The following is a 115,343-nucleotide window of genomic DNA, read 5'->3' on the forward strand; positions in this document are numbered from 1 at the left end:
GCTCAACAGTGAGCCCTTTTTATTAGCTGACACATTATTCGCACGCCAGGCTTTCAGTCCCTTGCTTAAAAATATCCAAATAAGAATAAAAAAACAGATATCTGAGGCTGTTGCTGCCTGCCACCAGCCATTTTCGTATAATGCGTGTTTGGAATATCCGGGAGTAAAACCATGAAAATTGCATTGATGAATGAGTTTAGTCAGGCAGGCAAAAATGGCGCGGTATTAAACGAACTGCAAGCAGTGGCCGATGAACAGGGTCATAGTGTGTTTAATGTCGGTATGAATGACGACAATGATCATCGCCTGACTTACATCCATTTAGGCATAATTGCCAGCTTACTACTGAATACCAAAGCAGTAGATTTTGTTGTGGCGGGCTGCGGTACCGGTCAGGGTGCGTTAATGTCGTTAAACGCACATCCTGGCGTTGTATGTGGTTACTGCATTGATCCGGCCGATGCTTATTTATTTGCACAAATTAATAATGGCAACGCGCTATCCCTGCCCTTCGCAAAAGGTTATGGCTGGGGAGCCGAACTGAACATTCGTTATATTTTTGAAAAAGCATTTACCGGTGTTACCGGGCAGGGATATCCCCCCGAGCGCAAAGCATCTCAGGTACAAAACGCCGGCATTTTAAATCAGGTAAAAACTGCACTGACTAAAGATGTATTAACCGGTCTAAAGGCGCTGGACCAGGAGTTGGTTAAAACCGCGGTTGGCGGAAAACGCTTTCAGGCCTGCATTCTGGAAAAGGGTGAAGAAGGTGATTTAAAAGACTATGTTCGCAGCATGATAAACGCCTGACCGATAGCATCGAAAACCGGCAGAAGCACCATCTTCTGCCATTTTTTTCTACCTTGTTTGTGTCAACGTTTCCCGTGTTAAATCCACTCTGAAGCTGCTTTCTCCGTACAACACCCGCGCTCAAATTTTCCTCTTGTCATAGACTTGTCATAAATAGTTCATATAATTGCGCGAGCGCAAAAGTTGAAGCAATGCAAAGGTTTACCGATGTCATCCGAGTTGACGTTAAGCAGTAACAAGTCCAGAAAAATAAAAGACAAAATCGCCCGTTATGGCGTGACCTTGGGTGGATTACTGGTTTTAGCTGCATTGCTGTTAATCTTTTTCTATCTTCTTTATGTGGTAGCCCCCATTTTCCGCTCAGCAGAAATACACAATCAAACCAGTTTCAATATCCCTCATCAGGCACAAACACTGGCTATTGGAGTGGAAGAACAAGTCGAAATTGCTTATTTGTTTGACGATAGCAGTACTGCTCGCTTTTTCTATGTACAAACCGATAACACTAAAAACCAAACCGCCGGACAGGAAATAGCGTCGATTAAACTGCTTGATGATCACAGGGTCAGCACATTTGCACAATCTATGGCAGCCAGAAAGCTGTACGCCTATGGATTTGAAAATGGCAGTGCCCTGGTAGTCAGCCCTAAATTCACTACTTCATTTCCCAATAACATTCGCCACATATCGGCCGACATTAACTATGTTACCGGTCAAACACCGGTTGAAATGGATACGCAAGGCCATGCTTTAACGCAACTGGCAGTTGAAAAAAACATGGACAGCTTATATCTGGTTGCGGCCACAGATGATAACCGCTTACTGATAAACAGCCTCAGCAGCGAAGAAAACTTTATGACAGGTGAAATCGAATGGAGCAGCGATATCACCGAGATAGAAGCGATTCCGCACCCCATAAGCCAAATCCGTTTATCCAGTAATCTGGCATATATGTTTGTGCTGTCTGGCAACCACCTGTTTATCTACAACATCCGTGATTTAACCGATATCAGCTTAATTCAGGACATGGATGTGAACGCAGACGATGCCAGCGTCACCACCATGAGCCTGCTGTCGGGCGCCAGCTCTATCATGATAGGTAACGACAATGGCATCATTAGCCAGTGGTTTGAAATTCGCACAGAAGCAGGCCGGCAGTTTGTCAAGGCTCGCGAGTTTGATAATCAGCATAGCGTTAGTCAGATTGTGCCTGAGTTTTACCGCAAAAGCTTTTTTACCCTGAGCAATGATGCCACTGTCGGCATTTATTTCACCACAAGTGATGCTGAGCTGTTTAATGACCGTATTCAGCAAGGCAGTATTGAACATATGAGTGTTGCACCGCGCTCCAATGCACTGCTGACACAAACTGACGATAGTTTCCATTTATTTAAAGTTGACAACGAACATCCAGAAGTCACCTGGAAAGCTCTATGGCAAAAAGTCTGGTATGAAGGTTATCCCGAGCCAGACTATGTATGGCAATCCACCTCAGCTGATGATGAATTTGAATCCAAATTCAGTCTGGTACCTATTTCTTTTGGTACCATAAAAGCCGCTTTTTATGCGATGTTATTTGCCGTACCAATCGCTCTGGCGGCTGCCATCTACACTGCTTATTTTATGTCTCCGGGCATGCGTCAGACAGTTAAACCCACCATTGAAATAATGGAAGCCCTGCCGACGGTGATTCTGGGCTTTTTAGCGGGCTTATGGCTGGCTCCGGTGATCGAAAACAACCTGCCAGGCGTACTGATGTTTCTGCTGTTAACCCCTGTAGGCATAGTGACTGCGGCTTACGTCTGGACCTTTACCCCGGAAAAAATACGTTTGTCATTTCGCGATGGCTGGGATGCGGTATTACTGATTCCTGTGGTTTTAGTCTGTGCCTATATTTCGTTTGCACTTAGTCCTGAGCTGGAAATATGGTTCTTTGATGGGGATACACGTGCTTTTTTAACCAATGAACTCGGCATTGGTTTTGACCAGCGCAACTCACTGGTTGTGGGCATAGCAATGGGCTTTGCCGTTATTCCAACCATTTTCTCCATTGCTGAAGATGCGATTTTCAGCGTGCCAAAACAGCTTTCCAATGGTTCACTGGCGTTGGGTGCCACCCCGTGGCAAACCCTGACCCGTGTGGTATTGCTAACGGCCAGTCCCGGTATTTTTTCTGCCGTGATGATGGGCCTGGGCCGTGCCGTTGGTGAAACCATGATTGTCTTGATGGCCACCGGTAATACACCGATTATGGACTGGAACATATTTGAAGGCATGCGCACACTGTCGGCCAATATTGCAGTGGAAATGCCCGAATCTGAGGTAGGCAGCTCGCATTACCGCATTTTGTTTTTGGCAGCTTTTGTACTGTTTATCTTCACCTTTTTATTTAACACTGTGGCTGAATTTGTACGTCAGCGACTGCGTGAAAAATACAGCGATTTGTAGGATAACGGCAATATGAATAACTGGTTTAAATCAGGTTCTCCCTGGATATGGATGACAGCAGGTGCGGTCAGCATCAGCTTAATTGCCGTGCTGGGGTTATTGCTGATGATTGCCTGGCGTGGTCTTGTGTATTTCTGGCCATCCAGCATTTACCAATTTGACGTTTTGCAGGCCAATGGTGAAAGTCAGACCCTGATTGGCGAAATTTATGATACTGAATCGATACCGGCCAGACGTCTGAGTGATCAGGGCATCGATTTACGCGGCCACAAAGGCGAATTTATCAGCCGTGAACTGATCAAAACAGGCAACCGCGAATACGTTGATCTGGATTTTCGCTGGGTACTGGAATCAGATATCGTGTCGCGCAGTCAGCCCGCTGGCCTCGCCATGTTTGAGCGTAGTAAAAATGGTAATTTTTACGGTTATATCACCGAAGTATTGCAGCAAGGCGAGCCTGTTAGCGGCGACAAGACCGAACAACTGCATCAGTTAATTGAGCGTGCCAATGACCTTAATGAACAGGCCATAGATTTACAAAATGATGAAATTGGCAGTATCAACTATCAACTGGAACAACTGCGCTTAAAACGCCGTTCACTGGAAATAAACGACAAGTTAACTGACGCTGCCATTGCTAGTCTTGATGCACAAAAAGAACAGCTACAAGCGCAGTATCAGATACTGGAAAAAGCGTTATTTGCGATCCGGGATAAAACCGAACGTGACGCTGTGGTTGTAACTGATATGCGTGGCGAGAAAATCACCCTGCCGCTTAATCAGGTGCTGGATGTTACGCAACCTAACGATATGAATATTGCCGAAAAAATCTGGCACTTCCTGCGTCAAATCGGCAAATTTGTATCGCAGGACCCACGTGAAGCCAATACTGAAGGTGGGGTGTTCCCGGCCATTTTTGGCACGGTATTTATGGTTATGCTGATGGCAGTGATCGTTACACCGTTTGGGGTCATCGCAGCAATTTATCTGCATGAGTACGCTCAGAAAGGGCCTGTGACTAAAATGCTGCGTATTGCAGTCATTAATTTAGCCGGTGTGCCATCAATTGTTTATGGCGTGTTTGGCCTTGGCTTTTTTGTCTATATTCTCGGTGGTTCAATTGATGAACTGTTTTATCCGGAAGCACTACCTGGCCCCACTTTTGGGACACCGGGGGTATTGTGGTCAGCCATTACTCTGGCGATTTTAACCTTACCCGTGGTGATTGTATCCACAGAGGAAGGATTATCGCGGATCCCCATGTCATTGCGTCAGGGCAGTTTAGCTCTGGGTGCAACCAAAGCTGAGACCCTGTGGCGCATTGTGATCCCTATGGCCAGCCCGGCAATTATGACAGGGCTAATTTTAGCCGTCGCACGTGCGGCCGGTGAAGTCGCCCCGCTGATGTTAGTGGGTGTGGTAAAATCTGCCCCCATGTTACCACTGGATGGTAATTTTCCATTTTTCCATCTGGACAGGAAATTTATGCATTTAGGCTTTCACATTTATGATGTGGGCTTCCAGAGCCCTAATGTCGAAGCCGCACGCCCGCTGGTTTTCGCCACTGCTTTTCTGCTGGTGGCGGTCATTGTCGGGTTAAATATTACCGCGATCGGTATCCGCAATCATTTGCGCGAAAAATTCCGTTCGTTAGAAAATTAATAATTTGAGTACGACTATGATTTCTATTGAAACACAGCTTCGGGATGTTCAGCGCGTCGATCTGGCCAATTTGCCAGAGGAAGACACCGAGCTGAGTATTAATCAACTCAATCTGTATTACGCTGATAAACAGGCTCTGTTTGATATCACCATGCGCATCCCGAAAAATCAGGTCACCGCATTTATCGGCCCCAGTGGTTGTGGTAAGTCCACTCTGCTGCGCTGTATTAACCGCATGAATGATCTGGTTGATGATTGCCGTATCGATGGCGAAGTCCTGCTCAAACAAAAAAATATTTACGCCAAATCGGTCGATGTCGCCGCACTGCGTCGTAATATAGGCATGGTTTTCCAGCGTCCGAACCCTTTCCCTAAGTCTATTTATGAAAACGTGATTTATGGTTTGCGCCTGCAAGGCATCAAAGATAAACGCGTTTTGGATGAGGCGGCTGAAAAAGCATTACGTGCTGCTGCGTTGTGGAAAGAAGTAAAAGATCGACTCAATGATAGTGCCTTTGGTCTGTCTGGTGGTCAGCAGCAACGTTTGGTGATTGCCCGTGCCATCGCTATCGAACCTCAGGTTCTGTTACTGGATGAACCCACATCAGCACTGGATCCTATTTCAACACTAACCGTTGAAGAGCTGATCACCTCACTAAAAGAACAGTACACTGTGGTTATCGTTACCCATAACATGCAACAAGCCGCGCGGGTCTCAGACCAGACAGCCTTTATGTACATGGGTGAACTCATTGAATATTCAGATACCAACTCACTGTTTACCACACCGTCGAAAAAACAAACTGAAGACTATATTACCGGCCGCTATGGATAATAAGCAGCTTCAAGGTAAAATATAAAGTAAACCAACAGGTTAATTATCAGGATCCCGTCAATGGAAAGCATGAATTTAAACAAGCACATATCTGGTCAGTTTAATGAAGAACTGGAGAACTTGCGCAATCATGTGATGAAGATGGGTGGCATGGTTGAACAACAGCTCACCAATGCACTGAATGCGGTGGAAAATACCGATGAGGAATTGGCCCAGGAAGTTCTGACCAGCGACTTTAAAATTAATCTGCTGGAAGTATCGATTGACGAAGAGTGCACTAAAATTATTGCCAAACGTCAGCCTGCGGCCAGTGATTTGCGTCTTATTCTGGCAATAGCCAAAGCCATCAGTGATCTGGAACGAATCGGAGATGAAGCCGGACGCATTGCCAAGGTGGCATTAAAAAGCTTCAGTGGTGCGCAGCAGGAATTTTTACTGAGTCTGGATAATATGGGGCGTCAGGTCTTAAAAATGCTGCACGATACCTTAGATGCCTTCGCGCGTATGGATGTGGATGCCGCATTTGAAATTCACAAAGATGATCAGAAAGTGGATCGTGAGTACGAAGCACTTACCCGCCAGCTCATGACCTATATGATGGAAGATCCCCGCTCTATTCCCAAAATTATGGATGTATTGTGGTCGGCGCGTTCTTTAGAACGTATTGGCGATCGCTGTCAGAATATCTGCGAATATGTGATTTATTTTGTGAAAGGTAAGGATGTTCGCCATATTACCCGCGAGCAAATTGAAAAAGATATTCTGGGCAACCGCTGAGTTTTCAATTTAAAAAATAACAAAAAGCCGCGTAAATGCGGCTTTTTAATGTGATTAATGCAGATTGTTATGAAATAACTCCACTGCCATTTGATAGCATCGTAAGGCCAGCGCTGCATCGTATCTGTCACCTTCGTCACGCATAAAGGCGTGTACTGCATTCACTTCATGCCAGCTAAAGTTAACTTGCTGTTTTTCCAGCCCGGCTCTCACTAACGTTCGGCCTTCAGCTGGCACATGTGGATCCTGTTTTCCAAACACCATTACTAACTCGCCCTTTATATCACCACAACGCGATAAGGAATCATTGCCACCTTCACAGGGCAGTGTATTGGAGTGAATATCGGTCGCGTATAAACAAAATGCCGCTTTGATTGCCGGATTCAGTGCCGCCCTAAAGGCAAGATGACCGCCAATACATACGCCCATTGCCCCCACTTCACCATTACAATAACCTTGCTGTTGCACAAAGTTGATCATGGCCTGGGTATCTGAATCGTGTTGCTCCAGTGGTTTGGCGAATTTATCCGCATTACCTTTATCCTTGCCCTCATCATCGTAAGCCAGCACTGTACCGTACGGATTTAACTCGTGAAACACTTCAGGCAACAACACCACAAAACCATGTCCTGCAAGAATTTGCGCACTACGTACAATGGGGGCAGTTAATTGAAATATTTCTGAATAAAAAATAATGGTGGGAAATTTGCCTTCTTGTTGAGGGCGTACAATTTGAGTACGCATTAAACCGCTTGGGGTGTCAATATCGCTAATCTGTGACTGAATTAACATGCCTGTCTCCTGTGTGAAATCTGTGACCAACAGCGCATTATCCTTAGCCGGCTAAAATAAGCAATTGGCTAATGTCAACGCATTCAGTAGAATGCCTCTGATTAACAAACGGTTAACCTGCATAAAAATAACAACAGTTAAGCGGGAAATAGCTAAAAAAACCTCTCTATCTGTTCAAAAAGACAACCGCCGAGGAATCGATAACGTGCCTGATAAGACACATGCGGACGCCATACAGTCACAGTTATTGCAACTACACGCCACATTAGATCATGTTGGGGCCTACGTTTTTACCAAAGACATACAGGGGCGCTATACCTACGCCAACCAAAAGGTATGTGAACTATTTGGTGTTCCCCTTGAGCAGATTCTGGGTAAAAAAGACGATGAGTTTTTTGATCTGGAAAAATATAACCAGCTGGCCATTCATGATCAAAAAGTTCTGCAACAGGGGAAGAAAATTGAAGGGGAAGAAGTTAACCGGGTGGGTAAATCCGACGAGTTAATGACCTTCTGGACAGTGAAATCCCCTCTTTATGATCAACAGGGCAATATTATTGGCCTAAGTGGTATTTCTACGGATATCACTGAGCGACGTAAGATGGAACAGGCATTGCGTGACCAACAAGTGTTACTTAATACTGTACTGGATAATTCCGATTCATACATTTACATGAAAGATAAGGATTGTCGTTTTCTATACGCCAATTCCAATGTATGTCAGTTATTTGCACTTCCTGTGGACGAAATCATCGGTAAACAAGGCAGCGACATTTTACCTAAAGAAGTCGCGGAAAACTTTGACGTACTCGACAGACAAGTGGTGCAAAGCGGCGAAAAAATGTATGGCGAGGAAAACTTCTTTGATGAAGATGGCCATGTACGCCACTACTGGTCAGTAAAAATCCCCTTGTTTAAACATAACGAAGTTTATGCCTTTGTTGGAATATCAACCGATATAACCGACATTGTAAAAATGAAAGAGGACTTTAAAGTCATGGCCAATACCGACTCTTTAACCGGTATTTGTAGCCGTCGCTATTTGATTGATTGTGCCAAACGTGAAATTAAACGGGTACAACGCAATAAAAAGCCACTTGCGGTAATCATTTTTGATATTGACCACTTTAAAACCATAAATGATACCTGTGGTCACGGTTCAGGTGATAAGACCATTAAAGACATCGTTAATGTATGTAAGGCTGAATTGCGTGAAATCGATATTTTTGGCCGTCTGGGTGGGGATGAGTTTGTGGTTATCACACCTGAAACCGCCATTGAAGATGCTATCGGTATTGCAGAGCGCTTACGTAATGCAGTGCATTCGGTCAAAGCCGCATCAGATAAGATCAACATTAGTTGCAGTTTTGGTGTGGCAGACTGGAAAGGTGAAGAATTCTTCGACGAATGGTTGTTCCGCGCAGATGCTGCATTATATAACGCCAAGCAAAGTGGCCGGAACTGTGTAAAATTTCAGGAATAATAGCCAAGTAAGGAAGCAACTTTGCAATGGAAAAACATCAAATTATCGTTAGTAAAGTTGCTGTATTCTGGGGGGTGTTAACCCTATATTTGCATTTCAGTGGGCTAATATTACTGCCTGTTGCCGCAGAATACCGCGATTTAGTGACCAGTCTCATCACCATTGTATTATTGCTTTTACTGACCTGCTGGCTTACACATAAGCGTGAAAGAGGCATGCGTTCCATAGGGCTCAGCTGGCCTGCCAATGCCCCAAAGGCACTTATTTCAGGCTCACTTTTAGGTGCATTGATATCTGCCTGCATACTCGCAATAATGACATTACTCACGCCAATATCAGTAAATTGGGCTGACAATATTGATTACGCTAATGCCATTGGTTATTCAGCACTTATCTTAATGGCACTATCGGTAATGGAGGAAATCGCCTTTCGTGCCCTGCCTCTGTTTTATCTGCAAAACGTCTTTGGCACACGAATAGCCATTTATAGCACGTCAGTCGCCTTTGCTTTTTATCATGGTTTAGATCCGATGAATTTACTTGGACCAGGCGTTTGGGGCATCTTTTTTGCCATTATGGTTTTGCATTATAACAATCTTGTCATGGCAACAGGTTTACATTTTGGTCTTAACTGGGTTCAGAGTTTTTTTAGCTTAAAGACAGGCTACGCAACGGGTATCTGGGATTTTAATCTTTCCGGCCAGTCTGCTTTAGTAGCCACCAACACTTTAGGTTTATTCATCCATGTTATGTTGCTGATATTAGCCATAGTCGCTGTTGAAAGATTGATTACAAACAAAGCTAACGCCACCTAACCAGTCACCACAATCCCTTTTCAAAATAAACGCCAATGCCTCTTCACCCGGCCCAAAAAATACTGTACATTTAAACAGTATCTTTTAGTCAAATAAGGAACCACCATGGCGATTGTCATTAAATATGTAGTTGAGCATAAGGGAGTGGAAAAGTTGGTCACCACAGATAAAAAAGAAGCAGACAAGTACGATAAGATGCTGGAAGTGGCCGATAATCTTGCCGAATATATTGATGCGAAGGGCATTAGCCTCGATGCATCTGTCATGGAAGAGTTATCCGTGTTGCTGGCACGCAATAAAGATGTTGTGGGTAAAATTCTTAAGGGCACCGATGCCCAAACCGCACTAAAACAAGATGCTGCAGAAGTGGTACAACTGGAAAAGCGTAAAGCCTGATGAAGCAGACAAACAAAAAGAGCCACATAATGTGGCTCTTTGTCGTTTTAGGTGATGACCTTAATTAATTAAAAATCACGCTTATAAGATAAGCTAAAGCCAATACCTTTGGTTTCAGAGCGAGCCAGCGTATTTTCAAACTCCAGTTCTTTTTTCTGATCCAACAGGTTTTGTACCTTTAACTTAACTGTGGTGTTGAAGTCCGGATAATAGGTGTAAACAAAGTCCAGTGAATGGAACGGTGTTTCGTAACTATCATCAAAGCCATCAATACCTGGGATCAGGATACGATCTCCAAATACGTTATATACCAGCGAGGCTGAGTGGTTACCATTTGGCGCATCAAAACCAACCTGCATATTCGCCACGTATTTAGAGTGACCTGTCATACGGCGGGTTAAGTTAGTGATTGCCGCAGATACACCGGTTTGCTCAACGATGTGCTGAGAATCCAGTACGATTTCTGAATCAGACAAGGTCAGGTTTCCTGACACATAAAAGCTGTTCCAGAACTCACCACCTAAGAAACCTAAACCTTTTAGGAATTCAGCTTCCACACCGTAGACTTCACCGCTTTCTGCGTTAGCAATACGTACCAGAGGCGGACCATCCTGAGCTGGTGATTGCACCGACTCAATGGGATCAACCATGTCTTTGTAGAACAAACCTACCGACAAGTTATCGCCCTGATCCATGTACCATTCCCAACGTAAATCGTAGTTTTTCACGTCTGTAGTACGTAAACCTGGCGTACCACCAATCGGGAAGTCAGTTAACGGATCGATATAGGTAGAGCTGGAGACTTCACGCAAATCCGGGCGAACTACTGTGTTACCGTAGCTGGCACGTAACTGCATTTCTTCATTGATGGTATAAGTTACCGCCAATGAACCGTATACATCGTCTTCCTGGAACGCTAACTGACTGCGGTCGGCTTCGTCCGGTAAATCAATTTGATTCGATTTGGGATCAAAAGGTACCACTGCCTGACGGAAGTCTTCATAACGCAAACCTCCGCTGAAACGCCATTTATTGTTATAGAACAAATCCGCTTCAAAATAATAAGCATCCACCTTTTGTGCCGCTGCGTAATCATCACCGGCAATGGTGGTATCAGACAACAATGGTGTTGAGGTCAACGAAGCGTTATCTAACGCTGAATCACTCAGAATATCACCTAACTGATAACCGTCCAGTACAGAGCTGTCAGCAAAACCACGGGTATTAATATCAAAACGACGGTTTTCTGCAGTACGAACTTTAGAAATAAAGTCTGCACCGGTTTTAACTTCAATTTCCCACTTATCGAAGGAAATTGGGTAGTTCAGATTCCAGCCATAGTTTTCCACGCGGTCATGCAAGGTTTGGAACTGATAACGCGCTGCAGTGGTGGCGTTAGTCAGATTACTTTCGGTTTCACGATCGAACTTCCCATCACCATTGACATCATTCAGGATAAAACGGGTTTTGATGTTACCAGGCGCATTACGTGATGAACGACCTAATGAATAACGCCAGTCAAAACCAAGAAAATTCAGGCTTGGGAAAGTATGTCGACCTTTGATTTGATTGGTGAACATCTGACGTTCTTCATACAATACTTCGTATTCACGAATACGCTGACCATCTTCCAGCTGAATGTTGTTGGAGTTACCAATTTTTTCGCTGAACTGATCGCGGGTATCGTTTAATGCGATAGTGCTGAAGTCGATGCGATGGTTACTTTTATAATCAATACCAAAATTAAGCATGCCTGACCATTTAACGGAATGCTCAGTGGTACTGACATCATCAAAGTAACGTACCATACGGATTTCGTCACCGTTACGCTGTGGTTGTTCACCGATATATTCATCAGCAACAGACCAACTGTTATCGTAACCGCCGGTCACCAGATATCCGTAGCTGATATCGTCGTTAAACTGATAACGGTTACCTAATGAAAAGTTACCGCCATAGTTTGGATCAACGCTATCCAGATAAGGATCATAATCACGATTTAGGTCTTTTAATAAATCGCGAGCCTCGGTTGGCGTTACATCATCTAAGAACTTTTTACTGTCCCATAATGCCTGAATGCTGGCAGGCGCTGCACGGGTACCATCGTCCTCACCCCACCAGTCGTCATCTCCGCCATGATACATATAGGCATCATCGAAGTTTTCGCTGTTGCCACCCAGTTTTGCTGTCATATTAAACACAAACTCAGAAGGCATGGTTTTTAGGCGAATATCAACGTTACCACCACCAAATGCCGCAGGCATTGAGGGTGAATAGGATTTTTGAACCGATAAAGATTCAATAATATCCGACGGGAATAAATCCAGTGGAATGACCGTACGGGTTGGATCCGGGCTGGGTACCGCAGAACTGTTTAACTGGGTACTTGAATAACGTTCACCTAAACCACGTACATAAATAAATTTACCGTCTACCAGTGTTAAACCGGTTACACGACGCAATGCAGAAGCCGCATCGCTGTCACCGGTACGGGAAATTTGTTCAGCGCCTAAAATATCAGCCACAAAAGCCTGATTTTTACGTTCTTGTAAGACGGCAGCTGCAGTTCCCTTAAGGCGCGTACCTGTTGCGACGACCTCTTCGATTACCTTATCTTCGTCTGTTGCTTCCTGTGCCTGTGCCAACATTGGAACTTGTTGTACAGCCAATCCGAATAACACAGCATGAGAAAGGCGTTTTAATGGAAACCTTTGGGATTTCATTATTAACCTCATTAAGAATACGTTTTTGCAGAGAAAGTAACGAAAATTTTACTGTTACCTATTTGCACAAAAGTGCGCTACCCACTTTTAGGCAGCGCACTTTGCAAGTTCAATCACGACTCTTATTCAAGGCCTACAGTCCAGCCTTCAGTCCAGTTGTCGTCTTCTTTAACCGCACCGATGAAATCAGTGTTATCAAAGAAAGTGTCGCCAGAGAAGTCTTTTGGTGTACCCACTGCTTTAGAGAAGATACCGTTAAGAACTGCGTCACGACCTGCTTCAACAGCGTTATCCGCCTGAACAGAAGTGAACCAGTTTTCGAGGTCAACACCGTCAGCAGCAAATTTGAAGTTTTCACCGTTTTCACAGGCAATAACCGAGTTAGTGAAAGTCGTCGTACCATCGCTTAGGTTAGCCTGAGACTCAGCAGTATTTTCAACTTCGAAACACTCCCCCATGCCAGCAGAACCGGTCACGATGAAGTTAGCCAGTTGAGCGCCCGTACCTTCACGTAAATAAACACCCTCTGAGTCATCTTCACCGTCAAAATCGTTACCGATAATGGTTACGTTAGCCAGTTGAGGATTAGATTGAGGTTGTTTGTCTGGCGTAGAACCATCGTTATCTGCTTCAATACCACGGTTAGCATCTGAGTTATCAGTTGCCTGACGTGCCAGTACATATTGCAGACGACCCTGGAAACCGTTATCCCAGTCAATGCTGTCATCCTGAATATCGGTTAATACTAAGTGTTTAACGTCAACGTTACCGCCGAAGAACTCTACACCGTCATCCGCATTTTTGTGGATTTGAACGTAGTCAACAGTCGTACCAGAACCGATACCAGCGAAAGTAATACCGTTTAATTCGTTATCCGGTGCGATTTCATAACCACCGTGCATGACACGAACATAACGTAAGGTACCTGAGTTGTCTTCAGTGTTAGTACCACCGAATACAGCACCTTCCTGTACGCCTTCTACTTGTAACGAACAGGCAGAACCGTCAGCAGGACACTTGTTAGAGGGTGCATTACCCAGTAATACCATGCCACCCCACTGACCTGCAGAGCCTTCCATTCCCAGAACATCCTGCTGAGAAGTGAACGTGATTGGCTTGGCTTTGGTACCGTCAGCAACAATCTTGGAACCACGGCTGATTACCAGATAATCGTTACCAGAAGCACCGAATACGGTTACACCTGGATCAACAGTTAAGGTAGCGCTGTCAGCATTATCGCCACCAACAAATACCGCACCAGATAATGCGTACATGTTGCCTTCAGTTAAGTGAAGGTCAGAAGTGATGCGACCCGAGATTTGACAGGTAGTGTGTTCACCGTCAACTGATGCGATAGTTGTCGTGGTTGCAGGGCAGCCAGACTGTGTATTTACAACAGCGATTTCGCCACCGCCAAAACCAAATGCCCAACCTTCACGCCAGTCAGCACCCGCTTTAACTGCACCGATAAAATCAGTTGCTTCAAAGAAACCGTCAACCGCAGATACGTCTGTTGCGCCTTCCAGTAAAGGAGAACCTGACTGTGGAGTACCATCCGGGTTCAACATAGGAGCAATAACACGGTTACCGGTTTGTACATTCAGGAACCAGTTTTCTAAATCAACCGCATCAGCCGCAAATTTGAAGTTTTCATCGTTGGTACAACCCATCACAGAAGAAGTCATGGTGATAGTACCATCGGCCAGATTAGCCTGAGATTCAGTTGAATTTTCAACTTCGAAACACTCACCCATGCCCGCAGGACCGGTTACCACCATGTTATATAACTGGGCGCCAGTGCCTTCACGCAGGTAGATACCCTCAGAGGAATCTTCACCAGAGAAGTTGTTACCAATGATAGTCATGTTAGCAACAATTGGGTTTGACTGTGGCTCTTTATCAGGAGTTGAACCGTCGTTATCCGCTTCAATACCACGGTTAGCATCACCAGAGGCTTTATCCTGCTCTACATATACATACTGTAATTTACCGCGGAAGCCATTATCCCAGTCTACGCTGTCGTCCTGGTTGGCCGTTAACACCAAGTGTTTGATTTGAGCCGTACCACCGAAGAACTCAACACCGTCATCTGCGTTAGCATGAACCTGAATGTAATCAAGATCGGTAGCTGAACCGACACCACCAAACGTAATACCGTTTAATTCGTTATCCGGTGCGATTTCATAACCTGCATACTTAACCACAACATAATTCAGTGCACCTGAGCTATCTTCTTCGTTAGTACCACCGAATACAGCACCTTCCTGAGCACCTTCAACTTGTAGAGAACAATCTGAACCATCGGCAGGGCATTTGTTAGAGGGTGCATTACCCAGTAATACGATACCACCCCACTGGCCCGCACCAACTTCTTCGCCGATAACATCAGAGTATGAAGTAAAAATAATAGGTTGTTGTTTAGTACCAACCGCTTCAATTTGTGAATCACGGCTTACAACTAAATAATCTGCACCACTGCGACCAAATACAATTGTACCGGGTTCAATTTCCAGCGTAACGCTGTCAGCTTTATCATTACCAACAAATACCGGACCTTCTAAAGCCCAAACCGTATCGTTAGTTAATGTAATAGTGGTATCAGCTGCGCTACCTTTGGCAGCGGGTGCCGTTAAACGGCCTGATAAAGTGCGAACTTCAACGTTTTGACCCAAGGCAGCGGAAACCTGAGAAGAAAGAAAAGAGCTGCTTTCACCTGGACGAGTATCAGTAGGAGTCGTTGGTGTAGTCGGTGTTGTAGGCGTTGTGGGTGTACCACCACTATTATTGTTAGTTACACTATTATCAATGTTGCCTTCAGTGATGTTGATGTCACCGCCGCAACCTGCAAGCGTCAGAGCAACCGCCACTGCGGATACTTTGAAAAGATTTGCTAATACCATTTGGTTCTCCCAGTTGAGTTTTTATTAAATAAAACTGCGTGGAGATTAACCAAATCCAATGACACTTTTGTTACAGCGATCACTTGTCACAAAAGTTTAATATTAAGCTTCTGCCAGATAACTCATTTTATGCTACCGGTCACGAAACCACTTGGTAATGATCACTTTTTCACCAGAGATAACGGGGTGTGAACGATGGGCCGTCAACGGATTAGGATGACCACTAGGCAACAAATTATTCCAGATTAATGCACTACCCGTTACCGGTTTAAATTTAAGTCCCAAATCTGTAAATTCTGTTTCTCCCCCCTCTTCACAATGATTTAAATACAGCATAAAGGTCCAGCTACGCTGCCCTCGTTCTGAGGCATGCTGACGGTACTCTTCGGCACCGGGTTCAAAATAATCTGTATGAGTTTTAAATTGCTGCCCAGGCGCATAATGCTGAGCCTGCATCATTTCGCGGGTTCCTACTTTGAGTCCAAGACAATCAATGATGCGTTTTTCCAGAGATTTAACTAATGGATGTTCCATCTCAGATAAATCACAGGTGGTCGACGTACGAAAACCTTCGTAACCACTTTTAGCTGATATTGTTGAGGCTCGTAACTGACTTTTGGCGATTTCAATTATGTCGTCACATTCCTGTAAACTTAAAAATTGAGCAATACCATAAATTTGCGCTCTGTCCTGCTCAATAACCACACCATTATATTGGTGCAAATGATCAATCAGTTGCGGATGGGCCAGATTAATATAATAATCTTTATTTCTGACGACCGCCGATACATCACCCAGGCTGCTTCCGAGTAATTGCTGACAATCTTCCAGCATAAAACCATTATTAAGTAATGTACTGGCAATTTGTCCCGCCTGCTGTCCCTGCAACAAGCTTTTTACTACCCAGTTCTTCCACACGGATGGTAATGTGCTCATGATCAAATTCCACATGACTGATTATTATTGTTAATAGCCAAACAAAGCATAAATATATGACAGTTTAATGTCTGATATTTCTCGGTTTTACCATGTAAACACGACATAAAAAACATCATTCAAATAATTGGCAAGCTGACTATTTCAATAATTACGACCGGTGACATTTGTAAAACCTGTTAGAGGTGGTTGGGTCAGCTGGTACATATTTTTATATTTAGGTAAAAAACAGTCTCTACAAGCACTTGTGTCTTAAACCAATAAAAATTATTCTAAGGTTCACTGCAGCAGAATTGAAAATGGAAGTAAGGATGGCGAAGGTCAAAACTGCATTGTCAAAAAAGCTTTTGACCCGCGTATTGTCGGTCTACTTTCTGTTGACCTTCCTTGTCACCCTTGGTCAGGTATTCACCGAATATCTCAATGCTAAAAGCCACATCAAAGATGAACTTCAAACCCTGAAAAACACCTTTGGCACTTCACTTACCCGTGCAATTTGGGAACTCAACTTTCCACAGGCCGTCGCATCAGCTCAGGGATTAATGGAACTACCGATTGTTGAAGGGGTGCAAATTCGCGATGAAAGCGGCAGTGTTGTTGCCGATATAGGTTTAACCTCTCCACAACCAGACAAACTGGCCACAACGGGTCAGTTTTTTGACCATGATAATGGTACCTTCAGTTACAGCTTCCCACTGATATTTGAATTTTCAGGCCGTACCTCACGTGTGGGAGATGTTGCACTGTATTCCAGCTTTGACATTATTGTTGGGCGAATTGAAGTCGGTTTGTTTTTTCTGGTGGGTAATTCCATTGTTAAAACTGCCTTTTTAATCTTTTTATTTTTACATGCATTTCGCAAAATGCTGACCGATCCTCTGGCTGAATTAACTCAACAAATAAGTCAGTTCGATTTAAATCACCTCGAAAGCTCCAAAATCAATATATATTCCAAGGATGATAACGAGTTGATGATGTTGCAACGTTCATTTAACAACCTGATTGATGATTTGATTCACTCACAGGAAAAATTAAACGATGCACAAGCCGAATTACGTGATGCCAATAAAAGACTGGATGAGCAAAACTTAACCCTCGAACAGGAAGTCGCGAAAAAAACCGCGTCACTTAGCCAGATTATGCTTGACCTCGAGCGGCAAAAAGATGAACTGCTAAATAAACAGCAGGAATTGGAAAGTGAGGTTAACGCTAAAAGTAAAATGGCAGCGGAACTGCGTAAATCTCATGATGAACTGGAAAGCTCGCTCAAAGACCTCAGTGCCGCGAAAGATCAGCTGGTCGAATCTGAGCGTATGGCGTCTTTAGGGGGACTGGTTGCAGGTATTGCTCATGACGTTAATACGCCGCTTGGCATTGGCGTTACCGCGGCCAGTTTCTTGCAGGAGCGTCTAAAAAACCTGCAAATTGCCTATGAAAATAAAACCTTAAGTACCAAAGCAATGAATGCCTTTATCATGGAATCCCAGCAAACCACCACTTTGTTGATGAATAATTTAAACCGGGCATCATCTTTAATTGCCAGTTTTAAACAAGTGGCCGTGGATCAAACCAGTGAAGTAGAGCGACATATCAATATTAAAGTGTACTTAGGCGAAATTATTCAGTCACTGGCACCACAACTGAAAAAGACCAAACACCAGATTGATATTGATTGCCCGGATGATTTAGAGCTTTATTGTGCGCCGGGCATCATTGCACAAATATTTACCAATATGATCATGAACTCGGTCATTCATGGCTTTGAAGATATTGAATACGGCCATATTCAAATTAATGTCAGCAAGTCAGCCAGCAAAGTTATAATCAACTATAAAGATGATGGCAAAGGCATGTCTGATGAAGTTCTTAACCAACATTTTGATGCCTTTTTCACCACCACTCGCGGACGCGGTGGGAGCGGACTTGGCACCCATATCATGTATAATCTTGTTACTCAGGCGCTCAAAGGCAATATCAAAGCTAACAGCTCGCCAGGTAAAGGTGTCAGTTACCGCATAAGCTTTCCGCTGCGCACCGAATCAAACTAATCCAACTTAACATTGTCATCGGTACAAAAGGACTGATGACAATTGTGATGCATATTCATACATAAAAACACGAGAGTACTATGTGGTTTAAAAACCTAAAATTTTACCGTATCACGTCCCCGCTGGAACTTGATGAAGATAAACTCCAGGATGATTTAAAGGAGTTTGGTTTTCGCCCTTGTGGTTCACAGGAACAAGCCACTCAGGGCTGGACATCTCCGTTTTCCAAAGGTGATGCGTTATTTCACAGCGCGGGCAATAACATCTGGTTAAATTTAAAAAAGCAGGAACGTTTATTACCGAGCTCTGTGGTTAATGCCCAACTGGCAGAAAAGGTCGCCACCATTGAGGCCGATACAGGTGCAGCAGTCGGTAAAAAAGCCAAACAGGATTTAAAACAGGAAATTATTCATCAGTTGCTGCCAAAAGCCTTTACCAAAGATAGTTTTACCCAGGGGTTTATTTCGGTGGCAAATAATTTGGTGGTGGTAGATGCCGGTAGTGATGGAAAGGCCGAATTTTTCCTTGCGCATTTGCGTAAGGCTATCGGTTCCCTGCCCGTTGTGCCATTAGCCAGACGCAGCCTAAGTGCAGAGTTCACCGCCTGGTTAACCGAAGGCAATGTTCCTTCTGCATTTTCAATTTTAGAGGAAGCCGAGTTACGCTTACCTCAGGATGAAGGTGGTATCGTGCGTTGCAAAAATCAGGATTTAACCTCTGACGAAATTCAGTCTCACCTGGATGCAGGAAAAGTCGTGATGAAAATTGCGGTGGAATGGGATGAAACACTTAGCGCAATTCTGCAGGAAGATTTAACGGTTAAACGTCTAAAATTTACCGATATGATCCGCGAAAAAAATGATGATATACCTAAAGAAGAACAACTGGCCAAAATGGATGCAGACTTCAGTCTAATGGCCGGTGAAGTAGTCAGACTGGCTAATTCACTGACGGAATTATTTGAACTGGATGAAGAACAACGTTTTTAACTTCAGCTAAAAAGAAAAAGCCGTTTGTACAACACAAACGGCTTTTTATATTGGTTAATAATATTACTTAAAGATTGTCTTCACTTCATCGCGTGATGTTTTGAAATCATCGCTATCCAGCACTTTTAAGTCAGGCAAAATAGCCTTTTGCTGGGTGATATTTAACACATCATCTTTATGGCTGGAAATCGCACCGGATAACACCGCCCCCACGCGCACAAAATCCAGGTAGGAGACTTTTTCAGTCTGGAATTTTAATGAACGCCAGTTTTCAGTAATTTCGGCCATTTCCTTGTTAAACCCCCAACTATCCAAAATGGTCGAGCCTAAACGGCCTGCCAGCTTTTGAATGGCAACATTTAAAAATGTTGGGTTGGCGAATACATCCTGATGGCGCTCAGCTTCACTTAAAATAGGCAGAACCCCGATATTATGTACTAATGCGGACAAGGTTAACGTGTCCATATTCAGGTTTTTATTTTTATCAGCCTGTTTGGTATAGATCTGAAAAACCGCCATCGCATTAGCCGTTACATCAACAGTGCGGTCCCAAAGTTTGGACAAGTATTCCCCCACTATTGGGTTTTTAGATACAAACAATTGCTCCATTGCCAATGCCGTAGCGATATTCTTAATTTGTCTCAAACCAATTCGGGTGACAGCCTGATGTAAATTCTCCACTTTAACAGTGCGCCCCAGGTAAGCACTGTTAGCTATTTTCATAATACGTGCGCTTAACGCTGGATCCTGACCAATAACCTCGCCCATTTTATTCAAGTTCACAGTAGGATCATCTGCGGCTTTACGCACTTTTAATGCGATGGCTGGCAGTGTAGGTAGTACGAGGGTGTCATTATTGATTTTTTCAACCAGGATGGTTAATAACGCGTTTTCGGTAGACATCTGTTTTTAATCCTCTTCCTATCTTTAACAGAAACCAACAGCCAGAACGGAAAATCTGTTGATAATATAATACGTCTTTGCTCCGGACGTTTTATTATAGTGGCTTTATTTGCCTGTCGACTTACCTTTCCAATAACTCAGGCATTCTCATTCATTGAGTGCAGTAGCTATTTTGAAAATCAATAAGTTGGCATTAGTATAACGCTAACACGCATCGTATTATGCTAGTTTTTTACCAAATACAATAAATAATTCAAATAAGGGTTTCCATGAAATTACAAAAGCTTGCCATTGCTACCGCAATTATTACCCTAATGGGATGCAGCCAACCCCAAAAAGATTCGGTTCAATCAACCGACTCATCTGAATCAACAGCACAAACTTACCAGTTAGTGTCTGGCGAAGCGTCACGACTGGATATTTATCGTAACGTCAAATTAACCGCCGATTTAAGCCATTATTCAACCAATCAAAAGGCGATGCTGGCTCACCTGATTGACGCGGCTGCCATTATGGACGATTTGTTTTGGCAACAAGCATTTTCAATGGATAAAAACACCTTTTTAGAAAAGGTTGCCGATGAAAAAGTGAAACATTTTGCGGATATCAATTATGGTCCATGGGACAGACTTGCAGGTGATAAACCCTTTTTACAAGGCTTTGATGAAAAACCTCTGGGTGCTGCGTTTTATCCTGAAGATATGACTAAAGCAGAGTTTGAAGCGGCAGACATTGCGGATAAAACAGGGCTGTATTCCGTCATTAAACGCAATAGCAGTGGCCAGCTGATATCTGTTCCTTATTCACATCTGTACCAAGAGCAATTACAACAAGCAGCAGAACTGCTGCGTCAGGCATCAAAACTGGCCGACAATAAAGATTTTGCCAATTATCTGGACATGCGTGCCGATGCATTGGTTAGTGACGACTATCAGGCCTCTGATTTTGCCTGGATGGATATGAAAACCAATCCCATTGAGTTGGTCATTGGTCCAATCGAAACATACGAAGACCAGCTCTACGGTTACCGGGCAGCCTATGAAGCTTATGTATTGTTAAAAGACATGAGCTGGAGTGAAAAACTGGCCAAATATGCAGCCTACTTACCTGAATTACAAAAGGGTCTGCCCGTTGATGATGCCTATAAAGCAGAAACACCGGGAACCGATGCGGACTTAAATGCCTATGATGTGATTTATTATGGAGGTCACTCGAATACTGGTAGTAAAACCATCGCGATTAATCTGCCAAATGATGAAGCTGTGCAACTGGAAAAAGGCACCCGTCGCTTACAATTAAAAAATGCCATGCGTGCCAAGTTTGACCATATTCTGGTACCTATTGCTGAACAGTTAATTGTGCCAGAGCAGCGCAAACACATTACCTTTGATGCGTTTTTTGCCAATACCATGTTCCATGAAGTCGCTCATGGTTTAGGCATTAAAAACACTCTGGATGGCAGCTCAACCGTGCGTCAGGCTCTGAAAGAACATGCATCAGCGCTGGAAGAAGGTAAAGCCGATATTTTGGGTTTATATATGGTCTCCAGCCTGCTGAAAAAAGGCGTGATTACGGAAGGTACGCTGGAAGACTATTATGTGACATTTATGACAGGGATTTTCCGTTCAGTGCGTTTTGGAGCAAGCTCAGCACATGGTAAAGCCAATATGATTCGCTTTAATTTTTTTGCTGAACATGGTGCATTTAGTCGCAACGAACAAGGTTTGTACAGTGTCAATATGGACAAAATGGCAGAGGCTGTTGACGCATTATCCAACCTAATCCTGACACTTCAGGGTGATGGTGATTATGATGGTGTAGCAGCACTGGTTGCGGATAAGGGCGTGATTAAACCTCAATTACAACAAGATCTGAGTAAACTGGCTAATGCCAACATTCCTGTAGACGTAGTTTTTGAACAGGGAAAAGAGGTACTTGGACTGTAAGTCCATGAAATAACACTATACTTTTATGTAGTTGTACTTGTGAGGATGGGTTATCAGTACCAACACGAAATTAGAGAAGCAAAGTAAGCGCGATACGGCAGCATTGCTGTACGAAAATAGCTACTCAGGTCTGGCTATTAGTTTGCTGGCTTCAACTGTTATGGTGTTTGCGTTTGATGACTCTCCCTACAACATCATCAAAACAGGCTGGTGGCTGGTAATGCTGCTTGTATTACTGGCCCGTCTGATCGACTGTTTACACTGGCAAAAACAAATACGCCACACTGATTTTGATGGCGATGCCTACATTAAACGCTTTTCAATTGGTTCTACATTTACTGCATTATTGTGGTGTGGTTATTGTTTATATTCTTTGCAATATGCGGACACTATAGAACTGGCGTTCATTATTATTATTGTCTCAGGAATGGCTGGTGGAGCTGCAACCATACTGGCAGCTCACCGTATTACATCTGTTATTTATTGCTCACTGTTGTTATTGCCCTTTTCTATTGGTTTGATGCTATCACCGGTATACCACCAGTTCATCATTGGCGTATTGGGTGCAGCATTTGCTATCGCCATGTTTGTTGCAACTAAAAAGGCAGCTGAGTTTAATCAGATGGCAATTCGTTTAAAAAATGAAAATGCGATTCTGGTTAGCCATATGGAAGATGAGGTAGAGGCAAGGACCAAACAAATTAATGAGTTATCGAATATAGACCCACTGTCGGGTTTATTTAATCGAAAGTCATTTTTAGCTCAACTGGATAATCATGTGTTTAGTGATTCTGCTATACACTCTTTTGCTTTGTTATTTATTGATTTAGATGGTTTTAAACAGATCAATGATACGTTAGGTCATGAGGTGGGTGATAAAGTACTCAAAGAAACCGCCAGTCGTTTGAAAGCAGCTTGCAAAGACAGTTATTTTTTGTGCCGCTGGGGAGGGGATGAATTTCTGGTTGGCATGGACAATGCGGATGCAAGAGAAGCCCTGACCCAGGCCAGACGTCTTATTGATGAAGTATCAAGCGAATATTATATTGGCGACAACAAACTGAACCTCGGTGCTACCATAGGCATAGCGTTATCACCTTACCACGCCACCAATCCATTAAAGCTGATCCAATTGGCGGATACCGCCATGTATTTTCAGAAAAAAACCGCCAACGGCAATGCTGCACTTTTTACCGACGAACTGGGACGGCAGCAGGCGCGGGAAACTTATTTAAAAGAAGCACTGGTGCATGCCATAGAGAACAATCAAATCAGGTTGGTTTATCAACCCATTATCGACAGTAAAACCAATCAACCCGAATCGATGGAAGCCTTAATGCGCTGGCAACTGGGCAACGAGAATATCTCACCTGCCGAGTTTATCCCGATTGCCGAACAATACGGTTTAATTAAACAACTCGGAGCCTGGGCCTTGCATCAGGGTTGTGAAGAAGCGCGCCAATGGCAGATCCATGCTTCACTGGCTTTAAGTGTTAATGCCAGTGTAAAACAGCTGCAGGACGATGATTTTATGCAGATCATTGACTCTGCGCTGGCATCTAGTGGATTAGCTCCGGAAAAGTTGCATATAGAGGTGACTGAATCGGTGTTTGCAGCAGATAAGGAAAAGTTAGTCGAAAAAATTCTGGCAATAAAAGCACGTAATGTACAGGTGTCTATTGATGACTTCGGCACCGAGTATTCGTCATTGTCAGTTATTCAACAACTGGCAGCCGACACTGTAAAAATCGATAAAACCTTTGTTAGTAGTCTGGCAACCAGTGGTTACCCAATCGTAAAAGCCGTGGTTAATATAGCACAAGCCCTCGACTATAAGGTGGTTGCAGAAGGCGTTGAGACAAAAGAACAAGCACTTAAGCTAGCTGAGATGGGCGTACAGTATTTACAGGGTTTCTATTTTGCACGCCCAATGGAAACGGTACAACTGGACAAATATTTACGCGAGCTTTAGTCCTTAGTTTTCAGTTTATCCTGATACGGTGGCCAGCCCATTGCCTTGCCCGCCAATAAATGCAAGTGCAGATGATAAACTGTTTGCCCACCATGCTGATTGCAGTTCATCACTACACGATAACCATCTTCAGCAAAACCTTTTTGCCGGGCAATTTTGGCTGCCACTACAAATAAATGACCTATGACTTCGCGATCTTCCATTGCAATATCGTTAACTGTCGCAATTGGCTTTTTCGGGATGATAAGAAGGTGTGTAGGAGCTTGCGGATTTACATCGCTAAAGGCCAGTACCAACTCATCTTCATACTGAATGTCAGCCGGAATTTCTCGTTTAATAATTTTGCTAAAAATAGTGTCCTGACTCATGGTCATCTCCGTTTATAAATAAACAAAACCTAACAGGATTACGCCTAAAATTAAGCGATAAATCACAAATGGCATCATGCCGATCCGTGCAATCCAGTCTAAAAATAACTTGATACAAACATAGGCACTGACAAAGGAAAGGACGGCGCCATATAACATTGCAGACCAGTCAATAGGACTCGTGCTTTCAACTAAATCCATCGATAAAAGTAAACCAGCGCCAAGTATGGTTGGAATCGATAATAAAAAGGAAAAACGTGCTGCACTTTCACGATCCAGCCCAGCCATGAGTGCGGCAGTCATGGTAATGCCCGAACGCGATGTGCCTGGAATTAACGCCACTGCCTGCATAAAACCAATAAACAACACACTCTTTAGGTTTAACTGATAAATATTGTTGTGTTGTTTGGCCGTTCTGTCGGCATAACCAAGCAATAAACCAAAGGCAATAGTTGTCACCGCAATAACAAGCGCGGAACGCGCGTAAAATTCAATATAAGGTTTAACTAAAACCCCAAAGACCACCGCAGGGATCGTTGCCACAATAACCCACCAGGCTAATTTACTATCATCACTGTGATTGCCGCGTAAAGAGGAAAACCACGCAACCGTCATTTTGATAATATCCTGGCGAAAATAAATCAGCACTGCTGCCAGACTGCCCAGATGCACCGCTACATCAAACGCCAACCCCTGATTTTGCCAGCCCCACAAAGCAGAGGGTAAAATCAGGTGGCCTGAGCTGGAAATAGGTAAAAATTCGGTAAATCCCTGAATTAATGCCAACAGGATAATTTCACTCATGTTCATCATTACAGCAGTTTCCATTCAAAATTAACCGGCCACAATTTTTGTTGGCTATTAAGTTCGTCCCACATTTTTACATAAGTTTGTTTGGTTTCGGGATGATACAAATCCGCAGCTAATTCACTCAGGGGTAAAAGTACAAACGCGTTATGTTTGATTTCTTCCCGCGGCAACTCAACAGGTGACTGACACACTGCATCGTCATATAACAACAGATCCAAATCCAGTGTACGGGGTGCAAATTTTTTATCCCCGCGAATACGACCATTATCATCTTCAATGGCTTTTAACAGAGCAACGACTTCTGCAATGTCTTTTTGTGTGTTGGCCGCCACAACCAAATTATAAAAGTGGCTTCCTTCAAACCCAACAGCTTCACTTTCATAGACTGTCGATAATCGGATATCACTAAAGTGTTGATGTAAAGCCGCCACTCCGGCATTGATATGTTTTTCCCGTTCAACATTACTGCCAACAGAAATAAAAATCTGACTCATTGTTGAGGTTTCCTGACAATAATGACTGCCACATTACTGGCATTGGGCAGAATACCCGGTTTTGATAACTTTAATTCCACTTGATGACAATTAAATTGCGCAAAAATATGGCTGATAATCGATTCAGCTAACGCTTCAAGTAATTCAAATTTACTTTTGGCTGCCACTTCACAAACCAATTCTGCAACTTTGGCATAATCAAGGGTGTCGTTAACGTCATCACTTTGACCGGCTTTATACAAATCAACCTCAAGGGTTAAATCAACAAATAAAGCCGTTTTGGCAGTGCGTTCCCAATCATATACACCTATTAGGGATTCAATCTGTAATCCTTCAATGACTATTTTATCCAACGGAACCTCTTACTCTTCACTGCGATACCTGACTTTTAATCACTGCTAAACGCGCCAATAAACATGACATTTTCGCCACTAAAAATAATAACTCCAATCACAAAAAGAGATGCGACAATTGCAGATATTGTGTGGAATTTGCGGTATGGTATGCACAAAGATTTAAGTGTACCTTCTTTGTTAACAGGTTGAAATGACAGCGCAATTTATATTTATGATGGCCATCGCCTATCTTGCCGGCTCAGTATCCAGCGCTGTTATTATTTGTCATCTTTTTCGATTGCCCGACCCCCGTCGTGCTGGCTCAGGTAACCCTGGTACCACCAACGTATTGCGTATTGGTGGCAAAATCCCAGCGGTACTCACTTTGTTAATCGATGTATTTAAAGGCACAATTCCTGTTTGGTCAGCCTATTTTCTTAAACTGGATCCCTGGATGTTGGGCATGGTCGCCATCGCGGCCTGTCTGGGTCATATTTACCCGTTGTACTTTGGGTTTAAAGGCGGAAAAGCGGTAGCCACTGCATTGGGTGCAATGTTACCGATTGGACTTGATTTATCGGGACTACTAATTGGTACCTGGTTTTTTACCTTGTTGGTTAGTGGTTATTCTTCTCTTTCTGCCCTTGTCACCGTTACACTTGCGCCACTGTATACCTGGTTTATCAAACCTCAGTACACCATACCGGTAGCCATGTTATCGGTGCTTATTATCATCCGCCACAAAGATAATATACGGCGTTTAATAAACGGGCAGGAAGGTAAAATAGGTGATAAAGGCAAGACCAATGAATAGCCTTACCCGTTGTTATAATATAATGCTAGATGGCTGTGAGCGTATCCAGCGGCCAGCGCGGTTGCGCTTTAGCACTTAATTCACTTCGTTCACCAGACTTAAGGCGTTGCAGCCCGGCATAAGCAATCATTGCGCCGTTATCGGTACAAAACTCTAATCTGGGGTAATGGACTGTGCCATTCATCTTGGCGAGCGCAGATTCCAGCTTGGATCGCAAAGTTTTATTGGCACTAACCCCGCCGGCGATCACAAGACGTTTCAGCCCGGTTTGCTCCAACGCTCTGCGGCATTTTATTACCAGGGTATCGACTACCGCTTGTTCAAAGGCACAGGCTACGTCTGCCTGTGTTTGTTCGTCACTGGCTTCACTACGAATCGTATTCGCGGCGAAGGTTTTTAATCCACTAAAGCTGAAATCCAGTCCCGGTCTGTCAGTCATGGGACGCGGAAAATGAAAGCGGGTGGGATCACCTTTTTCAGCTAACCTGGCTAACATAGGGCCACCTGGATAATCCAGCCCAAGTAATTTTGCGGTTTTATCAAAAGCTTCACCGGCAGCATCATCAACTGATTCACCCAGAATTTGATACTGGCCTATGCCCTTTACTTCCACCAACATGGTGTGACCACCAGAAACCAGTAGAGCAACAAACGGAAATGCGGGAGGCTCATCTTCTAACATTGGCGCCAGTAAATGCCCTTCCATGTGGTGCACTCCTACCGCTGGCACATTCCACGCATATGCCAAACTGCGGCCAACAGACGACCCTACCAATAAAGCACCGACCAAACCTGGCCCCTGGGTAAACGCCACACCATCAATTGAACTCACATCGATGTTGGCATCCTGAATGGCTTTTTGAATCAGGGGAATGATTTTTCGAACATGGTCGCGTGATGCCAACTCTGGCACAACCCCACCATAATCGGCATGCAATTTTACCTGACTATAAAGTTCATGAGCCATCAATCCCTGTTGCTCATCATAAATGGCAATCCCCGTTTCATCACAGGACGTTTCAATACCTAAAACCCGCATGTATAACCCACTGACGTAAAAAACCCGCTGATTCTACCTTTTTACAGCATCAACCGCCACGCACTTAATAGCAGGGAGTTAGTCAGAAATATCATTTAACTTCTACATTTACAGTTAATTGAGCACAATTAGCGATAATTATGCATTTTTAATTAATCCTGACTTTACAAGCGTGGCTGATATGATTAGAATTCCGCACCATTTTTAACCATAGGCCAACTTTTATATGGTCATGGAACAAAGCAACAGATAATTTTTTGAGGTGAGATTTTAATGCCAATCGTTAAAGTTAGAGAAAACGAACCATTTGACGTAGCCCTGCGTCGTTTCAAACGTTCTTGTGAAAAAGCGGGTGTTTTATCAGAAGTTCGCCGTCGCGAATTTTTCGAAAAACCTACCTGGGAACGTAAGCGCAAGAAAGCAGCGGCTAAAAAACGTCATCTGAAAAAGTTGGCTCGCGAAAACGCACGTCGCATCAAGCTGTACTAAGATCCATCTCTCAATGGAGCTTCGGCTCCTTTGATTGTCAGGTAATTCAATGAGTTTAGTTGAACAATTAAAAGAAGCGCAAAAAGATGCAATGCGTGCTAAAGACAAACAGCGTCTTGGCACTATCCGCATGGCACTCGCGCAAGTTAAGCAAATTGAAGTTGATGAACGCCGCGAAGTCACCGACGAAGATACGTTGGCACTTTTAACCAAAATGGTTAAGCAGCGTAAAGAGTCTGCTACTCAGTTTGAGCAGGCTAACCGTCAGGATCTACTCGATATTGAGCTGGCTGAAATTGAGGTACTAAATTCGTTTTTGCCTCAGCCTCTGACTGATGAGGAAGTGGACGCGTTAATTGAACAAGCAATTAGCGAATCTGGTGCCAGTGGTATGCAGGACATGGGTAAAGTAATGGGATGGTTGCGTCCTAAGGTTACTGGCCGTGCCGACATGGGTAAAATCAGCGGTTTAATAAAGACACGTTTAACAGCCTGATAATTAAATCGATTTTCGACAAGCCGTGCCTTCTTATTGAATGCACGGCTTGTTTTGTTTTACAGTAATCCCCCACTTTTAGGCAGACAATAATAAAACCATGGCAGGAAGAATCCCACGCGACTTTATAGATGATCTCATTGCTCGCAGTGATATTGTTGAGATTGTCGATAGCCGGGTGCGCCTGAAAAAAGCAGGTAAAAACTATCAGGCCTGTTGTCCATTCCATAACGAAAAAAGTCCCTCTTTTACTGTCAGCCAGGACAAACAGTTTTATCACTGCTTTGGTTGCGGTGCGCACGGCAACGTTATTTCATTTTTAATGGAATTTGACCGGCTTGAATTTCCCGAGGCCGTAGAAGAACTGGCACAATTTCATGCTGTTGACGTCCCCCGGGAGCAGGGTTCGGCCAATTCATTTAGTCCGGAAAAAAAGCAACAGCGTCAAAGCGACTATGAGTTGATGGAACAGGTTGCGCGTTTCTTTGCGCACCAGTTAAAACACCATGCTAATGGTGCTAAGGCCATTGACTACCTAAAACAGCGTGGTTTGAGCGGTGAAGTGGTTAAAAACTTTGGCATTGGTTATGCGCCTCCTGAATGGGACAGCGCGCTGGCAGCGTTTGGTAAAACGCCGGAATTGCAGCAGCAATTATTAGATTTAAAAATCATCACCCAAAATGACAATGGTCGCCGCTTTGATTTTTTCCGCGACCGAATTATGTTTCCAATCCGCGATAAACGAGGTCGTGTGATAGGTTTTGGGGGGCGGGTTCTCGAAGGTGATAACGGTCCCAAATATCTCAACTCCCCCGAAACACGCATATTTCATAAAGGTCACGAACTTTATGGTTTATATCAGTTAAAACAAGCATTACGTAGCCCAAACCAAACCATGGTTGTAGAAGGCTATATGGATGTAGTAGCGCTGGCACAATTTGGCATTCATTACGCTGTTGCCTCACTTGGGACAGCCACCACGGCAGAACAAATACAGAGTTTGTTTCGTACCGCGCCTAAACTCATTTGTTGTTACGATGGAGACCGCGCAGGACGAGAAGCAGCCTGGCGCGCATTACAAAATGCCCTGCCCTACGTAAAAGACGGCGTAGAAATGCAGTTTGTATTTTTACCAGACGGCGAGGATCCCGACACGTTAATTCGCCAAATCGGTCTTGAAGCATTCGAACAAAAACTACAGCAAGACAGTATTCCATTATCACAATTTCTGTTTGATTATTTGCTGAAAAACCACCATGTGCGCACCGATGAAGGTAAGGCCGCATTAAAGGCCGATGCCGAGCAATATATTAATCAAGTTCCTGGTGAAAATCAGAAAGAAGTATTAGGTGAGAAACTGCGTAAAGCATTGCGAGAGGGTGGCTATTCTAATGACTTAAAAAAAGACTTATTAGATGCAAATCGTCCAAAAATAAAATTAAGCTCATATTCAGGTGCCCCGCTCAAAAATACATTGTCACCCGTACGCAGTATGCTGAAGTTATTAATCGAAAACCCTACTTTGGCGGTTGAATGTCCGGAAGTTCAACCCAATCTATTAAACTCAGAGCTATTTGCGGGGTTACCACTGTTGGTAGAGGTACATCGTTTCTGCCTTGATAGACCAAACCATAAATCAGCACAAGTAATTGAGGCATTTAGAGAACATCCTCAGGGTAAGTTTTTGGCTCGATTACTGGTCGATACAAATAGTAGTGATGATGAAAGCATTAACAATTTGTTTAAACAACATCAGGTTCGGGTATTTACAGACTGCTTTTCCAAGCTGATTGATTTACAACTTAAAAGCCGTCTTGAAGAACTTCTAACCAAGTCTACAGTTAGTGGTCTAAATGAGGCAGAAAAACAGGAACTTAGAGCATTAACTTTGCAACAAAATTAGGCATGGCTATGGATGAAAGTTGTACATGTCTGCTATACTGGCGAATTCGCCTCGTCGCCGAAAAACGAAAAATTTTTAACTATTTGGAAGTCATATAATGGTGTCAAACAAGCAGTCTCAGATAAAACTCCTGATCACCAAAGGTAAAGAGCAGGGATTCCTGACCTTTGCAGAGGTGAATGATCACCTTCCACAGGATATCGTCGACTCAGATCAGATCGAAGACATAGTTCGAATGATCAACGACATGGGCATCAAAGTATTCGAAAATGCCCCAGATGCTGATGAGCTGTTAATGCAAGAAAGTGCTGCCGATGAAGACGCAGCCGAAGCCGCCGCTCAGGCGCTGGCCACAGTAGAAAGCGAAATTGGCCGCACCACAGATCCGGTTCGTATGTATATGCGTGAAATGGGTACTGTTGAACTGCTGACCCGTGAAGGCGAAATTGTCATCGCCAAACGTATCGAAGAAGGGATTAATGAGGTTCAGTGCTCTGTTGCCGAATACCCGGAAGCTATCACCTATTTATTAGACCAGTGGGATCAATACGAAGCAGAAGAAATTCGTTTAAGTGATATCGTAATCGGCTTTATTGATCCTAATGCGGTTGATGACGACATTGCACCGACTGCCACTCACGTTGGCTCTGAATTATCCAAAGAAGAACTGGAAGATGAAGACGACGATGATGATGACGATTCAGATGACAGTGATGACGATGATAACAGTCTGGATCCGGAAGTTGCGCGTGAGAAGTTCAAAGAATTACGTGATCAGTACATGATTACACGTGATGCGATTGCTAAATACGGTCGTGCTGATGCAAAAGCGAAAAAAGCCATTGATGAACTGAGCGAAATTTTTAAACAGTTCCGCCTGGTACCAAAGCAGTTTGACCGTATGGTTAAAAACATGCGTGGCATGATGGATCGCGTGCGCGTTCAGGAACGTCTGGTAATGAAGCACTGTGTGATGCAGGCTAAAATGCCGAAAAAAGACTTTATGAAAGCTTTTGTAGGTAATGAAACCAGTACCCAATGGATCGAAGACATTCTGTCATCCGACAAAGCTTATGTGGCTGCATTAACCGAATTCCGTGAAGAACTGGAACGTAGTGTTAGCAAGCTAAACCAAATTGAGGAAGAGACCGGCTTAAGTATTATCGATATCAAAGATATCAATCGCCGCATGTCAATTGGTGAAGCAAAAGCCCGTCGTGCTAAAAAAGAGATGGTGGAAGCTAACTTACGTTTAGTTATCTCTATCGCTAAAAAATACACCAACCGTGGTTTACAATTCCTTGACCTGATTCAGGAAGGTAATATCGGTCTGATGAAAGCGGTAGATAAGTTTGAATACCGCCGTGGTTATAAGTTCTCAACCTATGCTACCTGGTGGATCCGTCAGGCAATCACCCGTTCAATTGCTGATCAGGCGCGTACTATCCGTATTCCTGTGCATATGATTGAAACCATCAATAAGTTGAATCGTATTTCCCGCCAGATGTTGCAGGAAATGGGTCGTGAGCCTACGCCGGAAGAATTATCAGAACGCATGGTTATGCCGGAAGATAAAATTCGTAAGGTACTGAAAATCGCTAAAGAGCCAATTTCGATGGAAACCCCAATTGGTGATGATGAAGATTCACACTTAGGTGACTTTATTGAGGATAGCACCATTGTGCAGCCTCTGGATTCAGCGACTTCAGGTAACCTAAAAGGTGCCACTCAGGACGTATTGGCAGGCCTGACAGCGCGTGAAGCCAAAGTACTGCGTATGCGTTTTGGTATTGATATGAACACCGACCATACACTGGAAGAAGTAGGTAAACAGTTTGATGTAACCCGTGAACGTATTCGTCAGATTGAAGCGAAAGCTTTACGTAAACTTCGTCATCCCAGCCGTTCAGAGCAGTTGCGTAGCTTCCTAGATGACCAGTAACATCTACATTATAAGTTAAGAAAGGCGCCAGTTGGCGCCTTTTTATTTGTAACCTTTCAGACAAATTCAGCTTAAAACGAAATACTCTTATTCCCTAAAATGGCTTTGTTTTCTCCCTGCTTATTTTTCAAAATAAACGCAGCCGGCATACCACGCTGAGGTATTGTTGTATTCGCTTTATCAGCAAAGAAAACAGGTAACCCAGAAGAGTTCGTCAGCTTTTTATCATCATCAAATAAACAGATACCTTGCTTTAAAAACGCCATGTATTTGGTGTAAGTTAATTCCTGAGGCTGCTTTGCAGACTCAAGGCGTTTACATCCCACGTACAGCCAGTTCGTTGCGTCAACATCCGTATAAGCACGGGTAGTGGAACTGTCTCCGACTTCAACAACGTGTCCACCTTTGAAATGAGGCTGTGTTTTTATTGCTATATCTGTAACGTAACTTTGTCCCGCCGACTCAACCCTGACCTTGTTTACTTTCATATCCACAAAACCGTTACTGCGATTAAACGGGATCGTGTCGTATTTGGTATAGTCGGTAGTGAGATACTGTTGCTGAGCGATGCTGTTGATGGCGTAAACATACATTTTAAGATTGGCCAGTCTTGCCACCTGACGATTGTTATCATCAGGATACCCTCCCGACTCTATCAATATGGTGCGAATGCCCATTTTGGAAAAATTATCACCAAAAGCACGAGGCTCAAATGTATCGTTATAGCGCCCAATAAAACCACCTAAATTATGCGGAACGTCAAATACCAACTGACTGATTAACTGCATCGCCTGCCTGCGTTTCAGATTTATGTCTTTAGCGACATTAAATGCCGGCGCAAGTACCGATATCGTCGCGGGTTTATCTGATTGTCCCACCGCATAATAACGATTCTGATCATGTAAATTAAAACCAAAGTCAGGTTGAATTTGTTGAGCAGTTTTCATTAGTAACTGCCCTTCCGGCGTTTGTAAGCGAGCAGCGTCACGATTAATATCAATATCCTGAGCATTATAACGTCTGGACGCATTGGCACCGTCCGGATTGACCATAGGCATGATAAACAGGCTGATTTTATCCTGCCAGCTACTCCGCCATTGTGGATGCTGATCAATAAGTTGTAAAAAGTCGAACAACGCGGCGGTAGCAGTGGATTCATTGCCATGCATCTGACTCCACATAAATACCTTCACCGGGCCCTGACCTGCATGTATTAAATGAATATTGCGTTTCTCCACAGACTGCCCGGCAACTTCGCTGGTTAACCAGGGATAAGACTTAAGATGTTGTAAGTGAGACTGGATATCGGCAGGTTTAATTTGCATTTTATCCAAACCACCAACTCTGGCTCGCTGCCAGTCGCTGTCAGTGAATTGTGCTGACGCATGAAAACAAACAAACAGCAGAATGATATTAACTAGTTTTAACTTCATTATTTATTACTACTTTTGATGATTTTTGTAATAATTTAACACTAATTAAGGTAAGGTCAAACGTGACTCAAATACATAAGAAGAGAAAGCTATGCACAAACGACACTTTCTGATTAGCACATTATTATTAATAACCAGTTGTCTGTCCTCTATATCGGCCGTAGCCGCTGAGCACAACAACTTAAAAAGGCTGATCCCCTCAGCATTGAAAGCCGGTGATACCATTGCGTTGGTTGCTCCGGCAGGTGCACTGGATGAACAAATAGAACTGGACATTGCCGTTGAATCGTTTGAGGCAATGGGGTTTAAAGTCAAAGTAGGAAAACATGTGTTATCCCGTGATGGTTACTTTGCCGGAACTGACCAACAGCGCGCAGCTGATATTAATCAGGCTTTTGCCGATCCTGTAGTTAAAGGGATTTTCGCCATCCGTGGTGGCTGGGGGTGTAATCGCATCCTGCCTTATATCGATTTTGATCAGGTGAAAGCACATCCCAAAATTGTGTTTGGTTATAGCGATATTACCAGTTTGTTAAACGCCTTTTATACCAAAGCCGGTCTGGTAGGTTTTCACGGACCAGTGGGTGTTTCATATTGGGGTAAAGATCAGGCGCAGCAGCTAAATGATATGCTAATTCAGAAACAAAAGGTCGTCATTAAGAATCCTGATGATAAGGATGCTGACGCCCTGACTCAGCGTAAACATCGTATTCAAACCCTGCGTGGCGGCAGTGCCAGCGGCAAATTAATTGGTGGTAACCTCACCGTATTAAGCTCGATGGCCGGATCTGATTATCTGGCAGACTGGAGCGGACATATTCTATTTCTGGAAGATGTGGGCGAATCCCTTTACCGCATTGACCGTTACCTCTCCACACTGCAAATGGCAGGTAAACTACAGCAATTAAACGGCATAGCATTTGGCCAGTGCACCAAGTGTAAGTCAGAAAAAGGTTATGGTGGATTTACCCTGCGTCAAATACTTGAACACTATTTCTTACCATTGAATATTCCGGTGTTTATGGGTGGCCAGTTTGGTCATGTAAAAGACAACAATATATTGCCGGTTGGTATTAATGTGAAAATTGATGCTGATAAAGGACAACTCATTTTACTGGAATCTGCAGTAGATTAATCTCAGCACAAACAAGCAGTTAATTAAATGCCAGATTATGGACTTTGACTGGTCTGGCATTTATTCTTGACCCACTTTTCTGACAAAACAACACATTATAAGTGGGAATAACAATGCGCAGTTTCGTGCTTCTGGCAATAGCAAGTTTAAGTTTATCCGCATGTAACGGCGTATCCGGCGCAAACGGCGATGATCCTTTTGGTAATGGCGGTACTGGTGGCACTGACACCGCTAAACTACAAATAAGTTTACTGGACAGCAGTTGCAAAACCCATTCAGGTCCCAGCTTTAATACCGGTAGCCAGATCTGCATACAAGCCAGACTAAGCAAAAATGGTAATCCTGCGAGTGGAGAAATTATTACTTTCTCAACCCAACTGGGTAACCTGTCAGTTGAATCAAAACTCACCTCAACAGATGGTGTAGCAGAAGTTATATTATCCTCCACGGCTGGTGATGTAGGTGCATCCACACTCACCGCAAGCTATGGTGATATCAGCCAGCCAGTGAATTACGAATTTTTAGCCGGCGATGGCGTCTCTGCGGGCAATTCGCAATTACATATTTCGATGCTGGTTAACGGACAGTTAAATAACCGCATCAGCTCCGACACTAATGCGTTGATTCAGGCACGATTAACTAATTTCAATGATCAGCCTATCGCTGATCAGATTGTTTCCTTCTCAACCAATCGCGGCAATATTTTAGCCACCAGTGCACTGACTAACGGCAACGGCATTGCCCAGGTTACCTTAGTACCATCCGCCAGTGATTTGGGGGCAGGCACTATCACTATCCAGACAGCCAATAACGATGCTCAGGTGAGTGACAGTATGAATTTTGAAGTTGTCGCACCCGGTACTACCTCAGACCAGGTTGTGAGATTTGGTTATTTGGACGGAAATGGCATCTTTACTGAAGGTGAAATAGGTACCACCCCACAAAATAATGTCACCCTCAGTGCCGGCGGAACACTGGGTCTGAATGTGGCATTAGTGGATGAGCAGGACAATCCGGTTACCACACCATTTCAGGTTAGTTTTAGTTCCGGATGCAGTAGTCAGAATCAGGCCAAAATCGACCCTGTTGTGGTGAGTAAAAATGGCATTGCTCACGCAACATTTGAGGACATTAGCTGCGCCGGTTCAAACGGTATTACAGATCAAATCAGCGCGTCTGTTGTGATTAATAACGAAACCGTTACATTACACAAAGCTATCACCATTCAGCCTGAGTCTATTGGCTCTGTGGCTTTTATTGATGCACAGCCCGCCAAATTAGTATTGCAGGGAACCGGTGGGCAAAATACTGCCTCCAGCTCTGTGATTACCTTTCAGGTCAACAGCGATTTAGGTAATCCGCTTGCACAGCAAAAAGTGACATTCAGTTTAAATACTAATGTTGGCGGTCTTAGCCTGTCTAAAGCTGAAGGCTTAACCAATTCTCAGGGGCAGGTAAGTACCACGGTTCGAGCTGGCACGGTACCCACAGCAGTGCGCGTTACAGCTATCGTCACGGGTGAAAACAATACACAAATTCAGTCACAATCAGATTTATTGACGGTTAGTACCGGACTACCGGATCAAAATAGCTTTTCGCTGGCGTTTAGCACTGTTAACCCTGAAGCCGGAAATATTGACGGCACAACTGTCGATATCACAGCGCGATTAGCCGATAGTTTTAACAATCCGGTACCCGATGGCACCGCTGTCAGCTTTACCACTGAAGGGGGCTCAATTGAACCCAGTTGCACTACCACTAATGGAACTTGTACCGTTGTTTGGACCAGTCAACGCCCCAGAGTAAACAACCATAGAATCACAGTATTAGCTACCGCCATTGGGCATGAGACATTGTTCGATAGCAATGGCAATAATAGTTATGATGATGCCGACGGTAGCGCAATAACCGACAATACAGACAGTGGCTTTGGCAACAGCCAATACGGACAAACCGGGTTTGTAGATTATGCAGAAGCCTGGCGTGACGACGATGAAGACGATGTGCATGATGCGTCAGAAATATTTATCGACTTTGACAATAGCGGCAGCTTTACACCAGGTGATGGTAAATTTAACGGCCCACAATGTACCAGCAGCAGTAACTGTGGTGCCAGTAGCATGAATGTGCGCAAAGCGGGCGTTATCATTATGGCCAGCTCTGATGCTCATATGGATATACTGGCAGGTAGTACCGTCTATTTCAGCAATCATCAAACAGCCAATCAACCCACACTTGCCTTATCGTCTGGTCAAACGATAACACTGACATTACGTTACGCTGATACGGCAAATCAACCGATGCCCTCAGGGACTACGGCTTCTATTTCCACCACATTGGGAACATTATCAGGCGTAACAGAAGATACCGTGCCAAATACCAATACCAGTGGCAAAGGCAGCCGTGATATGACATTTAATCTCACCCATGATGGTGCTACAGGTGTAGCCACAATCGAGACACAGGTCACCTCCCCTTCCGGCGTTGTATCCCGTGTAACATTTAATATTTGGTTAAACTGATACGTACCATATTTCAAACACAAAAAAACCGCAGCTAGCTGCGGTTTTTTATTGTCTGCTACACAAGATTAATGCCCTGGTTCAGCATGCGTATCTGCATGTTCACTTTCGAGCTTTTCCAGTTCTCTGGCGATTTTCTTTGGTGAGCCTGTATTACGTGCAATCCAGAAATACGCCGTGGGGATAACATACAAGGTCATAAAGGTGGCCAGCAACACACCGGCAAAGATCACCATACCTATCACCTGACGGCTTTCTGAACCCGGCCCCGATGCCAGCACTAAAGGCAAAGAGCTGAATACTGTGGTAAAACCAGTCATCACAATCGGTCTTAAGCGTTGTGCCGCCGCACGTCTTAGAGCCTGTTCAAATTCCACACCAGCGTCACGCAACTGATTGGCAAACTCTACAATCAGAATACCATTTTTAGCCGCCAGCCCGATCAACATAACCAAACCAATTTGACTATAGATATTGATAGTCATACCACCAAAATACAGGCCAATAAACGCACCGACTAAAGCCATAGGCACGGTCAACATAATCACAAACGGATGTACAAAACTTTCAAACTGCGCTGCGAGCACTAAATAAGTAACAGCCAACGCCAGCGCAAAGATAAACAATATTGAACTGCCGGATTCCTGATACAACTGCGACTCACCTTTGTAATCAATCGCGGCCTGCTCGGGCAATTCGGTTTTAACAATATTGTTTAAATAATCCAGCGCCTGTCCCAGGGTGTAACCATCGGCCAGGTTGGCACTAATAGTCACGCTACGCATACGGTTATAACGATTCAACTGTGACGATGTCGCCTGTTCTTCGAAAGTTAACAGGTTATCCAGCGGGATTAATTCACCACTGCGTTTTGAACGCACATACAAGTTATTGATACTTTGTGGGCTGCGGTAATCAGCACGTGTGCCTTCCATGATGACATTGTATTCCTGACCACGATCCAGATAAGTCGACACCCTGCGTTGTCCCAACATGGTTTCCAGTGTGCGACCAATGTCACCAATAGACACGCCCATATCCGCCGCACGATCGCGATTAATTTTAACCTTAAGCTGCGGCCAGGTTTCCTTATAATCTGAATCCAGTCGGATTAAGTTCGGGTTCTCTGCCGCTTTTTTCATCACGATATCGCGCCACTTCACCAGCTCTTCATAGGTGTTACCTTGCAATACAAACTGCACCGGACGATTACTACCACCGGCTAATCCGCTACGAATAAAGCTAAAGGCACGTACATCAGGAATAGCAGATAGCTTTTGACTGATTTCATCCATTAATTCAAAGGTGGAACGGCTGCGGGTATGCCAGTCGGCTGCACCAATAATGGCCATACCGGCTCCCCCACCAAATCCTGGAGTCCGTACCAGTAAACGCTCAATTTCACCGGTATCCAGATAGGGCATCAGAATATCTTCAACCTTTTTCAGGTTGCGCGCATTGCTCTCAAAACTTGAGCCTTCTGCACTTTGCATACTGACAAAAAAGTTACCTCTGTCCTCTTTAGGTACAAATTCACCCGGCACTTGCTGACTCAAACCATACAAAGCTGCAATACTTAAAAATAAAATCAGTAACGCGATAAATGGCTGACGCACTGTGCCCTGTAAACTATTAAAGTAACGGTTTTCAATTTTGGCGAACGTTCTGTCCATCCAGCTACCAAAACCACTTTGGCGTTCGGATTTTTTCAGCAGACGTGAGCACATCATGGGAGAGAGCGTTAAGGCAGTAAAACTGGAAAAAGCCACTGCCGCCGCAATAGCTAGCGCAAACTCAGTAAACAAGCGTCCAATATTGCCCTGTAAAAACACCAAAGGTACAAATACTGAAATCAACACTAAGGTAGTGGCGATAACTGCAAATCCAACTTCGCGCGCACCACGATATGCAGCCAGTAATGGCGGCTCGCCTTCTTCCACCCGGCGATAAATGTTTTCCAGTACCACAATCGCGTCATCCACTACCAGACCAATTGCCAGCACCAACGCCAGTAAAGTCAGCAGATTGATGGAAAATCCCAGTGCATACATCACAATAAAAGCACCAACCAGCGACACAGGTACCGTCACCGCAGGGATCAGTGTTGCCCTTACATTGCCCAAAAAGACAAATATAACAATCACCACCATGGCAACCGCTATTGCAAGCGTGTCATACACTTCATCAATTGAACCTTCGATAAATACCGATGAGTCGTAACTGGGTACAATAAAAATATTGGCAGGCAAACTTTGTTCAATTTGCTTAATTGCTTTTTTGGCTTCTCTTGCCACATCTAACGTATTAGCTTTAGATTGTTTGACGATGCCAAGACCAATCATATTAACACCATTACCACGGAACTCAGTTTTGTCATCTTCCGCAGCAAGCTCAACCTTGGCAATTTCGCCTAACTTAATTAGATAACCATCCTCACCTTCTTTGATGGTAAGTTTGGCGAAATCTTCCGGGGTTAAAAAGGTTCTGGCAACACGCACTTCAAAATAGCGATCATTAGATTCCACTTCACCGGCCGGTAATTCGACGTTTTCCGAGCGGATAACATTCTCAACGTCAGTCACGGTGATTTCACGCGCAGCCATAGCATTGCGGTCGAGCCAGATTTTCATGGCATATTTACGGCCACCGCCAAGCTGCACACGCGCAACACCATCCACGACAGACAAGCGGTCAACAATATACCGATCTGCATAGTCAGTTAATTCCATAACCGACAGATTGTCACTGCGCAGGTTGTACCAAACCACTGCTCTTTCATCGGAATCGGATTTAAATACTTCCGGCGGATCGGCCTGTTCCGGTAAGTTGTTTAGCGCACGACTAACCCGTTCACGCACATCGTTCGACGCAGCGTCAATATCACGCGATAAATCAAACTCGATTGAAATACGTGAACGCCCATTACTGCTGCTTGAGGTAATATTTTTAATCCCGGCAATGCCGCTGATGCGATCTTCCAACAATTGCGTAATACGACTTTCGATAATATTGGCCGATGCGCCAGGATAGTTGGTATTGATGGATACGATGGGAGGGTCAATATCCGGGTATTCACGCAATGACAGGTAAGTAATGGCTACTAAACCAAATACCACCAGTAATAAATTGACTACAATGGCAAAAACCGGACGTTTTACTGATATATCTGACAATAACATTGCCGCGCTCCTATTGCGTTACAATGCTAACAGCAGCACCGTCGGATAAACGCAAACTACCTTCACTGACCACTTGCTCACCGGCGTTCAGGCCCGAAGAGATTTGCGCCCAACCTGGTTTACGATAACCAACGGTAACTTCTTTTTGAACAGCAGTTTTGCCGTCTTTTACAACATAAACATATTGCTTGTCCTGAATCGGAATAATCGCCGATTCCGGCACCACTAGTGTATTTAATACTTCGCGTTGAATATTTATTTGCAGCAACATACCCGGGCGTAATTGGTAGTCCGGGTTATCCACTAAAGCACGCACTTTTATCGCTCGGGTGATCGGGTCGATGCGCGAATCAATGCTGGCAATTTTGCCATCAAAAGTTTGTCCCGGATAGGCCACAGACGTAGCCTGAATTAACTGCCCTACTTGCACGCCAGCTAAATAGGCTTCTGCCACACTAAAATCCACTTTAACCTGATGAATATCATCAAGCGTGGTAATGCGATCGCCGGGTCTGACCAATGCGCCTTTTGATACATTGCGAATACCTAAACGGCCATCGAAGGGTGCACGCACCTCCAGTTCTGCCAGTTTGGTATTAGCCACTTCCAGTTGGGCTTTTAACCCTTTTACTTTGGCTTGTTGCTCATCAAGCAATTGCTGGGAGGCCGCATTGCCTTTAGCCAGATTAGAAATACGATTTAACTGACGCTTTGCTTCAGCAAGATTGACCTGCAACTCGTTAACCCGCGCCTTTTCTTCGCGGCTGTTTAAGCTGAGTAATAGCTGGCCGGCTTTAACCAGCTGGCCGTCGGTAAAATTAATTTGTTCTACTACATCACTGGTTTGAGCGGTAATAGTTACCGCCTCATTGGCAACAGCAGTACCCAAAGCTTCAATAATCACTTCAAAACGATCTTGTGAAACCTGATAAACACTCACAGGAGAGGCCGCCCTTTGTCGTTTTTCTTCAACCTGCTCTTTGGGAAGATATAAATAAACCACTACCGCTAATAATGCACATGCAGCCCATACCAGCGGTGAAATCCGTAACCGTTGCGTCATTCAATAAACCTTTTTTAGTTGTAATTTTACCTTGCCTTAATCCTGTATAGCGTAACCATTTAGTCTGGGTTTACACCTTTATAAAGAAACAAAAATACAGTAATTAATTTCCGACAACTTGTTTGGAGTGTTGCTGTTATCTAATGATTAAAGTCTAATATCAGCAAATTGTTACATTACACTGGTTAGCATGCTGGATAAATTTGCTTCATCGCGAATAATCGCGCTTTCATACGGTTTCTTTACACTGCTGGGTTGTACTCAGGCACCACCTGCGACACCTATGTGCAGAGTGGCAGAAAATACATTACAACAAACTCAGGGGAACGCCGGGTGCATCGTACGTATTGGCAGTCAATTACTGACTATTACACATCGCCTTTCTGGCAAACTGGATATACCCGGTGGCACAGCCCAGGCAGATGAAAGTGCGCAATGCACAGCACATCGCGAAACCTTTGAAGAAACCGGTTTTAACGTGGAAGTCGGTAAAAAGCTGGGAGAAAAAGATGACTTTGTCTTTTATGCCTGTCGCCTGAGCGGTGATTTTACCGGAGAGATCACCCAGTTTCCGGTGCCTGAATGGGCTGAAAGCGAAGTTTCCGCAATTTCATTACAAAACCCTTTTGCGCTGGAGCATCACCAATGGCGTTATAGCGATGAGCTCGAACAACTCAGGGGAATGTTTAATCAGGTTGGACAAATAAGCACCGAACAACCGTCGCCCAAATAACATAAGCAAGCTAACCAAAAGAGTAATTTTTAGCCCGCGACCTGCATGTTAGTTTTTTGTTAAAAATAACATGCAGGATAAAACTTATGACAGTCAGGATGCTTCCGCTGTTGCGCAATGTGATAATTGGCATATCCACTCTCGCCAGCACCCTTAGCGTAGCCGACGATTTCAGCTTAACCGACAAACAATACTTCCATAAAGACGGGGCCGACGTACTGGCATTCAGTAACTGGTATAACGGCCTTTTTAGTGATTCAAAAATCAGTGGGGTGGAAGTTATTCAACAGGGTGAACGTACTGTTACCAATGGTGATATTCGTATTCACGCCACACCGGAGCAATGGGATTTGATCCCGGCTTTTATTCGCCGAGAAGTGAATGGCAATAGCATTGAAAGTTTTATGCATTATTCGGATTTCAATTTTAATTATTCGATAAAAGTCAGTCAGGCTAATAACGGAAAATTAAACATCACGGTCAACCTTCCTAAAGCGGTGCCACAAGCACTGGCTGGGAAAGCCGGATTTAATCTGGAGTTCCTGCCAGCCGCTTATTTTGAAAAGGCTTTTATCACTGAGTCACAAAACGGCCAGTTCCCGCTTTATCCCAGTGGCAATAAAGAACAAAACGGTAAAGTAGCCCCAGCGTTATTAGCAAGTGGTCACCAACTTACTCTGGCACCCGCCGATCCAAAACATCGCATACAAATTACATCCAGTGAAACCATTAGCTTATATGATGGCCGTAGCAAGGCGCAAAATGGCTGGTTTGTCGCGCGTAGCTTATTACCCACAGGTAAAACGGGCGAAGTATTAAAATGGCAACTGGATGTCACAGGTCAGCCCAACTGGCAGCGTGAACCCGTTATCGCTCACTCACAAGTAGGCTATCATCCCAAACAGAAAAAAGTCGCTGTGGTTGAGCTTGATTCAACAGTAAGCACTTACCAAGAAATCACCTTACTTAAAGTCAGTGCATCGGGTGATAAACAGAAAGTCGTAGAACAAACACCATCAAAATGGGGAAATTACACCCGCTATCAGTACGCTAAATTTGATTTTTCCAACGTCACTGAGCCTGGGTTATATCAACTGCAATATGGCGATACACTCACCGCCCCTTTTAGAATTGCATCGGATATTTTTAGCAATGTATGGCATCCCACGCTCGATATGTATATGCCGATTCAGATGGACCATATGTTAATCAACGAAGCTTATCGGGTGTGGCATGGCGCATCCCATTTAGATGACGCATTGCAGGCACCGGCTAATCACGAGCACTTTGATTTATATGCCATGGGCCCAACCACAGATACCCAATTTAAAGCCGGTGAACATATCCCCGGACTAAATATTGGTGGCTGGTACGACGCCGGTGATTACGATATTCGCACCCAAACCCAGTATGGCACCGTACTGGATTTAGTACACAGCTGGGAACAGTTCAGTCCAGAGCGTGATAGCACCACAGTGGATTACTCACGCAAATATGTCGATTTACATGTTCCCGATGGCAAGCCCGATCTGCTACAACAAATTGAGCACGGCACACTGGCACTGATCGCACAGTTCAGAGCGGTTGGCCACGCCATTCACGGTATTATCGTGCCGGATATTTCCCAATACACCCATTTAGGTGATGGCCTGACCATGACCGATAACCTGATTTATGACTCGTCGATGTCAGAACTGGAAACAGACGGTTTTCACAGTGGCAAGTTTGATGACAGATGGGCGTTTACCACCAAATCATCCGCGCTCAATTATGGTTCACTTGCGGCGCTAAGTGCAGCCAGTCGCGCGTTAAAAGGTTACAACAATAAACTGGCCAAAGAGTGTATCGATACCGCCATAAAGGTTTGGCAGGACGAGCAAAGCCACGCACCCAATACCTACCATTATGGTAATACTACCGGTGGGCCTTTATATGCTGAAAAACTAAAGGCCGCCACTGAGCTATTAATCAGCACCGGTGATAGCCAGTACCAGCAAGCCATTCGCGATTCATTGCCCGATATTAAGGCGCATTTTGATTATCTGGCGATTTGGGCACTGCGCGCCATTCCATTAATGGATAATGGGTTTAAACAGCAAATCCGTGAACTGGTCAAAACAAATCAGACTCAGCGCAAAGAACTGGATAAAGCCAATCCCTTTGGTGTGGTAATTACCGAAGGTGGCTGGGCAGGCAATGGCACTGTAATGCGTCAGGCAATCACCAGCTATTATATGCATCAGGTGTTTCCGGATTTAGTCGATACCGATCAAGTAATGCGCGGATTGAACTACCTGTTTGGTACTCATCCGGATTCCGACATTTCCTTTGTGTCGGCTGTGGGAGCCAAATCTAAAAAAGTAGCTTATGGCATGAACCGTGCGGACTTTTCATTTATTCCCGGCGGCATCGTGCCCGGGGTACTGATTTTGAAACCTGACTTTCCGGAAAATAAAGAAAACTGGCCGTTTTTCTGGGGACAAAATGAGTATGTGGTTAATATGGGCGCCAGCTACATTTTCCTCGCTCATGCAGCTCAGCATTTACTGGATACCGATCCGGCATACAAAAACTAAATTAAATCAGTTTGTTATAGCGATTTTATCCGACTTTTTTATAAAGTCTGGTAAAATCGCTGCATGATAGAACTATTCGGCTATTCCCTGTCCTACGCAACTCTGTCACTGCTATTTGTGGTGGCGTTTTTTATTGGTTTAGCTAAAACCGGTGTGCACGGTGCCAGCATGTTTGCGGTGCCTATTCTTGCCTTAATCTTTGGTGGCAAAACCTCATCAGGTTTAATGTTGCCTATGCTGATCCTGGCCGACTTATTCGCGGTTAAATATTATCACCGCCATGCCAACTGGCAGTATCTGATGAAACTTTTCCCGTCGGCGGCAGTTGGGGTTGTCATCGGCACGCTACTTGGTTCGAGCATTGATGATGAAGCCTTTCGGTTGATGATGGGCATTATTATTTTTGCCAGCCTTGCGATCATGTTATGGATGGAAAAAGCCAATAAAGACAAGATTCCTGATTACACCTGGTTTGCCATATTAATGGGAACCTTAGGGGGTATCACCACTATGATAGGCAATCTGGCAGGCTCGGTAATGGCTTTGTATTTACTCAGTATGCGTTTGCCTAAAAACGTTTATATCGGTACCGCCGCCTGGTTCTTTTTGGTTATCAACCTGTTCAAAGTGCCTTTCCACGTTTTTAGCTGGCACACTATCAGTATCAATTCCTTTTTACTCAATCTCATCTGTTTGCCTGTTATCGCACTTGGCGCCTGGGCAGGCATTGAAGTGGTTAAACGCATTCCGGAAAAACAATATCGCTGGATGATTTTAGCCATGACCGCGATTGCAGCGGTATTTATGGTGATTTAATCGATACTGCGATTAATAACATTCCCCCAAAATCTAACTCGTTTCCTTGTCTTAATTTCAGCATGCAACGCTATTTTCATGCATATGAATTGCCTGCTTTAGCAATAAAACGACGCTGCACACTTAAAGTTCAAATTTTTTGAATTAAAAATGCAAAATGTTCCGATTTTTTGTTTTTAGAATTGCTCATATAGTTATTTCAACAGCAACACTGCTGAGATGTTTAAACCAATGACTAATTTAAATGATTTAATCGAGGAATTTGAAATGAACAAACAAACTTTAACAAAATTATTATCGACTGACGCTGGCATTGCCCCTCTGGCATTACGTATCCCAACAGGCATCACTTTTATTGCCCATGGCGCACAAAAACTCTTTGCTGCATTCGGTGGCTACGGTTTGGAAGGAACCGGCCAGTGGATGAGTTCGATTGGTTTAGAGCCTGGATACTTAATGGCGCTGATGGCAGGCAGTGCTGAGTTTTTTGGTGGCATCTTGTTACTTATCGGTTTACTGACCCGTCCAACCTCTTTTGTATTGGCGATTACCATGCTGGTAGCGATTTTCAGCGTACATTTTCAAAACGGTTTATTTATGGCCAATAACGGTTATGAATTTGCACTGGCATTATTAGCCGTAACCGTTTCACTAATGTTCTCCGGTGCAGGTAAAGCCGCGCTGGATAACCTTATCGTTAAAAAACTGGCTTAATACAGCGCCATAACAATAAGGAGAACCACATGATTGAAATAAGACCAGCAAACGAACGTGGAAAAGCCAATTTTGGTTGGCTGGACAGTAAACATACTTTTTCTTTTGGTTCCTATTACGATCCAAAACACATGGGTTACTCAGCATTGCGGGTAATTAACGATGATACTGTGTTACCCAGTCAAGGTTTTGGCACCCATGGTCACAAAGATATGGAAATCATCAGCTTTGTTACCCAGGGCGTGATTGAACACAAAGACAGTATGGGCAATGTTCAAACCTTGCCCAAGGGAGAATTTCAGCTGATGTCAGCCGGAAAAGGAGTGACGCACAGTGAATATAATGCCTCGTCAACCGACGTACTGAAGTTTTTGCAAATCTGGATTGAGCCCGATTCCACAGGTGGTACGCCGGGATATCAGCAAAAAGATTTTGGGCAGCAACAAGGTTTAACCACCGTTATCACCCCAACCGGTGAAAACGGTACGCTAAAAATTAAGCAGCAGGCCACTGTCAGCCAGTTATATCTAAATGCTGGCACACAACAGGCGGTGAGCAATGCCGATAATCGCAAGCTGTATATCCATATTGTTGACGGCCAATTGCAACTTGAAGGACATACCCTTACCAACGGAGACGGGGTAAAAATAGCGGATATGTCACAACTGGATTTAATTAATAACAGTGAGCAGAGCTTAGTTGCCTTAGTGTTTGATTTACCTTGATATAACGATTTAAAGTGGGTTATTGCGCCAATTATTTGCATAATCGGCACATAACCCATTTTTTACAGGTCCGAATCACCATGCGCCATGCCATAACCCTTGATGCCATCCGAGTGCTGGAAATGATCCATCAAAAAGGCAGTTTCGCCGCAGCAGCCGAAGCGCTGTTTAAAGTGCCTTCCGCCATCACTTACACTATGCAAAAACTTGAAGCCGACCTTGGTGTGGTAATTTTTGATCGCAGCGCTAAACGTGCGGTACTGACCCCAGCAGGGAAACTGGTGTTAGAAGAAGGCAGCGCCCTACTAGAAGCATCAAATCGACTGGAAGAAAAACTTCATCAGCTGGAATCAGGCTGGGAAGCATCATTAACCATCGCCAAAGATACCATCATTCCCGAGTCCCCTTTATTTGAGATAATGTCGCGTTTTTGTCAGCTGGATAAACAAGTTGAAATCACCGTGGTTGAAGAAGTACTTGGAGGTGGTTGGGATGCGCTATATACCAAGCGCGCAGACATCGCGATTGGTTTAACCGGTGAACTACCCAAGGGTCAATTCAGAGTTGAGCAATTGGGTGAAATTGAGTTTGTATTTGCCGTAGCCAATCAACATCCACTGGCGGATTTTATTGGTTTAATTGAACCACAACATATCAAACAATATCCGAGCATAGTGGTGACCGACAGTTCACGCTCACTGCCTGGACGCTCATCTGGCGTGTTTGACAGCAAACAGTCCATTCGGGTTGGCAGTATGCAAAGTAAAATTCAGGCTCAGCTTCAGGGGTTAGGCATCGGCTTTTTACCTTTGCATATGGTTAAAAACGAACTGGCTGACGGGAGTCTGATCGCCAAAGCCTGTAGCATTCCACGTCCTAATATTCCGGTTTATATCGCCTCAGAAAAAAGCAAACAAGGCAAAGCACTGGCCTGGTTCTATCAACAACTGGTTCAGCAACAATGGTTTGTTTAACCCAGAAAATGCTTTATTTAGGCAGTTTTATGCAGTCTGTAAGATTAAATATCCACCTAAAAAATAAATGTTTTAAAATATATTTTTATCGTTTATCGATAAATTGATATTGTTTAATAACAATTCACTTGTTAGAGTTGACCTCAGTTAATTCTCAAGATTTGTTGTTATGCAAAAAATTCAAAAAGTCAGTGGCATCATTCGCACACTTATCCTGTTTTTAATCGCGCTGCGGGTGGTTTTCATCTTTTCAGTGCCTGTCAGTGTTTACAACCAGTCACCTGCACTCAGTAACAAAACCGAAGTGAATATCGAATATCTGGTTGACGTGCAGTCCAGCTGGAAAGGTTATGCCACTATGCTGGATAACGAACAACTCAATAGTCAGTTGATTTTAGGTTTACCCGAGCAGCTGTTTATTCTGGTGATTTACTGCCTGTTATGGCGTTTATTTGGGTTTTACCAGCAAGGTCAGGTATTTAGCGCCGAGCCCATTAATCAGCTACGTATCATAGCTGGATGTATATTGTTATGGCCTGTCATTACGATTATCTACCCTATTCTCACCACGCTGTTACTGCGTTTTAGTGGCGCGTCCGACAGTTTGCCAATTTATGTGTCTATTGGCACCAGTGAAATCACTAACCTGATTACTGGCCTGATTGTTTATGTGATTAGCTGGATCATGCTCGAAGCGCAGAAAGTCAATGAAGAGCAGGAGCTAACCATCTGATGGCCATTGTGATCGAACTGGATGTGATGCTGGCCAAACGCAAAATGAAATTAAATGATTTGGCCGAAGCAGTGGGCATTACACCTCAAAATTTATCAGTTTTAAAAAGTGGACGTGCTAAAGCGGTACGTTTCTCGACGCTGGACGCAATTTGTAAAACTCTCGAATGCAGCCCAGGGGATATTTTACTCTATCAATCGGACGATAAGGATAAACAATGATGAAATCACTAAGCCTTGTGGCACTGGCATTGTGCCTGAGCCCATTATCAGTAAATGCTGAAGAAACTCAGTTTTTTAAGCAGCTGTCCTTTTCACTGGTCAATGGCAATACGTTAGCCACACCCGATAATACATCACTTAACAGCGACTTTTTCCCGCAAATTGCGTTAGGTATCGGTTTTGAGCAGCAACTATCAGATAACTGGCAATGGCAAAGTGCGGTGTCTGTGGAATACAGCCACGCACATTCACAGTTGCAACAAGGTGATAATACTCAGGTGAATGCCGGTATCAGCAATAGCGGCCTGTGGGTGTCTAATACCTTAAAACGCGTTAATCTAATTGATGATGTGTCGCCTTTTATCACGCTTGAAGTTGGCCGTGTTAAAAGTGATGTTCAAACCCAAACCAATAATCAGCAACAATGGCAAACGGGTTATCGTGCGTTAGCAGGACTCGAGTTTAATTTAGATAATGATATGAGTTTGTCAGTGGCGGTGGGAAATAGTCATTTCGACTAATCTGAGATTCAGGTCACTGCCACACAAGCCGTGACCTGATTTTCGTTTTTAAACACCTGCAATTAAGCCAGCTCGACCATATTGCCTTTGTTTTCCAGCCATTCTTTACGATCTGGCGAGCGTTTTTTAGATAACAACATATCCATTAACTCAAGCATATGCACCGAGTCATCCACTGTGAGTTGCACTAAGCGGCGGGTATTCGGGTCCATGGTGGTTTCACGCAATTGCATTGGGTTCATTTCACCCAGTCCTTTAAAGCGCTGAACATTGACTTTACCGCGTTTTTTCTCGGCTTCAATACGATCCAATATGCCCTGCTTTTCGCCATCATCCAGTGCGTAGTATACTTCTTTACCCACGTCGATACGGTAAAGCGGCGGCATCGCGACATACACATGCCCCTGATCGACTAAGGTGCGGAAATGTTTAACAAACAATGCGCACAATAACGTGGCAATGTGCAAACCATCGGAGTCAGCATCGGCCAGAATGCAGATTTTACCGTAGCGTAAATCACTCAAATCACTGCTGTCCGGATCAATACCCAGGGCAACTGAAATGTCGTGAATTTCCTGTGAGGCCAGTACCTGCGATGAATCCACTTCCCAGCTGTTAAGTATTTTACCGCGCAGCGGCATAATCGCCTGAAATTCCCGGTCACGCGCTTGTTTTGCCGAACCACCGGCCGAATCCCCTTCCACCAAAAACAGTTCAGAGCGACTGGTATCCTGCGTGGTGCAGTCTGTCAGTTTGCCCGGCAATGCCGGGCCCTGGGTGACTTTTTTACGTGCGACTTTTTTGCTTTGACGCATACGACGCTGCGCATTGGCAATACACATTTCCGCCAGTTGTTCAGCTATTTCGGTATGTTCATTTAGCCATAAACTGAAAGCATCCTTTACCACACCCGAGACAAAGGCTGCGGCCTGACGTGACGATAAACGCTCTTTGGTCTGACCGGCAAACTGCGGATCCTGCATTTTGGTAGATAAGATATAACAACAACGATCCCAGATATCTTCCGGTGATAATTTGACCCCACGTGGCACCAGATTACGGAATTCACAGAACTCACGCATGGATTCCAGTAATCCCTGACGCAAGCCGTTTACATGGGTACCGCCCTGTACGGTAGGAATAAGGTTTACATAGCTTTCGGTAACCATTTCGCCGCCTTCCGGCAACCAGATTACTGCCCAGTCGGCTGCTTCATTATTGGCATTAAAATTCCCGACAAAAGGTGAGTTTTCCGGCAGACAAGTAAATTCCTGCACAGACTGGTATAAATAATCTTTTAATCCGTCTTCGAAGTACCATTCCTGGGTGGCACCGTTGACCTTGTCGTCAAAACGGATACGTAACCCCGGACAAAGCACCGCTTTGGCACGTAATACATGCAGTAATTTGGTCACAGAAAATTTAGCAGAATCGAAATATTGCGGGTCGGGCCAGAACTGCACACGGGTACCTGTATTACGTTTACCGCAGGTATCAATGATTTGTAAATCTTCGATTTTTTCACCATTAGCAAAGGCGATTTGATACACATTGCTATCACGACGAATAGTGACTTCAACCCGGGTGGACAACGCATTTACCACGGAAATACCCACACCGTGTAAACCACCGGAAAACTGGTAATTTTTATTGGAGAATTTACCACCGGCATGCAGTTTGGTCAGGATCAGCTCCACACCGGAGATACCTTCTTCGGGGTGAATATCCACCGGCATGCCACGGCCATCATCAATCACTTCGATTGACTGGTCAGCATGTAAAATGACTTTGATACTGCTGGCGTGCCCCGCTAAGGCTTCATCCACACTGTTATCGATAACTTCCTGACTCAAATGGTTGGGCCGGGTGGTATCGGTATACATGCCCGGACGGCGTTTGACCGGCTCCAGACCGTTTAAAACTTCAATGGAATCAGCGTTATATTGAGACATAAAGGCGCACTTACCTGCTAATTTAAAGTGTTATCGCAGCGTTTGATTTACTGCATTGTTATGGCTTCTGTTTTTACGCCAAAAGCCTGTAAGACTCAACCGTTAGCGTTGAAAAAATCTGTTTGTTTGGAATATAGCGAAAGTTAATCCAGCAGAAATCCGGCAATCTGCGGCAGATATTGCTCAAAGCCGACAAAACTATGATCACCGCCCTGCTCTACAGTAAGCTTGCTGTTTCGGTATTTACTTTCCGCCTGACGATAATCCAGTGTTTCATCACCAGTTTGTAATAATGTCCAAATGTTATCCGGGTGAGAGAGCGTTTGTGTATCTAACGATTTAAGCTGCTGCATATGCTCATGGGTTAAAGTAAATATTTCACCTGTGTAAGGCTGCACCAAAGGCTCATGCATGTTGTCCAGCAATTCATAAGGTTTGACCGCTGGGTTAATGGTTACCGCTTTCCCCCCAAAGGTTTCAACCAGATGGGTTACAATATAACCGCCCAGCGAACTGCCAATAAAGCCAAGTTTCCAGTCTTTATATGGTTCAAGCAACGTATGCAACATCTCTTTGGCCTGCTGCGGATAACAAGGAATTTGTGGGGTAGCCAATCTCACCCTGGGGTGATGTTTGGCAAAATAAGCACGGGTTTGTAACGCCTTGGCAGACTGGGGTGAACTTTGAAATCCATGACAATATAAAATAAATACAGACATAGTTACGATGACTTCCTTTTTTAAATCCTGACCACACCGGACTCAATTGTACCATCAGAATGGCAGGTTATTATTCGGGCACCGGCTGACAAATCACTCACACCAAAATCTTCGCTTAACTGCCATTGCCAACAAGTTGAAGGACAGGACCACACCGGTACCTGTGCAATGAATTTTTCTGTGGCCGCATGAATATGACCATGTACCACAGCTTTCACGCCTTTTAATTTTTCCAGGCGAGTCACAAATTCCTGACGGTTAACCCAGTTATGTTTGTCCAGCCAACTCTCGGACTTAATTGGATGGTGGTGTACTGCAATTAAGTGGTGTGCATCATCAGCCACGCTAACCTGCTGTTCAAGCGCGTTTAATTGTTTACTTTCAACCTGTCCTTGCGTGCCCTGATACTGACTATTTAAACAATGTAACTGCCAGTTTTGCACTTCAAATGGTGTTGCCAGCCATAACTGCTCAGGGGCAAATATCTCCTGCATTAACTGACAATCATCATGATTCCCCGGAAGCACCACTAACTGGCTATCGGGCAAATATTGCTGTCGCAGCTTTTGCAAATGCAGATAACTTTCGCGGCTGTGATCCTGACTGATATCGCCGGTGACTAATAACAGTTTGGGTCGATGCGATACAACAAGCTCACACACGTTGCTCAGGTTAACAAAGGGGTTTATGCCCTCATAACCAGCTCGAGTGGTATCGGCAAACAGATGACAATCGCTAATTTGTGCGATAGTAAAATAAGAAGGTAGCGATGACATTTAGTTAGTGCGTTGGTTTTGCTGACGGCTTTGCAGATGCTGCTGACAGAAATGGATCCACTCGGTTAAAAACAGATTGACTAATTCTTTTTCATTAGGCTGATGCATATCGCGATTGGGGTAATCGTAACTGCCCTGTGCCACTTTCACATGCTGAGTCTGAAGCACCTCAGCCATACGCACATCATGATATAAACGCACTTGCATAGTTGGTTGTAAATACTCAGGCATGCCCTGGTTTTTCTGGAGTAATTCAATGGTAGTGGTGTAACGGCTGCATTCAGTAATTTTCACTTCGTAAGCTAACCCATGACCGTTATCAAATTGATAGATTAATGAATCATTATCAAAATCAGGCAGTAACTTAAGTAAACGCGCATAATTCACATCACAAGTTGCCTGCAGCCGCGATAGATCAGGTACATATTTCCCATTCATGCTGCGGGAAAAACGTTGCTGAGATTTATTCAGACCATTGTTCAATGAGTTTACCTTTGTTTATTGCTAACCATTGCAATGCAATGACAGTGGATGCGTTATCTATTTTACCTTGTTCAAGTAATTCAAATGCATCATTAATATCTACGGAATGCACAAGTATATCTTCATTTTCGTCATCTAACCCGTGAATTCCACTCGCAGTGCTGCTGTCCACCTCAGCCACATACACATGCAGCTTTTCAGTGGTACCACCCGGGCTGGAAAAATAACTCAGTGCTTTATGCAACTTGTGCAGTTTAATTCCTGCCTCTTCCATGGCTTCGCGATGACATACCTGCTCAATATCTTCACCCGGTTCAATCATGCCTGCGATACATTCAAGCAACCAGGGACTGTTAACCCGATTTACCGCCCCAATACGCAATTGCTCGATTAAAATCAGTCGGTTATGTTTAAAATCAACCGGCAACACTGCTATCGCATCACTGCGCTGATAGATTTCACGACGAACCTCACGGCTCCAGCCACCATCAAACAAACGATGTTTAAATCTATATTCATCTAACTTAAAAAAGCCCTGATACACCGGCCTAATTCCTAACATGTCGATATCAGATTGGTGAAACCCCAGCATTGGATATTTTTTATTTGTCACAGCATTCCCTTTATTATTTAATGACCTGTCGCTGAAGAAAGGGGTATTTTTACAAATTACCGCACTATTTGCCTTAAAGTTTACTGAAATCAGTCGCTTTTCATAATTCACTATTTGAATCAAATAGATAGTTTTGGCATGTTTAATTTTTTACAGTGCAGTTTCAACCTTTGAAAAGACAAAACTAAATCAACATGATTTGTTACATTTGAACACGCAGTGTTACGACAAACTGCTTAAACAAAGCGGTTGATTTACATAGACTTTGACCATATATATCAGCAGACTATTACATTAGTGCACTAGCCGCAAAAAAAGGAAAACACATGAAAAAAACGATCTTGTCTGTGCTGATAGGCTTTAGCGTGGCCTCTCAAGCATTTGCAGATGATCTTTATCAAGTTTATCAGCAAGCATTACAAAATGATCCGGCAACCTTAAAAGCCGAAGCCAGTAAAGATGCTGCCTTTGCCTCTATTGGCAGCAGTAAAGCTAATTTATTGCCACAAATTTCATTGAGTCTGTCAGCCAGCCGCAGTGGTGGCGATGCTGACTCCAATAGTAATGGTGCAAGGGTATCTCTGACTCAGTCTCTGTATAACCCAACCTATTATGCACGTTTAGATCGTGCTGAGTTGGTTGCCAGCCAGGCTGACGCCTATTTCGCTGTAGCTAAGCAAGACTTAATTGTACGTACCGTAGGTGCATACTTTAATGTTTTACAGGCAATGGATGATTTGGAATTTGCTCAGGCAGAAAAACGCGCCATTGAACGTCAACTGGAACAAACATCGCAGCGTTTCGCTGTTGGTTTGACCGCTAAGACAGATGTACATGAAGCTCAGGCTTTGTTTGATAATGCCGTTGCATCTGAAATCAGCGCCAAAAACAATGTAGAAATAAAGCGAGAAGCTCTGCGTGAAATTACCGGAGCATATCATCCGGAAATTAACCAACTGGATACTCAACGATTCAGCGCAGGTACACCGACACCTCAGGCAGTTGAAGAGTGGTTAACTATTGCGGATGAACGTAATACACAGTTAATGGCAGCCAATATCGGTGTGGATATTTCCAAACAGGATATTGATATTGCGACAACAGGTTACTATCCGGATTTAAGCTTAAGCGCTAACGTGGACTCAAGTGATACTGAGCGTAACGGTATAGACGAGGGCCGCAGTAACACTAATTATATTGGTGTAACCTTAAGCGTTCCTTTGTATGAAGGTGGTTCGACCCAGAGTGGTGTGGAAGTTGCGAAGAAAAACTTTATTGCAGACAGTGAAGAGCGCGAGCGTATTCATCGCTCGGTTGTACGCAGTGTGCGCAGTAATTTCTACGATGTAACCGCATCTATCGCCCGAATCAAAGCATTGCAGCAAGCCGTTGTTTCAGCAGAAAGTGCCTTAAGTGCAACCGAAGCAGGTTTTGATGTAGGAACCCGTACTATCGTTGACGTACTGAATAGCACTCGTAACCTATACGATGCCAAGCGTAACTTAGCCAGCGCACGTTATGGTTACATCATTAGTATCCTAAGCTTAAAACAAGCCGCAGGTTCACTGAGTGATCAGGATGTTATGGACATCAACCGTGGTTTAAGCAAAAGCTAAACATAATTAATTGATAAAGAAAAAAGCCCCTGAATGGGGCTTTTTTTATGACTACAACCGAACAGGATAACGCGAACATTAATTAAGGCGACTTAACAACTCTTTACCAATATCAGAGTCGATAAAACCATTTTGTTCCGCCCACTGCTTAATCGCCAGACCATCAGCCTCAGCTTCGCTTAATGATTTTTTCGACATCTTTTTTATCATATAAGTGCCAACATCAATTGCGCCATTTTGCATGGCATAACGAATTAAACTGTTTCCACCACAGGAAATACCCGAATAATAATCAGATAATCGCATATTGTAGTCGGCTTGCACGGCTCTCATTTTCTTGCGAAGTTCACTTTTATCGTTGTTTTTAACTATGGTGCAAATATTTTCTAAATCCTCATTAATATCAGCAAAACTTAAAGGTGAAAAAACCAAAGCGGTTAATGAAGCAATAAAAGCTGCTTTTTTCATTATTCTTACCTCACAGACCCGAATAAACATCGCAGGAAACAATTTAATTTAAGCAGCTGGCACTCACTTTGACGCCTGCAAAAAAATACCTATGTATTTTTTTTAATACACAACATTTGGAGATATAAAAAAACAGCGGCTAATGCCGCTGTTTTTCCTGTAAGAACGGGTGTTTACTGCGCTTTAAGAAACTCAGTAAAATCAGCCTGATATTTACCTTTTAACTCTACACACTGATGCGAGCTTTGCAGCATTACTTCAAAACTGCGCGCCATACCTTCAAATTTTTCCATACGTTCCTTGTAGAAGTCTTTGGCAAGCGTGATATTACCCACACTGCAACTTGAAGAAACATATTGCGGCATGTGTGCAATATGATAAGCAGGCATTTTCTGGGTTAATGCCTCAAAGTTTTTCACCAACCACTGATACATCAGTGTTTTATCATCCATTCGTCCAGAGGCGTAATACAAACCATAGATCACATTGGCCGGCGTCACATAATCGGTCAGATTCAGATCCAACGCCTTAGTAATCAATTCAGGCTGCTCAAAATAAAACCCACGACCAATAGTGCCTTTTACCCTTGCATCGGTGGTTGCTTTAAATGCGTCTTCCAGCGTAGTAAACCATTGTTGTCCGGAATGACGCGCCACCATAGCCATGGCATTGCCAGCCAGCGAAGCAGGTACTGAGTTGGCATCTTTCAGGTAAGATTCACTTAATTGTCTGGCCGTTGCCAATACCTGTTTGTTGTGTGACGTGCGGCTCAATAAAGAGAATACCGAATAACGCAATTTAATCAGATCGTCACTTTCGCCTTCTTTTTCCACCGTGCCGAGTTCTTTAAACCAGGGCAATGCCATTTTCTCTACAAACCTGGCATATAACTCGCGATTTGAATCATCAACCAGATAATCCAGTTGGCCGATACGTGAAAATACCGTACGAACTACCATAGGGTCACTGTCATTTGCCAGCACCGCCAGAGCTTTAAATTGCTCCTGTAAACTCACTTTACCGGCAGTAAATAACGCACCAATGTTATTAATAAAACTTTTCTTTTCACGACTGGATAACTTATCCGTGTCGTTTAACAAGGCATCCAGCTGCGCAGCAGGAATGTTCCAGCGGAAGTAACCTAATGCACCGGCATCAGGGTAAACCCATTCCGCTTCACTTAATTTGCTGATCATTTGTGATGGCTGAGTCAGGGTTACTGCCATATGTTCGACTTTGCCGTTAAGTTTGTATTTAACCGACAGTGGAACTTGCCACACCTGCTTTTTATTGCCTTCATCAGACAATAAATAACGCTCTTGCGTCACCTGACCATTTTCACCGAAGTTAATCAGTGCATAACCAGGCTGTTCAATGTAAGTTTTCATCATAGCTGGCAAGTCAATATCACTTACGGCACCCAGAGCCCGCCACAAGTCGCTGGCTTCTGCATTTTTCCAGCTCCGATCCTTAATGTATTGCTGAATCCCTTTCTGGAAGTTTTCTTCACCAATAAGATTCTCAACCATTAATAAAATCGATTCACCTTTACTGTAATTAAGTCCAAGGCCATCCATAACATCTGCCGCTTCACGTACGACCTTTTTAATTGGACGAGTGGTTGGCAACGCATCTTCAGGGAAAGCCCCTTCCTGCACCAGATTATTAACAGTATTCAGTTCAGGGTATAACTTCACCATTACCTTGCCTGACATCCAGGATGCAAACGCTTCATTCAGCCACAGATCATCCCACCATGCCATAGTGACCAGGTTGCCATACCACATGTGTGCTAATTCATGCGCAACCACGTTAAGAGGCCCGGTACGCTCAGTTAAGCGCGGGTTATCCCCCAGTAATAAGTAACTGTCGCGATAAGTAATTAAACCGGCATTTTCCATTGCACCGTGAGTGAAATTAGGTACAGCAATAAAATCTACTTTTTCAAAAGGATAAGCCGCACCGAAGTAAGATTCTAACGCCTTTAAAATTTCTGCAGTATGCGTAGCGATAAACTTGGTTTTGTCAGCTTTACCCTTTGGCGTATAAATGTGACCCGGGATAGATAAGCCTTCAATGGGTGCAGAATCAAACTCGCCAATTGCATAGGCCACAATATAAGTTGGCATTGGTTTGGTTTTATTAAAAGTGACGGTTTGCCAGCCATCAGCTACCGAACGTTTTGCCACCAGAGTGTTAGACAACACTGTGTTTTTTTCAGGGCTGCTAATGGTTAACTGATAGGGAATTTTGAAACTAGGTTCATCGAAACTTGGAAAAGCACGACGTGCATGCATATCTTCAAACTGGGTGAAGATATAATTGCGATCTTCAAACGTAGACAAATACATACCATCTGAACTGGTATTTACTTTACCATGAAAGGTAAGCGCCAATTTATATTTGCCCGCTGTGATGGTATCACCTGTAGATGCCCAGTTCATATGGTAATCGCCTGCACTGACCGTCATAGGCAAACGTGTATCACCACTAATCAACTCAGCTTTATCAATCACTAAATCAATTTGATAAAAGCCAATTTTATCAGCCGATCCGGAAACCGTGATATCAATCATGGTAGAGCCGCTGTAATCCGGCTTGTCAGGGTCAACTTTTAGATTAATTTTTTGAAATGTCGGTTGAATATTGCTGGGCAAGCGATAATCCACATCCGCCATACTGGGTACAGAAAAAAACAAGGTACTGACGATAAGCGTAAATACCGATAGTAGCTTTTTAAACATAAATATCCTGATTATTTATTGTTGTGAGAATTTTGCGGTGAAAATCGAATGCACACGGCAAAATCAGGTATTCTGATAAGGTAAGATACTCCTTTGACCTTACACAGAGTGTGATGAGCAAACTCAGCTCTGAGTCAGAGTTTATCAACAAGCTATTTTAGCAACCACTGTTCAGCCCAAAATAGAATGTAAACAGATTTGTCCGACCAATTTATGCGTTATTGGGTCAAGGTAAAATGCTAGAAATGGGAGTATTAATTAACACATATACAGTTACGACCAGAGGATTTGGCCTGATACAATGCAGAATCTGCCGCCTCAATTAAACAATTGGGATTAAGCCCGGCTTTGGGGTACATGGCTGCGACCCCAAGACTAACAGTTAACTGAAGTGGCTTTTCTTCATGCACAAAAGGATGTTGTTCAATATTAATCCGGATACGCTCAGCTATTTTCAGCGCATCATTCAGACCTGTACTGCCAAGCAATACCGCAAATTCCTCACCACCAAACCGCGCGGCCATATCTGTTTTACGTTGTACAGCCTCATTAATAATCGAAGCTAAATGAACTAAACAAGCATCTCCATATAAATGGCCATAATTGTCATTTATGCGCTTAAAATAATCGACATCAATTAGGATCAGCGATAATTCCAAATTGTTACGCACTGCGTTATGCCACTGCTGCTCATAATAGTTATTAAAGTGACCCCGGTTATAAATGTGCGTTAGTGCATCAATTTTATTAAGTTGTTCCAGCTCGCTTTTTTGTGCATCAAGCTGAGCCTCAATTTTAAATGAACGCACATACTCTTTGTGAGTGCGGATACCCAATAACACCAGATAACTTGAATAAATCAACAGCATGGACGCTATTGGCAATTTCCCTTCAACAAACATACCGGTGATAATCGGAGGTATAACAAGAATAGCCAGGTTGGATAACGCCAGTTTAATTCTGGGTGTGAGTGCCATTAATGCCCCACTGGCAATCCCCCCCATTACCAAAAACGTGACATGAATAATAGGTGTAAACATAAATCGCCATTGTAAAAATACTGCTTAATATGGCTGCGTGGGAAAGTGACAAAAATGAAAAGACAGCCAACCACAAGCGTGGTGAATAATTGTACAAGGGCTTGGTTAATAATTTATGCAGATAACGTAACGCACTGATAAAAAACATGCCGCCAGCGAATAATAAACTTAACTCAGGCTGCAGAATATAAAAATCGAAAGGCCAGAAAACAGCAGGTAGTACAATTGCATAAATAGCGATGCCAGCACTGGAGCGGCTGAGCAAATCCATATCTATACGTCGCTGAATGCTTTTGTCTTGTACGTCTGTATCCATTGATTTAGAAGGCAGTGACCTGACAACTCCTGCTTAAACAGCCTGCTCCATCATAATCAGGCGTTAATCGATTGTAAATTAAAAAAATAAGCAATGCACACCATGGCTGGATAATAATGCTTAACATTTAGCTAATTTAACATCTTGTTTTACAACAATATTGTTTAGCTCAATCCGTCCAACTTTCTATTTCACAGGTTAAATCGCTTATCTAAAAACACAATTTCTCCTGTGTAATTGGTAAGATGGTGAATGAAAAAACAACAGAAATAAGGAAGATATATGAGTTCCATCCCTTACACGCTAAAACGTGCTGTTTTGTTGGCGGCCAGCAGCGCACTACTATGCCAGGGTGCACTTGCAGCGACATTAAACACACAGCAGTTAAAGACACTTGAAAACCTTAAAAAAGACGCCCTAAATTCAGACACCAGTTATCAAATCATTGAATCTCTGACCACTGAGGTAGGTGCACGAATGGTGGGGACCGAAGCAGAAAAAAAATCGGTAACCTGGGCGGTAAATAAAATGAAAGCACTTGGCTTTGATAAAGTGTGGACAGAGCCGGTTGCCACACCTAAATGGCACAGAGGTGAAGCCAGGGTTAGCATTGAGTCTCCCTACCCTCATACATTAGTAGCGCTTGCTTTAGGTGGTAGTGTGGGTACTGATGGGAAAACACTGAAAGCACCTGTCGTGCAGTTTGAAAACTTACAGGCATTAAAAGATGCCAAAGCAGATAGTCTCAAAGGTAAAATTGCGTTTGTTTCCTATCGCATGGAACGCCATATTGATGGTCATGGTTACGGCATGGCTGTGGGTGCTCGTGGTGCAGGCGCGGCAATAGCTGCCGAAAAAGGCGCTATCGCCTATGTTATGCGTTCAGTAGGTACAGATACTAACCGTGTTGCCCATACCGGAGGTATGCGTTACCAGGACGGTGTGAAAAAAATTCCAGGGCTGGCCTTATCTAATCCCGATGCAGATTTGCTGTTAAACCAGCTAAAACGTAATAAACCGGTGATAATGTCACTCTCTCTGACAGCCAATCCTGAACCGGACGCAGAAGTCACGTCTTACAATGTTATTGGCCAAATCAACGGCAGTGAATTGCCGAATGAATATGTTACGCTTGGTGCTCATCTGGATTCATGGGATGTGGGTACTGGAGCCATTGATGATGGAATAGGTGTGGGTATGACGTTAGCCGCGGTGCACCATATTGCCCAGTTACCTCAACGTCCTAAACGCTCTGTACGGGTTATTCTGTTCGCCGCTGAAGAAATTGGACTGTTTGGCGCCCGCGCCTATGCCAAAGCTCACAAAGATGACATGAAGGACCACGTAATTGGCGCAGAATGGGATTTTGGTAACGGTGATATTTATCAGCTCACACCGGGAGTTGGTCCGTCTGCACTAAATAATATTCGTGATTTAGCCACTCTGTTAGCACCAATGGGCGTGTCACTCTCGAGCGAAAACAATGCCAAAGGTCAGTCGGATATGAGTGCGTTGGGTCGAGCTGGAATGCCAGCAATAAACTTTGATCCGGATGGTTCGGATTATTTCGATTACCATCACACACCAAACGACACTTTAGATAAAGTAAACCGTGATGCACTGAAAAAGAATACCGCGATTTACACTATGTTCAGTTATTTTGCCGCACAATCCGATGTGGATTTCCGCAAGTAGCAAGTAAAATAATATGCTAAAAAAATGCCGCATATCATGCGGCATTTTTTTATCTGTTAAATGATTTTGTCGTTATTTATTAACTGACTCGTTTATCTGATGACTCTCTATTTGTCGTTTGTGACGTGGTGTTAATGCCGACTTTAAATCGCCTAATATTAGATAAAGTGCAGGCACCAACAACAACGTAATAACAGTGGCAAACAAAATACCAAAGGCCAGCGAGATAGCCATTGGGATAACGATTTGCGCCTGTAAACTACGTTCCAGAACAATAGGCATTAAACCTAAAAAGGTTGTCAGTGACGTCAGAATAATCGGACGAAAACGCTGTGCTCCCGCCTGTATGACAGAGTCAAGTAAACTCAGCCCTTCTCGTCGGGCACGGTTTACAAAGTCGACCATAATCAGGCTATCGTTTACCACAACGCCGGTTAACGCAATAATGCCGCATAAAGACAATACACTTACAGCCTTACCCAGCAGTAAATGACCAATAATTGCGCCAACAATGCCAAAAGGTATAACTGACATAATGATCAAAGGCTGCGAATAAGACTTTAGCGGAATGGCCATTAATGCATAAATGGCAAAAAGAGCGAAAAATAATCCTTTTAACAAACTAAACGTCGCCTCAGCCTGTTCTTTGGATGCTCCTTCCAAACCAAACTGTATACTTGGGTAACGTTGCAATAAATCAGGGATAAAATCAGTTGTGACTTCTTTAAGTACTTTATCCGGTTCAAGTACTGCTTTATTAACCTTGGCTGATACCGTGATAGAACGCATACCATCATGCCGGACAATTGATCCATAACCTTTGCCCATTTCAATTTCGGCGACTTCAGAGAAAGGCACTTCATCACCATTAGCAGTGCGAATACGCATATTTTCCAGATTTCCAATGGAATTACGCTCATCTTTTGGATAACGCACCATCACTTTGAGCTCTTCATCGCCACGTTGAATACGCTGCGCTTCCGCACCATAAAATCCATAACGCACTTGTCTTGCAAGCGCATCCAGATTTAAGCCCAGTGCCTCTGCCTGTGGTTTAATTTTAAGACGAATTTCGTCGCTACCACCAGCAAAGGTATCATTGACATCTGCGATCCCGGCAAAACTGCGCAAATGCGCTTTTAATTCGCTTGTGGCCTCACGTAGCTCATTTAAATCCGACCCGGTAAATTGCAGGGTTAAATCGGCACCGCCACCCGGTCCGCCCCCCGGAGAACCGACATCCAGAGACTTAACACCAGCAATTTCTGGCATGGCTTTACGCCATCGGTCCTGAATCTCAAATGCATCAATGTCACGGGTTTCGCCCTTAGACAACTCAACAAATACCTGACCGCCTGTTGTCCCCTGGTCGAACGCCATGTAGTGAGCCACAACACCAGACCCGGTTTCCTGTTTAAGCTGATCATTCATCTTATTTAATGAAGCCAATAAAGTATCCAGTGCGTTATCGCGCTGGGCGATAGAAGACCCCGGTTCCATTTCAATGGTGCCCATCATAAAGTCACTGGGAATATTGGGGAAAAAGACAAAACGTACCTGCCCACCGGCAAATAAACCTATGGTAATAATAATCGCCGCGGTAAAACTGGCTAATGTGGTATAACGATTTGCCACCGCTTTTTTAAGCATGGGGACATAAGACGAGTGAATAAAGGTTTTTATACCTTCACTAAAATAATCGCGGATTTTTTGCAGACGATTGGCCTTGGATGGATCATAAGGTTCATCTTTCATATGGATTAAGTGTGCGGGCAGAATTAATTTTGACTCTATCAACGAAAAGACCAGGCACAAAATCACCACCCAGGCGATAGACTTCCAGATAACCCCAAAAGTACCCGGAACCATCAACATCGGAGTAAAAGCAGCTACAGTTGTTAAGACACCGAATGTAGCAGGCATCGCGACTTTCTTCACACCCGCAATAACGCTGTCGGCACTGTGACCTTTATGGTCAATTTCACTGCAAGCAGACTCCCCCATAATAATGGCATCATCCACCACTATGCCGAGCACCAGAATAAAACCAAACAAACTGATCATATTGATGGAAAGCGAGAAATATTCCATTGGCATTAGCAGCAACGTGCCAAGAAAACATACCGGTAAACCAACGATAACCCAGAATGCCAGTCGTATTTTCAAAAACAGCGATAGCACCAGAAATACCAGCAGTGCGCCAAAAAACATGTTACTCAGCATCATGTTGAGGCGATCAGCCAGATAAAACGAACTATCCCCCCACGAGTCCGCATAAATACCGGCCGGTAATTGTGTTTTTTTTGCGGCCAGATAGGTATTCACTGCTTCTGAGATTTTCAGCGCGTTCTGGTCACCAACGGCATTAACCTGAACATTAATCGCGCGCTTTCCGTCAAACAAGGCATACTGGCGGTCTTCAACAAAACCATCATTAATTTTGGCTATATCACCCAAAGTAAGGCGTGTTCCATCAGCACGCGTCACCAGAACAATATCCGAAAATTGTATTCCGGTGTAAGCCTGTCCTTTTGCCCGAAGTAAAATATCACCATCTTCAGACCGAATCGAACCACCAGGAATATCAATGGACGATTGACGTATAGCGCTAACCAGCTGTTGGAACGTCAGTCCATATTCCTGCATACGTGCCTCTGAAATCTCGATCGACATTTCATAATTGCGATCACCGACAACCTGCACATTGGTAATGCCCGGCAAATTGGCGATTTCATCACGAATTTCTTTTGCCAGTTCTTTTAGATTTCGCTCGGTGGTATCACCGTATAAGGCTACCCAAACCACAGTTTGTGTTTGTTTCTGACGATAAATAATGGGTTTTTCTATGTTTTCCGGAAAGCTGGGAATAGCGTCTACCTGAACTTTCACTTCATCCAGCAATATTTGCGCGTCGTAGTCATCCTCGACTTCGATATTCACCGTGCCCATACCTTCACTGGCGGTGGCGGTCAGTTTTTTAATGCCTTCAAGATTTTTAACCGCTTGTTCAATTTTAATTAGCACCCCTTCTTCCACTTCTTGTGGTGCTGCGCCCAAATAAGGCACCCGCACCACGATATTATTCAGTTGGAAGGTAGGAAAAACCTGCTTCTTAATCGCAAACGCGCTCATCAGGCCGCCAACAATTAAAATCCACATTAACAGGTTAGCCGCAACACTGTTACGGGCAAACCAGGCAATCATGCCTTTATGCGTATCAGTGTGGCTCATTAATTTTGTTCCTCTTGTTCTTTATCTGCCGATGCCGGATGTTGAGGTTTATCATCCGCCAGCCTCAGTTTCATTCCATTAACCGGATGAGGAACCGCGGAAACGATAATGTTTTCACCTTCGGCAAGACCACTGCTTATATAAGCAAAATGCTTATCCGTGCGCTGTACATTCACCTCACGAATCTCCAGTTCGCGTTTTGGTGTCATTAACAAAACGCTACCATCAATACGCAAAACATGACGGGGCACTGTGACAATATTACTGGCCTGTACACCGGTAATACTGGCTTGCACAAAACGCCCAAACTTCAAAGGAAGGTGAGTTGTGGATGACTCTCTGGCATACGGATCATCTACCCGCGCGACCACATAAATCACGCGGCTTTGCTCATCCACGATCCCTTCACTGCGCACAATACTGCCCTTCCATTGATTCAGTTTGCCTGCCACATTAGCCGTCAGTGTAACGTCGGGTAAACCACCCTGACTGGATTGAGCAGGTATATCCAGATACGCCATATCGTTATCACTCAGAGGTAAACGTACCTCAGCAACATCAGTTGCGTAAATCAAACCCAGCTGGCTTCCGGTGGTAATAAATTGTCCCAAATCAGCATTCTTACTGGCAACCAAACCATCAAACGGTGCTTTAATACTTGTACGTTCAAGGTTACGACGAGCACGTTCGAGGTTTGCCTCAGCGGCACGCACGCTGGCTTTTTCCTGCGCCAATTGTGGTTTACGCAAACCGAGTTCGGTGGGTGTTAAATTTTTAACAGTGCGCCAATCTTCTTCTGCCACCTTACCTCTGGCTTGCTCTTCTTCAAGCAACGCCTGGGCTCTGGCAAGTTCTGCCTCAGCGGCTTTCACATCCGTAATAAAATCGGACTGTTCCAGTTGTACCAGCACATCCCCTTGCTTAAACATGCCTCCTTCAATAAATTCAGGAGAAACCTTAACTATTTTGCCACTTACCTGAGCACTGAGGATGGTTTTGATACGGGGAATCACGGTACCTTGAGATTTTACTTCGAAGTCAAGGTTTTGCATTTGAACAGCTTGTACATCAACCAGAAAAGCCTTGTCTTCATGGGGCTTTTTCTCAGGTGGCTTTTTCATCGCCACTAATGCGATTAGGACAACCACGGCCGCGAGAATAATAATAATGGGTAAAAAAGAACGAATTCTAAGGGCGCTCATACGACTTCCAGTTCTCAGTGTTGTTTATTGATCGTGCAATTCTAAGCCCAATCAATAAAAATTTCCCGGAAGTATGTGTTAAATTTTGTAAAAACCTGAATTATTGTAATGAGTTAAAGTGATACTTCATTTTGAGTTGGGTATAAAAAAAGCCCGTTAAAGGGCTTTTTTATATGTATTTTTTGCTTAGTTTAAACGTGAAACCAGTTCCTGACCGATTTCAGAATCAATAAAGCCGTTTGCCTGAGCCCAGTCTTTGATCGCCATACCGTCAGCTTCAGCCTGCGCTAAATCTTTCTTCGACATTTTTTTGATCATGTAGGTACCAACATCAACCGCATTATTCTGCATTGAATAACGGATCAGGCTGCTACCACCACATGAAACACCAGTATAAAAGTCACCCAAACGCAGATTATAGTCTTTTTGCACACCACGCATTTTCTTGCGCAATTCACCTTTATCGTTGTTTTTCACGATAGTACAGATGTTCTGCAAATCTTCGTTCACATCAGCGAAACTCATTGGAGCAACTAAAACACTCGATAATGCAGCTACAGTTAATAATTTTTTCATCTTTCTCACTCGCCTCTAAAATTTTGACAGATTGTCTTGACGGAAAGAAGTTTAAAAAAACAGCAGCCTTGTTTACAGAGGGCAAAAATGTACGTGGGTATATATTTTAATAACTAATATAAGGATATTTATGCCCAAAACCAGCTAAATCAAGGTGTAAAACATAAAACCTAAAGCTATAACCCTCTATTTTATAAAGCCTTTTCGCCTATTATTAAGGTATAATTAATCAGACTTGAGTCATTTTTACCTGTATATGTGCTTGCTAATTTAGTGCTAGGCTAAGACTTGGTTTAATAAACTAATAACAGCAATTACACCCAGAGAAGCCAGATGGAATTAACTTTTTACGGTGTCAGAGGTTCAACACCTGCACCAGGTGCCGATTTTATAAAATTCGGCGGTAACACTGCATGTGTACATGTAGCGCTTAATAATGGAACCGATATCATTCTGGATGCGGGTACTGGTATTATCCCTCTGGGGAAACAGCTGGCACGTAAAGCGGGTGACATTCATTTGCTGTTAACCCACAATCATTGGGACCATATTCAGGGTTTCCCATTTTTTGCGCCTATCTATCAATCCAAGCGGCAAATCCACATCACCCCAGGAATGACAACACTTAGCGAACATGATGCCATTCTTCAGCAAATGAGCGGCACATTGTTTCCGGTAAACTATAAAGATTTACCTGCCATTATTTGTGTCAAACCGGTGAATCACGCTAATAAAAACTGGCGACTACACGGCGCAAGGATTTCACGACTAAATATGAATCATCCCGGTAGTGGCAGTTCCTACGTCATTGAAGCTGATGGAGCAAAAATAGCTTACATTACTGATAACGAGTTATACCCCCCTTACAAAAAAGAAACCGATTTTCTCGAATTCGTTGAATTCGCCCAACATGCCGATTTACTTATTCACGACGCTCAGTATTTATTTGCAGATATGCCAGCAAAAGCCGGTTGGGGGCACTCTATCGCCGAAGAAGCGGTGAAACTGGCTTTGGCCTGCAAAGCTAAAAACCTTGCGTTATACAGTCACGATCCCAGCCGTACCGATAATGACTTGCTGCAGCTTGAATCCCATTGTCGCTCAGTGGTGGAAATCGCTCAAACTGAGCTGAATGTTTTTGCTGCTGCAGAAGGCATGAGATTCGACTTCTCCATATAATTTATTTCAATGATAAGTAGATAAATATTAAGGTGTTAACGCTTATTTACTGGCGTTAATTAACTGCCAAATGTAAGGTAGGGTCTTGTTTTAAAACTGCTTACTGGATATGACAGAAAGAAATCAATTTGCGCTGATGTTGTCGGGCGGTGGGGCCAGAGCAGCGTATCAGGTTGGAGTGTTAAAAGCCGTCACCAATTTTCTTCCACGCAATCAAAGCATTCCTTTTCCAATTATTTGTGGCACCTCTGCTGGTGCCATCAATGCAACCACGCTGGCTTGTTTTGCATCCTGTTATCATTTGGGAGTACGCAAGCTGGATTGGGTGTGGAAAAATCTGACACCATCAAAAATTTATGAAAGTGATTTTCAGGCTGTTTTTGGACACATAATAAAAAATTACTTTAAGGGCACTGACGCTGATAACTTGCCGCGCGCCACCAGCTTACTTAATAATCAGCCCTTAAGACAATTACTTCGCAAAACGCTCGATTTTGACCGGCTGGATAATAATATTCAACGCGGTGTCTTAAAAGCCATTTGCATAACGGCATCCAGTTACACTAGTCATGACTCAATCAGTTTTTTCCAAAGCAACGAGTTTGCTGAAGGCTGGGAACGTTCAAAGCGTCGCGGACTCCCGGCCCAGCTAAATGTTGAACATTTAATGGCATCGGCGGCCATTCCTTTGGTATTCCCATCGGTTAAACTGGGTAATGATTATTTTGGTGACGGCTCAGTACATCAATTGTCACCCTTAAGTGCTCCAATACATTTAGGAGCAAATCGCATTTTTGTAATCGGGGTGGATCAGCCTGAGCCGAATTACATGCAATCGGTTAATCAACAATACCCCAGTGCGTCAAATATTGCCGGACATTTACTGGATACGATATTTGCCGACACCTTAAATGCCGATCTTGAACGAGCCTACCGCATCAATGAAACACTTGGATTAATGACAGACAAACAGCGTGCGCAAACCCATTTGCGCCCTATAGAGTGTCTGGAAATAAATCCCAGTGAAAACTTCAACGAAATAGCGGCCAATTATTATCACCGCTTGCCAGGGGGTATTCGTACTCTGTTACGCATGGTGGGCCTGAAGCCCGACATAGAATCGAGCTTACCCAGCTACTTATTATTTGATTCTAAATTTTGTGAAGCCTTAATCGACGTTGGCTACCACGATGCTATGGCGCGACAGGACGAGATCCGCGACTTTTTAATGTTGTAGATGTTCAAAAGGGGTTGCTGACATCTAATCAACTGGCACAATTTTTGTATCTTGTAGTTAATTCCGGCGATTCCGTCAATAAAACGTTAGGATTAATTAGGTGGATCAATTAGGCCAAGTTTTTGAACACAGCTCAGATGGTGTGTTCCGCTTTCAGAACAGCAATGAAAAACAGCTGAGTTACTTTCAGCTGTATTCTATATTGCAGTCTTTTACCAACAACCTGACCATGGAAGAGTTGCTGGATAATTATGTAGAACAACTGCGCAAACATTTACCTGTAGAAGGGGTAACGGTTGAGTTTATGGGGCGGGATTATGCAAGCGGTCTGTTAGGCTTTTCAGTTATCGATGAAGATAAAGTTGATATAAATTATCAATCAGCCGCTAAAGTGAAAATTACTGGCCACCTGCCACTGAGTAACCATCAGCAACAACTCCTTCGTGATTTAAAACAATGTATTGCGGCCCCGCTAAAAATGGCGTTACAGCATGAGCAGATGAAGCGCTTGTGTTATAAAGATCAGCTTACCGGTCTGGGCAACCGCCACCAGTACAATGAAACCATTGGCCGTCATATCAGCCATTCGATGCGTAGCCACAATAGTTTTGGTTTACTGATTATCGATCTTGATCACTTTAAACAAGCCAACGACAGATATGGACACTTATTAGGCGATCAGATTCTGATGGCATTTGCCAACGTGCTAAAAGACTGCCTACGTGATACTGACTATGCTTTTCGTTTTGGTGGCGATGAGTTTTGTTGTTTGCTGGAAGATGCAGACCCGGTACTCAACCAGCGAGTGTGTATTCGAATACTAAATAGCGTGAGCATTCAACCATTATTGGTGAATCACGGTATAACATGCAGCATAGGCAGTGCGCTGTATCAAAGTGACGATACAAGTGCTTCATTATTCCACCGCGCAGATGAAGCCATGTACGCGGCGAAGCAAGCAGGCAAAAATTGCATTAAGTGCGTTTAAATCTAAATTACATTTTTAGCGATTTACCAATCTTATCCGGACGGCAATAATTTGCCGTGTGGTTTTATGCTGTTTCCAGGCTGATATTCAGCTGACGCTCGCCTTGTTCAGCCCCTTCTGCCACAGCAAATCCCACCACCATAGCTAATCTCTCATCAATATAAATAAGTGGCAAACGCTGGCGTTGCCAGGGCGGAACATTCCATCCTTTAAGCCATTGTTTTAACGGTTTTGAATGCGATTTGCCTGCGGGTTTAAATCGTTCGGTTAATTGTCCGAATCGAATTTCAATTTTTGCATTGGCAGGTATACACAAGGTTAATCCATCAGTGAAGGTGTTAAATTTTAGCTTCAAGCATGGATCGATCTGCAATGTATCTTCGCCAGTCCAAGTAAAACACTTATCAATTGGTGTAATCATTTGGCTGTTTAATAGATAAAGTGCATCCTGATACTTACGTAAAGACCAGCCCGCCCAACTAATTTCGGCTTCGCTTTGCCTGTCAGTTGCCAAAAGTTGCGGGCCAATATTCTGCATAATGGCTTCGCTTGGCATCGGGACATTATTTTGCTCAAACCACAACCTTAACAACTGTTTTTGCCATGGCTGACTCTGTTGGCTAAGTAGTTCTGTTTTCAGGCTACCATTAGCTTTAAGCATTGGTTGCAGTTTCTCCAGAGCCACTTCATCTAACAGTTGCTGTTGTTCAGCACATAAGTTTGCGCTGCGCGACACAGATTTCAACAATCCGGACCAACGCGATTTGAGCACAGGAAGCACGTCATTGCGCAAAAAATTGCGGTCGAAACGGCTATCGCTGTTAGATTCATCCTCAACCCAGGTTAACTGATGAAAATTAGCATACTCTTCCAGTTGCTCCCGACTGATTGGCAATAAAGGTCGAATATATTCGCGCTGATTTTTTGTCATGTGTGCTGCCATTGACGCCAATCCTTTGGGCCCGGCTCCGCGCTTTAATTGCAGCAAAAAGGTTTCAAGCTGATCATCAGCATGTTGCGCCAGTAAAATACGGCAGCCCGGCGATGTATTCTGTTCGATTGCAGCATAACGCGCATCACGTGCCTGTTGTTCCAGACTGGTACGTCTGGCCGCACTAACATGCACTTTGACTGACTGGAATGCAATTGCGTAACGCTCACAGTTATTTTGACAGTGCTGTAACCAGCTATCAGCATTGGCGCTTAAGCCATGATGAACATGGATGGCAGAAAACTGGTGTTGAGGAAATTGCGGTTTTAACTGAGCAATAACATGAAGTAAAACCGAGGAATCAAGCCCTCCGCTATACGCCACGATGATGTGACTGGGAGGGCACGATAAATATGACAGTACCGCTTGCTGAACAGGCTCCATCAGCGGTATCGGAATTAACAGTAACCGAAAGACATCAGGCGCTCGTAGCGCTGTTCCAGCAACTGATTAGTGTCCAGACTCTTAAGTTGTGACAACTGTTGTTTTAATGTCGCACGAATATTGGCGGCCGTGGTATCGTAATCACGATGTGCTCCACCTAACGGCTCATCAATAATGGTATTGATTAAATCCAGCGCTTTGATTTTATCAGCACTTACGCCCATCGCTTCTGCAGCCAGTGGGGCTTTTTCAGCACTTTTCCACAGAATTGACGCACAACCTTCCGGAGAAATAACCGAGTAGGTACTGAATTGCATCATATTCACGCGGTCACCTACACCAATAGCAAGTGCACCACCTGAACCACCTTCGCCAATAACGGTACAGATAATGGGAACCTTAAGGCCAGCCATCACTTTTAAGTTACGCGCAATGGCTTCACTCTGACCACGCTCTTCAGCACCCACCCCCGGATAAGCTCCCGGTGTATCAATGAAGGTAATAATCGGCAAATTAAAACGTTCCGCCATTTCCATTAGGCGTAGCGCTTTACGATAGCCTTCTGGTTTTGGCATACCAAAGTTACGTTTAATTTTTTCCTGCGTATCCCGGCCTTTTTGGTGTCCAATAACCATCACCGGCTGACCTTCAAAATTGGCCAAACCGCCAACAATGGCTTTATCATCGGCATAGGCACGATCACCTGCCAGTTCTTCAAAGTCGGTAAAAATACGCTTGATATAATCCTGCGTATACGGGCGAAGTGGATGACGAGCAAGGCGTGCAACTTGCCATGCATCAAGATCGGAGAAAATCTTTTTGGTCAGCTCCGCACTTTTGTCGCGTAATTTGGTGATATCTTCTTCCATACTGACATCGAAATCACCGTTCTGAGTGACCAGTTGTAATTCTTCAATTTTGGCTTCCAGGTCAGCAATTGGTTGCTCAAAATCCAGAAAATTCAAATTCATCCTACTACCTAATAATTAATTCTGTGATATTGGTTAAATCGTATACTTAATTTTTGTTGGTATGAACCATGTTGACTAAAACATAAGCTCAACACTGTCCTGATTTAACAACTGTTTTAATTCGTACAATAACTCATCTTCGGGTGACACATACCAACTTGCCCCCAAACGTAAACTCGCTGCTGCATCCTCATTCTGGTAATGCAACTGCACTGGGCAAGCACCACCACGAAATTGTTGCAATAATGCCTGCAGTTTAGCTATTTGTTGTTCCTGACACCAGCCTGAATCCAATTTCAGGCTCAGGGATGAGGCATATTTTTCCCTCGCCTGTACAATATCCATCACTTCACGGGCGCTGATTGTATTGCCGTCACTGTATTGATCAAAGCTGACCTGTCCTGATATCACCAGAATTTTGTCACTTTGCAGTATGTCTTCATACTGCTCATACAAATCAGGGCCAAACTTGGCTTCAATGCGCGCACTTTTATCATCCAGTGTCACTATGCCCCAGCGACGGCCTTTTTTATTAACCATCACTCGCACGCCAATCACCAAACCAACAGCGGAAATTTCCACACCACGCGCGGGCTTTAAGTCCACCAGCCGGCAATGAGCATATTTTTTCACTTCAGCTTCGTACTGATTAATTGGGTGACCGGTCAGATACAGACCTAATGTTTCTTTCTCACCGTCCAGCCAGGTTTTTTCGGGCCATTCAGGCACATCGGCAAACGCTTGTTTAACGTCATTTTCATCTTCGTTAAGTAATCCAAACATGTCAGCCTGACCATGAGCTTCGGCTTTACGATGTTGTTCAGCTGCCGCAATCGCTTCGGGTAAGGTTGCCATCAGCGAGCTTCGATGTGGTCCCAGGGTATCTAAGGCACCGGATAACACCAGTTTTTCGAGTACACGACGGTTTACTTTTTTCAAATCCACCTTGGCACAAAAATCAAATAAGTCAGCAAACTGACCTTTTTGTTCACGCGCTTCGATGATGGCTTCAACAGGGCCTTCGCCCACGCCTTTAATTGCCCCAATGCCATACACAATGTTGCCATCGGGATCGACAGTGAACTTGTATTTTCCTTTATTAAGGTTAGGTGGCTCAATCACCAGCCCCATACGCTGGCATTCATCGACCAGTGTCACGATTTTGTCAGTGGCATCCATATCTGCTGACATTACCGCCGCCATAAATTCAGCCGGATAATGGGTTTTTAACCATAGGGTCTGATATGACACCAAAGCATAAGCAGCCGAGTGAGATTTGTTAAAACCGTAACCGGCGAACTTTTCCACCAGGTCGAAGATTTTTTCCGCCAAATCAGGATCGATATTGTTATTGGCAGCACCTTCAGCGAATCCACTACGTTGCTTAGCCATTTCCTCAGGTTTTTTCTTACCCATGGCACGACGAAGCAAGTCGGCGCCACCCAGGCTATAACCCGCCATTTCCTGGGCTATCTGCATTACCTGTTCCTGATACAGGATAATGCCGTAGGTGGGCTCCAGAATTTCTTTCAAGCATTCATGCTGATATTGCGCATCCGGATAAGAGATTTCTTCACGACCGTGTTTACGGTTGATAAAGTTTTCCACCATGCCTGATTGCAACGGCCCCGGACGGAACAAGGCCACCAAAGCGATAATGTCTTCAAAACAATCTGGTTGCAGGTTTTTAATCAGCTCTTTCATCCCACGGGATTCGAGCTGGAATACCGCAGTGGTTGAGGCATCCTGTAAGGTGCGGAAACTTTTGGGATCTTCAAGCGGAATGGCGCTGATATCTATATCAATACCACGGTTGGCCTTGATCATATCCAGCGCCCACTGCACGATTGTCAGGGTACGCAAACCAAGAAAGTCGAATTTAACCAGACCGGCGGTTTCCACATCGTTTTTATCAAACTGGGTGACCGGGTTTAATCCTTCCTCATCGCAATACAGGGCGGAAAAATCGGTAATTTTGGTTGGCGCGATAACCACACCACCTGCGTGCTTACCGGCATTTCGCGTCACACCTTCAAGACGACGCGCCATATCCACCAGTTCTTTAACCTCATCATCACTGTTATACAGCTCAGGTAAACGCGGTTCTTCTTCAAAGGCTTTATCCAGCGTCATACCCGGTGTAGGCGGGATCAATTTACTGATGCGATCAACAAAGCCAAATGGATGCCCTAATACCCGGCCCACATCGCGAATTACCGCTTTAGCTGCCATGGTACCAAAGGTAATAATCTGCGAAACCGCGTCACGACCGTACAGCTCTGCAACGTGGTCGATGACTTCATCGCGTCTGTCCATACAAAAATCGACATCGAAATCCGGCATCGATACCCGTTCAGGGTTTAGGAATCGTTCAAATAGTAAGTCGAATTCTAATGGATCAAGATCAGTAATTTTCAGCGCATAGGCCACTAAAGAACCAGCACCCGAGCCACGTCCCGGTCCTACCGGTATACCGTTATCTTTCGACCACTGAATAAACTCCATTACGATCAGGAAGTAACCGGGAAACCCCATCTGGTTAATTACATCGAGTTCTATTTTTAAACGTTCATCATAAGCGTGACGTTTTTCAGCCCTTTCCTGTTCATCTTTAAACAGGAACTCCAAACGCTCTTCCAGTCCTTCCTCTGACGCTTTGACCAGAAATTCACTTTCATCCATCTCGCCGGTTGGAAATTTAGGCAGAAAGTATTCAAACAAGGTCATGGTGACATTGCAGCGCTTAGCAATTTCAACCGTATTGGCCAGTGCTTCAGGAATATCGGCAAACAACGCCTGCATTTCAGCTTCGCTGCGCAGATACTGTTGTTCAGAGTAATTTTTTGGCCGACGTTTATCTTCCAGTGTAAAACCGTCATGAATCGCAACACGAATTTCGTGTGCATCGAAATCATTTGCGGTTAAGAAACACACATCATTGGTAGCGACCACAGGTAAGTCAGCCTGTTCTGCCCATTTTACCGCAGCATGAATGTAGGTCTCTTCATTGGGGCGATTAGTGCGGGTTAATTCAATAAAGAACCGGTCGGCAAAATATTGCTGATAAAAATTACTGATACTTCGCACTAACACATCGTTATTTTTAAGCAGCGCCTGCCCCAAATCGCCTTCACGACCACCAGATAATAAAATAACCCCTTCGGCATGCTCTTTTAACCAACTACGATCGACCACCGGCTTTTCATCAACATGTCCCCGTAAATAGGCTTTTGACACTAGATCAGTGATATTGGCATAACCCTGATTATTCATCGCCAGCGCCGTTAAGCGGAAAATTTGTTCGGATTCGTCGCCTTTAACCCAAAGGTCACAACCCACTATGGGTTTTATTCCCTGATTGGTTGCTTCAAGATAAAACTTTACCAGACCACAAAAGTTCATCTGATCGGTTAATGCCACGGCTGGCATATTTTGCTCTTTGACAGCATTAAGAATGGGTTTGACCTTGCTCAGGCCATCAACCATTGAAAAGTCACTATGGACTCTTAAGTGAATAAATCCGGGTTCAAGCATGTTTAATTCCGTGCTGCTCCATCGCCTTAATAACAGGTTTAAAACTCATTCTATGATGTTTGGTTGGACCGTGCTCGGCCAATATTTGCATATGTAATTTGGTCGGATAACCTTTGTGTTTGGCAAAACCATATTGTGGGAATTGCTGATCAAGTTCATCCATTTCCGCATCTCTGGCAACCTTTGCCAGAATAGATGCCGCTGAAATTTCTGCCACCGAACCGTCACCTTTCACGATGGCTTCACCCTGATAAGACCATTTGGGCAAACGATTACCATCCACTTTAACAAATTCAGGTCTGACACTGAGTGCGTCAACCGCGCGGGTCATCGCCAGCATGGTGGCATGCAGAATGTTAATTTCGTCAATTTCATGTGGTTCTGCACGACCCAGCGCCCAACATAGCGCCTTTTGTTTAATTTCTGCAGCCAGTTTAAGACGTTTAGTCTCACTGAGTTTTTTCGAATCATTTAACCCTTGAATTGGATTATTAGGATCAAGAATAACAGCTGCGGTTACGACCGCGCCTACCAGAGGCCCGCGCCCTACTTCATCCACACCGGCAATAATCACTTTTATGCCTCTAATAATCGTTGTACAGCATCGGCTGCACGCTCATCGGCGTCACAGTTAAGCTGTTGATGTAATTCAGTAAACAGGTTGATAAGTTCACTATTGTCCTGCGAAAACAGCCGTTTTAGTTCAACAGCAATGACCTCTGGCTGAACCTGTTCCTGCAATAATTCAGTGACTTTCTTTTCACCGGCCAATAAATTAGGTAATGAAAAATACGCCATTTTAATCATACGCCGTAAAATCATCGCAGTCAGTGCTGTAAATTTATAAGCCACTAACATCGGCTTTTTGCATAACATGGCTTCCAGCGTAGCCGTGCCTGAGGCCAGTAAAATTACATCCGATGCGGTCATCACATCGCGCGATTGTTTATCAACTAATGTCAGTGAATACAACTGAGGATGTTGTGTCAGCCAGCTTTCAATTTGTTGGTGTCTTTTGGCATTCGCAACCGGGATCACCACCTGCAAATCAGGAATGGATTCAGCAAGCAGCTCGCAAGCTTGCAAAAAAGGCTCTAGCAGCAGTTTGACTTCATTATTGCGACTGCCTGGCAATACAGCCAGAACTGGCTTCCCGGCATCTAAATTGAGTTTTTTACGTGCACCAACCGTATCAGGCTCAATCGGCATCTGATCAGCCAGTGTGTGTCCTACAAACTCAGCAGGAATGGAAAATTTATCGTAAAACTGCTTTTCAAACGGCAATAAACACAGCACCAGATTAGTGGCTTGTTCAACTTTAAATACACGTTTTTGGCGCCATGCCCATACCGAGGGACTGACGTAATGCACGGTTTTAATGTCAGCTTGTTTAAGTTTTTTTTCTAATGTGAGATTAAAATCCGGCGCATCGATACCAATAAAGACGTCCGGCGGATTAGCAATAAAATGCTCAACCAATTGTTTGCGAATATGTAGCAAGCGACGTAGTCGGGCCAGCACTTCAAATAAGCCCATCACCGCCAGCTCTTCCATATCGTATAAACTATTAAATCCTAACGCCTGCATTTGTGGACCACCTATGCCTTCAAATACTGCGTTAGGATAACGTTTTTTAAGAGATTGGATCAGGCCTGTGCCGAGTATGTCACCCGACACTTCACCCACAACAATACCAATTCGAACCGGTTTAGAATCCACCTGCATTGGTTATCGCAATATGCCACGAGCAGAGTGCTGAATAAAATCAGCCAGAATTTTTATTGGCGGGGTATCGTTTGCCATGTCGTTCAGTATGCTGACCGCCTCATCCACTTTATGTCCCTGGCGGTAAACCACTTTGTATGCCCGGCGGATTTGGCTGATTGTCGCGCTATCAAAACCACGACGCTTTAAACCTTCGCTGTTAATACCAAAGGTCGACATATCAGCACCACCGGCCATCACATAAGGTGGTAAGTCTTTAACTAACAAACAACCTGCAGCACAAAAACTGTGAGAGCCGATATGACAGAATTGGTGAACACCTGTCATGCCACCAATAATCACCCAGTCTCCCACATGTACATGCCCGGCAAGGGTCGCATTGTTGGCAAAGATATTGTTATCGCCAATCACACAATCGTGTGCCACATGCGCATCTGCCATAAATAAATTGTGGCTGCCGATTTGAGTCAGGCTTTGATCCTGAATTGTGCCACGGTGCACGGTGCAACCTTCACGAAAAACGTTGTTATCACCGATCACTAAACGCGTTGGTTCGCCAGCATACTTTTTATCCTGACAATCTTCACCAATAGAACAAAACTGGAAAATGTGATTATCGCGACCAATCTGACTTGGCCCTTTTATCACAACATGAGATTCGATTTTACAATTATCACCAATAACAACATTGGCGCCGATAATTGTAAATGGGCCAACCTCGACGTTTTCACCGAGGCTCGCAGATGGATCAATAATTGCCGTAGGGTGTACGGACATATTACATTTTCCTCATTGCACACATAAATTCTGCAACACAGGCTTCCTTTCCATCAACACTGGCAACGCCGGAAAACTTCCAGATACCGCGACGCTCTTTAATTAACTTAACATCCAGATCCATGCGATCACCTGGCACTACCGGGTGTTTAAATCTGGCATTATCGATACCGGCGTACAAATACAGTTCATCCTGCTTGCCAACGGATTTAAAACCTAACACACCTGCTGCCTGGGCTAAGGCTTCTAAAATTAATACACCTGGGAAAATTGGCTTACCTGGAAAATGCCCCATAAAACAAGGTTCGTTAAAGGTAATATTTTTATAGGCTTTAATACTTTGGTTGATCTCTAAGTCAGTGACTCTGTCTACCAACAGAAAAGGATATCTGTGTGGTAACAAAGACATTATTTCTTCGATTTCTACCTGATTTAAAGAGTTTGCCAAGGGAAGTTCTCCTATGCACTCACAAACTTATTTGTTTGCTTTTTCCAGTGCTTTAATTCGCTGATTAAACGTGTCGAGATTACGCATAGCGACTGCGTTTCGACGCCATTGGTGGTTAGTAGTAGCCGGCATACCGGATGAATAAATGCCTGGCTCGGTAATGGGTTTGGTTACCATAGCCATCGCAGTAAGATGAACATTGTCTGCAACATCTATATGACCGTTTACGCCAACCAAACCAGCAATAGTGCAATTCTGACCAATTGTTGCACTGCCACCAATTACACTGCAGCCAGCCATTGCACAGTTCTGTTTCATATGCACATTATGCGCAATCTGACATTGATTATCGATAATCACGCCATCTTCCAGAATAGTGTCGTCGATCGCACCGCGATCAACCGTTGTGCTGGCGCCTATTTCAACCCTGTTACCTATTACCACTCCACCTAGTTGCGGTATTTTAATCCATTTTCCATTGTCATTGGCATAACCAAATCCATCAGAACCAATCACTGCACCGGATTGAAACAAACAATCCTCACCGATTGTTACACCGTGATAAATAGAAACATTGGCCCATAATTTGGTCCTTGCACCAATTGAGGTGTTTTTTCCCACAAAACTACCGGGACCAATTTGCACATCATCAGCCAGTTTAACGCCGCTTTCGATAACTGCATTGGCACCAATACTCACATTGTTGCCGAGCTCCACATCATCAGCGATGACTGCTGTAGCAGCAATATCAGATGCAGATGCCGGCGTGTCATCTAATAGTTGTGCCACCAATGCAAACCCCACATAAGGATTTTCCATTACTAATGCAGCACACTGGCAATGTTCCAGATCACGGGGATGTAAAATAACCGCACTGGCAGAGGTTTCTGCCAGCTGGATACGATACTTGGAATTGGCCAGAAATGAAATCTGACCTTCTGAGGCACCTTTTAAGGTTCCCACAGAAGAAATAAAAAGCGCAGCATCACCATGTAATGTTGCGCCTATATGCTTGGCAATTTCAGCCAGTGTAACAGCCATATTTACTTACTTAATTTTGCTAACTTGTTCACTGATTTTAGAAGAAATATCAATGTTCTGATCTTTCGCATAAGCAACAGCATTAACGTTTAAAACTAAATCGAAGTTTTGTTTAGCTGCATAAGTGTCAATAGATTGCTTAATCAGACCTAAAATCTTGTTACGCTCTTCACCCTGACGACGCTGAATGTTTTCCTGCAACGGTTTGGCTTTGGCAGTGTATTCGTCACGCAGAGAAAGTAATTTGTCCTGCAAATCTTTTTTCTCTTTTTCACTCATGGTCGCTTCATCGCGCTGTTGCTTTTCCAGATAATACTTAATGTCTTTTTCCAGACGAGCAACTTCTTGTAAGTCATCTTTAAACTCTTCGCGAATAGTACCTTCTACCGCCTGAGTTTGAGGTAAAGACTGAAAAATCGCCTGAACATTTACCACACCAATTTTGGTGTCGGCAGCATAAGCCGCTGAACTTAAAAATGATGAGCCCATTACAGCTGCTACAGCCAGGCTTTTGCTTAATAATTTCACGTAAAATACTCCGTTGTTTTAATTTACTATTTTTAGAATGTCTGGCCTACGTTGAACGAGAAGAACTTAGTGTCATCCCCATCTTCCTGCCTGAGTACTTTGGCAAAACTGAAAATCATGGGGCCCATAGGTGACAACCATTGTACTGATAATCCCGATGATGCTCTGAAACGCTTATAATCACCATAATCTACAACAAGATTACGTTGAGCGTCACTCAAATCGGCATAATCATTTAAATCAAATTCGGTATCCCACAAGTTACCTGCATCTACAAATAAACTGGTGCGAACAGAATTATCAAAATCTTCTTCTACAAACGGGGTTGGAACAATTAATTCCACTCCAGCCAGTGCTAGCGCGTTACCACCAAACGAACGTTGAGTTGTTTGGATCCTGTCATGGCTTGGGCCCAATACAATCGTATCACCATTAGGGTCTGTAATGGTGGACGGTGAACGGTAAATACCTTTTGGACCAACCGTATTGTTTTCAAAACCACGTAATGAATCACTTCCGCCGGTACTGAAATATTCAAAGAACGGTAAAAACTGATCATGACCCTCGATTTTTCCATAACCATTACCGTATGACAACTGCAGACGGGTCAGGAAGGACCATCGCTGATCCTGACTAATGGGGAAGTAAAACTTGGTATCCAGATTCATTTTGTAATAGGTTAAATCTGAATTTGGCGTAGTTGCACTGATGGATGCTCTTTGCATTGAACCGGCGCTTGGGAAAATACCGCGGTTCAATGTAGAGCGATACCAACCGGCACTTAGCTGATAAGTATTAAAGGTCAGGCTTGCATCCGGGTTTGAAGGATCGGCAAATACATCATAGAAGTTACGAATCTGTTCATAACGCTGTAATTGTGATACCTCCTGATGTTTATAGGTGACCCCAAAATTCAGGCGATTGAACTGATTAACCGGGTAACCAAAGTTCATGCCCACACCATAGGTTTTACTGTTGTACTGCACCAGGTTAGCGCTACCCGCATCAAATTCGGTATAGAACACATTTCCGCCCAAACTAATACCATCAATAGTAAAATAAGGATCGGTGTAAGAAAGATTAATACTGCTCTGATACGACACAGTGCTCAGGCTTAATGCCAGTTGGTTACCCGTACCAAGGAAGTTATTTTGCTGGATACCGGCCTGCAGGCTTAATTTAGTACGATCGCCGTAACCAATGCCCGCATTAAATGAACCAGAGGCCTGCTCTTTAATATTAAAATTAACATCAACCTTGTCATCAAGCCCCGGTAAACGCACCGTTTCAAAATCAGCTTCTTCAACATAGGTTAAACGGGAAATACTATTTTTACTGGCTTCAAGCGCAGTATTTGCCAACCAGGCACCTTCCATCTGCACCACTTCACGACGGAACACTTCATCTGCGGTGACTTTGTTACCACTAAAGTTAATACGGCGAACGTAAATACGTTTACCGGGATTAACCGATAAGCGCAGTTTGACCGTTTTATCTTCATCGTTAATTTCAGGAATGGTGGTCACTTCGGGGAAAGCATAACCAAAACGCCCCAGATACTTACTGATAAATTCTTCGGTGTAGGTGACCATCGCCAGGTTATATAACTGACCTTCACGTAATGGCATCAATACTTTAATGGCTTTTTCGTTACCCAGCAGATCACCAGCCAGCTCAATTTCAGAAATATGGTATTTTTCACCTTCGGTGATATTAAAGGTGATATAAATGCCGGTTTTATCAGGTGTCATTGACACCTGAGTGGAATCCATGTTGTAACGAAGATATCCACGATCCATATAATAACTGCGGATCTTCTCCATATCGCCGGAAAGCTTTTGTTTCTGATAACGGGTTTCAGCCATGAAATCCCACCAGGGGGCACCAAACTGAAGTTCCATCTGATCCAGCAATTCCTGATCAGAAAAAATTTCATTACCAACAATGTTAATTTGTTTGATTTCTGCGGCATCACCTTCTTCGAAGGCAAGTTTTAAATCAACACGATTACGCGGCAGTGGTGTTACTATCGCATCAACTTCAGCATTGTATTTACCGATGCTGTAGTAGAAATCCTTTAAGCCGTTTTCAATTGATGTCAGAACGGTTTTATCCAGCGGTTCACCCACGCGGATATTATTATCTTCCAGCGACTGATTTAGTTGTTCATCTTTAATATCGTCATTTTCTGCAAAGATAATATTACTAATGGTAGGACGCTCATGCACTTTGATAACCAACGTATTGCCATCACGCAACACTTCTATATTGTCAAAGTGAGAGGAGGCATATAACGAACGAATCACCTGTGCAATACGAAACGAATTCATACTGTCGCCAACTTTAACCGGAATATAGGTTAAGGCAGCACCCAGTGCGACCCGCTGCAGGCCTTCAACACGCATGTCGTCAACCACAAATTCCGATGCCGATTCGGCATAAGCATGACTGACACTACTGGCTAATAATCCGGCTGCAACTAACTGTCTTAACTTCATTTGTTATTATTCTTCCAAACTACAATTTTATTCGATGACATGCTGATTTTGCGCTCATGCTAATGTTATAAACGGGCGATGTCATTCATTATGGCCATTGTCATAAACAAAAATAACAAAGTTCCACCAATTCGAAAGCCAATTTCCTGCACTTTCTCTGACACGGGACGTCCACGTACCATCTCAACCAGATAATACATCAAATGACCGCCATCAAGCACCGGCAGTGGCAACAGGTTTACGATACCCAGATTGACACTAATCAGAGCTAAAAAACTTAAGAAATACACCAGGCCATAACTTGCACTGGCACCCGCGCCTTGTGCTATAGAAATCGGGCCACTTAAGTTTTTAACCGACACGTCACCAGTAAACAATTTACCCAACATATCAAAACTTAATGTGACTAAACGCCACGTTTTAAGCATGCCTTGCCAAAAAGCACTTAAAGGATTGAATTGTTGGGTAAAACGATAAGATTCTGGCCAGGGTTGTGCCTGAGGCACCACGCCTAAATATCCCTGTTCTTGTCCGTTTTGCGTGTTTTTCTTGCCGAGTAAAACGTCCTTTGAGATGTTTTCTCCATCACGTACCAGTTCGATTGTAACATTCTGTCCGGGACGTGCAGCAATATAACTGACTATTTGTTCCCATTCTTGTACAGGAGTTCCATCAATCGCAATGATTTTATCTTTTTGCTGAATATTTGCGCGTTTTGCAGCACTATCCTCGGCCACCATGGCAATCACAGTCGTGACTTTTGGAAAATATGGCTGAATACCTAAACTTGAAAAGGCGCTTTGTTTATCCGGATCAAATTGCCAGTCACTCAGGGGTAAACTTATTTGATAGGTTTGTTTGGTTTCTGTATTCAACAGTGTCATGGGTAAGCTGGCTTCACCTATATGCGACACCATTTCCAAATTTACCGCTTCCCAATCCACTGTATCGTGTTCACCCACCTTAACAATTTGGCTTGGTAGCTGGATAACTGAACGGCTGGCAATAGAATCCTCAGTGACGTTACCAATAACAGGTTTTACAGTATCCACGCCCAGCATAAACATTAACCACAACGCGAATACAGCAAAGATGAAATTCGTTAATGGACCCGCTGCGACAATTGCAATACGTTTGTACACGGACTGGCGGTTAAATGCATAAGGTAAATCCTGTTCCCGAACCTGCTCAACACGTTCGTCCAGCATTTTGACATAACCACCAAGAGGAATAGCCGCAATAACATATTCTGTGCCCAGCTTGTCTTTGGTTTTCCAAAGTGCCTTTCCAAAACCAACAGAGAAACGCTCGACCTTTACACCACAGCGTCTGGCCACCCAAAAGTGTCCCCACTCATGCACAGCAACCAGAATGCCCAGTGCAACCACAAAGAAAAACAGATTTTGCACAAATGCTAGCATCAGGCGACCTTCGTTAAATGTTGCTGAGTCTGCTTACGCACACGCTGGTCAAAGTTAATCACATCTTCAATACTATTCAGAGCTTCAGAAGCTGTATGTTCCAATACAGAACGATTAATATCAGCAATTTGGGTAAATGCAATCCGGCCTCGCAAAAACGCATCCACTGCCACTTCATTTGCAGCATTTAATGCGGTGCTGGCATATTGACCAGCTGAGACAGCATTAATAGCCAGTCGTAAATTAGGGTAACGATTAAAGTCAGGTTTGCAAAAGCTAAAGTCGGTAAGTTGACTAAAATCCAGCGGTGCGACACCGGCATCGATGCGCTCCGGATAGGCCAGTGCATGAGCTATAGGTGTACGCATATCCGGATTGCCTAGTTGGGCTATAACTGAACCATCCTTATATTGCACCATAGAGTGAATAACACTTTGAGGATGCAGTACGATCTCAATATTTTCTGGTTGTAATCCAAATAACCAGCAGGCTTCAATAAATTCCAGCCCTTTATTCATCATAGTGGCCGAATCCACCGAAATTTTGCGTCCCATTTGCCAGTTAGGATGTGCACAAGCCTGATCTGGCGACTTGTTTATGAGGGTATCAATCGGCTCATTAAGAAAAGGGCCACCAGAACCGGTAAGCAATATTTTACTGATGCCACTTTGCTTAGGATTGGCGTACTGGTAATCGGCAGGCAAACACTGAAATATTGCGTTATGTTCGCTATCGATTGGCAACAATGTCGCACGATGTTTATTCACTTCACTCATAAACAGTTCACCAGACATAACCAGTGACTCTTTATTCGCCAGTAACACTTTTTTACCTGCCTGCACCGCATAAAGGGTCGGTAATAATCCGGCGGCGCCAACAATCGCTGCCATAACAACTGACACGTCGTCAGCCTGGGTAATAAGTTTCAGTCCGCTGTTTGCATCCAGAACCTGCGCCGTTAATCCTGCCTGTTTTGCCAGGTCAGACGCTAAAGCGAGTTTATTCGGGTCGGTCACCACCAAATAATGTGGCTGGCATAACCTTGCCTGTTCAATTAATAATTCAACCTGTGAGTGACAGGTCAATCCGAATACCCTGTAGAGATCAGGGTGACGATTAACCACATCCAGAGTACTTTGACCTATGGAGCCGGTCGCGCCCAGGATTGAGATAGTTTGCATCAGGCCATCCACATCACATAAAACAGCGCGAATATAGGAAATGCCGCAGTCAGGCTATCAATACGATCCAATATCCCACCATGGCCGGGCAGTAAATTGCCACTGTCTTTCACTCCAACACAGCGCTTAAACATGCTTTCGTTTAAATCACCTAAAGCCGACACCCCAACGGTTAATGCACCAATTAACAAATGGCTCCAGATACGTGAAGGGTCAACCTGATAGTGCAAAGCTGCAAAACCAATAATGGCCAGAGACGCACCGACACCTCCCATCAGACCTTCATAGGTTTTACCTGGCGAAACATTCGGACGTAATTTATGTTTACCGAACTTAATGCCAATGAAAAACGCACCAATATCAGCTGCCCATACTATGCCCAGTACGTAGAAAATCAGTGATGCTCCAAATAAGGTATCCATATCATACAAATAGGTGCGTAATGACACGATAGCAACCCAGGTTGGGATCAGGGTTAAAATACCAAACAAACAGCGTAAAAAAGTATTACTGCGCCATATCGTTGAATATTTGGGATACGCCAGAATCATCAGCAACGATACCAGCCACCAGAAAGCCGCTGCGGTTAAAATATATTGATAAAGAGGAGATAATTGCCCCTGATACCAGATTTTTTCTACCGGGATATAAGCTGAAAGAAATGCACAAATAGAGACCAGCAACAGGCTATACAGCCCCTTGGCGACCCGGTTCTGAATACCGGCTAATTGGGCCCATTCCCAGGCCCCCAATCCCACAATAAAACCAATGGCGACTTCAAATCCTTTTAAGGGTAAAAACAGGATTGCGCCTAATGCTAACGGTGCGAGCACCAGTGCTGTTATTATTCTTTGTTTTAACACGTCACACCTTCTGTCGAATCTTCAATCTGCTCTCCGGTTTTACCAAACCGGCGCTGACGTGAAGAAAATACTTCAACTGCTTCTGCAAAATGCTGTGTACCAAAGTCAGGCCAAAGTACATCCATAAACACCAGTTCCGCATAGGCCAGTTGCCAGAGCAGGAAATTACTTACCCGACAATCACCACCTGTGCGAATTAACAAATCAACATCACCAATTCCATATAAGGAGGTATATTGATTAAACAGTGTTTCATCTATTATGTGTGGGTCGATTTCCCCACTTTTTGATTTTTCTGCCAACTGTCTGGCCGCGTTGACAATATCCCAGCGACCACCATAATTGGCTGCAATATTAAGTACCAGCGACTGGTTATCTTTTGTTTGTTGTTCAGCTTGCTGGATTAATGCTTGTAGTTTTGAGCCAAAACGCGACGTATCTCCCACCACATTCAATCTAACGTCATTGCGATTAAGCTTTTTTACTTCGCTTTTTAAAACAAACGTAAAAAGCTCCATCAATACGCTGACTTCTTCCTGCGGGCGATTCCAGTTTTCGCTACTAAAAGCAAAAAGCGTTAAATACTTAATGCCATTTTCACGGGCAAAGCGCACAGCAGCTCTAACCGATTCCACACCCGCTTTATGTCCATATGTCCGGCGTTTTCCCTGCGACTTAGCCCAACGACCGTTGCCATCCATAATGATGGCAACGTGATCGGGCACCGCCGTTCCTGCCGGTATCGTTTGTTCTGCCTTGACTGTCATAATTAAACGGAAATCTAACCTAGATTTCCATTAACTCTTTTTCTTTGGCAGCCAGCATCTGATCGATGGTTTTAACAAAATCGTCAGTAATACTCTGGATATTATCTTCCGCTTTGCGAGCATCGTCTTCACCGATTTCTTTTTCTTTCAGCAGCTCTTTTACATCGCTGTTGGCATCACGACGAATATTACGAATAGCAACACGCGCTTGTTCAGCTTCACCACGCACCACTTTAATCAGATCTTTACGACGCTCTTCCGTTAATGGCGGTAATGGGATTCGGATTACTGCTCCGGCACTCATAGGGTTTAAACCCAAATCAGACTGCATAATGGCTTTTTCCACTGCCGCTGAAGCACTTTTATCAAAAACGGTCAGAGCCAAAGTACGGGCGTCTTCTGCCACAACGTTAGCTAACTGATTTAAAGGTGTATCTGCGCCATAGTAGTTAACTGAAATGCTATCCAGTAAGCTAGGATGAGCACGACCTGTGCGAACTTTGGCTAACTGACTTTTTAATGCACTGATACTTTTATCCATGCGGGAAGAAGCATCTTTTTGTAAATCTTCAATCACTTTAATTACTCCTTGATAGTGGTGTCCGACAGCTTGCTGGCATGGTCGATTACCGTACCTTCCTGCTCGCCCATCACCACACGGCGCAACGCACCGGCTTTATTCATGTTAAACACCCTAATGGGTAAGCTATGGTCACGCGCCAACGTAAACGCAGCAAGATCCATTACTTTTAATTCTTTTTCCAGTACCTGCTGATAAGTCAGTTCATCATACAGTTTTGCGTCTGGTTTTTTAACGGGATCGGCGTCATATACGCCATCAACTTTGGTGGCTTTTAGTACGGCATCCGCTTCTATTTCAATACCACGCAGACAAGCCGCAGAGTCCGTAGTGAAAAATGGGTTACCGGTACCGGCTGAAAATATCACCACTTTGCCGCTTTTCAGGCTACCAATGGCTTCAGCCCAGTTGTAGGTATCACACACCCCGTTTAATGGAATGGCAGACATAAGCTGAGCACTGACAAAGTTACGATGCAATGCATCACGCATGGCCAAACCGTTCATAACAGTAGCAAGCATGCCCATATGGTCACCTACTACCCGGTTCATACCTGCTTTTGCAAGCCCTTCACCTCGAAAGATATTTCCACCACCAATCACCAAAGCGACTTCGACACCCAGTTCAATCAGTTCCTTGATATCCTGAGCCATCCTATCGAGCACTTTTGGATCTATACCAAAGCCTTCGTCCCCCATCAGGGCTTCACCGCTCAGTTTTAAAAGAATTCGTCGATATGCAGTTTTAGGGATATTCATGAAAATTTCTTCCTTTGATAAACAAACCGCGACTTTAAGCCGCGGTAAGTTTATATGACATTAACATGACTAAACAGACATGAATGGCATTTATTTTGATTGCAAAATCCAATTTGGGATCGCTGTTTGCGAAATCGATAAAACGAATTAAGTCGAATTAACACCAGCAGTATCCCGTCAGACAATACAGGCTTAGCCTTTGGCTGCCGCCATTTGCGCTTGTACTTCAGCAGCAAAGTCTTCAGATTTTTTCTCGATACCTTCACCCACTTCAAAACGAATGAAGTTAACAACATCAGCATTGTTGTTTTTCAACAACTGACCAACATTGATTGAAGGATCCTTAACAAATGGCTGACCCGTCAGGCTCACTTCACCAGTGAACTTCTTCATGCGGCCTTCAACCATTTTTTCAGCGATTTCTTTTGGCTTACCACTGTTAATAGCGATATCAACCTGAATTTCACGCTCTTTAGCAACCACTTCTTCAGACACGTCTTCTGGCTTAACGAACTGAGGGCTACTTGCTGCTACGTGCATTGCAACATCTTTAGACAACTCAGCATCACCACCCTGAAGAATAGTGATTACACCGATACGGCTACCGTGAGTATATGCACCTAAATTGTCACCTTCTACAGTCACAACACGGCGTACATTGATGTTTTCACCGATTTTAGCAACCAGGTTGTCACGTACAGTAGAAACAGCAACACCGTCGATTTCCGCGCTATTCAAAGCATCAACGTCGTTTAATTTGTTGGCTACAGCTAACGCCAGAACTTGCTCACCAAAAGCCAGGAAACTTTCGTCACGTGCTACGAAGTCAGTTTCACAGTTCAGTTCAACCATAGTTGCAACACCGCCGTCTACTTTAGACAGGATTACACCTTCTGCTGCGATACGACCTGCTTTTTTAGCAGCCTTCGCCTGACCAGATTTGCGCATATTTTCAATCGCGGCTTCGATGTCACCGTTAGTTTCGGTTAACGCTTTTTTACAATCCAACATACCTGCGCCGGTACGTTCACGTAATTCTTTGACTTGCGCTGCAGTCACTGCCATTGTCATTTCCTCGAATATAAATGTGTTGAAAAACAGGGGCGAAAAACGCCCCTGTCGGTCAGATTCTGAAAATCAGTACAAATTATTCAGCTTCAACGAAGTCGTCACTTTCCGCTTGAACTTCGATATTTTTCTCGCGACCAGAGTTAACAGCATCAGCAGCAGCGTTCAGATATAACTGAATAGCGCGGATAGCGTCATCATTACCAGGGATTACATAATCAACGGCATCTGGGTTTGAGTTAGTATCAACGATAGAAATTACTGGAATACCCAGATTTTTCGCTTCGTTAATGGCAATGTGCTCGTGGTCAGCGTCAACAACGAATAAGCAGTCAGGAAGACCACCCATGTTTTTAATACCACCTAAGCTGTTTTCCAGCTTTTCCATTTCACGTTGAAGCATCAGTACTTCTTTTTTGGTCAGCTTCTCGAAAGTGCCGTCCTGAGACTGTTGCTCTAAATCTTTTAAACGCTTGATGGACTGACGAACTGTTTTCCAGTTAGTCAACATACCACCTAACCAACGCTTGTTTACGTAGAACTGGTCACATTTTACTGCAGCTTCTTTTACTGCTTCACCAGCTGCACGTTTAGTACCAACGAATAATACTTTACCTTTCTTGCTCGCTACGCCAGACAAGAAGTGCATTGCTTCGTTGAACATTGGAACTGTTTTTTCAAGGTTGATGATATGAACTTTGTTACGAGCACCAAAGATGAAAGGTTTCATTTTTGGGTTCCAGTAACGAGTTTGGTGACCGAAGTGTACGCCAGCTTTTAGCATGTCGCGCATTGATACATTTGCCATGTTAATTTCCTCTAATGGGGTTAGGCCTCCATACATCCCGATTTTCGATCCATCATATTAAAGTATGATGAACACCCCGAACGCCGTGTCGATGTATGTGTGTTATTAATAATGGGATAGATTTCCCGTTCAATTTAAACGCTGCTTTCCAGTACCTGAAAATCAGCGCGGCGCTTTATACCATGGGGGGGTGAAATTTACAACGAATAATTCGAACTGACCTAAAGCGAAACACTTATTTAACGGGGCTACACCCCCGTCATCAATGCTGCTAGAATGCCGCCTTTATATTGTTAAAGTAACTGACAGGAAAGCGTTTTGTCTGCCATTATTAAAACAGCTGAAGAAATCGAAAAAATGCGCGTTGCGGGTAAACTCGCCGCCGATGTATTAATGATGATTGAACCTCATGTTCAAAAAGGGGTAACAACCGACGAGCTGAATCAGCTTTGTCATGATTACATTGTCAATGAACTCGATTGTGTGCCAGCCCCGCTAAATTACGGCCATCCGCCTTTTCCAAAATCAATCTGTACTTCTGTTAACCATGTTATTTGTCACGGTATTCCCGCAGATAAAAAACTCAAAGATGGCGATATTATCAATATCGATGTGACCGTGATTAAAGATGGTTACCACGGCGACACCTCAAAAATGTTCGTGGTGGGTAAACCCTCCATTCTGGCTGAGCGTTTAATTCGAATTACGCAGGAGTGTTTGTATATCGGCATTGAAATGGTCAAGCCTGGTGCACGTTTAGGCGATATTGGTCACGCGATTCAGCAACATGCAGAAAAACATAATTATTCGATTGTGCGTGAATATTGTGGGCATGGTATTGGTGCAGGCTTCCATGAAGATCCACAAGTTGTGCATTATGGCCGTCCAGGAACAGGTGAAACGTTAGAGGCTGGTATGTGCTTTACTATTGAACCTATGGTAAATGCGGGTAAACGTTATTCAAAAATTCTGCCTGATCAGTGGACAGTCGTCACCAAAGATCGCAGCCTGAGTGCCCAATGGGAACACACTTTACTGGTGACAGATAATGGTTGCGAGATCTTAACCCTGCGTCCGGAAGAAACCATCAAACGTGTGATTGAACACTAAAATATCAAGGAAGGCTGCCTGTGTCGCTGCATGCTGTACTGCAACAAATCCAGCAACTAACGGATATCAATAATTTATCAGCGTTCAAACAATGCAATCAGCAAATTTACCGCTGGTTGCAGCAAGATTTTGCAACGACAGATATTAAAGAATTAGTCACAGGCCGCGCCAAGGCAGTTGATGCGCTACTGATAAAAGCCTGGCAATTACTGGAACTGCCTGCACAAGAGCATATCGCTCTGGTTGCGGTTGGCGGCTATGGTCGTCAGCAATTACAGCCGTATTCAGACGTAGATATATTATTATTGTCTCCCAAAAAATTGACCTCATCCAGTCAGGAAAAACTTGGTCAGTTTATTACATTATTGTGGGACATTGGACTGGATATTGGTCAGTCTGTTCGCACAATTAAAGAATGCGTGAAGCTGGCCAAAGACGACATCACCATTGCCACTAACCTGCTGGAATCACGGGTACTTTCAGGTGACTGCGATACCTTCCTGCAGCTGCAAGACAAAATACAGGGCGATAAAATCTGGTCAAGTGATGCATTTTTTCAGGCCAAATATCAGGAGCAGGTACATCGGCATCAAAAATTTGATGGCACCGCCTATAACCTCGAACCCAATGTTAAAGAAAATCCCGGTTGTTTGCGCGATATTCAAAGCATCGGCTGGGTGGCCAAAAAACACTTTAATGCGTTAAGTGGTAAAGAGCTGGTTGAGCACGGTTATTTTAGTGAGCAAGAACTGGAAGAGTTGCTTGAGTGCCGGGAAAATCTGTGGCGGGTACGTTGTGCTTTACACTTAATTGCAGGGCGCAGTGAAAACCGTCTGTTATTTGACTATCAGCCACAGGTGGCAGAAAAACTTGGATACGGAGAGGAAGGCAAAGCTTCGGTGGAAAAAATGATGAAATCATTTTTCCGTATCACACGACGAGTGAGTGAATTAAATGAAGTTTTGTTACAGCACTTTAAACAAGATGTGCTGCATCAAAAAATAAAGCAGATTGTCGAAATCAATCAGCAGTTTAGTCTGCACGACAATCTGATTGTGGCGAAAGATGATAATGTGTTCAACACGCCAGAACAGATTTTAGCTTTTTTTATCTTGCTGGCAGATTTACCGCAGGTGGAAGGGATCCACTCCTCCACCCTGCGCTTGTTACGCAACGCCAGACGCCGCTATAAAAACCAGTATTTCAGTGAACGCGCCAGCTGCCGTGAACTGTTTATGCAACTGGTTCGTCACCCTCGCTGTTTTGGCCTGCCGTGGGATTTAATGCATAAACACGGCATCATGCAGGCCTATTTACGCGAATGGGACCAAATTGTAGGCATGATGCAGTTTGATTTATTTCATGCCTACACAGTGGATGAGCACACCCATCGCCTGATTAAGTTTATTTATCATTACACCCAGCCTGAAGGCAAAAAAGCCTTCCCACGTTGTGGACGTATTCTGGCCAATATGGACCATCCGGAAATGCTGTTTATCGCAGCCATATTCCACGATATTGGTAAAGGCCGGGGGGGGGATCACTCTGTTCTGGGCGCGGCCGATGTCAAAGTATTTTGTCAGCTGCACCAGATAGAACCACAGGATGCCAGGTTAATTGAATGGCTGGTAGCCAATCATTTAACCATGTCGGTGGTAGCGCAACGCCGCGATATTTATGATCCGGAAGTGATTACCGAATTTTCGACACAGATGAATAACCAGACTTATCTGAATCATTTGTATGCCTTAACTCTGGCTGATATTCGCGCAACCAACAACAACCTGTGGAATGACTGGAAAGCCTCGCTACTGCGTGAGTTATATCTTATCACCAGTAAAGCGCTGGAAAGTGAACAAACCTTAAGTGATGATTTTCAGGAGCGCCTTGAACGTCACAAAACTCAGGCGATGGAACTGGCACTTGAAAAAGGCGCCGAGCGTGATGAAGTATTAAATTTCTGGAAGCAGCACGATACTAACTATTTTGTTCGCTATAAACCCAAACAGCTAGCGTGGCAGGCCAGTGCTATTACTAAAGCACAAAAGCAACATACCGACGATCAAGACATCACTCTGGTGGAACTCAGTGATGAAACCTCGCGTGCCGGTACCGAAGTTTTAATCTACGTAAAAGACCGCGCCAATTTGTTTGCACAGGTGGTATCGGTACTCGATAGCCGCAATTGCACCGTGCATGACGCCAATATCATGAGTACACCGGATGGGTATGTATTAGATACCTTTATTATTTTGGATCAGGACGGTAATAGACTTGTATCACCCGGTTTTATCCACGAATTACAACAAGGTATTATCGAACAACTCGAGCGTCCAGGCAGCGAACATATCAATAACCGCAAAATGCCTCGCCGCATGAAGCACCTGAATGTGCCGACTAAAATGCGTTTCTTTAACAATCATGCCAATCATACCTTAGTAGATTTAGAAGCGCTTGACGCACCGGGTTTATTAGCCAAAATCAGTCGGGTATTTGTCAGCCAGAATTTGTCCCTACATATGGCCAAAATCACCACCATAGGTGAGCGCGCCGAAGACGTATTTATCCTCAGTAATGCTGAGGGCAATGCATTAGATCAACAGCAGCAACTGGCACTGAAAAAACAATTAGTCGCAGTGTTAGACGATAACAATGAGTAAACCATGACAGAATTAAAAACCATCATTGAATCTGCCTTTGAGCAGCGCGATCAAATCACTCCTTCAACGGTTTCCGCTGAAATTAAACAAGCCATTGTAGACAGCATTGCGCTGCTAAATTCGGGTAAAGCACGTGTAGCGGAAAAGATTGCCGGCGAATGGGTTGTACATCAGTGGTTGAAAAAAGCAGTACTGTTGTCTTTCCGTATTAACGACAATCAGGTATTGGACGCAGAACCACAGAAGTTTTATGACAAAGTTGCGCTTAAATACAGTGACTACTCAGAAGAGCAGTTTAAACAGGATGGTGTGCGGGTTGTGCCGCCAGCGACTGTTCGTACCGGTAGTTATGTAGGTAAAAACGTGGTGTTGATGCCGTCATATGTCAATATTGGTGCATACGTTGACGAAGGCACTATGGTTGATACCTGGGCAACGGTAGGCTCATGTGCACAAATCGGTAAAAACGTGCATTTATCAGGTGGTGTAGGCATTGGTGGGGTGTTAGAGCCATTACAAGCTAACCCAACCATTATTGAAGATAACTGCTTTATTGGCGCACGCTCAGAAATTGTTGAAGGCGTCATTGTTGAAGAAGGCGCTGTGATTTCCATGGGCGTATTCATCGGACAAAGCACACGTATTTATGACCGTGAAACCGGCGACATTCACTATGGTCGCGTGCCCGCAGGTGCCGTCGTCGTGCCAGGTAACCTGCCATCTGCCGATGGCAAATACAGCCTTTACGCCGCGATTATTGTGAAAAAAGTAGACGCCAAAACCCGCGCTAAAGTGGGTATCAACGCATTATTGCGTAGCGCAGACTAACTCGCTATTAATATTAAAAAAGCCCCGTTTAACGGGGCTTTTTTATGTCATCAATTTAAACGCGGGCTAACCATTCTTTAACCCAGGGTATTGCTACTTTTTCCGGTTCCAGAGTTTCGCAGGCATCGATTTCGAGCAGTGGTTTCACCGCTTTGCCTTGCAGCTCTTGCAGCAGTTCGAACAATTTGCGCCCGGCCCCACAGTAAGTTTCACCATAACTGCTGTCACCCAATGCAATGACCCCAAACGGCTTTTTATCCAGCAAGGGAAATTGGTCATTCAATTGCAAATAAAACTGCTCCAATTCAGGTGGGATATCGCCCTGACCGGTTGTAGAGCTAATGAATAATACAGCATCACAATCAGTAACCTGTTCTACTTTTGGCGTTTGGCAAATTTGCGCCTGATGACCCAGCATTTGCAATAACTCGAGTACCTGTTCAGCCACAAATGTTGCATTGCCATAAACGGTACCGATAAAAATATTAATTTTAAGCATAACGTTAATCATTGCCCCTGATTTGGTTACAACAAAACCGGCATTATTGTTGTGTATACGGTTGCCAGCCCCATTGTGCACAAAGCGATTGAATACCTTCGCTTGGTGGTGCGGTTAATGTTATTTGTTCATGTGTTACTGGGTGTAATAATGACAGACCTATACAGGATAATGCCAGACCAGAAGTTTGATATTGATCACGAATAAAGCGATTTTGTTTACCGTCACCATGAGTCGTATCGCCGACAATCGGATGGCGCAGGTGCGCCATATGCCGACGCAACTGATGTTTGCGGCCGGTTTTAGGGCTAAGCGCCATTAACGAATAACGGGCAGTCTGGTAACGTCCGACGGCAAAGGGCAACTCCACCTGCGCCAGCTTTTTATAGTAAGTAACCGCTTGCTGAGGTTCTTTATCCTGCCTCGCTTTTTTATCGGCAATTTTATCCAACTCCTCTTTTAATGCGTAATCAAGCTCACCTTCGTCAGGGGCATATCCACGCACTATGGCTAAATAGTGTTTTTGCACCTGTTGCTGGCTAAATTGCTCAGTAAGCACACTGGCAACTTCTGAGGATAACGCAAACACCAGTAACCCACTGGTTGGCCTGTCAAGTCGGTGAACAGGAAACACATGCTGATTTATTTGATCACGTAACATTTGCATGGCGAATTCGGTGGCATGTTTATCCAGCATACTGCGATGCACTAATAAACCCGCAGGCTTATTAATCACCACCATATGCTGATCCTGAAAAATAATGGGCAGTGTCATGCGTTATCCCCTGCATAGTGCAAATCAAATTGTTCTAACACCGAAAGTAAAGCTTGCAGATTGCTCTCCCCTGCCCATGACTGCTCTGCCATTGGCAAAAGCTGCATGTTTGATGGTAAGGGGTGCTTAGCATCAACCAAAACATGCATTTTGGGGATAAAGATAAATTGCAGCCAGTTTTCAAATGGCATCACATCACAACTAAAAGGGGCTGTGCTATTTAATTGATGTATATCTAATGGAGCAATCTGCCACTTGTGTGATGCAACCAAGTGGCGTTCAAGCTCGGTTAGTAAGTACTTAGTAATCAGATAAATATCTTTATCATTCATGGCGATAATACTTGCCTTTGTTATAATCCCGGCCATCAAAATCACCTCCGGGTAAATCTAAATATGACAACAATCAGTGAATTTTTATTACAGGCTGGTACTCAGTTTTGGGCATTTGATTTAAGCCGCGGTATTCAGTTACTGCCTTCTCAACAGTTCCTGGAAATTGAATCGGGGATCATTGCTCATCCCAGTCCACGTCAGCAACATGCCTGGTTTGCGATTGTGTTTAACAACAAAATGCTCACTGCGCAGCATTATATCTGGTTTGTAAAGCTTCCGCTGGACGAAATAGGCAAAGTACAGGATGCAGCTCGTTCGCAATTCCTGCAGATCATCGTCGAGGCTCTGGGGCGCGATATGCAGCAGGGTGAAAATGGCAGCGCAGACCTACCGGAAAATCCATTTAGCTTTGTGCCCAATCAACAACAAATGGCTGATTTTAACAGCCTGTGTCGGAAAACCTTAATACAACCGCCAAGCGAACATTTTAAGCCGACTCAGGGCTATTTTGCGAATCCGTCACCAGACAGCTGGCAAACACTAGCCATGCAGGGTATTAGTGACTTTGTTGTTTTCAGTAGTGACACTGAACTGACAGCAGTGTTGCAACATCAATTACCTACGCTGCCTGAACCGGTAATCAGTAGCCTGTTTAGTTCGCTGGAAAACCGCCAGATAAATAAAGCTGCAACGCAGGCTGTGCTCGATTTTGCGGAAAATAATGCTGGTAACCACCGACTTCAGGGACTGGCGCAACGGGCCATTAGTCAGTCAACCGCCAATGCCTTAGTCAGCAACTATCTAATGCAATTACTAACAGCGAGTAACAACGAGTTGTCTCTTGATTCACTGGTAGTGATCGCAGGACGTCACTGGCAACGCCTGCATAACAATCCAGCTTTGCTTACTGCATTTTTCGAAAAACTGGCGTCTCAGCCACAAACAGCGGAATCCTTTAGTGCACTGTTTGCCGATTTGGTTCAAATACCGCTGCTCAGAACTGAAATACTGGGGTTGATTAGACAAGCAGACAGATCAGAGGCGTTATCGCGCGCGATTGGCAAACTCTTTACCCACGAGGTGCGTTAAATGCAGTTTAATTTATTAGATATTCTGTTATTTGCAATTGTAATCTTTGTTGGCTTTCATTTCTGGCGTATTCGCGCCATCAGCGAACGGGCTCAGTCGTATCTGCAACAATATTGCGAAAAACAAGGATTACAGTTTATTAGCTGTGCCAGACGTAAAACCCGGCTAACAACAGTCAGAGGTAAGCTGGATTGGTACAGTGAGTTTAATTTTGAATTTTCCGGTAATGGTGAAGATAGCTACACCGGCGCCATCGCTATGCGTGGATTAAAAGTGGTTCAAACCGATTTACCTGCCTACCGTATTTAACGGTAAAACACATATTGCAGACAGAATAAAGGCGCAGTCATAAAAATGAGTGCGCCTTTATGTTAATAATGAGGATCCTTCTCGCGCTTCCCTTGCCTGAAACGGCGTATATCCTTTTATCTTCCTTAACGGGTTTATCTATTCCGTGATAAACCTAGACTCCAGTGCTCCATGCCTTCATCCGTGATACAGCCTTCCTGACTTAATGTTCATCCTATGAACCCGTCCTTGCTTCCTATCCTCAAGCTTCGTCCTGAAGCGGTCCCTTATTTCATCCCTGAAATGTTTCCTGATACTCATCCTGAGCCTGTCCCAATTCATCCTTAAGTCATCCTGACCCGTCGTGTTTCCTTGTGACGAATGTAACTTTACTCCTGTTCAATCACCAATTGGGTATAAGAATCAAAACAAAATAATATTTATTGCAGACTAATAAATCAGCAGATGCATTTTTTACTGATTTTTTTATGGGGTTAAGGCAATTTAAACCCTTTTTGACAACAACATGTCACTGGCAAATCTTACGTATTTGTACGAAATTTCCTACACAAGGAGAAGCTAATCAGGAACTATTGATTTTGCTTAAATTGATCAAGCGGTGTCGCAAAACCAAAAGAAGAAAAGATGGCATCTTTCAACATCACCCAGTCAGCCAACAGACTATAAAAAGGATGCTTAAAAGTGGCGGGTTTATTTTTCTCAAAAAAGAAGTGACCGGTCCAGGCAAATCCGTACCCCAGTACTGGCAATAACCACAACCACTGGTATTGACGATTAAGAAACGCCCAAAACAACAGTACTACCACCAAACTACTTCCTACATAATGTAATCGACGGCAGGTTCGATTACTGTGTTCTTGTAAATAGAATGGATAAAACTCAGCAAAATTATTAAATTGCATAATCATCTGTCCGATGCAAAAACATGATATTTCCTTCAATTTCACCGACTTTGAGTTTTTTAATCAATTGATACTGACCGTCTTCAAAAAATGGCAAGTATTTATCTACGGTGACAAATACGCCCACTCCTTCACTTGAAGTATGCTCTTGAACCAAGGTATTAATTGCGCTCATTAAAATATGGCCTAAACCAAGATGTTGGCAATCAGGGTGAACCCCAATAAAAGACAGCATGTGATAATGAGTTGCTGGCATATGCCGTTGAATCAGTTGCTCTTTTTCAAGCATCTGTTTGGTACCTAAAAAGCCTGCGGTCAACAACATTTTTAAGCGCCAGTGCCAGAATCGTTGAGGCCCAAAACCGGTTTCCGGTGCAATTAAACAAGCCACAGCCAACAAACGCTCTTCATCAAATAAACCGATCATTGGCTGCCTTGCCTGCCAGAAAGCATTTAATTCTTCGCGAATGGCTGCCCTTAAACGCGATTCATAACCTTCATTGTCGAATTGAAAAATGTGTTTAAATAAAGGATCGTCGTGATAGGCCTGATATAAAATTGACCCCGCCACTTTTATATCTTCCGCGGCTAAATAAATGGCTTTGATATTATCCGTTTGTGGCGCTAAAGCTGCATTTTCCATCACGTATTCCTCGCATTAACATCGAATAAAACTCTACCGTATAAATTTTAGCCTGTTAACACTTTTTTTACGTTCCCCTTTGCCACAAGGTGCCTATACTTTAATTGAGACTAACAAATCTGCAGGAGAGTAATCATGGATTTAACGAATCCTTCCTTTAAACAACTTTTTGACCAGTTAGGCTTGGCTAGCGACCATCAGGCAATTGATCGTTTTATAGAAGAACATAAAGGATTAGACAGCACATTAAAACTACAGCAGGCCCCCTTTTGGAATCCTACGCAGGCAAAGTTTATTGAAGACAGTTTAAATGAAGATGCCGCATGGGCAGAATTAATCGACCAATTAAATAACAGGCTGCGTTAAAAGACAGCCTGTCTTATAAACACGCTTACAACTCCTGATAAGCCTTATCACCAAAGCCAAATAAGCTGCCATTTTTAAATACCAGCGCCGTGCATTCATCTTTAGTGGTTATGCCATCGCTGGTAACGTGGCGCGTGCGATAGAATAACACCTGATATTCAGCACCATCTTTTTGATAAAGCTCGTTATATTCAGCCACCCCCATTTTACGTTTAACATTTTGCAACGACATGCCTGTTTCCAGATTGCTGATTTTATCGCGATTCTCACGTGCGGTTTCGTGCCAGTCGCTATGCCAGTTATTGTCATCATCACCGCCCACCGACACAACACATCCGCTTAATAATAAAGGCAATGCCGCAGCAATAACTAAAAGTGACTTTTTCATTTTTATCTCCATCTGAGTGTAATTTGAGAAACAATCTGAAAATGAAGAAAGCAATTCAAAGGCCAAAATTTAACTTATTGTTTTTAAAGGATTTTATAGTTTTATCCTGAATTTAATTCGCGGTATAGTTAAGGCTATGACTAAAATGTAGTGAATTAGACTAAATCCGTATGCAAGACAATCAATCCTATCTTTATCAGCTATGTCAGCAACTTAACCAAAAAGGTTTGAAGCCTTCAGTAGGCCTGTTAAAAAGTAAAAGCCAGCGAGCGATTCCGATGAAAGACATCATTCGCTGCATACAACACTGGAAAAACGACTCAGACGCTATTTTAAAGACTGAAATATCATCTGACACAGAACAAGCCCCTCAGGAATTAAACCTTGAGCAGCGTGTGGAACAGCTGGAGCAACAAGTGAGTATGTTGAAGCAGCACATAGACAAACTGAGTCGTTAGTCACTATCCAACGGCTGTAACATATCAACAAACTCAACCACATTTGCCGCAATTTGTTTCTGTGGTTGTAATCCAACCTGCTCAAGCACCACTGCACCACTTTCATTATCCAGCGTCAGGATAAAATCCTCTTCATCAGTTAGAGCAATGAAAAACGTCACCGGCTGTTTTAAGCGGCGTTTCATTAAGACGTGACCAATTAAGTTTTGCTGCAAACGCACGGCGTCATCACTATTCCAGCATTGCAATAATTCAAGATTTCCATGCTCAGTACAAGCCTGCACGTTTTCACTAAAATAGCGACCATAAAAGGCCTTTAAATCCGGATGAATCTCCAGTTCCAACGCCTGCTCCATCGAGCTGAAATCTACTGGAGGATTCTGCAATACAGGTTTCCATTCAACCATCCCCTCCTCGTCTGCTTCCCCTTGCTGACAGGGTGACAGCCATTGCTCATCGTATTCGGTAAGCAGTGTTTTACCTGTTTGTTCAGCATGTTGTTGCAGACGTTTAAAAAAATGATCAAGACTGGCGTTAACTAAATGTGACATGTGTATTTTTCAAAAACCAAGTAAAATTGAGTCAATGGTAACGGCAGGACATTTTGAATGACACAACAAAACGATAATTTGCAGCAACTCTCTTTAGGTAAAGCAGTAGAATATACCGACCAGTATGCACCTCACTTGCTGCAAGGCGTGCCTCGTAGTATGAATCGTCAGGAATTAAATATTGTTGAAAACCAACCTTTTCATGGAGAAGATATCTGGAATGGTTACGAACTATCATGGCTAAACGATAAAGGTAAACCCTGTGTGGCAATTATGCAGGTGCGAGTACCAGCCACATCGCCCAATCTGATTGAATCCAAATCGTTTAAACTTTATTTAAATGGTTTTAATCAAACCCGTGTTAACACAATTGACGAACTTCAGCGCATGTTACAACATGATTTAAGTCAGTGTGCAGGTCAGCAGGTTGAAGTTACATTATTTACACCAGCCCAGTTTGCTACTTTTAACGTGGTGAGTTTGCCAGGCACTAACATTGATTTGTTAGATATTGAGGTAAATCAGTATCAACCCAATGTCAGCATATTAGAAACATCAAACAATGTGGTTAGTGAAACCCTGTGCAGCGATTTACTTAAATCAAATTGTTTAATCACTCACCAGCCTGACTGGGCGAGTATCGCAATCCGTTATGAGGGACCGGCCATTGACCATGCCAGTTTTCTGAGATACCTGATATCCTTTCGTCAACATAATGAATTCCACGAGCAGTGTGTTGAACGCATATTCTGCGATATTCAACAGCAATGTAAGCCTGACAAGCTAACAGTATATGCACGTTACACACGTCGTGGCGGTCTGGATATCAACCCTTTTCGCAGCAACTTCGAACCCTGCTGGCCAAACGGACGACTGGCTCGCCAGTAATTAAGTTCATTCTTTACACTTTAATTGAAACAAGGACTTACATTAAGCTTTTGCTATTTTTAACTAAAACAGGCACAACTAATGTTTAAGTTCCTTGTCAAAATTACAAAGGATATGTCGTACAACAAATGATGCATAAACCACCGGAATTACTGCAAAAAGAGCTGGAACAGGCTAAACAACAGCAACAAAAGCTGGTTCGCAGTTTCAAGCGGCAAATTGATGTACTGAGTCAGTTCATTATTCGCCTGTCACTGTTTTATGCCGACGCTAATCATAATATTGATGAAGAACTGGCACAGTTGCGCGGACACCTTGGTGGTAAAAGCAACTTTGCCATGGCTGAAAACAGCATAGGTAAAATCACTAAATTACTGGTACAGGAAGCAGATATATTTACTCACCAGGGTAAGTTGCTGCAAAGCCAAATTCAAAACGCATTAAAAGCATTACAACTAAAAACAACAGTAAAATCAGAGATTAATCAGCAGTGCATCAAAGTATTAGGTGAACTTCATCAGCAGCACTTATCACTGTATAAAGGCCTGCCTTATGTTCAAAAAGCCCTGTTGCTGTATCAACAGGCGCTGGCCTTAACTGATAAGACTGCCAGCGATGACATTGATAAAAACAAAATAAATTCTTTACACAAGCGCATCTGTGCGGAGCTCAGCCAGTTAATAGAACAACTCGCCAGTCAGGATACGCCGGATCGCGAGTTACAGCGAATCCGTATTAAACTAATCGATGGCATTACCCACGAAGAGTTATTGCAATGCTGCCTGATACTTATCCGAACCATATTAAAAGACGTGGTGAAAGAACGTGATCATGCGGAAAAATTTGTATCATCAATTCATCAGGTTTTAATCGATCTCAACCAACAACTGGACGACTCAATTAAACACACAAATGAGGTGATTGAACAGAAACAACAGAACCATCAGCAGATGCAGGCTCACATAGACAATATTGAAAATGTGGTCTCTGAAGCCAGTGACTTGCAACAACTAAAACAGCAAACCCAGCAATATTTGCAGAAACTGAATAAATCACTGGCCGCCAATACTCAGATTGATCATGAAGAACAAGGGCATTTATTGTCACTTCTCAATGCAATGCAAAGCCAGATCACTGAACTGGAGCAACAGGCGGATCAATACAAACAAAAACTAATTAAACAGCGCCAACAAAATGAAACAGATGTACTCACCGGTGTAGCCAATCGCAATGCTTATTTGACCCGGGCGCAAACTGAATATGAGCGCTGGCAACGCTATCAGCATCCACTGGCAATCGCTTTGATAGATATTGACCATTTTAAACGTATTAACGATACCTTTGGTCACTCTGCCGGAGACAAAACACTGCAGGTAATTGCACAGCAGATTCAAACCCAAATCCGCAATACCGATTTTTTAGCGCGCTGGGGGGGTGAGGAATTTATTTTACTGTTACCTGACACTGACCTTGAACAGCTAAGTGTTCCTTTAAGTGAAATTGGTAAAAGAGTAGAAAAAATCCCATTCAAATTTAAAACAGAGCAAGTCACTATTACTGTTTCTATCGGCGCAACCACTCTTCAACCTGAAGATACGCTTGAAGAAGCTTTCGAGCGTGCTGACCAAGCCCTGTATAAAGCAAAATCATCTGGTCGAAATCGTTTCATCATAGGATAACCCTGCATTATGAGAAAAAAGATCCAGCTAAATCCCATTGGCTCAATGAGCCTGTTATCACAATACGAAGTAGACAGACTCAAGCAATCAACAACAAATGAACTCTATCGCTTAATGCGTAATTGTTGTCTGGCTGTATTAAATAGTGGTGCAGAAATGGACAGCTGTGAAGATTTGTTCGCTCCCTATCAGGATTTCGACATTGAACTGCTTCAGCGTGAACGCGGGATTAAAGTCGCACTGCATAATCCACCGGAACTGGCGTTTGTAGACGGGCGTTTAATTCGCGGTGTGCACGAACATCTGTTTGCGGTCATCCGCGACATCGTTCATATGTCGGCTAAATACGAGAGTAATGGATTCATTGACACCACCGATCCGGTACAAATCACCCATATCGTATTTGATATGTTACGAAACGCGGAAGTGATTAAACCCGATTTAGAGCCTAATATGGTGGTGTGTTGGGGTGGTCATTCCATTGGTAACGTAGAGTACCAATACACCAAAGAAGTGGGCTATCAGCTTGGTTTACGTGAAATGAACATATGCACCGGTTGCGGGCCGGGCGCAATGAAAGGCCCAATGAAAGGTGCCGCAATCGGACATGCTAAACAACGTTTCGCTTACGGCCGTTATCTGGGCATAACCGAACCGGGTATTATTGCAGCAGAGCCCCCAAATGCCATCGTTAATCAGCTGGTAATTATGCCGGATATTGAAAAACGACTGGAGGCATTTGTACGCACCGCGCATGCCATTGTTATTTTCCCGGGCGGCGCTGGCACAGCAGAGGAATTACTGTATTTGCTTGGTATCATGCTAAATCACAAAAACAGCGAACAATGCCTGCCAATCGTGTTAACAGGACCCAAACAATCTGCCGCCTATTTTGAATCTATTCATCATTTTATTGGTGAAACACTGGGCGCTAAAGCACAAAAATTATATCGCATTATTGTTGACGACGCCCCCGAAGTGGCGCGTTATGTCAGACAACAACAGGACAATGTAAAACAATACAGGCTCAATACAGGCGATGCCTATCATTACAACTGGTCATTAAAAATTGAATCTGATTTTCAGCAACCGTTTGAACCCACACATGAAAATGTCGCAGCACTGAATCTGCATTTTGACCAGCCAACACCTCAGCTTGCCGCAGCTTTGCGCAAAGCGTTTTCAGCGATAGTAGCAGGTAATGTTAAAGCCGATGGCTTACAACATATCCGGGAAAAAGGTTTATATCAGATCAACGGAGATGTGCGCATCATGAGTTTACTCGATGAGTTATTGCAATCTTTTGTCGAGCAACAACGTATGAAGTTACCGGGTTCAGAGTACAAACCCTGCTATGAAATAAAGCGTTAAAACAATTTTGTTTTTTCACACTTTTTTTGCCGCAATTAACAGGTACAATATTTAGCGCAAATGAAAAGGGTGCGTTATGGGTAACAAGGTAGTAAAACGAATTGGTTTGGGGATCGCTGCTTACATGCTGTTTGTGGTGTTGGTGATGCTTTTTTATAAGGGTGATCCAAACCAGATGGAATGGCAGGACAGGGAGCAATATAACCGCGTGCAAATCAGCAAGCTTGAAGCAGGCATGAGCAAACAGCAAATCATCGACATGATGGGCTCTCCTGATATCAGTGAAGCTAAATCGGTTACCGATAAAGTCGTGCAGGTAATGTTTTACCGTACCGAACGTAAAAAGTCAGATGGCATAACCACCGCTGACGAGTGTATTCCTTTATTGTTTGAAGACAATCAATTGATTGCCTGGGGTAAAGACACCTATCAGCAATATTTAGATTTATAAGTGAGCGTAAACTTTAATCAGGGATTGATACTAGTTGAACAGTGTCAGACTTATTTTGCAAAGTGGCTACAGCAATTACTAAAAGAACCGAACAATCAGTCACTCATCAGTCAATCCGAAAAACTAGCAGTCATAGTTAACCAACTGGTAAAACAACATCCGCTTTTATCCCTGAGTTTACTGCAATGTCCCAAACAAAGCTGGCCCTGGAGCTACCGTTATATATTCCACTTTGCACTATTAACCAGCCAGTTAGCAAACTGCAATCAGTGGCATGAAAAAGTCACTGAAATCCTAATCAGATCCAGCCTGTTAACGCATAGAAAACGTATGATAGCTCTGGAAAAATGGGCTAAAGGCATACCGCTGGGGGAAGATGATAAAAGGCATTTTCTGTCTCCTGCTGTTTTATCCGAGACAGATTCAGCTAAGGCATCTCTTTTACATGTTTTGCTCAACATGCCAGCCAATTCATTATTACTTAGCAGCAAACTGAAACAGGATGTAGGAAACAACGCAGCTTACAGCCTGCTAATGCTAAGCAGCCAACTTGCATTACGCATCACTCCCGGAGCTAAACGACAGGCCTGTAGTGTATTAAAAGCCATTAAACTGTTGGCGGGCATACTGCCCCCTTCGCAATATCAACGATTAAATACGCTGTTAAAGGTAACCGGCATGAGTTTTCCTGCCAGCCTCTTAGACCAACAAAAACATTATCTACTGGCAAAAATCAATCCACATCAGACCGCACGTGTACAAATCATTGACAATAAGCCCGCTGTATCTTTGTTACACCCAGCGGAACTCAACATAACGCATTTTGCAGCACCTGCTGTGGTAGAAAATAGTTGCGCCCATCTGCAGCAATTATGGCCAACTGGCTGGCAACGGGAAAAATATCCAACAATAAACCAAACATACCGGCTGGTGCCCATTCACTATCGGCTGGATTTACCGCCTCCCGCATTAGCTGATTTTCATCAGCAACTACAACAAAACGAGCCCGATACCAAGGTATTAACCAGATTGATTGAAAGCGAACAACATCTGGCTAAATACATGTGTTTGCAGGCCGAAGTGCGTTCACGGCTGAATATCAAAGTACAACAGGTAAAACAGGCTCTTCTGGTACAAGGTTTTGAGCGAAGTTTTCATATATTAAGTCAGCAGGCATTATGTGTGCGTTTGTATCAATACCGCTTCCCCGGCTTTGAAACGTTACAGCAACTAACACCATGGCATGCTGCGATTGCCTCACAACTAGCAGCAATGACAAAACTTGACCTGCTGGAAGAAGAAGTACAGGCCGCTATTTATTTTTACCATTCAGGCGTGTTTATTTCACCACGGGTTAAATCCTGTTACCAGCTGACACTGTCTGATGATGTGGTATTTTCTCCAGTGCATTTATTTAAAAACCTTAAACTTACTAATGTCATAGATAACAGCATTAAACTTGGAGAGTACTGGCGACAACCGTCATCGACATTGGCAGCGTTTAGATTAACCGTCAATCATCATAGCCATAGCTCAACAATGGTCATGAAACTAAGCACGATTATTCAGCTAAGTCTGGCTATGACACAGCAAACCTTGCGTTTTGGCCAATTGAGCGATGCTTTTTATGCCGACCCAAAAGTTCAGGCCACAATGCAACAATTTGCATTAACTGAGCGACAATTCGATACAGTTGTTAATGATGCGTTACACATTGTCTCTCCCTGTTTACCTTTGCAGTAAAAATGTCGCCAAAAGACGCTTATTGCTGGAAAAAACTGGCTTAAAATGCTATAAAACGCGCCCTCAAAATTCTCTTTAAGCTTTGAGCAGTTTGGCTCACAAAAGGAAAAATCACTATGGCACAACAGCGCATAACCGTAATTCCCGGTGATGGAATTGGTCCCAGTATCATTGATTCTGCAATTCAAATTCTCGACAAAGTCGGTTGTGATTTCGAATACGATTATGCAGACGCTGGCATTACTGCGCTGGAAAAAGACGGTGAGTTATTGCCTGCACGCACTCTTGAACTGATTGAACAAAACAAAGTAACCCTTAAGGGGCCTTTAACTACACCCGTTGGTGAAGGTTTCACCTCAATCAATGTTAGCCTGCGTAAACAATTTAAACTGTATTCAAATGTGCGTCCGGTACTGAGCTTTAAAGGTACTCAGGCACGTTATGAAAACATCGACATTATCACTGTACGTGAAAATACCGAGGGTATGTACAGCGGTTTAGGACAGGTTGTGTCCGAAGACGGCAGTGAAGCGCAAGCAATGAGTAAGATCACCCGTGAAGGTGCAGAGCGCATTGTAACATTCGCCTACGAAATGGCACGTCGTGAAGGCCGCAAAAAAGTCACAGCCGTACACAAAGCCAATATCCTTAAATCAACATCAGGTTTGTTCCTCAAAGTAGCACGTGAAGTGGGTGAGCGTTACCCAGATATTGAATCGGCTGAAATGATTGTTGATAACTGTTGTATGCAATTGGTGATGAATCCTCACCAGTTTGACGTAATTGTCACCACTAACTTATTTGGCGATATTCTATCTGATCTTTGTGCAGGTTTAGTCGGAGGCTTAGGCATGGCACCTGGCGCCAACATTGGTAGCGATTGCGCAATTTTCGAAGCAGTTCATGGCTCAGCGCCTGACATTGCGGGTAAAAACCTGGCTAACCCGACTTCAGTTATTTTGGCATCAGTACAAATGCTGGAATACCTGAATATGGGAGATAAAGCAGAAAAAATCCGCTCTGCACTAAAAGACGTTATTGAGACAGGTGATCGCACTACCCGCGACTTAGGTGGCGAACATGGCACCACTGACTTTACAGCGGCAATGCTAGAACGTTTATAAAACAGAATGAAACTGAAAAAAGCGCCGACAGGCGCTTTTTTTTATGTATGCACTATACTCAGGTTTAGCTGGTACGGGTTTTACAGCAAGGAGTAAATTTAAACCGCTTAAGGAGATTAAGGATGAAAAAAATATTCCTGCCACTTGTTTTAACTGCAGCATGCCTGGTCTCAGGACCTACATTAGCTTTCCCCAATGACAAACTACCTGAAGTAACCAAGGTAATGAGTCAGCAGATAAACCTCAATACTGCAACGGAAAAAGAACTTGCAACCCTGCCGGGTATAGGAAAAAGCAAAGCAAAAGCCATCATTGAGTACCGAAATGAACATGGAAAAATCACATCACTGAAAGAGCTGGTTCAGATCAAAGGTGTGGGTAAAAAAGTGGTTAGTAAACTTGATGGTAAAGTAACCCTGTAACATTCATCTCATCTGCAATAAGAAAGGGAGCATATGCTCCCTTTCTTATTTAGCCATTTGTTTGATGTATTTCTTAAATTCATCACCAAGTGCAGGATGGCGCAACGCATATTCAACATTGGCTTTCATGTAGCCCAATTTGCTGCCGCAATCATGACTTTTGCCTTTCATATAGTAGGCATCAACCTGTTCCGTATTCATCAGCTCAGCGATAGCATCAGTTAACTGAATTTCACCGCCTGCTCCTGGAGGGGTGCGTTCCAGTAACGGCCAGGTTTTAGCTGACAGAACATAACGTCCAACAACGGCTAAATCAGAAGGCGCATCTTCAAGCGCTGGTTTTTCAACCATGCCATGAATTTTACCCGACTCACCCGGTTTTAGCTCTGCCCCGTCCAAATCAACAATGCCGTATTTAACCACATCCTGCTTAGGAACCTGCTCAACCATAATCTGACTGACACGATTAGTATTAAAACGTGCAACCATTTCAGCCATATTGTCTTTTTTAGGGTTGCTTGCTGCATCATCAATGATCACATCTGGCAGCACCACAGCAAAAGGCTCATCGCCAATCAAAGGATAAGCACAAAGGATTGCATGACCTAAACCTTTGGCAACCCCCTGACGCACATGCATAATGGTCACATCTTTCGGACAAATGCTTTGCACTTCTTCCAATAACTGGCGCTTTACGCGGGTTTCCAGGGTGGTTTCCAATTCAAAACTGGTATCAAAATGGTTCTCAATACTGTTTTTACTGGCATGGGTTACCAGAATAATTTCTTTAATACCTGCTGCCACACATTCATTCACTACATATTGAATTAGTGGTTTATCTACCAGTGGTAACATCTCTTTGGGAATCGCTTTAGTGGCAGGTAACATGCGGGTACCCAAGCCAGCAACCGGGATCACTGCTTTTCTGATTTGACTCATAATACTTTTCCTTCTAACGACTTTCCTCGGCCTATAGCGTAGTAATGCAAGCCACGTTCCAGCATGTCTTCAACATCATATAAGTTGCGGCCATCAAAGATCACAGGTTGCTTTAATGAAGTTTTAATTAAGTCAAAATCAGGTGCCCGGAATGCCTGCCATTCGGTGCAAACGACAAGGCAATCTGCGCCTTTGAGTGCTTGCTCTTTGTTCCCCATTAGAGACAAGTCGTCACGCAATCCATAGATACGTTGTGTTTCTTCCATCGCCTCAGGATCATAGGCCTGAACCTTAGCCCCAGCTTGCCACAACTGCTCCATCAGCACACGGCTGGATGCCTCACGCATATCATCAGTATTGGGTTTAAATGAAAGCCCCCATAAGGCAATAGTTTTACCACTGATGTCGTTATCAAAATGACGCATAATGTAGCTAAACAGCTTTTCTTTTTGTGCGTAGTTAACACTCTCTACCGCTTCCAAAATTTGCGCTTTATAACCCACACCATTTGCACTACGGATTAGCGCCTGCACATCTTTGGGGAAACAGGACCCACCATAACCACAACCAGGATAAATAAACTGGTAACCAATACGCGGATCTGAACCAATACCTTTACGTACATTTTCGATATCAGCACCAAAACGCTCGGCCAGGTTAGACATCTCATTCATAAAACTAATCTTGGTAGCCAGCATGCAGTTTGCAGCGTATTTGGTCAATTCCGCACTACGAATATCCATCACAATGACTTTATCGTGATTACGATTAAAGGGTGCATATAACTGACGTAATGTTTTTTCGGCTTTAGCCGAACTGGTGCCAAGAATAATACGATCAGGGCGCATACAATCATTTACCGCAGCCCCTTCTTTTAAGAATTCAGGATTGGATACCACATCATATTCGGTGGCTTTATTCAGCTCTTTAAGCTTTGCGGTAACCGCGGCGTTAACCTTATCTGAAGTACCGACTGGCACTGTCGATTTTGTTACTATTATTTTACGGTCCTGCATATGCTCAGCAATGGTACTGGCAACGGCTAATACATATTTAAGGTCTGCTGAGCCATCTTCATCAGGCGGCGTACCTACCGCAATAAAAATAACTTCACCATGTTCAACGCCTTTTTTGGCATCAGTGGTGAAATTTAAACGCCCCTGCTCAAAATTACTTTTAACCATAGGCTCAAGGCCGGGTTCATAAATTGGGATAATGCCTTGTTCTAAATCATCAACCCTAGCCTGATTCACATCAACGCATACGACATCATGTCCGACTTCGGCAAGCACGGCTCCCTGTACCAACCCGACATAACCTATTCCAAATACGGTTACTTTCACAATCTAAAATCCTTTATTTATCAATAAAAAACTGATGAGTTATAACTACCAATTATCGTTATAGGATCCATCTCTCATACGAAGACCGTCCCAAATCCCTCTCACCATAAAGATTAAACGTTCTTTCTTATTATTTTGTAGAAAAGTATTGGCAAAAAAGCGAATTGGCATAACTAATATATTTCTTATCTTCCAATATAGAGGCACATAATCTCGACGAGTTAAAATCAATATATTTCTAAACTGGTAATATAAACGAATGGGTGAACCTACTTTATAGGTAATACCTGCAAATTTACTACGTGCATCCCCCAACCTGTGTACCATATACAAGTTATTTGCTATGGCTACATCAAAGTTTTTTCTTCTGGCCCGCCAACACCACTCATGATCTACACCATCGATAAATAACCTTTCATCTTTAAAACCTGTTAACTCAAGCTGATGTAAATCGATCAACATACCAGAAGAAATAATTTGTGTTACACAAACAAAGTCTTCATGAACAAATAACTCTTTTTGCACCCTGGGCTTAACAAGTTTTTCAGAGAACGAGCACACAATTCTTGGCCCTATAGCAATTACTCTTTTATTGTCCGTTTGAGCACTTGAGAGTTGGTCAGAAAGAGATTTAACGAAATACTCATCTACTAAGCTATCTTGATCAAGCAGTAAAGCTCGGTCACATTTTGCTAAACATAGGTCACTAAGACCCACATTCTGTGCCGCTGCTATACCGATATTTGACGAAAAGTGATGATAACTTAAATTTGCCCTATCTAAGTTAAGCTCTGAAGGACGGGGAGAATTATCTATCACACAAAGTGCATCGACCTGGCCACTAACTTTGTTGACCAAAGCCTGCGCTTCCGCCAAGAAAGGGTTAAATAGAACTATGACTGCACCGATTTTCAATGTTTTACAATCTTTTCCAGTAAGTAACGATCAAAAGTATACGCAATTTTTATTATTTGCGAAGGCATCATACGCAAACATATTACAGCACATGCATACATAATATTTGCCACAGTAAACTGATTTAATTTTTTCATAGTATACCAACGAGCTTTAAATTCATTTATAGACTTATTAATTCCCCTACGCTTATAGAAATTATTCACTCGTCGAAACTTTAAGAGTTTCTCGCTTAAATTAGTAAATTTGTAACCAGCTGCCGCTAAATCAGCCCATAGAAAATAGTCCTGGGTATTGGCTAACTTTTCACTATAGCGGAACCCAGCATCAAAGACACTAAACCTTAACCCTACAGTAGGATGATTAAGTGAACACCTTTTCGGCAAGAATTTTATTATTTCTTCATGTGACAACGGTAACTTACGTTGTCCCACAACATTTCCTTGTTCATTTATTTCATCTAAAGCACTACCCAAAATACTAACAGAAGGATTGCTTTTTAAGAATTTAGTCTGAACTAGTAACCTATTTTCACATGCTATATCGTCAGCATCCATACGGAAAAAAAACAGTGGCGCCAATCGTTTGGACCATTCGACGACATAATTCATACAAGCACTTAAGCCTCTATTTTCGCTGCTACGAATTAAAGCAACATTTCGATGCTTAAATAAAGTATCGCGCACCAAGCTCTCAATTTCGCCACCAACTTCCCCATCAAAGACAATAGCAAAAACAAAGTCAGTATATAATTGGCTCAAAACGCTTTCGATCGCTTGTTGAACCCAGTCAACTCGATCACCTTTATAAACGGCCATTCCTACAACAGCCTCACATGTAGAAACCTTCACTTCAGTATCTACAGTAAACTTATCTATCAATGTTAAAACTCTATTCGTTTTGTACCTCAAATGGAGGAAACTTATTTTGTCATCGAGGTATATATTAATCGGCTAAAAGTAACAGAAGATTGGTGAAAAATCCTTGTTAAATTCCATAAAGATGTAATCGTCTTAGAGACTTAACTCCGGATGCTAAAATCTTCATAAGACAAGGTTAAATGTCTATTATATGCGGGATCTTTTTCAATTATCTCATTCCATGTATTTTGGATATAATCAACCTCACCTGCGAATCTATGCTGTTTTTCTGGCGTATCCTCATGACCTCTAGACACAGACTCATGATGAAACAAAATAGCTTCAGCGCAATACACGTTGCGCTTATTAGACAATGCAACTCTTAAGCATAAATCTACATCATTGAAAGCTACTTTTAATTCCCTTTCATTCAATCCACCTACTTCCAGAAAATCACTTTTCTTAATTAAAAGACAAGCTGCAGTCACGGCACTAAAGTTATTTGTAGCAACTAATCTGGCTAGATAACCATCATGGTCACAAGGGAAAAACTTATGGGCATGCCCTGCCCCACCACCGTATCCCATTACTACGCCAGCATGTTGAATTAATTTATTGGGGTAGAGCAGTTTTGCTCCAACACAACCAACATCTTTCCTACAAACATGCCCAACCATATATCTGAGCCAATTGTGGTCTATGACTTCAATATCATTATTAACCAGACCAATGATACTTCCATTTGCATACTTAACCGCAAAATTATTAATCGCTGAATAATTAAATTCATGTGGATATTTCAGAACCCGAATTTTGTCGTTCTGAGAAAGCTCTGAAAAATAATCAAGTGACTCCTTTTCGTCAGAGTTATTGTCAACTAAAAGAATTTCGAAATTTTGATAACTAGTTTTTTGCAGAATTGATTCAATACACTTCTGAACTAAGTCTTTCGCATTCTTTGTTGGTATGATTAAACTAACTTTTGGCTTGTCTGAAACATTCCAACACAAACTTAATATATTGGATTTTTTAGAAACGGTGACTTGA

Annotated in this window: 102 protein-coding genes (1 of these 102 only partly in view); 47 read left to right on the plus strand and 55 right to left on the minus strand. The window is 43.5% G+C overall.

Annotated features, from left to right (window positions below; translation table 11 throughout):
• The first annotated feature begins 171 nt into the window (after positions 1-171).
• The 5 genes from H8B19_RS02960 to phoU all read left to right on the plus strand — a co-directional run bounded on the left by H8B19_RS02960 (position 172) and on the right by phoU (position 6,532).
• Positions 172-810 (plus strand): RpiB/LacA/LacB family sugar-phosphate isomerase, encoded by a 639-nt coding sequence (locus H8B19_RS02960; protein WP_186505296.1) that lies wholly within the window; start codon positions 172-174, stop codon positions 808-810.
• A 207-nt stretch (positions 811-1,017) separates the two neighbouring features.
• Positions 1,018-3,258 (plus strand): ABC transporter permease subunit, encoded by a 2,241-nt coding sequence (locus H8B19_RS02965; RefSeq protein WP_186505297.1) that lies wholly within the window; start codon positions 1,018-1,020, stop codon positions 3,256-3,258.
• Between the two features lie 12 nt (positions 3,259-3,270).
• The gene (gene pstA, locus H8B19_RS02970; protein ID WP_186505298.1) at positions 3,271-4,920 is read left to right on the plus strand and encodes a phosphate ABC transporter permease PstA; all 1,650 of its coding nucleotides are present in this window, start codon (positions 3,271-3,273) and stop codon (positions 4,918-4,920) included.
• Between the two features lie 16 nt (positions 4,921-4,936).
• Complete coding sequence (gene pstB / locus H8B19_RS02975) at positions 4,937-5,755, plus strand: phosphate ABC transporter ATP-binding protein PstB (protein ID WP_186505299.1); 819 nt, start codon at positions 4,937-4,939, stop codon at positions 5,753-5,755.
• A 60-nt stretch (positions 5,756-5,815) separates the two neighbouring features.
• Positions 5,816-6,532, plus strand: coding sequence for a phosphate signaling complex protein PhoU (gene phoU / locus H8B19_RS02980; protein WP_186505300.1), 717 nt, complete (start codon positions 5,816-5,818; stop codon positions 6,530-6,532).
• Positions 6,533-6,586: 54 nt separating this feature from the next.
• On the opposite strand, the gene H8B19_RS02985 is transcribed toward phoU, so the two are convergent.
• Complete coding sequence (locus H8B19_RS02985; protein ID WP_186505301.1) at positions 6,587-7,324, minus strand: dienelactone hydrolase family protein; 738 nt, start codon at positions 7,322-7,324, stop codon at positions 6,587-6,589.
• Positions 7,325-7,529: 205 nt separating this feature from the next.
• Here H8B19_RS02985 and H8B19_RS02990 point away from each other — a divergent pair, with 205 nt between their 5' ends.
• The 3 genes from H8B19_RS02990 (at position 7,530) to H8B19_RS03000 (ending at position 10,018) form a co-directional block, all read left to right on the plus strand.
• Positions 7,530-8,807, plus strand: coding sequence for a diguanylate cyclase (locus H8B19_RS02990; protein ID WP_186505302.1), 1,278 nt, complete (start codon positions 7,530-7,532; stop codon positions 8,805-8,807).
• A 26-nt stretch (positions 8,808-8,833) separates the two neighbouring features.
• The gene (locus tag H8B19_RS02995) at positions 8,834-9,622 is read left to right on the plus strand and encodes a CPBP family intramembrane glutamic endopeptidase (RefSeq protein ID WP_186505303.1); all 789 of its coding nucleotides are present in this window, start codon (positions 8,834-8,836) and stop codon (positions 9,620-9,622) included.
• A gap of 105 nt (positions 9,623-9,727) precedes the next feature.
• Positions 9,728-10,018, plus strand: a complete 291-nt coding sequence (locus H8B19_RS03000) for a YebG family protein (protein WP_186505304.1) — start codon at positions 9,728-9,730, stop codon at positions 10,016-10,018.
• A gap of 68 nt (positions 10,019-10,086) precedes the next feature.
• Here the strand turns inward: H8B19_RS03000 and H8B19_RS03005 are convergent, their stop codons facing one another.
• From H8B19_RS03005 to H8B19_RS03015, 3 genes are all read right to left on the minus strand, one after another.
• Entirely contained in the window at positions 10,087-12,741 is a 2,655-nt protein-coding gene (locus tag H8B19_RS03005) for a TonB-dependent receptor domain-containing protein (RefSeq protein ID WP_186505305.1), read from the minus strand.
• Between the two features lie 122 nt (positions 12,742-12,863).
• Positions 12,864-15,641: a hypothetical protein gene (locus tag H8B19_RS03010; RefSeq protein ID WP_186505306.1), complete on the minus strand. Its 2,778-nt coding sequence runs from the start codon at positions 15,639-15,641 to the stop codon at positions 12,864-12,866.
• Positions 15,642-15,773: 132 nt separating this feature from the next.
• Positions 15,774-16,577: a 2OG-Fe(II) oxygenase gene (locus H8B19_RS03015; RefSeq protein WP_186505307.1), complete on the minus strand. Its 804-nt coding sequence runs from the start codon at positions 16,575-16,577 to the stop codon at positions 15,774-15,776.
• A gap of 311 nt (positions 16,578-16,888) precedes the next feature.
• On the opposite strand from H8B19_RS03015, the gene H8B19_RS03020 reads away from it, so the two are divergent.
• Together H8B19_RS03020 and rdgC are read left to right on the plus strand one after the other, a co-directional pair.
• Positions 16,889-18,625: a sensor histidine kinase gene (locus tag H8B19_RS03020; protein ID WP_186505308.1), complete on the plus strand. Its 1,737-nt coding sequence runs from the start codon at positions 16,889-16,891 to the stop codon at positions 18,623-18,625.
• An 80-nt stretch (positions 18,626-18,705) separates the two neighbouring features.
• Positions 18,706-19,614: a recombination-associated protein RdgC gene (rdgC, locus tag H8B19_RS03025; protein ID WP_186505309.1), complete on the plus strand. Its 909-nt coding sequence runs from the start codon at positions 18,706-18,708 to the stop codon at positions 19,612-19,614.
• A 63-nt stretch (positions 19,615-19,677) separates the two neighbouring features.
• Here the strand turns inward: rdgC and H8B19_RS03030 are convergent, their stop codons facing one another.
• Entirely contained in the window at positions 19,678-20,517 is an 840-nt protein-coding gene (locus H8B19_RS03030) for an HDOD domain-containing protein (RefSeq protein ID WP_186505310.1), read from the minus strand.
• Between the two features lie 269 nt (positions 20,518-20,786).
• Between H8B19_RS03030 and H8B19_RS03035 the strand changes: the two genes are divergently transcribed.
• The gene (locus H8B19_RS03035; protein ID WP_186505311.1) at positions 20,787-22,463 is read left to right on the plus strand and encodes a dipeptidyl-peptidase 3 family protein; all 1,677 of its coding nucleotides are present in this window, start codon (positions 20,787-20,789) and stop codon (positions 22,461-22,463) included.
• Between the two features lie 103 nt (positions 22,464-22,566).
• Positions 22,567-24,435: an EAL domain-containing protein gene (locus tag H8B19_RS03040; RefSeq protein ID WP_194362610.1), complete on the plus strand. Its 1,869-nt coding sequence runs from the start codon at positions 22,567-22,569 to the stop codon at positions 24,433-24,435.
• Here H8B19_RS03040 and H8B19_RS03045 read toward each other — a convergent pair.
• From H8B19_RS03045 to folB, 4 genes are read right to left on the minus strand one after another with little or no spacing between them, the layout of a single operon-like run.
• On the minus strand, positions 24,432-24,803 hold the full coding sequence (locus tag H8B19_RS03045) for a histidine triad nucleotide-binding protein (protein WP_186505312.1): 372 nt from the start codon (positions 24,801-24,803) through the stop codon (positions 24,432-24,434). The two genes, H8B19_RS03040 and H8B19_RS03045, sit on opposite strands and share 4 nt — an antisense overlap.
• 12 nt (positions 24,804-24,815) lie before the next feature.
• Entirely contained in the window at positions 24,816-25,613 is a 798-nt protein-coding gene (locus H8B19_RS03050) for an undecaprenyl-diphosphate phosphatase (RefSeq protein ID WP_186505591.1), read from the minus strand.
• 2 nt (positions 25,614-25,615) lie between these two features.
• Positions 25,616-26,107 carry a 2-amino-4-hydroxy-6-hydroxymethyldihydropteridine diphosphokinase gene (gene folK, locus H8B19_RS03055; protein WP_186505313.1) on the minus strand — a complete coding sequence of 164 codons (492 nt, stop codon included), beginning with the start codon at positions 26,105-26,107 and terminating at the stop codon, positions 25,616-25,618.
• Positions 26,104-26,460, minus strand: a complete 357-nt coding sequence (gene folB / locus H8B19_RS03060; RefSeq protein WP_186505314.1) for a dihydroneopterin aldolase — start codon at positions 26,458-26,460, stop codon at positions 26,104-26,106. The genes folK and folB overlap by 4 nt, the downstream gene beginning before the upstream one ends.
• 193 nt (positions 26,461-26,653) lie before the next feature.
• On the opposite strand from folB, the gene plsY reads away from it, so the two are divergent.
• Complete coding sequence (plsY, locus tag H8B19_RS03065) at positions 26,654-27,256, plus strand: glycerol-3-phosphate 1-O-acyltransferase PlsY (protein ID WP_186505315.1); 603 nt, start codon at positions 26,654-26,656, stop codon at positions 27,254-27,256.
• Between the two features lie 25 nt (positions 27,257-27,281).
• Here the strand turns inward: plsY and tsaD are convergent, their stop codons facing one another.
• Entirely contained in the window at positions 27,282-28,295 is a 1,014-nt protein-coding gene (gene tsaD, locus H8B19_RS03070) for a tRNA (adenosine(37)-N6)-threonylcarbamoyltransferase complex transferase subunit TsaD (RefSeq protein ID WP_186505316.1), read from the minus strand.
• Positions 28,296-28,568: 273 nt separating this feature from the next.
• Between tsaD and rpsU the strand changes: the two genes are divergently transcribed.
• The 4 genes from rpsU to rpoD all read left to right on the plus strand — a co-directional run bounded on the left by rpsU (position 28,569) and on the right by rpoD (position 33,125).
• Entirely contained in the window at positions 28,569-28,784 is a 216-nt protein-coding gene (gene rpsU, locus H8B19_RS03075; RefSeq protein ID WP_008845199.1) for a 30S ribosomal protein S21, read from the plus strand.
• A 49-nt stretch (positions 28,785-28,833) separates the two neighbouring features.
• The gene (locus H8B19_RS03080) at positions 28,834-29,280 is read left to right on the plus strand and encodes a GatB/YqeY domain-containing protein (RefSeq protein WP_186505317.1); all 447 of its coding nucleotides are present in this window, start codon (positions 28,834-28,836) and stop codon (positions 29,278-29,280) included.
• A 100-nt stretch (positions 29,281-29,380) separates the two neighbouring features.
• A complete protein-coding gene (dnaG, locus tag H8B19_RS03085) occupies positions 29,381-31,183 on the plus strand; it encodes a DNA primase (protein WP_186505318.1) in 1,803 nt (600 codons plus the stop codon).
• Between the two features lie 97 nt (positions 31,184-31,280).
• Positions 31,281-33,125: an RNA polymerase sigma factor RpoD gene (gene rpoD, locus H8B19_RS03090; RefSeq protein WP_186505319.1), complete on the plus strand. Its 1,845-nt coding sequence runs from the start codon at positions 31,281-31,283 to the stop codon at positions 33,123-33,125.
• A gap of 71 nt (positions 33,126-33,196) precedes the next feature.
• Here the strand turns inward: rpoD and H8B19_RS03095 are convergent, their stop codons facing one another.
• On the minus strand, positions 33,197-34,558 hold the full coding sequence (locus H8B19_RS03095) for a M14 family zinc carboxypeptidase (protein WP_186505320.1): 1,362 nt from the start codon (positions 34,556-34,558) through the stop codon (positions 33,197-33,199).
• Between the two features lie 91 nt (positions 34,559-34,649).
• Here H8B19_RS03095 and H8B19_RS03100 point away from each other — a divergent pair, with 91 nt between their 5' ends.
• Both H8B19_RS03100 and H8B19_RS03105 read left to right on the plus strand, forming a co-directional pair.
• The gene (locus tag H8B19_RS03100) at positions 34,650-35,693 is read left to right on the plus strand and encodes a S66 peptidase family protein (RefSeq protein WP_186505321.1); all 1,044 of its coding nucleotides are present in this window, start codon (positions 34,650-34,652) and stop codon (positions 35,691-35,693) included.
• A 113-nt stretch (positions 35,694-35,806) separates the two neighbouring features.
• Positions 35,807-38,215 carry an Ig-like domain-containing protein gene (locus tag H8B19_RS03105; protein ID WP_186505322.1) on the plus strand — a complete coding sequence of 803 codons (2,409 nt, stop codon included), beginning with the start codon at positions 35,807-35,809 and terminating at the stop codon, positions 38,213-38,215.
• A 68-nt stretch (positions 38,216-38,283) separates the two neighbouring features.
• Here H8B19_RS03105 and H8B19_RS03110 read toward each other — a convergent pair whose 3' ends face one another.
• Both H8B19_RS03110 and H8B19_RS03115 read right to left on the minus strand, forming a co-directional pair.
• Positions 38,284-41,394: an efflux RND transporter permease subunit gene (locus H8B19_RS03110; RefSeq protein WP_186505323.1), complete on the minus strand. Its 3,111-nt coding sequence runs from the start codon at positions 41,392-41,394 to the stop codon at positions 38,284-38,286.
• 10 nt (positions 41,395-41,404) lie between these two features.
• Positions 41,405-42,457, minus strand: coding sequence for an efflux RND transporter periplasmic adaptor subunit (locus tag H8B19_RS03115; RefSeq protein ID WP_186505324.1), 1,053 nt, complete (start codon positions 42,455-42,457; stop codon positions 41,405-41,407).
• 190 nt (positions 42,458-42,647) lie between these two features.
• Here H8B19_RS03115 and H8B19_RS03120 point away from each other — a divergent pair, with 190 nt between their 5' ends.
• The 9 genes from H8B19_RS03120 to H8B19_RS03160 all read left to right on the plus strand — a co-directional run bounded on the left by H8B19_RS03120 (position 42,648) and on the right by H8B19_RS03160 (position 50,470).
• Complete coding sequence (locus tag H8B19_RS03120) at positions 42,648-43,190, plus strand: NUDIX hydrolase (protein WP_186505325.1); 543 nt, start codon at positions 42,648-42,650, stop codon at positions 43,188-43,190.
• A gap of 86 nt (positions 43,191-43,276) precedes the next feature.
• Complete coding sequence (locus H8B19_RS03125) at positions 43,277-45,766, plus strand: glycoside hydrolase family 9 protein (protein WP_186505326.1); 2,490 nt, start codon at positions 43,277-43,279, stop codon at positions 45,764-45,766.
• A gap of 63 nt (positions 45,767-45,829) precedes the next feature.
• A complete protein-coding gene (locus H8B19_RS03130; RefSeq protein WP_186505327.1) occupies positions 45,830-46,582 on the plus strand; it encodes a sulfite exporter TauE/SafE family protein in 753 nt (250 codons plus the stop codon).
• A 267-nt stretch (positions 46,583-46,849) separates the two neighbouring features.
• Positions 46,850-47,296 carry a DoxX family protein gene (locus H8B19_RS03135; RefSeq protein ID WP_186505328.1) on the plus strand — a complete coding sequence of 149 codons (447 nt, stop codon included), beginning with the start codon at positions 46,850-46,852 and terminating at the stop codon, positions 47,294-47,296.
• A 29-nt stretch (positions 47,297-47,325) separates the two neighbouring features.
• A complete protein-coding gene (locus H8B19_RS03140) occupies positions 47,326-48,021 on the plus strand; it encodes a pirin family protein (RefSeq protein ID WP_186505329.1) in 696 nt (231 codons plus the stop codon).
• A gap of 80 nt (positions 48,022-48,101) precedes the next feature.
• Entirely contained in the window at positions 48,102-48,995 is an 894-nt protein-coding gene (locus H8B19_RS03145) for a LysR family transcriptional regulator (protein WP_186505330.1), read from the plus strand.
• Positions 48,996-49,164: 169 nt separating this feature from the next.
• Positions 49,165-49,728 (plus strand): DUF2975 domain-containing protein, encoded by a 564-nt coding sequence (locus tag H8B19_RS03150; protein ID WP_186505331.1) that lies wholly within the window; start codon positions 49,165-49,167, stop codon positions 49,726-49,728.
• Positions 49,728-49,949 carry a helix-turn-helix domain-containing protein gene (locus tag H8B19_RS03155; RefSeq protein WP_186505332.1) on the plus strand — a complete coding sequence of 74 codons (222 nt, stop codon included), beginning with the start codon at positions 49,728-49,730 and terminating at the stop codon, positions 49,947-49,949. Before H8B19_RS03150 ends, H8B19_RS03155 begins: the two co-directional genes overlap by 1 nt.
• A complete protein-coding gene (locus H8B19_RS03160; RefSeq protein ID WP_186505333.1) occupies positions 49,946-50,470 on the plus strand; it encodes a hypothetical protein in 525 nt (174 codons plus the stop codon). Before H8B19_RS03155 ends, H8B19_RS03160 begins: the two co-directional genes overlap by 4 nt.
• A 62-nt stretch (positions 50,471-50,532) precedes the next feature.
• On the opposite strand, the gene parE is transcribed toward H8B19_RS03160, so the two are convergent.
• The 5 genes from parE to nudF form a co-directional block, all read right to left on the minus strand.
• Entirely contained in the window at positions 50,533-52,422 is a 1,890-nt protein-coding gene (gene parE / locus H8B19_RS03165) for a DNA topoisomerase IV subunit B (RefSeq protein ID WP_186505334.1), read from the minus strand.
• 143 nt (positions 52,423-52,565) lie between these two features.
• Positions 52,566-53,141: a YqiA/YcfP family alpha/beta fold hydrolase gene (locus H8B19_RS03170; protein ID WP_186505335.1), complete on the minus strand. Its 576-nt coding sequence runs from the start codon at positions 53,139-53,141 to the stop codon at positions 52,566-52,568.
• A 20-nt stretch (positions 53,142-53,161) separates the two neighbouring features.
• The gene (locus H8B19_RS03175; protein WP_186505336.1) at positions 53,162-53,917 is read right to left on the minus strand and encodes a metallophosphoesterase family protein; all 756 of its coding nucleotides are present in this window, start codon (positions 53,915-53,917) and stop codon (positions 53,162-53,164) included.
• Positions 53,918-54,400: a DUF1249 domain-containing protein gene (locus tag H8B19_RS03180; protein ID WP_422121142.1), complete on the minus strand. Its 483-nt coding sequence runs from the start codon at positions 54,398-54,400 to the stop codon at positions 53,918-53,920.
• A complete protein-coding gene (nudF, locus tag H8B19_RS03185) occupies positions 54,381-54,992 on the minus strand; it encodes an ADP-ribose diphosphatase (RefSeq protein WP_186505593.1) in 612 nt (203 codons plus the stop codon). The genes H8B19_RS03180 and nudF overlap by 20 nt, the downstream gene beginning before the upstream one ends.
• A 347-nt stretch (positions 54,993-55,339) precedes the next feature.
• Here nudF and tolC point away from each other — a divergent pair, with 347 nt between their 5' ends.
• Positions 55,340-56,629, plus strand: coding sequence for an outer membrane channel protein TolC (gene tolC, locus H8B19_RS03190; RefSeq protein WP_186505337.1), 1,290 nt, complete (start codon positions 55,340-55,342; stop codon positions 56,627-56,629).
• 78 nt (positions 56,630-56,707) lie between these two features.
• On the opposite strand, the gene H8B19_RS03195 is transcribed toward tolC, so the two are convergent.
• The 4 genes from H8B19_RS03195 to H8B19_RS19190 form a co-directional block, all read right to left on the minus strand.
• The gene (locus H8B19_RS03195) at positions 56,708-57,097 is read right to left on the minus strand and encodes a DUF3718 domain-containing protein (RefSeq protein ID WP_241737454.1); all 390 of its coding nucleotides are present in this window, start codon (positions 57,095-57,097) and stop codon (positions 56,708-56,710) included.
• A 173-nt stretch (positions 57,098-57,270) separates the two neighbouring features.
• Entirely contained in the window at positions 57,271-59,841 is a 2,571-nt protein-coding gene (locus tag H8B19_RS03200; RefSeq protein ID WP_186505339.1) for a M1 family metallopeptidase, read from the minus strand.
• 254 nt (positions 59,842-60,095) lie between these two features.
• A complete protein-coding gene (locus H8B19_RS03205; protein ID WP_338401482.1) occupies positions 60,096-60,881 on the minus strand; it encodes a GGDEF domain-containing protein in 786 nt (261 codons plus the stop codon).
• Positions 60,796-61,197, minus strand: a complete 402-nt coding sequence (locus tag H8B19_RS19190; protein ID WP_338401483.1) for a hypothetical protein — start codon at positions 61,195-61,197, stop codon at positions 60,796-60,798. Before H8B19_RS19190 ends, H8B19_RS03205 begins: the two co-directional genes overlap by 86 nt.
• A 282-nt stretch (positions 61,198-61,479) precedes the next feature.
• On the opposite strand from H8B19_RS19190, the gene H8B19_RS03210 reads away from it, so the two are divergent.
• On the plus strand, positions 61,480-62,892 hold the full coding sequence (locus H8B19_RS03210) for a M20/M25/M40 family metallo-hydrolase (protein WP_186505340.1): 1,413 nt from the start codon (positions 61,480-61,482) through the stop codon (positions 62,890-62,892).
• Positions 62,893-62,964: 72 nt separating this feature from the next.
• Here the strand turns inward: H8B19_RS03210 and H8B19_RS03215 are convergent, their stop codons facing one another.
• From H8B19_RS03215 to H8B19_RS03225, 3 genes are all read right to left on the minus strand, one after another.
• Entirely contained in the window at positions 62,965-66,123 is a 3,159-nt protein-coding gene (locus H8B19_RS03215; RefSeq protein ID WP_186505341.1) for an efflux RND transporter permease subunit, read from the minus strand.
• Positions 66,123-67,325, minus strand: coding sequence for an efflux RND transporter periplasmic adaptor subunit (locus tag H8B19_RS03220; protein ID WP_186505342.1), 1,203 nt, complete (start codon positions 67,323-67,325; stop codon positions 66,123-66,125). Before H8B19_RS03220 ends, H8B19_RS03215 begins: the two co-directional genes overlap by 1 nt.
• Before the next feature lie 186 nt (positions 67,326-67,511).
• Positions 67,512-67,901, minus strand: a complete 390-nt coding sequence (locus tag H8B19_RS03225; RefSeq protein WP_186505343.1) for a DUF3718 domain-containing protein — start codon at positions 67,899-67,901, stop codon at positions 67,512-67,514.
• A 333-nt stretch (positions 67,902-68,234) separates the two neighbouring features.
• Here H8B19_RS03225 and H8B19_RS03230 point away from each other — a divergent pair, with 333 nt between their 5' ends.
• The 3 genes from H8B19_RS03230 (at position 68,235) to H8B19_RS19195 (ending at position 71,305) form a co-directional block, all read left to right on the plus strand.
• Positions 68,235-69,080, plus strand: a complete 846-nt coding sequence (locus H8B19_RS03230) for an MBL fold metallo-hydrolase (RefSeq protein ID WP_186505344.1) — start codon at positions 68,235-68,237, stop codon at positions 69,078-69,080.
• A 109-nt stretch (positions 69,081-69,189) separates the two neighbouring features.
• Positions 69,190-70,317 (plus strand): patatin-like phospholipase family protein, encoded by a 1,128-nt coding sequence (locus tag H8B19_RS03235; protein WP_186505345.1) that lies wholly within the window; start codon positions 69,190-69,192, stop codon positions 70,315-70,317.
• Positions 70,318-70,417: 100 nt separating this feature from the next.
• Complete coding sequence (locus H8B19_RS19195; protein ID WP_186505346.1) at positions 70,418-71,305, plus strand: diguanylate cyclase domain-containing protein; 888 nt, start codon at positions 70,418-70,420, stop codon at positions 71,303-71,305.
• A gap of 64 nt (positions 71,306-71,369) precedes the next feature.
• Here the strand turns inward: H8B19_RS19195 and tilS are convergent, their stop codons facing one another.
• The 18 genes from tilS to rpsB form a co-directional block, all read right to left on the minus strand.
• Entirely contained in the window at positions 71,370-72,620 is a 1,251-nt protein-coding gene (gene tilS, locus H8B19_RS03245) for a tRNA lysidine(34) synthetase TilS (protein ID WP_186505347.1), read from the minus strand.
• 74 nt (positions 72,621-72,694) lie between these two features.
• On the minus strand, positions 72,695-73,651 hold the full coding sequence (gene accA, locus H8B19_RS03250; protein WP_186505348.1) for an acetyl-CoA carboxylase carboxyl transferase subunit alpha: 957 nt from the start codon (positions 73,649-73,651) through the stop codon (positions 72,695-72,697).
• Positions 73,652-73,726: 75 nt separating this feature from the next.
• Positions 73,727-77,185: a DNA polymerase III subunit alpha gene (dnaE, locus tag H8B19_RS03255; protein ID WP_186505349.1), complete on the minus strand. Its 3,459-nt coding sequence runs from the start codon at positions 77,183-77,185 to the stop codon at positions 73,727-73,729.
• Complete coding sequence (gene rnhB / locus H8B19_RS03260; protein WP_338401484.1) at positions 77,178-77,759, minus strand: ribonuclease HII; 582 nt, start codon at positions 77,757-77,759, stop codon at positions 77,178-77,180. Before rnhB ends, dnaE begins: the two co-directional genes overlap by 8 nt.
• A 2-nt stretch (positions 77,760-77,761) precedes the next feature.
• Positions 77,762-78,904, minus strand: coding sequence for a lipid-A-disaccharide synthase (lpxB, locus tag H8B19_RS03265; protein ID WP_338401490.1), 1,143 nt, complete (start codon positions 78,902-78,904; stop codon positions 77,762-77,764).
• Positions 78,905-78,913: 9 nt separating this feature from the next.
• Entirely contained in the window at positions 78,914-79,687 is a 774-nt protein-coding gene (gene lpxA / locus H8B19_RS03270) for an acyl-ACP--UDP-N-acetylglucosamine O-acyltransferase (RefSeq protein ID WP_186505351.1), read from the minus strand.
• Position 79,688: 1 nt separating this feature from the next.
• Positions 79,689-80,135, minus strand: a complete 447-nt coding sequence (fabZ, locus tag H8B19_RS03275; protein ID WP_186505352.1) for a 3-hydroxyacyl-ACP dehydratase FabZ — start codon at positions 80,133-80,135, stop codon at positions 79,689-79,691.
• Between the two features lie 27 nt (positions 80,136-80,162).
• Positions 80,163-81,176 carry a UDP-3-O-(3-hydroxymyristoyl)glucosamine N-acyltransferase gene (gene lpxD, locus H8B19_RS03280; RefSeq protein ID WP_186505353.1) on the minus strand — a complete coding sequence of 338 codons (1,014 nt, stop codon included), beginning with the start codon at positions 81,174-81,176 and terminating at the stop codon, positions 80,163-80,165.
• A gap of 6 nt (positions 81,177-81,182) precedes the next feature.
• Positions 81,183-81,704: an OmpH family outer membrane protein gene (locus H8B19_RS03285; protein ID WP_186505354.1), complete on the minus strand. Its 522-nt coding sequence runs from the start codon at positions 81,702-81,704 to the stop codon at positions 81,183-81,185.
• Between the two features lie 32 nt (positions 81,705-81,736).
• On the minus strand, positions 81,737-84,202 hold the full coding sequence (gene bamA / locus H8B19_RS03290) for an outer membrane protein assembly factor BamA (RefSeq protein WP_186505355.1): 2,466 nt from the start codon (positions 84,200-84,202) through the stop codon (positions 81,737-81,739).
• 65 nt (positions 84,203-84,267) lie between these two features.
• Complete coding sequence (gene rseP / locus H8B19_RS03295) at positions 84,268-85,623, minus strand: sigma E protease regulator RseP (RefSeq protein ID WP_186505356.1); 1,356 nt, start codon at positions 85,621-85,623, stop codon at positions 84,268-84,270.
• Positions 85,623-86,804, minus strand: coding sequence for a 1-deoxy-D-xylulose-5-phosphate reductoisomerase (gene ispC, locus H8B19_RS03300; protein ID WP_186505357.1), 1,182 nt, complete (start codon positions 86,802-86,804; stop codon positions 85,623-85,625). The genes rseP and ispC overlap by 1 nt, the downstream gene beginning before the upstream one ends.
• Positions 86,804-87,667, minus strand: a complete 864-nt coding sequence (locus H8B19_RS03305) for a phosphatidate cytidylyltransferase (RefSeq protein WP_186505358.1) — start codon at positions 87,665-87,667, stop codon at positions 86,804-86,806. The genes ispC and H8B19_RS03305 overlap by 1 nt, the downstream gene beginning before the upstream one ends.
• On the minus strand, positions 87,661-88,434 hold the full coding sequence (gene uppS, locus H8B19_RS03310; protein ID WP_186505359.1) for a polyprenyl diphosphate synthase: 774 nt from the start codon (positions 88,432-88,434) through the stop codon (positions 87,661-87,663). The genes H8B19_RS03305 and uppS overlap by 7 nt, the downstream gene beginning before the upstream one ends.
• Before the next feature lie 19 nt (positions 88,435-88,453).
• Positions 88,454-88,975: a ribosome recycling factor gene (frr, locus tag H8B19_RS03315; protein WP_194362624.1), complete on the minus strand. Its 522-nt coding sequence runs from the start codon at positions 88,973-88,975 to the stop codon at positions 88,454-88,456.
• 41 nt (positions 88,976-89,016) lie between these two features.
• Positions 89,017-89,772 (minus strand): UMP kinase, encoded by a 756-nt coding sequence (pyrH, locus tag H8B19_RS03320; RefSeq protein WP_186505361.1) that lies wholly within the window; start codon positions 89,770-89,772, stop codon positions 89,017-89,019.
• 192 nt (positions 89,773-89,964) lie between these two features.
• Positions 89,965-90,837 (minus strand): translation elongation factor Ts, encoded by an 873-nt coding sequence (tsf, locus tag H8B19_RS03325; RefSeq protein WP_186505362.1) that lies wholly within the window; start codon positions 90,835-90,837, stop codon positions 89,965-89,967.
• 82 nt (positions 90,838-90,919) lie between these two features.
• Positions 90,920-91,648, minus strand: a complete 729-nt coding sequence (rpsB, locus tag H8B19_RS03330) for a 30S ribosomal protein S2 (protein ID WP_186505363.1) — start codon at positions 91,646-91,648, stop codon at positions 90,920-90,922.
• A 318-nt stretch (positions 91,649-91,966) separates the two neighbouring features.
• On the opposite strand from rpsB, the gene map reads away from it, so the two are divergent.
• Genes map through dapD form a run of 3 tightly spaced genes read left to right on the plus strand, consistent with a single transcriptional unit; the run spans position 91,967 to position 96,246 of the window.
• Positions 91,967-92,758 (plus strand): type I methionyl aminopeptidase, encoded by a 792-nt coding sequence (gene map / locus H8B19_RS03335; protein WP_186505364.1) that lies wholly within the window; start codon positions 91,967-91,969, stop codon positions 92,756-92,758.
• A gap of 20 nt (positions 92,759-92,778) precedes the next feature.
• Complete coding sequence (glnD, locus tag H8B19_RS03340) at positions 92,779-95,418, plus strand: [protein-PII] uridylyltransferase (protein ID WP_186505365.1); 2,640 nt, start codon at positions 92,779-92,781, stop codon at positions 95,416-95,418.
• 3 nt (positions 95,419-95,421) lie between these two features.
• On the plus strand, positions 95,422-96,246 hold the full coding sequence (gene dapD, locus H8B19_RS03345) for a 2,3,4,5-tetrahydropyridine-2,6-dicarboxylate N-succinyltransferase (protein WP_186505366.1): 825 nt from the start codon (positions 95,422-95,424) through the stop codon (positions 96,244-96,246).
• 55 nt (positions 96,247-96,301) lie between these two features.
• Here the strand turns inward: dapD and H8B19_RS03350 are convergent, their stop codons facing one another.
• From H8B19_RS03350 to H8B19_RS03360, 3 genes are read right to left on the minus strand one after another with little or no spacing between them, the layout of a single operon-like run.
• Positions 96,302-96,745: a flavodoxin gene (locus H8B19_RS03350; protein WP_186505367.1), complete on the minus strand. Its 444-nt coding sequence runs from the start codon at positions 96,743-96,745 to the stop codon at positions 96,302-96,304.
• 43 nt (positions 96,746-96,788) lie between these two features.
• Entirely contained in the window at positions 96,789-97,520 is a 732-nt protein-coding gene (truC, locus tag H8B19_RS03355) for a tRNA pseudouridine(65) synthase TruC (protein ID WP_186505368.1), read from the minus strand.
• Entirely contained in the window at positions 97,517-97,888 is a 372-nt protein-coding gene (locus H8B19_RS03360; RefSeq protein ID WP_241737456.1) for a YqcC family protein, read from the minus strand. The genes truC and H8B19_RS03360 overlap by 4 nt, the downstream gene beginning before the upstream one ends.
• 27 nt (positions 97,889-97,915) lie before the next feature.
• Here H8B19_RS03360 and H8B19_RS03365 point away from each other — a divergent pair, with 27 nt between their 5' ends.
• Both H8B19_RS03365 and H8B19_RS03370 read left to right on the plus strand, forming a co-directional pair.
• Positions 97,916-98,944 carry a DUF3549 family protein gene (locus H8B19_RS03365; RefSeq protein ID WP_186505369.1) on the plus strand — a complete coding sequence of 343 codons (1,029 nt, stop codon included), beginning with the start codon at positions 97,916-97,918 and terminating at the stop codon, positions 98,942-98,944.
• Entirely contained in the window at positions 98,945-99,253 is a 309-nt protein-coding gene (locus H8B19_RS03370) for a DUF3301 domain-containing protein (RefSeq protein ID WP_186505370.1), read from the plus strand. It abuts the gene before it with no gap.
• A gap of 569 nt (positions 99,254-99,822) precedes the next feature.
• Here H8B19_RS03370 and H8B19_RS03375 read toward each other — a convergent pair.
• Positions 99,823-100,161, minus strand: a complete 339-nt coding sequence (locus H8B19_RS03375; RefSeq protein WP_186505371.1) for an Mpo1-like protein — start codon at positions 100,159-100,161, stop codon at positions 99,823-99,825.
• Positions 100,145-100,798 (minus strand): GNAT family N-acetyltransferase, encoded by a 654-nt coding sequence (locus H8B19_RS03380; RefSeq protein ID WP_186505372.1) that lies wholly within the window; start codon positions 100,796-100,798, stop codon positions 100,145-100,147. Before H8B19_RS03380 ends, H8B19_RS03375 begins: the two co-directional genes overlap by 17 nt.
• A 135-nt stretch (positions 100,799-100,933) precedes the next feature.
• On the opposite strand from H8B19_RS03380, the gene H8B19_RS03385 reads away from it, so the two are divergent.
• A complete protein-coding gene (locus tag H8B19_RS03385) occupies positions 100,934-101,164 on the plus strand; it encodes a DUF2789 family protein (RefSeq protein WP_186505373.1) in 231 nt (76 codons plus the stop codon).
• Positions 101,165-101,189: 25 nt separating this feature from the next.
• Here H8B19_RS03385 and H8B19_RS03390 read toward each other — a convergent pair whose 3' ends face one another.
• Positions 101,190-101,552 carry a DUF3192 domain-containing protein gene (locus H8B19_RS03390; protein ID WP_186505374.1) on the minus strand — a complete coding sequence of 121 codons (363 nt, stop codon included), beginning with the start codon at positions 101,550-101,552 and terminating at the stop codon, positions 101,190-101,192.
• A gap of 170 nt (positions 101,553-101,722) precedes the next feature.
• Between H8B19_RS03390 and H8B19_RS03395 the strand changes: the two genes are divergently transcribed.
• Complete coding sequence (locus tag H8B19_RS03395; RefSeq protein ID WP_186505375.1) at positions 101,723-102,010, plus strand: hypothetical protein; 288 nt, start codon at positions 101,723-101,725, stop codon at positions 102,008-102,010.
• Here H8B19_RS03395 and syd read toward each other — a convergent pair.
• A complete protein-coding gene (gene syd, locus H8B19_RS03400; RefSeq protein ID WP_186505376.1) occupies positions 102,007-102,561 on the minus strand; it encodes a SecY-interacting protein in 555 nt (184 codons plus the stop codon). The two genes, H8B19_RS03395 and syd, sit on opposite strands and share 4 nt — an antisense overlap.
• A gap of 57 nt (positions 102,562-102,618) precedes the next feature.
• Between syd and queF the strand changes: the two genes are divergently transcribed.
• The 7 genes from queF (at position 102,619) to H8B19_RS03435 (ending at position 110,239) form a co-directional block, all read left to right on the plus strand.
• Positions 102,619-103,449: an NADPH-dependent 7-cyano-7-deazaguanine reductase QueF gene (gene queF, locus H8B19_RS03405; RefSeq protein ID WP_186505377.1), complete on the plus strand. Its 831-nt coding sequence runs from the start codon at positions 102,619-102,621 to the stop codon at positions 103,447-103,449.
• A 128-nt stretch (positions 103,450-103,577) separates the two neighbouring features.
• Positions 103,578-105,128, plus strand: coding sequence for a GGDEF domain-containing protein (locus H8B19_RS03410; protein ID WP_186505378.1), 1,551 nt, complete (start codon positions 103,578-103,580; stop codon positions 105,126-105,128).
• A gap of 9 nt (positions 105,129-105,137) precedes the next feature.
• Positions 105,138-106,499 carry a nucleotide 5'-monophosphate nucleosidase PpnN gene (ppnN, locus tag H8B19_RS03415; protein ID WP_186505379.1) on the plus strand — a complete coding sequence of 454 codons (1,362 nt, stop codon included), beginning with the start codon at positions 105,138-105,140 and terminating at the stop codon, positions 106,497-106,499.
• 76 nt (positions 106,500-106,575) lie between these two features.
• On the plus strand, positions 106,576-106,950 hold the full coding sequence (locus H8B19_RS03420) for a DUF3192 domain-containing protein (RefSeq protein WP_186505380.1): 375 nt from the start codon (positions 106,576-106,578) through the stop codon (positions 106,948-106,950).
• Positions 106,951-108,693: a hypothetical protein gene (locus tag H8B19_RS03425; RefSeq protein ID WP_186505381.1), complete on the plus strand. Its 1,743-nt coding sequence runs from the start codon at positions 106,951-106,953 to the stop codon at positions 108,691-108,693.
• Positions 108,694-108,809: 116 nt separating this feature from the next.
• On the plus strand, positions 108,810-109,817 hold the full coding sequence (locus H8B19_RS03430; protein WP_186505382.1) for an isocitrate dehydrogenase: 1,008 nt from the start codon (positions 108,810-108,812) through the stop codon (positions 109,815-109,817).
• 122 nt (positions 109,818-109,939) lie between these two features.
• Positions 109,940-110,239, plus strand: a complete 300-nt coding sequence (locus H8B19_RS03435; protein WP_186505383.1) for a ComEA family DNA-binding protein — start codon at positions 109,940-109,942, stop codon at positions 110,237-110,239.
• Positions 110,240-110,284: 45 nt separating this feature from the next.
• Here the strand turns inward: H8B19_RS03435 and galU are convergent, their stop codons facing one another.
• From galU to H8B19_RS19200, 5 genes are all read right to left on the minus strand, one after another.
• Entirely contained in the window at positions 110,285-111,178 is an 894-nt protein-coding gene (galU, locus tag H8B19_RS03440; protein ID WP_186505384.1) for a UTP--glucose-1-phosphate uridylyltransferase GalU, read from the minus strand.
• Positions 111,175-112,521: a nucleotide sugar dehydrogenase gene (locus H8B19_RS03445; RefSeq protein WP_186505385.1), complete on the minus strand. Its 1,347-nt coding sequence runs from the start codon at positions 112,519-112,521 to the stop codon at positions 111,175-111,177. Before H8B19_RS03445 ends, galU begins: the two co-directional genes overlap by 4 nt.
• Positions 112,522-112,566: 45 nt before the next feature.
• Positions 112,567-113,436, minus strand: a complete 870-nt coding sequence (locus H8B19_RS03450; RefSeq protein WP_194362611.1) for a glycosyltransferase family 2 protein — start codon at positions 113,434-113,436, stop codon at positions 112,567-112,569.
• Positions 113,433-114,317: a glycosyltransferase gene (locus tag H8B19_RS03455; RefSeq protein ID WP_186505386.1), complete on the minus strand. Its 885-nt coding sequence runs from the start codon at positions 114,315-114,317 to the stop codon at positions 113,433-113,435. The genes H8B19_RS03450 and H8B19_RS03455 overlap by 4 nt, the downstream gene beginning before the upstream one ends.
• A 140-nt stretch (positions 114,318-114,457) precedes the next feature.
• Positions 114,458-115,343 carry the 3' portion of a glycosyltransferase gene (locus tag H8B19_RS19200; RefSeq protein WP_186505387.1) on the minus strand. Its footprint extends 827 nt past the window's final position, so the window shows 886 of its 1,713 coding nt (coding positions 828-1,713); the start codon falls outside the window, past its right edge — the gene reads right to left on this strand; its stop codon occupies positions 114,458-114,460.

This window comes from Neptunicella marina (genome assembly GCF_014270035.1).
Classification (GTDB): domain Bacteria; phylum Pseudomonadota; class Gammaproteobacteria; order Enterobacterales; family Alteromonadaceae; genus Neptunicella; species Neptunicella marina.

Bases quoted from the DNA above. Each gene is read 5' to 3' on its own strand.
- lpxD (WP_186505353.1), bottom strand. From the start codon at position 81,176: ATGGCTGTTACACTGGCTGAAATTGCCAAGCATATAGGCGCAACATTA.
- H8B19_RS03160 (WP_186505333.1), top strand. From the start codon at position 49,946: ATGATGAAATCACTAAGCCTTGTGGCACTGGCATTGTGCCTGAGCCCA.
- tolC (WP_186505337.1), top strand. From the start codon at position 55,340: ATGAAAAAAACGATCTTGTCTGTGCTGATAGGCTTTAGCGTGGCCTCT.
- accA (WP_186505348.1), bottom strand. From the start codon at position 73,651: ATGAATTTGAATTTTCTGGATTTTGAGCAACCAATTGCTGACCTGGAA.
- H8B19_RS03200 (WP_186505339.1), bottom strand. From the start codon at position 59,841: ATGTTTAAAAAGCTACTATCGGTATTTACGCTTATCGTCAGTACCTTG.
- H8B19_RS03430 (WP_186505382.1), top strand. From the start codon at position 108,810: ATGGCACAACAGCGCATAACCGTAATTCCCGGTGATGGAATTGGTCCC.
- syd (WP_186505376.1), bottom strand. From the start codon at position 102,561: ATGTCACATTTAGTTAACGCCAGTCTTGATCATTTTTTTAAACGTCTG.
- rpsB (WP_186505363.1), bottom strand. From the start codon at position 91,648: ATGGCAAATGTATCAATGCGCGACATGCTAAAAGCTGGCGTACACTTC.
- H8B19_RS02960 (WP_186505296.1), top strand. From the start codon at position 172: ATGAAAATTGCATTGATGAATGAGTTTAGTCAGGCAGGCAAAAATGGC.
- H8B19_RS03120 (WP_186505325.1), top strand. From the start codon at position 42,648: ATGCTGGATAAATTTGCTTCATCGCGAATAATCGCGCTTTCATACGGT.
- H8B19_RS03020 (WP_186505308.1), top strand. From the start codon at position 16,889: ATGGCGAAGGTCAAAACTGCATTGTCAAAAAAGCTTTTGACCCGCGTA.
- H8B19_RS03370 (WP_186505370.1), top strand. From the start codon at position 98,945: ATGCAGTTTAATTTATTAGATATTCTGTTATTTGCAATTGTAATCTTT.
- H8B19_RS03410 (WP_186505378.1), top strand. From the start codon at position 103,578: ATGATGCATAAACCACCGGAATTACTGCAAAAAGAGCTGGAACAGGCT.
- H8B19_RS02995 (WP_186505303.1), top strand. From the start codon at position 8,834: ATGGAAAAACATCAAATTATCGTTAGTAAAGTTGCTGTATTCTGGGGG.
- H8B19_RS03125 (WP_186505326.1), top strand. From the start codon at position 43,277: ATGACAGTCAGGATGCTTCCGCTGTTGCGCAATGTGATAATTGGCATA.
- H8B19_RS03140 (WP_186505329.1), top strand. From the start codon at position 47,326: ATGATTGAAATAAGACCAGCAAACGAACGTGGAAAAGCCAATTTTGGT.
- dnaE (WP_186505349.1), bottom strand. From the start codon at position 77,185: ATGCTTGAACCCGGATTTATTCACTTAAGAGTCCATAGTGACTTTTCA.
- H8B19_RS03225 (WP_186505343.1), bottom strand. From the start codon at position 67,901: ATGAAAAAATTATTAACTGTAGCTGCATTATCGAGTGTTTTAGTTGCT.
- H8B19_RS03105 (WP_186505322.1), top strand. From the start codon at position 35,807: ATGCGCAGTTTCGTGCTTCTGGCAATAGCAAGTTTAAGTTTATCCGCA.
- H8B19_RS03095 (WP_186505320.1), bottom strand. From the start codon at position 34,558: ATGAAGTTAAAACTAGTTAATATCATTCTGCTGTTTGTTTGTTTTCAT.
- H8B19_RS03045 (WP_186505312.1), bottom strand. From the start codon at position 24,803: ATGAGTCAGGACACTATTTTTAGCAAAATTATTAAACGAGAAATTCCG.
- H8B19_RS03050 (WP_186505591.1), bottom strand. From the start codon at position 25,613: ATGAACATGAGTGAAATTATCCTGTTGGCATTAATTCAGGGATTTACC.
- truC (WP_186505368.1), bottom strand. From the start codon at position 97,520: ATGACACTGCCCATTATTTTTCAGGATCAGCATATGGTGGTGATTAAT.
- H8B19_RS03170 (WP_186505335.1), bottom strand. From the start codon at position 53,141: ATGTCTGTATTTATTTTATATTGTCATGGATTTCAAAGTTCACCCCAG.
- H8B19_RS03155 (WP_186505332.1), top strand. From the start codon at position 49,728: ATGGCCATTGTGATCGAACTGGATGTGATGCTGGCCAAACGCAAAATG.
- H8B19_RS03145 (WP_186505330.1), top strand. From the start codon at position 48,102: ATGCGCCATGCCATAACCCTTGATGCCATCCGAGTGCTGGAAATGATC.
- nudF (WP_186505593.1), bottom strand. From the start codon at position 54,992: ATGCTGGGGTTTCACCAATCTGATATCGACATGTTAGGAATTAGGCCG.
- pyrH (WP_186505361.1), bottom strand. From the start codon at position 89,772: ATGAATATCCCTAAAACTGCATATCGACGAATTCTTTTAAAACTGAGC.
- H8B19_RS19190 (WP_338401483.1), bottom strand. From the start codon at position 61,197: ATGGATACAGACGTACAAGACAAAAGCATTCAGCGACGTATAGATATG.
- pstA (WP_186505298.1), top strand. From the start codon at position 3,271: ATGAATAACTGGTTTAAATCAGGTTCTCCCTGGATATGGATGACAGCA.
- H8B19_RS03100 (WP_186505321.1), top strand. From the start codon at position 34,650: ATGCACAAACGACACTTTCTGATTAGCACATTATTATTAATAACCAGT.
- pstB (WP_186505299.1), top strand. From the start codon at position 4,937: ATGATTTCTATTGAAACACAGCTTCGGGATGTTCAGCGCGTCGATCTG.
- H8B19_RS03000 (WP_186505304.1), top strand. From the start codon at position 9,728: ATGGCGATTGTCATTAAATATGTAGTTGAGCATAAGGGAGTGGAAAAG.
- phoU (WP_186505300.1), top strand. From the start codon at position 5,816: ATGGAAAGCATGAATTTAAACAAGCACATATCTGGTCAGTTTAATGAA.
- rpoD (WP_186505319.1), top strand. From the start codon at position 31,281: ATGGTGTCAAACAAGCAGTCTCAGATAAAACTCCTGATCACCAAAGGT.
- H8B19_RS03110 (WP_186505323.1), bottom strand. From the start codon at position 41,394: ATGTTATTGTCAGATATATCAGTAAAACGTCCGGTTTTTGCCATTGTA.
- H8B19_RS03435 (WP_186505383.1), top strand. From the start codon at position 109,940: ATGAAAAAAATATTCCTGCCACTTGTTTTAACTGCAGCATGCCTGGTC.
- lpxA (WP_186505351.1), bottom strand. From the start codon at position 79,687: ATGTCCGTACACCCTACGGCAATTATTGATCCATCTGCGAGCCTCGGT.
- H8B19_RS03175 (WP_186505336.1), bottom strand. From the start codon at position 53,917: ATGTCATCGCTACCTTCTTATTTTACTATCGCACAAATTAGCGATTGT.
- tsaD (WP_186505316.1), bottom strand. From the start codon at position 28,295: ATGCGGGTTTTAGGTATTGAAACGTCCTGTGATGAAACGGGGATTGCC.
- dapD (WP_186505366.1), top strand. From the start codon at position 95,422: ATGACAGAATTAAAAACCATCATTGAATCTGCCTTTGAGCAGCGCGAT.
- ppnN (WP_186505379.1), top strand. From the start codon at position 105,138: ATGAGAAAAAAGATCCAGCTAAATCCCATTGGCTCAATGAGCCTGTTA.
- H8B19_RS03150 (WP_186505331.1), top strand. From the start codon at position 49,165: ATGCAAAAAATTCAAAAAGTCAGTGGCATCATTCGCACACTTATCCTG.
- H8B19_RS03220 (WP_186505342.1), bottom strand. From the start codon at position 67,325: ATGAGCGCCCTTAGAATTCGTTCTTTTTTACCCATTATTATTATTCTC.
- H8B19_RS03395 (WP_186505375.1), top strand. From the start codon at position 101,723: ATGCAAGACAATCAATCCTATCTTTATCAGCTATGTCAGCAACTTAAC.
- H8B19_RS03420 (WP_186505380.1), top strand. From the start codon at position 106,576: ATGGGTAACAAGGTAGTAAAACGAATTGGTTTGGGGATCGCTGCTTAC.
- bamA (WP_186505355.1), bottom strand. From the start codon at position 84,202: ATGAAGTTAAGACAGTTAGTTGCAGCCGGATTATTAGCCAGTAGTGTC.
- uppS (WP_186505359.1), bottom strand. From the start codon at position 88,434: ATGACAGTCAAGGCAGAACAAACGATACCGGCAGGAACGGCGGTGCCC.
- frr (WP_194362624.1), bottom strand. From the start codon at position 88,975: ATGGATAAAAGTATCAGTGCATTAAAAAGTCAGTTAGCCAAAGTTCGC.
- H8B19_RS03375 (WP_186505371.1), bottom strand. From the start codon at position 100,161: ATGATTATGCAATTTAATAATTTTGCTGAGTTTTATCCATTCTATTTA.
- H8B19_RS03365 (WP_186505369.1), top strand. From the start codon at position 97,916: ATGACAACAATCAGTGAATTTTTATTACAGGCTGGTACTCAGTTTTGG.
- H8B19_RS03080 (WP_186505317.1), top strand. From the start codon at position 28,834: ATGAGTTTAGTTGAACAATTAAAAGAAGCGCAAAAAGATGCAATGCGT.
- rdgC (WP_186505309.1), top strand. From the start codon at position 18,706: ATGTGGTTTAAAAACCTAAAATTTTACCGTATCACGTCCCCGCTGGAA.
- plsY (WP_186505315.1), top strand. From the start codon at position 26,654: ATGACAGCGCAATTTATATTTATGATGGCCATCGCCTATCTTGCCGGC.
- H8B19_RS03115 (WP_186505324.1), bottom strand. From the start codon at position 42,457: ATGACGCAACGGTTACGGATTTCACCGCTGGTATGGGCTGCATGTGCA.
- H8B19_RS03390 (WP_186505374.1), bottom strand. From the start codon at position 101,552: ATGAAAAAGTCACTTTTAGTTATTGCTGCGGCATTGCCTTTATTATTA.
- H8B19_RS02965 (WP_186505297.1), top strand. From the start codon at position 1,018: ATGTCATCCGAGTTGACGTTAAGCAGTAACAAGTCCAGAAAAATAAAA.
- parE (WP_186505334.1), bottom strand. From the start codon at position 52,422: ATGTCTCAATATAACGCTGATTCCATTGAAGTTTTAAACGGTCTGGAG.
- H8B19_RS03385 (WP_186505373.1), top strand. From the start codon at position 100,934: ATGGATTTAACGAATCCTTCCTTTAAACAACTTTTTGACCAGTTAGGC.
- H8B19_RS03205 (WP_338401482.1), bottom strand. From the start codon at position 60,881: ATGTTTACACCTATTATTCATGTCACGTTTTTGGTAATGGGGGGGATT.
- H8B19_RS03350 (WP_186505367.1), bottom strand. From the start codon at position 96,745: ATGCTTAAAATTAATATTTTTATCGGTACCGTTTATGGCAATGCAACA.
- rpsU (WP_008845199.1), top strand. From the start codon at position 28,569: ATGCCAATCGTTAAAGTTAGAGAAAACGAACCATTTGACGTAGCCCTG.
- H8B19_RS03230 (WP_186505344.1), top strand. From the start codon at position 68,235: ATGGAATTAACTTTTTACGGTGTCAGAGGTTCAACACCTGCACCAGGT.
- H8B19_RS03135 (WP_186505328.1), top strand. From the start codon at position 46,850: ATGAACAAACAAACTTTAACAAAATTATTATCGACTGACGCTGGCATT.
- dnaG (WP_186505318.1), top strand. From the start codon at position 29,381: ATGGCAGGAAGAATCCCACGCGACTTTATAGATGATCTCATTGCTCGC.
- H8B19_RS03235 (WP_186505345.1), top strand. From the start codon at position 69,190: ATGACAGAAAGAAATCAATTTGCGCTGATGTTGTCGGGCGGTGGGGCC.
- H8B19_RS03360 (WP_241737456.1), bottom strand. From the start codon at position 97,888: ATGGCCGGGATTATAACAAAGGCAAGTATTATCGCCATGAATGATAAA.
- H8B19_RS03215 (WP_186505341.1), bottom strand. From the start codon at position 66,123: ATGAGCCACACTGATACGCATAAAGGCATGATTGCCTGGTTTGCCCGT.
- H8B19_RS03195 (WP_241737454.1), bottom strand. From the start codon at position 57,097: ATGAAAAAAGCAGCTTTTATTGCTTCATTAACCGCTTTGGTTTTTTCA.
- ispC (WP_186505357.1), bottom strand. From the start codon at position 86,804: ATGCAAACTATCTCAATCCTGGGCGCGACCGGCTCCATAGGTCAAAGT.
- galU (WP_186505384.1), bottom strand. From the start codon at position 111,178: ATGAGTCAAATCAGAAAAGCAGTGATCCCGGTTGCTGGCTTGGGTACC.
- H8B19_RS03030 (WP_186505310.1), bottom strand. From the start codon at position 20,517: ATGTCTACCGAAAACGCGTTATTAACCATCCTGGTTGAAAAAATCAAT.
- H8B19_RS03015 (WP_186505307.1), bottom strand. From the start codon at position 16,577: ATGAGCACATTACCATCCGTGTGGAAGAACTGGGTAGTAAAAAGCTTG.
- H8B19_RS03380 (WP_186505372.1), bottom strand. From the start codon at position 100,798: ATGGAAAATGCAGCTTTAGCGCCACAAACGGATAATATCAAAGCCATT.
- rseP (WP_186505356.1), bottom strand. From the start codon at position 85,623: ATGCTAGCATTTGTGCAAAATCTGTTTTTCTTTGTGGTTGCACTGGGC.
- H8B19_RS03005 (WP_186505305.1), bottom strand. From the start codon at position 12,741: ATGAAATCCCAAAGGTTTCCATTAAAACGCCTTTCTCATGCTGTGTTA.
- queF (WP_186505377.1), top strand. From the start codon at position 102,619: ATGACACAACAAAACGATAATTTGCAGCAACTCTCTTTAGGTAAAGCA.
- folK (WP_186505313.1), bottom strand. From the start codon at position 26,107: ATGAGTCAGATTTTTATTTCTGTTGGCAGTAATGTTGAACGGGAAAAA.
- H8B19_RS03035 (WP_186505311.1), top strand. From the start codon at position 20,787: ATGAAATTACAAAAGCTTGCCATTGCTACCGCAATTATTACCCTAATG.
- H8B19_RS03130 (WP_186505327.1), top strand. From the start codon at position 45,830: ATGATAGAACTATTCGGCTATTCCCTGTCCTACGCAACTCTGTCACTG.
- tsf (WP_186505362.1), bottom strand. From the start codon at position 90,837: ATGGCAGTGACTGCAGCGCAAGTCAAAGAATTACGTGAACGTACCGGC.
- H8B19_RS02985 (WP_186505301.1), bottom strand. From the start codon at position 7,324: ATGTTAATTCAGTCACAGATTAGCGATATTGACACCCCAAGCGGTTTA.
- H8B19_RS03010 (WP_186505306.1), bottom strand. From the start codon at position 15,641: ATGGTATTAGCAAATCTTTTCAAAGTATCCGCAGTGGCGGTTGCTCTG.
- H8B19_RS03210 (WP_186505340.1), top strand. From the start codon at position 61,480: ATGAGTTCCATCCCTTACACGCTAAAACGTGCTGTTTTGTTGGCGGCC.